Genomic DNA, 111,920 nt, shown 5'->3' with positions numbered 1-111,920 from the left:
CGAATACGCGACTTGATACGCATCTTCCGGGAACATCCCCAGATCAATCGCCGTATCGCGTGGCATGTACCGCAGCTCGTGATAGGTGCGGTTGAATTCGGCCCGTTTCGCGGCCGCGTTTTTCAGTCGGTTAATAATATCATTCATGTGACATTCCTTTCATCAAAACCGGATGTTCTGATAGCGCCAACATGATATCGAAACCCTTAACAAACAACGTTCAAAAACGAAAAGCAGCTCTGCAATTGCTGCATAGCAGCATATGCCTCAGAGGGGCCAGATCAGCGGGATGATCATCGAGACAATGAGCGCCATGCTGAGGTTCAGTGGCACGCCGATGCGCATGAAATCGGTGAAGCGGTATCCCCCCGGTCCGTAGACCAGCGTGTTGGTCTGATAGCCGATGGGCGTGGCAAAGGCGCAGGAGGCCGCGATCATGACAGCAACGACCAGGGGGCGCGGATCGAGGCCAAGGGCCGTGCCCAAACCAATGGCCAGCGGGGTCATGATGACGGCGACGGCGTTGTTGGACACGATCTCGGTCAGGGTCGAGGTCATGGCGAATACCACCAGAACCACCACCGTCGGCGGCATCGCCATCAGCGTCGGCGAGACGGCATCGACAATCAGCGCAATTGCCCCGGAATGCTGCAGCGCCGCACCGACGGAGAGCATGGCAAAGATTAACGCAAGCAAGCGCCCGTCGATGAAGGAAAACGCCTCATCCGCGTCAATGCAGCCGGTGACCAGCACCAGCGCCACAGCGATGATCGCCAAAAGCAGAATAGGCGCCACATTGAGGGCGGCGAGGATGACAATGCCTGCCAGAGCGGCAATGGCGATGGGCGCGTGGCTGCGCCGGAACGCGCGGGCGGAAGGTTGCGACACGTCCACCATGTCCATATCCGCCGCAAGGCGCTGAATGTCCTCCGGCGCGCCTTCCAGCAGCAGGGTGTCCCCGATCTTGACCACCAGATCGTCCAGCTGCCGTCCGATGTTCTGGTTACGCCGATGCACGGCCAGCGGATAGACACCGTAGCGACGGCGCAGGCGCATGCTGCCAAGAGAGCGCCCGACCATCCGGCACCCCGGCGTGATCAGGACTTCAACCGTCGTGGTCTCGACTGCGGACACCTGATCCACCCGTTTCAGTTCTTTGTTGGCCTGTAGGCTCAGCAGTTCCGTCATCTGGGTGCGCAAGACCACGCGATCCCCCAGCTGCAACGTCACGCCCTGCATGTTACGCCGGAGCGAAGCATCGCCGCGGATCACATCGACAAGCCGCACGCCTTCGCGTTTGAAGAGTTGCACGCTGAGCACCTCACGCCCGATCAGGTTGCTTTCGGGCGGGATCACGGCCTCGGTGAAGAACTTCATCTTGGAACGGTCCGAGAGCATATTCGCCATGCTGTCGCGGTCGGGCAGAAGGTGTTTTGCAAAGATCGACAAGTAGATTAGCCCCCAGACGCAGACCACGAGACCGATGGGCAGAATTTCGAAAATCGTGAAGGGATCGAGCCCCTGCGTGCGGGCAACCCCATCGACCAGCAGGTTGGTCGAGGTCCCGATCAGCGTGAGCGAACCGCCCATGATCGCCGCATAGCTGAGCGGGATCAGGTAACGCGACGCCTTGGCTCCCAGCGTCTGGCTCAGCTGCACCATCACCGGGATCATGACCACGACAACGGGCGTGTTGTTCATGATGGCCGAGGCCCCCATGACCGACAGGATCACCCCCGCCACCGCCGCCCTTGGGTGGGTCTTGGCATAGCGTTCTGCCTGCTGGGTCAGCACCTCCAACGCCCCGGTGCGTACCAGAGCGCCCATCACGATGAACATCGCGGCAATGGTCCAGGGCGCGGGGTTGCTGAGCACGGCCAGCGCGTTCTCATAAGGCAGGACACCCAGCAGCAGCATCAGTGCCGCACCGGTGATGGCAACCACTTCGGTCGGGAAGGTCTCGCGCACAAAGAGCGCGAACATCACCGCAACCACCGCGAGGGTCAGCACGGCACTCACGGTAGATGACAATTCAACAAATGGGATCAAGGGGATGCGACCTGTGTCGTTGTTCAACCTGCGGTAAGGTACGCCGATTGCTCACGCAGGAGCAAGCGCCGCTTTAGGGCGCGGCTGCACCAGATACATGCCTGCAAACATAAGCAGCAGTGCCGCCCAGATACCGGTCGAATAGGCCTCGCCCAGCAGCAGTTTGGCCCAGAGGACGCCAAAGCCTGTGACCAGATAGCTGACCTGCACAGCAAAAACGGAGCCCGCACGCCCAACCATCCAGACATAACCGGCATAGACGACCACATGAATGATGGAGCCGAGGATCAGCGCCTGCCCTTCGCGGGTCTGGGCGGCGTCAATCGGGATCCACTGGCCGGAGAACACTGTCACGGGCAGCATGATAACCGCCCCCATCAGGGACGCCCCGTAGAGCACCTGGAACGGATCCATGCCCGCAGTCCCGAATTTCGCGACCAGATTGCCCTCAAGCCCGTAGCAAATACCGCTGATCAACCCGACGCCGACCCAGAAAACCGCAAGATTGAGCGCGGACGCCCCCGGCACCGCGATCAGCAGCACACCGCAGAGGCCCAGCGACAGCCCCAGAAAGCGCCGCCATGAAAACCGGTCCAGCCCCATCAGCAGCGCAATGGGAAAGGCCCACATGGGCACCATCGACAGCAGAATCGACAAGATGCCCGAAGGCAGATGCACCGCGGCCTGATAGGCGGTGGAATTGGGGATCATCGTGCCGATGGCCGCCACCATCAGGCAAATGGCGATCTGACGCCGTCCGCGCGGCAGCCGGGTGCCGCGTATCGCGCAGATGGCGGCCATCAGGACTGCCCCGATAAGGAGCTGCCAGAAAATCAGGCCAAAGTGCTGGTACCCGGTGGAGACCGCGATCTTTGTCAGGGGCTGTGTCATGCCCCAGCCGGCTCCCAAAAGGATGAGCACGCCGGTCAACAGCACCACGTCGGAGCGCACAGGCACGGTCACGGGGCGCCCGGCTCAAGCAGGCCGCCATCGCGGATCGCGGCGATGCGGGTGGCCTTGCCCGTGCGGTCGTCGGTTTCAACATAGACACCGGAGAGGGTCGCCTCCCCGTTCGCGGGGGAAAAGCGGTCGCGCGGCATGCCGGTGATGAAACGGCGCAGCGGTTCGGCCTTGTCCATGCCGATGACGGAATTATAGTCGCCGCACATGCCCGCATCGGTCAGATATCCGGTGCCGCCGGGTAGAATCATCGCATCCGCCGTGGGCACATGGGTATGGGTGCCGACAACAAGGCTCGCCCGACCATCGGCGAAATGCCCCATCGCCATCTTTTCCGACGTCGCCTCGCAATGCACATCCACGATCACGGCGGCGGCCTGCCCGCCAAGCGGATGCATCTTGAGCACCGGCTCCAGCGCCGAGAACGGGTCATCAAAGGGCCGTTTCATGAACACTTGCCCCAGCACCTGCGTCACCAGCACCTTACGCCCGTTTTTCGAGGTAAAGAGCCGCGCGCCCTTGCCCGGTGCGGTTTTGGAGAAGTTCAACGGGCGGATGACCCGTGGTTCCTGCTCGATGAACTGCAGCATATCGCGCTGATCAAAAGCGTGATCGCCCAGCGTGATGCAATCGGCCCCGGCCTCCAGCAGCGTCTTGGCATGCGCGCCCGACAGACCCACGCCCGAGGTCGCGTTTTCGCCATTCACCACCACGAAATCCAGCTTCCACGCCGTCCGCAACCGCGCAAGGTTTTCCGTGATCGCGCGCCGTCCGGCCCGCCCCATTACATCGCCAAGGAACATCAGTTTCATGTCTGATGGGTAGGGCTCCGGCACCGGCAGGGCAAGGGGCAGGCGCTATAATAATGCGGCATAGCGTCATGGCGGAAAACCGATTTCGCGTTAAGTTGGGATATGTAGATACTGGAGGGCGAAACGATGTCATGGACCGAAATCAGCAAACGGGGTGGGCTGGCCGTCATCACCGGCGGCGCCAGCGGCGTCGGATTGGCGGCAGCAGAGCTATTGGCGGGGCGGGGGTTTCACCTCTTGCTGGCCGACCAGAATGCGGAGGCTCTTGAAACGGCGGCAACAGACCTGCGCGCCTCGGGGGCGCGGGTTGAGACACGGGTTGTGGATGTCTCCGATGCGCATGCCGTAAACGCGCTGGCCGATCAGGCCTTTGCCATGGGCCGGGTTGCGGTTGTCATGAACAATGCGGGCATTGGTCTCGGCTCCTCCTGTTGGGACGATCCCGAGGCGTGGCGCAAGACCTTCGATGTCAACTTCTTCGGCATCGTCAATGGCGTTCAGGCCTTCGTGCCCCGGCTGATCGACGCGGGCGAGCCTGCGGCGATCATCAACACCGGCTCCAAGCAGGGCATCACCACCCCGCCCGGAAACCCGGCCTACAACGCCTCCAAGGCGGCGGTGAAGGTCCTGACTGAACAGCTGGCACACGAACTGCGTCAGGCAGGCGCCCCCATCGATGTCCACCTCTTCGTGCCGGGGTTCACCTACACGGGCATGATCGCGGCCATCATGCCGGAAAAACCGGAGGGCGCCTGGACCAGCGCGCAATGTGTGGAATACCTCTTTGACCGCGTCGGACGCGGGGATTTCTACGTGCTCTGCCCCGACAATATGGTGGATGAGACGGTGGATGCGCGCCGCGTGCTCTGGGCGGCAGGCGATATCGCGGAAAACCGCCCGGCCCTGTCCCGGTGGCATCCGGACTGGGCCGAGGCATTTACCGCCTTCGAAAAAGGATGACGACTGGAGGCATGCAAGGTCTGCCGGGAGGTGCGGTTCAGGAACCAATGACCCACCGAAACCACTCCGGGCGGCGCCTCTCTAGCGTCATGTGATGGAGCCCCACTAAAATTCACATTAGGATTGCAATAGTTATTGCTTTACGATAATTTTTAAGCGTAGTATTTTATGTGGAGTATGCACCCATGTCCGACCCCCTCGACAGGCAATCGAAAATCGCGGCAACCGCCCGCGCTGGCGTGTGGTTCAGCACACTCGCCCTGGGTCTCGCGATCGTTGTCGCGGTCTACTTTGTCTTTCTATCCATCAGCGATCCGCAGCTTTTGGGACAGAAATTGGCGCAAGAACTCAACCTCGACATCAGCACCCTGCAGCTGACCACGGCCAGTGCGCTGCTGGCCTCGCTGATCTGGCTGATAACCGACTTCATGGCGGTTGCGATGATGCTGCTCATCCGGCAGCTTTTTGCAGGTATCCGCGAAGGATCGGGCATCTTCACCCAAAGGACCGCCATCCGGCTCCGGCGGGTCGGCTGGGTGCTGGTTCTGATCGTCCCTGTCAGCATGATCGTCGACGGGATCGCGCGCGCAATCCTGCGGTATTGGGCCGATCCCACCCGTCTCACCTTCGGCATCGGCTTTGAGGACGGCGACATCTATGCCATCATCCTGGGCCTGATGCTGGTGGCACTGGGTCACATCATGGTGGACGCCGCCCATATGGCAGAGGAAAACAAGGCCTTTGTCTGAGATGGAACAGGATATCGGCAAGCGGATCGTCGTGACGCTGGACGTGATGCTGGCCCGGCGCAAGATGCGCTCCAAGGAGCTGGCGGAACGGGTGGGCATCACCGAACAGAACATCTCGCTGCTGAAATCCGGCAAGGTCAAGGGCGTGCGCTTCGACACGCTGGCGCGGATTTGCGAGGCCCTGTCCTGCGAACCGGGTGACATCCTGACCTACGAAGTGGCAGAGGACTAGCGCAGGTCGATCATCTCGGTCTCTGTCACGATGAAATCAAGCTTCTGGTCAGTCGGCTCCAACGGCAACTGTGCGGCCTCCTGTGCGGCATAGGCAAAGCCGATGGCCAGGGTCCCGCGGCGCGCTCGCAGCTGTTCCAGCGTGCGGTCGTAGAACCCCCCGCCATAGCCCAGCCGCCCGCCCTGCCCGTCAAAAGCCACCAGCGGCACGATCAGGATTTCCGGCTCGAAATAGTCGGGGTCTTCGGGGATCAGCGCGCCAAAGGCCCCTTCGACCAGCGGCATGTCCGGCTCCCACCGGGCGAACTTCAGCGGTTGCCCCGCCCCGATGATGACCGGGATGCCGACCGGGCCATGGGCGGCTGCCTCTGACATGGCCGGACGCGGGTCGATCTCCGTCCGGATGGGCATGTAGCCGGACAGAGGCACCCCCCGGTAGCCTGCCAAAAAGCCCGACAACACCCCCGCCGCCGTGCCCGGGTCGTCTGCATGCGCCGCCTTGCGCCGGGCAAACCCCTCCCGCCGCGCCTGTGCCTTCGCCTCCGCCAGATCGTTCACAAAAGCACCAGTGCCGCGAGACCGAGAAAGGCAAAGAACCCAACCACATCCGTGACCGTGGTCACAAAGGCGCCGGAGGCCAGCGCCGGATCGACGCCCACACGCTCCAAGACGACCGGAATCACCGTTCCAGCCAGCCCCGCAACCACCAGATTGATGACCATTGCCACCGCAATCACATAGCCAAGCGCGGGAGAGCCGAACCAGATGACCCCCACCACGCCCATCACCACGGCAAAGATCAGCCCGTTGATCAGCCCCACCAGCACCTCGCGCCGGATCACGCGCCAGACGTTGGCGCCCGTCAGGTCCTTGGTGGCAATCGCACGCACCGCAACCGTCAGCGACTGGGTTCCCGCATTGCCGCCCATGGAGGCCACGATGGGCATCAGCACGGCCAGCGCCACGATCTGCGCAATCGCCATCTCGAACTGCGCGATCACCAGGCTTGCGGCAATCGCCGTCACCAGGTTCACCGCGAGCCAGGGCAGACGCTGTTTGGTTGTGTCAATCACCCGGTCGGACAGCGACCCCTCGCCCACACCGGCCAACCGCAGGATATCCTCTTCGTGTTCTTCGTCGAGGACGGCCATGGCGTCATCAATGGTGATCACCCCGATCAACCGGTCCTCTTCATCCACAACGGGCGCGGAAATCAGGTGGTACTGGTTAAAGGCATAGGCCACCTCGCCCTCGTCCTGCAGCGCCGGAATGACCTGAAAGGTCTCTTCCTTGATGTCCATCAGCCGGGTTTCACGCTTGGATCGCATCACCTTGCCCAGCGTGACGTTCCCGATCGGATGCAGCCGAGGGTCGACCAGCACGATGTGATAGAACTGCGCGGGCAGCTCATCCTCGGGCGTGGTGCGCAGGTAGTCGATGGCCTCACCCACCGTCCAATGCTCAGGTGCCATGACCACTTCGCGCTGCATCAGACGGCCCGCGGAGTACTCCGGATAGCCCAGCGCCTGCTGAACGGCCGCCCGGTCCACATCTTCGAGCGCCTCGAGAATGGCTTCCTGCTGATGATCCTCAAGATCTTCGACCAGATCGACAACGTCATCGCTGTCCATGTCGCGCACGGCCTGCGTCAGGACCTGGGGTGTCAGGACCGAGATGACCTCTTCCCGGATCGACTCATCGAGTTCCGACAGGATTTCACCGTCAAACTCGCGCCCGTAAAGCCGCACCAGCCGGGAGCGGTCAAAGGCGTTGATCTGCTCCAGAAGGTCAGCGATATCCGCCGGGTGCAGCGGCTCCATCAGCTCGGTCAGCTTGGCTGAATCTTCAATATCCACCGCGTAGAGGATCGCAGCAATCGCCTTGGGACCAAGGAGATAGGCGTCGTCCTCGCCTTCCGGCTCCAGCTCTGCGGTCTGATCTGACATGCGCGCATCCCCCTGCTTTGGATCGGACCATAAGCGGCGACCCCGTTGGACACAATGCCGGCACGCTTGCCCGTTGTCGCCACCGCGCGAAGCGCCTAGAGAAGACGCATGAACACGCAAAAGCTCCTCCTTGGCCAGACGTTCGAAACCTCCGGCAATCCGATGACCGGCCCGTGGCAGGACGCGGTGCGGATCAACAGCGCCGGTGCCGTTTTGATCGAAAATGGCCAGATCGTCCGGGTCGCGGATCGGGACACGCTGCGCCGCGACGTCCCGCAGGCAGAAGTGCATGACTACGGCCAGCATCTCATCTGTCCCGGTTTTGTGGATGCCCATGTGCACTATCCGCAGACTGCGATCATCGCGAGCTGGGGCAAGCAGCTGATCGACTGGCTGAACACCTATACTTTCCCAGAAGAGATGCGCCTGCAGGATCCGGCCTACGCCCGCCAAATCGCGGCCCGCTATCTGGACCTTGCGCTGGATCATGGCACGACGACCATGTGTTCCTACGCCACCATCCATCCCGGCAGCGTGGACGCGTTCTTCGAAGCGGCGGCCACGCGCGGCATGCGCACCGTCGCGGGCAAAACCTGCATGGACCGCAACGCGCCGGAAGGCCTGCGCGACACGGCGCAAGCCGCCTATGACGACAGTAAAGCGCTGCTCGCCCGCTGGCACGGCAAGGGCCGCGCGCAATACGCGATCACCCCGCGCTTCTCGCCGACCTCAAAGCCAGAACAGCTAAGCGCCCTGGGCGCCCTCTGGGCGGAGCATCCGGACTGCCTGATGCAGACGCATCTGAGTGAACAACCCGCAGAAATCGACTGGGTGCGGCAGCTCTTTCCGGACGCCCGAGACTATCTGGATACCTATGAGGCGCATGGACTGATCGGCGCGCGTGCCGTTTATGGTCACGCCATCCACCTGCAGCCCCGCGAAATTGACCGCATCGCCGAAACGGGGGCCGCACTGGTGCATTGCCCCACGTCGAACAGTTTCATCGGGTCGGGCCTGATGGATGTTGCCGGGCTCGCGACCCGTCGCATTCCGCTCGGGCTTGCCACGGATACCGGCGGTGGGTCGTCCTTCTCCATGCTGCGCACAATGGCTGCCGCCTATGAGATCGCGCAGTTGCGGGGCACAGCGCTGCATCCGGCGCAGCTGATGTGGCTGGCCACCGCCGGCTCCGCACGCAGCCTGCATTTGCACACAAAAATCGGGACGCTCGCAGCAGGGTACGAAGCGGATCTGACCATCCTTGACCTCGCCTCGACGCCCGCCATTGCGCAGCGCTCGGCAGAGGCCAACACAGTCTGGGAAACCCTCTTCCCCACGCTCATGATGGGGGACGACCGCGCCATCGCCGATGTCTGGATCGCCGGAAAACGCCGGGCGGCTTCTTCTGGCTGAAAACATCCCCCCCGGAGGGCCCGGCTGCGCCACGTCCAACCGGTGTCAGCACCCAGGTGCCGCCAGCACCATGACCCAGATGCGCCCCGGTGCTTCGACAAGGGCAAATTCCTGTGCCTGACGGGAGAGCATGTTGCGGCGGTGCCCCTGCGACCCGGCCCAGGCTTGCATGACAATCGCCAGCGACGGCTGCCCCTTGGCAATATTCTCTGCCACAAAACACCATCCGTATCCCTCCCGCGACACCCGTTCGCCCACGTCTGAGCCATCACTGCCCTGATGATCGAAAAACCCCCGCGTCGCCATATCCTGCGCATGCGCTTCCGCTGCACTCTGCAACGTCATGGAATAGGCCAAGGGCGCGCGCCCGTTTTCCGCGCGATAGGTATTCAGCGCATCGGAGGCCGCTGGATCGGAGGCCGCAGCGGTGGTCAGCCCGCACCACATAAGGACGCTTAAAAAATGTCTCAAACCGCTTCTCCCAGGGCGCGCGCCATCCGGTTTTGACGCGCAATCAGCGTCGCCATGTCCAGCGTGACAATCTGCCCGTCCCGCACAATCTGGCGGCCTTCCACGATCAGATCCCGCACTGTTGTTGGCCCCGCCAGCAGCAAGGCCACAGGGTCCCAGCTGCCAGCAGCCTCGATCCCGGATATGTCCCAGATCGCAATATCCGCCCGGCATCCAACCGCGATCCGCCCGCATTCAGGGCGTCCGAGCACGTCCGCGCCCCCGCGCGTCGCAATCTCCAGCGCCGCCCTTGCGCTCATCGCGTCCGCCCCTTGCGCAACCCGCTGCAGCAGCATGGCCTGTCGCGCTTCCGCCACCAAATTGCCTGCGTCATTGCTTGCCGATCCGTCCACACCAAGCCCGACAGGCACACCCGCCGCACGCATATCGACAACCGGTGCAATGCCACTGCCCAAACGGCAATTGGAACAGGGGCAATGGGCAACGCCGGTGCCAGTTTTGGCAAAAAGTTCAATTTCAGCTGCATCAAGCTTCACACAATGCGCGTGCCAGACATCCGGGCCGACCCACCCCAGGTCTTCGGCGTATTGTCCCGGGCGACAGTCGAAAGTTTCGAGGGAATAGGCGATGTCCTCCTCATTTTCAGCCAGATGCGTGTGCATCATCACGCCCTTGTCTCGCGCCAGCAGGGCGGTATCGCGCATCAGATCCCGGCTGACAGAAAACGGGGAACAGGGCGCCACCCCGACCCGGCACATCGACCCCGGTGCTGCATCATGGAAGGCATCAATCACCCGGATGCAGTCTTCCAGAATATCGGCTTCCTGCTCCACGAGGTCATCCGGCGGCAACCCGCCCTGCGACCGGCCAATGCTCATTGCGCCGCGCGTGGGTTGGAAGCGGACGCCGACCTCAGCCGCTGCATGGATCGTATCCTCCAACCGAACACCGTTTGGATAGAGGTAGAGGTGATCACTGCTCAGCGTGCAGCCCGACAGAGCCAATTCAGCCAGCCCGACCTGCGCAGACGTAAACATTTGATCGGGCGTGAACCGCGACCAGATCGGATAGAGTGTTTGCAGCCAGCCAAAGAGTAGCGCATCCTGTGCGGCAGGCACCGCGCGGGTCAGGGATTGATAAAGATGGTGGTGCGTATTCACCAGCCCCGGCGTTACAACACATCCGCTGGCGTCGATCACCGGCGCATCGCTTTGCAGATTGTGTCCGACGGCATGGATGACACCCGCCTCGATCAGAATATCTGCGTCGCGCAGTTCGCGACGGGTGTCGTCCATCGTCAAAAGATGGTCAGCACCGCGTAGCAAAAGACGGCTCACGCAATGCTCGCTTGCAGAAGCGCCAACGCCTGTTCGTGGATGTCCACATTGGCGGCGGCCAACGCCCGCCCGCCTTCATGGGCCGGTCCACCCTCCCAATTGGTGACGACGCCACCAGCCGCTTCGATCACCGCAATCGGCGCCTGGATGTCATAAGCCTGCAATCCGGCCTCTATGACGAGATCGACCTGACCGGCGGCCAGCAAAGCATAGGCATAGCAATCCATCCCATAACGCGTCAGCTTGGCCCTTTCCGCCACGGCGCGAAAGGCGGCAGCTTCCTGTGGCGTGCCGACTTCGGGGAATGTGGTGAACACAATTGCGTCGCGCAACGCCTTGGTCGAGCGTGTCTTCAACACGGACGTGCCGGATGGTCCCGTCAGTTCGGCTTTTGCGGTGCTGCCGATGAACCGCTCTGCAATATAGGGCTGATCAATCAGGCCGTAAAACGGGCCCTGCGCATCCGAGACGGCGATTAAAACGCCCCAGGTCGGGGTGCCGCTGACAAATCCGCGGGTGCCGTCGATCGGGTCCAGCACCCAAGTGCGCCCGCTTATCCCGCCGGAATGGCCGTATTCTTCGCCCAGAATGGCATCAGCCGGGCAGTCTTTTTGGAGAATAGCGCGCATGGCACGTTCCGCTGCGCGATCTGCTTCGGTGACCGGGTCAAATCCGTCGGCCAGTTTGTTCTCGGAGTTTAATCCCGACTGCCGGAAGTACGGCAGGATGGCAGCGCGTGCCGCATCCGCCATGCGCTGCGCAATTGCGTCTATGTTTTCGAGTTCAACGGTATCAGGTGATAGGGTCATGCCCGACTGGTGCCAGTCCAAGCGGATCGGCGCAAGCCTTGCGCATGGAAATCATGCGCGACGACCTGCGCCGCAGTCTCGCAAACGTCCCAGAATTATCAGGCGACGTCGCTCAGAACGCGTGCCAGCTCAAACAGGCGGCGGCGTTGGTTCTCAGGGATCGCATAGTAGGATCGCACAAGATCCATCGCTTCCTTATCGCCCATCATATCCGCCGGAATCGTATCGTGCTCTGTCGTGTTTTCGGCGTCTGATTTCAAACCCTCGAAGAAGAAGGCCACGTCCACCTCCAATGCATCCGCGATATCCCAAAGCCGCGACGCACTGACGCGATTGGCGCCTGTTTCGTATTTCTGGATTTGCTGGAATTTTATTCCGACACATTCCGCGAGTTTCTGCTGCGTCATTCCAACGAGCCAGCGCCGCTGGCGAATACGTTTTCCGACATGAACATCTACGACATGTACCATTTGCTTATCCTTTGCATTTACCTTGTTAAAAGGTGGTCTTTCGACCGGATTGCTCCTTGGCACAACCTAGCCGCGATCACCACAAAACCGATATGTTGGCGAACAATAGTGAAATTCACTCTTCGATCAATAATAATCGCTTCCCAATAAAGTGAGCAGACCGTTAGTCAAATCAATCATAAGGCGTCTTTTGCTTCCAAATCAGGGGTTTTTGTCTCAAATCCCGCCAATTCTCTTTTCGTTTAAAATTTTTTATATTTGGTCAAATTTATCTGGATAAATACACTTATAGGTTGATTTTCGACCTGTTTGCGTTAACTTTTTCGCCGCAGACTAGAATTGTTTACTCCTTTCGTAGGTCATCGCATAGCAAAAGAAAACGATCGGCGAAAATCACCCATTCCATCCAGGATTGGCGGAAAATCGCCAAACCAAGCAAAAAATCTGCATTTTTTGGAACCCTTCGTCCCATTAAATCCAGCCGAATCTGATTTCAAAATCCTCAGGTTTGCAACGCAATATCATGCGATTTTCAAACGCACATTATCCGAACCTGAGAACGCCCGGCGCAGGAGATCCGCCAGTGTGTCATGCACAACGCTCTTTTTGGTCTGCGCCCCGTATAGGTTGATCAACTGATGCGGCAGTTCTGGCAACGCCCCCCCGTGATCTATGCGCTCCAGATGCGGCGGCTCTGTGCCTTCGATCATCGTGTGCACGGCCAGATCGGCGCTGACGGTGGCCTCGATGGTGCGATCACTGTCGGTCTCCACGATCACCTCCCATTCAATGCCTGCCGTATCCAACGCCTCAACAACACGGGGCCGAAACGTGCAGCGCCTGCCAAAAGCCAAGTTCAGCGGCTGGCACCGCCATGCAGCGCCCCCCGGCGCCCCAATCCAGAGTAAGGGCTTCCGGCAGAGGGTTGTACCGCCGGGTTCGAGTGTATTCTCCGTCGTCAGGATCAGATCGCATTCGCCCCGACCAAACTGGTCCTTCAGGGCGCGCGTGTAAGATGAGACCAACTGCACCTTGACCCGCGGGAATGCGGCGTGGAAACGTTTCAGGACCTGTGGGATTGCCGGGTAGACAATATCATGCGGCACACCAAGGGTTATTTCCCCTTCATAGGCCTGATCAGTCAAACGCCCGATCACCTCGTCGTTCAATGCAACCATACGACGGGCATAGACCAGGAGCTGCTCACCCGAAGCGGTCAAGGCAATGGTTCGGCCGGAACGGTCAAGCAGTTCCACGTCCAATAGTTCCTCTAGACGTTTTAGCTGCATGGACACTGCGGATTGGGTCAGATGCAGAAATCCGGCGGCGCGGGTAACACCACCCGCATCTGCAACCGCCACAAAAGACCGCAACGTCGTGATGTCGAGATTCCTCATATCACCATCCTTGATTAAACGCGTCACAAACATTCGTTTTCAATATGAACGATCCTCCGCCATATATCAAGCAATCGGATGAAATACCTTAAACACATCACAAGAGGAACTGACCGATGGCTTTGATTGATCATTTTTCTGCCCGCACCGAAACCGCTCGCGGCGAGCACCGCTTTGGTCTCGCAACCTATCTGGCAGTGTGGCGATCACGCCGTGCACTGGCCAAGCTCGATGCGCGCGCGCTCGATGACATTGGTATTGACAGTGAAGCAGCACAACGTGAGGCGCGGCGCCACCTCTGGGACGTTCCCAGTACATGGATAAACCGCTGAAACCGCGCACTTTGGTCCCTTGGTTGGTGCGATGTTAACACTTTGTTATCCAAATCACGCCAAACCGGCACATTCCCGACCGAAAAACCTTGAAATGCACCGGTCTGAGCACGATATTCGTGCCAGAGCGCGCAGAAGGTCTGACGCGCATTGAGTTTCAAGTGGAGGTCTTAATGGCTGACGTGAATACAATCCGGTCAACGGCCGGATCCCGCGCCGCCCAGATTGATGAGGGGCTGCGCGCCCATATGAACAAAGTCTACGGCACGATGTCCGTAGGTATGTTGATCACATTCGCAGTGGCTTGGGCCGTTGGCACAGCACCCGGTCTGCTGTCTGTCTTCCGTGATCCGATCACGCTGCAGCCCAATATCTTGGGCTGGATCATCATGTTCGCACCGCTGGGCATGGTCTTTGCCTTTGGTGCAGCCATCAATCGCCTGTCTGCGGCAGGGGCTCAGCTCTTTTTCTACGCCTTTGCAGCGGTCATGGGGCTGTCGATCTCGTGGATTTTCGTGGCCTTCACCGGCTTCTCAATCGCGCAGATCTTCCTGATCACCTCGATCGCTTTCGCCGGTCTGTCGCTTTGGGGCTACACCACCAAGAAAGACATCTCCGGTTGGGGCAGCTTCCTGATCATGGGTGTGATCGGTCTCGTCGTGGCATCCATCGTGAACCTTTTCCTTGGCAGCCCTGCCATCATGTTTGCGATTTCTGCCATCGGTGTTCTGATCTTCGCGGGTCTCACAGCCTATGACACGCAAAACATCAAGAACACCTATCTGGCCCATGCCCATCACGGCGACCAGGAATGGTTGCAGAAATCCGGGATCATGGGCGCATTGAGCCTGTATCTGAACTTCATCAACATGTTCATGATGCTGCTGTCGCTCTTCGGCAATCGCGAATAGGCGACGCCTCATGAGATGATCGGGCCGATCCCCACGGGATCGGCCTTTTTTTCTGCGGGTCAGACTGCTCCATTAGACACGTGGCAGCCATCAATCGCACTCGGGGGGCAACGCATGGCAATCATCAGAAACGGACAGGCGAAACGGAAGGAAGGCGCAGCCGATGACCCTCTGGGTCAATACGCAGCAGACCTTCTGAGCGATAGCGGCGGCCTGACGCAATTCGGTGCTTTCATCGAAGAGTTGATGCCCGGCGCTGCGTCGTCCTACGACCATTGGCACGCTGCTGAGGATGAGATGGTCTATATTCTCGAAGGCAAGGTCACCCTTCGCGAAGACGGCGTTGAACACATTCTGCACCCGGGCGATACTGCCTGCTGGAAGGCCGGTACTCCTTTAGCGCATTGCCTGATCAATACCTCTCAGAAGCCTGTTCGGTATCTTGTGATCGGCACCCGCCTGACCCGCGATACCGTGACCTATCCGGAGCTCGACCGGATCATGCATTACGACCACGAAACAGAGACTAGACATTACACAACACTGGACGGCACCCCGGCAGAGGAGCCGTTCTGAAAAGGCTTGTGCCATAAAAAAACCGCGCTCGTTTCCGGCGCGGCTTTCTGCAGATATATCTCAGGCGATCTTACTTGATCTTGCCTTCCTTGTACTCAACGTGCTTACGCGCAACCGGGTCATACTTCCGCACAACCATTTTTTCGGTCATGGTGCGGGCGTTTTTCTTGGTGACGTAGAAATGGCCTGTTCCCGCCGAGGAGTTCAGACGAATCTTGATCGTGGTTGGCTTGGCCATGGTTCTTCTCCTGCTGCAGCGCTCCTCCGGTGAGGGACTGCGTGAATCCTGAAACCCGGCTTTTAACCGGATGGGTGCCCGAGTCAACCGCAAAAGGCAGGTATTCCGACCAAGCCCTCTGCTGTTATTCAAAAGGCCAGCGCAGGAGCATGCGCTGGCCTTAAGACGTCGATCTTCCCTCGAATTACGAGGTAATATCGTAGGCGCGTTCGCCGTGGGCGGAGAGATCAAGACCGTTGGTTTCATCCTCGTCGCTGACCCGCAGTGGCATGATCGCACGCGCCACCAGAATGATCAGAACTGTGGTGACCAGTGTCCAGGCGCCCACAACCGCCAGCCCGCCCAGTTGCGCGACCCAGGAGGCGTGACCGAAACCCGCCAGCATGAGGATGCCGAACATGCCGCCCACACCGTGCACGGCGAAGACATCGAGCGTGTCGTCGATCTTGAGGATGTTCTTCACGACCCGGCAAAGCTCCTGACACATGACGCCTGCAACGGCCCCGATGAACAGCGCTTCAACCGGACCGACGGAACCGGAGGCGGGTGTGATGGAGGCGAGGCCCGCAATGGTGCCCGTGACCATGCCCACAAGAGAGGCTTTGCCATAGCGGAATTTCTCCCACGCGGCCCATGTCAGCGATGCGGTTGCCGCGGAAATATGCGTGACAGTCAGCGCCATGGCGGCGCCACCGTCTGCGGCCAGTTGCGACCCACCGTTGAAGCCGAACCAGCCGACCCAGAGCATCGCGGCCCCGATCATCACCATGCCCGGATTGTGCGGCGGCTGGTGTTTCCCCTTGCGCGGCCCCAGCATCGCCGCCAGCACAAGCGCCGCGATCCCGGCGGTCTGGTGCACCACGATGCCACCGGCGAAATCATTCACGCCGTCGGAGAAGAGCGACCATTCCGCCCCGGCCAGCAATCCGCCGCCCCAGATCCAATGGGCCACGGGCGCATAGCAGATCAGCATCCACAGACTGGAGAAGAGCAGCACAAATCCATACCCGATGCGCTCGACATAGGCGCCGACGATCAGCGCCGGTGTGATGATCGCAAAAGTCATCTGGAAGGCAAAGAACAGCACTTCGGGGATGGTGCCGGAGAGACTGTCGGCATCGACCCCGTTCAGGAAGGCCTTGCCCAGACCGCCCCAATAGGCATTGCCGTCGCCAAAGGCGATGGAATATCCGGCAGCCAGCCAGAGAATGCTCATCAGGCAGGCAATCGAAAAGCACTGCATGAAAACGCTGAGCACATTGCGCGCGCGCACAAGCCCGCCGTAAAAAAGCGCTAGACCTGGCAGTGTCATAAAGAGCACCAGTGCCGTGGCCACGATGATCCAGGCGGTATCCGCTCCGTTCATGTCTTTGATCCTTCCCCATATTCAAGTGCGCAACGGGGTGGTGCAAAGACCTGCTGAAATAAACAGCAAAGGGGTGATATGCCGCTCAATAAGGGGGCATTTTACGAAGTGATGTAAATTTAGGCATCATGAGGCGCGATGTGACCTAAAATTAAGCGAAATGCGATTGCACCTGCTGTGCCTTACAACTCGACGCGCACCTCATGCATCCAGAGCTTCGCTGGCCGCGACAGCATGAAAACCACCACATCCGCGAGGTCATCCGGTTCGGTGAAAATGTGGTTCGGCACCTCTTCGCCCGCCTTTGCGAACATGCCGGTGTTGGTGCCCGACTGGTAGAGCCCGGCGATGCGCACGCCGCTTTCCTGCTCATCTTCTTTCAAAACATCGGTGAAGCCGCGCATGCCGTATTTCGTCGCCGTATAGACCGATTGCCCCGCCTGCGCCACGACGCCGGATTTGGAGATGACGTTGACCACGGCTGCCTCAGATCGCGCGCGCAGCGTGGGCAGCAGCGCGCGGGTCAACTGAATGGTGCCCGTCAGATTGGTCTGGATCGTGGCCTCGATCATCCCGTCGTCAATACTGTCCAGCGGGCCCGTCTTGTGCCAGATACCTGCGTTGTTGATCAGGATGTCGGGCGCGCCCTGCCCGTCCAGAATGGCCTGAACTGTGGTCGCAATCGCCGCCGGGTCCTGCATGTCGCAAGAGTAGCTCTGCGCCTCTGGTGCACCTGCCGCGCGCGCATCCGCCTCGGCGCTGGCCAGTCGGTCCGCGTTGCGCCCCAGGATGGCCAGACGGCAGCCCGCCGCTGCAAGCTTCAGGCAAATGTGTCGGCCGATGCCGTCGCTGCCGCCCGTGACGACCACCAGTTTGTTGTCCAGTTGCATGATCTCTGTCCCTCGAATGTCTATGCGCGGAAGGCCTGTAAGCCGGATTCTGTTCCCCGAATCGCTCCGGTTCGATGACCATTCCTCTTGCCCGCCGGTTGCCCGGCAGGCTCTAGCTGCCAACCCGGATCTGCTGGGGCAAAAGCGGCCCTGTCTTGCGACACGCGATCCCTATTTGGCATTGCTCCCGGTGGGGCTTGCCATGCCGCCGCTGTTGCCAGCGGCGCGGTGGGCTCTTACCCCACCGTTTCACCCTTGCCCGCGGGCGGTTTCGGTTGCCCGACCTCTCCGTTGGCGGTTTCATTTCTGTGGCGCTTTCCGTCAGGTTGCCCTGCCCGGGCGTTACCCGGCACCGTTACTTTTTGGAGTCCGGACTTTCCTCGACACCGGTTGCCCGACGTCGCGGCCATCCGGCCTTCCGCGCCGGGTGGTGATGCGCGCAAATACGGGCGGCGTCAATATTACATCCACGTCCGGACGCCTCCGGCGGGCATATTTTGAGAACAATGAAACCGGGGATCACCGTGAGAGGGCTTTGGGACCCAGAGGCGCGAAGTCTTGAGCACTGAGAGGACCGGTGGCCCCGGGCCGGAAGCGCAGCCGGACGGCGGCGAGAAGGGTTTCATCGTCGACGTCAGCTGTGAAGCCTGCCTGGCGGGCAAGGGTTCGGAAATCCGAAGTTGTTGGGTTTTTAATCCCGTAGTCGCCTCCGGCATGAGCGGCCAGTCCTTTCCATGCCAGCCGCGCCCAGTCGAACCTTGGGCCGGGGTCGATCTTGCGCACGGGCGCCATGTCGGAGTGGCCGATGACGTTTTCCGGTGTGATCTGCCAGCGGTCGAGGATGGCGCGCAGCAGCGTTTCAAGCGCCGCCATCTGAGGTTCGGGGAACGGGTGATCCCCACCGTTGTCGAGCTCGATGCCGATGGAGCGGGAGTTGATATCTGTCTGACCGCGCCACTCCCCCACGCCGGCGTGCCAGGCGCGATGTTCTTCATCGATCAGTTGGATCACAGCCCCCATGCGGCAAATCAGATAGTGGGCGGAGACCTCTGCTGCCGGATCACAGAGGCGATCTATGGCTGCCTGTGCAGTGTGCATTGCCGTGTAGTGTAGCACCACAAGGGTCGGGGTCAGCCCATCCTTGCGCGGTCCAAAGTTCGGGGATGGATGCCACTGCACCCTGTCTCAGCCTTCGGATGCCTTGCGGAAGGGGGCGGGATCCCAGGTGCAGGCATAGCCGTCGCCATCCGGGTCAAGGCCCTTGCGATCCCGTGTCGGGCCGCCGCGCGCCAGAAAGTCGATCTGTGCCAGATCGGGAGAGGCATAGGCCGCGCAGTTGCGGGCCGCGCGGGATCCTCCACCGAACCCTGCGCGGGCATAGACGCTTTGCCCTTTGGGATGGCTGGTGGAGAGAGCAAAGGCCACGATGTTCGGTTGCTCATCACCGGGGCGTGTGGGCAGGGCTTCGGGCTGCACCACCTCATATTGCGCGCGGTTGTTGGCGATCCGTTCGGCGTCGCTTTCGATGGTCTGACGCTCGGCCACCGCATCGAAGTCGTTCTCGTTTGAGATGCCGGGGTTGTCGAGTGTAGCGGGCGCGGGATTGGACGGGCTGGCCTGCACAGGGGCGACACCGGAGTTCAATTGCGCGCTGTCCGGGGCACCGGGTCGGGTTTCGGCCAGAATACGCGTGGTCTCTGCCGCGGTTGCTTCTGCAGAGCCGGGCGTTGGGGGCACAACCGTGTCCGGCAGGCGGGTCTGACCGCCCGAAAGCGCCGCATCACGCTGCTGTTGTGCCTCGAAGGAATTGTCGAACCCGACCCCCTGCCCGCTGTCGGGCACCTGGGGCGCACAGGCGGAGACCGCCGCCAGAGCGATTGCTGCGAAAAAGACACGTGGTGCCATGGAATGTCTGCCTGTTGTTATTGGTTGGCGCGAGATTACCACCATTTCGCAGGCTTGGCCACAAAGCCAGCGGCCTGCTCAAGAACATGTGCGGTGCACAGCAGATCGGCCTCGGCCCAGGGCTGACCAATCAGTTGAAGCCCCAAAGGCAGGCCCTGTTTATCGAGCCCGGCGGGCACGGCGATACCGGGAAGACCGGCGAGGTTCACCGTGACGGTAAAGACATCGTTGAGGTACATGGCGACCGGGTCCGCATCCGTCATCTCACCCAGTCCAAAGGCGGCGGAGGGTGTGGCCGGTGTCAGGATCGCATCGATGCCCTGAGCAAAGACATCTTCGAAGTCCTTCTTGATCAGCGTGCGGACGCGGCGGGCACGGTTGTAATAGGCATCATAAAACCCGGCAGAGAGCACATAGGTGCCGATCATAACGCGGCGTTTAACCTCATCGCCGAAGCCCTCGGCGCGGGTTTTCTCGTACATCTCGGTGATGCCGTCGCCCTGGTCCAGTCGGGCGCGGTGGCCGTAGCGCACGCCGTCGTAGCGGGCGAGGTTTGAGGAGGCCTCCGCCGGGGCGATCACATAGTAGGCGGGCAGCGCGTATTTGGTGTGCGGCAGGGAAATGTCGACGATCTCGGCGCCTGCGTCCTTCATCATTGCGATGCCGTCAGACCAGAGCGTTTCGATTTCCTCCGGCATGCCATCCATGCGGTATTCCTTGGGGATCCCGATTTTCTTGCCCCGGATGTCGCCGCTTAGGGCTGCCTCGAAATTGGGTACAGGCAAGTCGGCCGAGGTGCTGTCCTTGGGGTCATGGCCGCACATGGCTTCGAGCATGATCGCGGCGTCGCGTACGGATTTGGTCATCGGCCCGGCCTGATCGAGGCTCGACGCGAAGGCCACGATGCCCCAGCGCGAACACCGCCCATAGGTGGGCTTGATGCCGACGGTGCCGGTGAAGGCAGCGGGCTGGCGGATGGAGCCGCCGGTGTCGGTGCCGGTGGCCGCAAGGCAGAGGTCAGCCGCAACCGCCGAGGCGGAGCCGCCGGAGGAGCCGCCGGGCGTCAGCTGCGCGTCATCATTGCCACGCCGCCAAGGGTTCACGGCATTGCCATAGGTGGAGGTTTCGTTGGACGAGCCCATGGCGAATTCGTCCATGTTGAGCTTGCCCAGCATGACGGCGCCTGCGTCTGCAAGGTTCTGGCTGACGGTGGATTCGTACTCCGGCAGGAAGCCTTCGAGGATGCGTGAACCTGCCTGGCTCGGCACACCCTTGGTGCAGAAGAGGTCCTTGATGCCGATGGGCAGGCCGCACATGTCGGGCGCGTCACCTTTGACGATCCGGGCATCGGCAGCAGCGGCACGTTCCAGCGCCAATTCCGGCGTGTGATGCACGAAGGCATTGAGCGCACCGGCGCCCTCAATGGCGCTGAGGCAGGCTTCGGTCAGCTCTTTGGACGTTGTCTCGCCCGCGCGCAGGGCATCGCGGGCGGCACTCAGCGATAATTCGTTCAGCTTGCTCATCACTCAACCACCTTCGGCACGGCAAAAAACCCCTCGCGGGCATCGGGCGCGTTGGAGAGGACCTTGTCCTGCTGATCGCCATCAGTGACCACATCTACGCGGCGCTTGAGCACCTGCGGGGTGACCGACGTCATCGGCTCCACACCCTCGATGTCCACCTCGTTCAACTGTTCGATAAACCCCAGAATGGTGTTGAATTCGCCGGCAAGCGCGGGCAGCGCCTCGGGCTCAACCTTGATCCGGGCCAGCTTGGCCACGCGGGCGGCGGTGGTCTCGTCAATGGACATTGCGTTTCCTCATCTGCTTGGCATCGGCGTTTAGCGGTCCGCGCGGGCCTTGCCAAGAGCGGCGCGCAGGTAAACCGCGATCATCCAGCCGAGCATCAGCCCATTGAGCAGATGCCACATGAAATGCGTGCCCAGGGGGAATTGCGGGCAGAGCGGTATATCGATGGTTCTGAAGGTCAGCGACAGGATCAGGATGCCTGCCCCAATAGCCATGCCCTGTGCCAGCTCCGGGGTCCGCGTGCGCAGCAGCACCGCATAGATCAGGATCAACAGGGCAACCGGCGCGTAGCCTGCTGACGCACCAAGCCCGGGCACCATCTGAAACAGCGGCACCGTCAGCGCCGCATATGGAAAAAAGAGCCCGGTCACCCCCAGCGCAGGCAATACGCCAAGGCGCCACCCCACGCGATTGATCGCGTAGATATAGATCAGAATGAAGGCTGCGATGGGCAAGACATCGGCCAGGGCCGCCCAGGTCTGCGCATGGGTGTGAAAGAGGTAACTGCCGACCCCGATGGCGAAAAGTGTGGCGCAGAGAAGCTGGGCCAGCCTGTCCCCCTGGCTGCGTCGCCACATGAAGATTGCCGCGAGGATGAAAGCGAGGTTGGTCACCGCGTTGATCGGTTCGGCCCAGTAGTCAGGCCCCATGCGCTCGCAGTAACTGTCGATGGTCCGGGTCCAATCCATTGGGGTCTTTCTGCATCAGTTGGCAGGTAAGGTGGCCTGAAAGCCCACCCTACCTGCGGGCGGTGAAGAAGGCGCGCAAATAGGCCTCTGATTCTGCGGCGGCGATACCGTCAAAGATTTCTGGCACGTGATGGCATTGCGGATGCGCAAAGACGCGGGCGCCCTGGGCGACGCCGCCGGATTTGGGATCGCTTGCGCCATAGTAGAGCCGCGCGATCCGGGCTGCCGCGATGGCAGCGGCACACATCGCACAGGGTTCCAGCGTGACGTAGAGGGCATGGTCGATCAGCCGTTCTGAACCGGCGGCGGCACAGGCCGCTCGGATGGCCAGTACTTCCGCATGGGCCGTCGGATCGTTCAACTCTCGTGTCCGGTTTCCCGCAGCTGCGACCACAGCGCCTGCGGGGTTGACCACCACCGCGCCCACGGGCACTTCGCCGCGCTTGGCGGCGGCGCGGGCCTCTGACAGCGCCGCCTGCATATGCGTGTTGAATTCCATGCCCCATGAGTGCCCGCAAAGCGCGCCCTTTCGCAAGCCCCGCAAAGAGGCTATGGCAGGCGCATGTCAAAGTCTGACCCTGAAAAACCGGCCGCCAAAACGCATAACGGCGAGCGCATCGCCAAAATCCTCAGCCGCGCCGGTGTTGCCAGCCGGCGCGAGGCGGAGCGCATGATTGAAGCGGGGCGGGTCAGCGTGAACGCGGCGCAGATCACGTCGCCCGCGCTGAACGTAACCGATGCGGATGAGATCACGGTAGATGGCAAGCCGTTGACGGCGCCGGAACCGCCCCGGCTCTGGCTCTTTCACAAACCGACCGGATTGGTCAGCACCGATCATGATGAGAAAGGCCGCGAGACGATCTATTCCGTCCTGCCCGAGGACATACCCCGGGTGATGAGCGTCGGGCGGCTTGACCTCAATTCCGAAGGGCTTTTGCTGCTGACCAATGATGGCGGCATCAAGCGCAGGCTGGAGCTGCCCTCGACCGGTTGGCTGCGGCGCTACCGGGTGCGCGTCAACGGGCGCCCCACGGATGCCGTGCTGGAGCCGCTGCGCAAGGGCGTGACGGTCGATGGCGAGGCCTTTCAGCCGATGACGGTCACGCTGGATCGGCAACAGGGGGCCAATGCCTGGCTGACCATTGGCCTGCGCGAGGGACGCAACCGCGAAATACGGCGGGCGCTGGCCGACGTGGGCCTGTCCGTGAACCGCCTGATCCGGGTCAGCTATGGCCCCTTCCAGCTTGGAGAGCTGAAACCCGGTACCGTCGAAGAAGTCAGACGCAAGATCCTGCGCGATCAACTGGGCCTCGATGCGGGCGATGATACCGGCACCGCCGCGAAAAAGCCGACCCATGCCACGCGCAGACGGACGGCCCGCCCGCCGCAATCGAAATCAAAGTCCGGCGTACATCGCCCGCAACGTCCCAAGCGCTAGACAGACGGCTGACGCTTTTGTGCAAAAATTCCCCTCGCAACGGCGTGTTTCTGTCATCAAATGTGTAAAAAGCCATGGCACTGCGGGACCGGGCGTGGTCAGAATGGCCGATAAGACGCCCGGGCATCGGTAAAACTGGTCAGCGGCAGCGCATGCGCCTATATTTGCGGTAACGTCGGTCTGGGGAGACACTATGACGCCGAGCACGTTTCAAAAATTCGCCTATGTGGCGCTGCTTGTCCTGATGACAGGCGTGGCGTCCGGCATTCTGGGCGGTCTTTGACGCATGGCGAAACGGTTCGGCGGAAAATACAGTCCCCACGGAAGCCCGGAAACCGCGAACCCGCCGGCGCGATCCGCCTATAGCGGTGCCAAGGTGGACCCGGTGGGTGCCCGTGCAAACCTGATGTTTCTACCTGCTGTCGTGCTGCTCTTCGTATCGCTGACCCAAGGGGCGCTGGGGCTGAGCCTCGGCCTCGCCGGTGCGGGCGTTCTGGCGCTTGGAGCGTGGATGCTACGCGGCGGGCTGGTGGCCGAAGCCGCATGGCGTGGCCGCAAGGTGGCGCGTCGCCCGGCTGTCCCCCGCAAGATCCTGGCCGCCGCGCTTGCCGGGCTTGGCACGGCACTTGCCGCGCTGAGCCATGACGGCAACCTGATTGCCGCGGTCCTCTTTGGTGCAGCCGCTGGCGGCTTGCATCTGGCCGCTTTCGGCATTGATCCGCTGACCAGCAAAGGCATGGAAGGCATCGACACTTTCCAGCAAGACCGCGTGGCCCGCGTGGTCGATGAGGCCGAAGCCCATATGGCCGCGATGAACGACGCACTCAAACGCTCCGGCAACCTGCGTGTGATGACCCGGATGCAGCAGTTCCAGACCGTGGTGCGCGACCTTATCCGCACGGTTGAGGAGGACCCCCGTGATCTGACAGCGGCACGCAGGTACCTTGGCGTCTATCTCTTGGGTGCGCGCGATGCCTCGGTGAAATTTGCTGATATTTACGTCCGCTCACAGGACACGAAAGCCCGCGACGACTACCTTGCCCTGCTCGACGATCTTGAACGTAACTTCACCGACCGCACCGCCAAGATAATGCTGGATGATCACAGTGACCTCACGGTCGAAATTGAGGTCCTGCGGGACCGTTTGCAACGCGAAGGTGTGCGTCTGGACTGACGTCGCCCAAGGACAAAGGATTTAAACGAATGAGTGAGACAATACGCGAGAAAGCCGCCCAGGATCTCAAGATGGTCGAGGAAGTGACCGCCGTGGTGCTGCCTGAACCGGCGGATGCAGGTGCCATCGTGCCGCTGGCCGACGCGGATGCACCGGTGAGTGCGGAGATTTCCAAGCGGATGGCCGAGATCGACATGGAAGACACCAATTCCATTGTCGCCTTTGGCAGCCGTGCGCAGGTCGAACTGCAGGAAATCAGCCAGGCGATGCTGGGTGGGGTGCGCAACAAGGATGTGGGGCCTGCGGGTGACAGCCTGCGCAACATCGTGACCACCATTCGCGGCTTTTCCATTGACGAGCTCGACGTGCGGCGCAAGCGCAGCTGGTGGGAAAAGCTGATGGGCAAGGCCGCCCCCTTCGCGAAATTCACCGCGAAATTCGAAGAGGTGCAGGACCAGATCGATCGCATCACCGACGAGCTCTTGAAGCACGAACACACGCTGCTGAAAGACATCAAATCGCTCGACATGCTTTATGAAAAGACGCTGCAGTTCTATGATGAGCTGGCGCTTTACATCGCGGCGGGTGAGGAAAAGCTCAGCGAGCTGGACGAAAAGATCATCCCCGCCAAGGCCGCAGAAGTCGAAAAAGCCCCCGAAGACGATCAGGTCATGGTCGCGCAGGAACTGCGCGATTTGCGCGCGGCACGTGATGATCTGGAACGCCGGGTGCATGACCTGAAACTGACCCGTCAGGTGACCATGCAGTCCCTGCCCTCGATCCGGCTGGTACAGGAGAACGACAAATCGCTCGTCACCAAGATCAACTCGACGCTGGTCAACACAGTGCCGCTGTGGGAGACGCAGCTGGCGCAGGCGGTGACGATCCAGCGGTCTGCGGAGGCGGCACAGGCTGTGCGGCAGGCTAATGATCTGACCAACGAATTGCTGACCTCCAATGCCAAGAACCTGCGCGAGAGCAACAAGATCATCCGCGAAGAGATGGAGCGCGGCGTCTTTGACATCGAGGCCGTGAAACAGGCCAACGCGGATCTCATTGGCACCATCGAGGAATCGCTGCAGATCGCGGATGAGGGCAAGGCCCGCCGCGCGGCCGCCGAAACCGATCTGCAGGAGATGGAGGCGAAATTGCGCGACACGCTGGCAAGCGCCAAAGCTAAGGCCACCGGCCTTGGTGATACCGCCGCCACCTCCGTGCCGAACTGAGGCAGGGTGGCGCGGCGCCAGACCTTCCTGCGCTGGGGCGCGCTCGGCGTTGCGGGCGCGGCGTTGATCGCCTGTGACATCCCGCAACCCGTGGCGGCGGTGAAAACACCGCGCGCCCGGCCCAGCGTTCTGGCCGAAACCCAACTGCGCCCCACCTCGGAGGCCAGCGCGGCCCTGCGCAGCTATCTGGTTCAGGTGCAGGCGGCCCAACTCAACCAGGGGCTGCTACGCCAGGATGGTGGCGGACCCGACACGCCCTTCACCTCAGAAATGCTGGCGCGAAATTTTGAACGGGTCGTGTTTTTCAACGAATATGATCGCGCCTTGCAGGGACGCGGCGGCGAAAGCCCGCTGCGCCGCTGGGCCGGGCCGGTCAGAATTAGCACAATCTTCGGAAACAGCATTCCACCCTCGCAACGCAGCGCCGATGGTGCCGCTATTCGCAGCTATGCCCGTCGTCTGGGTCAGATCACCGGGCATCCGATCAACACGTTCGGCCCACCGAACTTCGTGGTGATCGTGGCCAGCGAAGATGACCGCAGCGACGCGCTGGATGCCGCTGCCGCCCGTGTGCCCGGCATCACGCCGGACAGCCTCAACGCCCTGCGCAGCCTGTCGCGCGACACCTATTGCGCGGTCGCAGCCTATGCGGCGGGCTCCGATGCAAACACCTACACGGCAGCGGTTGCCTTGATCCGCGCAGAAAATCCCAGCCTGCTGCGGCTCAGCTGCATTCACGAGGAACTCGCACAGGGCCTTGGCCTTGCCAATGACAGCCGCGATGCGCGCCCGTCGATTTTCAACGATGACGACGAGTTTGCCTTGCTGACCCGCCATGATGAGCTGCTGCTGAAAATGCTTTATGATCCGCGCCTCAAGGCCGGCATCTCAGCATCTGAGGCTGCGCCGATCACCCGCACCATTGCCCGCGAGTTGAAAAACGGGCCGATCTGAGACTACGACGTAAAGGACTGACCGATATGGGTATTTTTGACTTTCTTTCCGGTGAATTCATCGATGTCATCCATTGGACCGACAACACCCGCGACACGATGGTCTGGCGGTTCGAACGTGAGGGCCACGAGATCAAATACGGCGCGAAGCTGACGGTGCGCGAAGGTCAGGCGGCGGTTTTCGTGCACGAGGGCCAGCTGGCGGATGTCTTCACCCCCGGTCTCTACATGCTCGAGACGAACAACATGCCGATCATGACAACACTGCAGCACTGGGATCACGGCTTCAAAAGCCCGTTCAAATCCGAGATCTACTACGTCAACACCACGCGGTTCAACGATCTGAAATGGGGCACGAAAAACCCCATCATCTGCCGCGATCCGGAGTTCGGCCCCGTGCGCCTGCGCGCCTTTGGCACCTATTCGATCAAGGTAAGCGATCCGGCGAAATTCCTCGTCGAGATCGTCGGCACCGACGGCGAATTCACCATGGATGAGATCAGCTTCCAGATCCGCAATATCCTCGTGCAGGAATTCTCGCGCACAATCGCGCGGGCGGGCATCCCGGTCATGGATATGGCCGCCAACACGCGTGAACTGGGCCAGCTGGTGGGCAAGGAGATCGCTGCACAGCTTGCCGAATACGGGCTCGCGATGCCTGAGCTCTATATCGAAAACATCTCGCTACCCCCCGCCGTTGAGGAGGTGATGGACAAGCGCTCGTCGATGGGTGTGATCGGAAATCTCAACGAATACATGCAGTTCCAGGCTGCCGAAGCGCTGGGACGTGACGGTGCGGGTGCCGCGGCCATTCAGGCGGGTCTTGGCGCGGGCCTTGGCATGCAGATCGGCAACGCCGCCGCACAACAAGCAGGCCCCTGGGGTGCCCGCAGCGCTAGCCCCGCTGCCGTTCCTCCGCCGCCACCCCCGGTCGAGCATGTCTGGCATGTCGCCGAAAACGGCCAGACCAGGGGCCCCTATTCCAAGGCCGCCCTGGGCCGAATGGCCACCGACGGCGCGCTGACCCGCGAAAGCATGGTCTGGACGCCCGGACAAGATGGCTGGATGCGCGCCGAGGATGTGTCTGAGTTGGCGCAGCTCTTCACCGTGCTGCCGCCGCCACCCCCGCCCCCCGGGGCATAAGATGCGGCAGACGATTATCCCTGAAAGCCTGGCAGAGGTGGCCCGGGCAACCGGGTTTTCCCCGGCCATCCGTGCCGGTGACTTCTTATTCCTCACGGGTGCCACCGGTGCTGCTGCCGACGGCACCATGCCGCCGACCGCGCCGGAGCAGGCGCTGAATGCGCTCGGCAAAGTCCAGCTTGTGCTTGCCGAGGAAGGGGCAACAGAGGCCGATATCGTCGAGCTGACAAGCTATCACACCGACATCGACGCCGATTTTTCGGACATCCAGGGCGTTCTCGATGATTTCTTCACCGCGCCACTGCCCGCCTGGACCGCCGTTGAAATCGCCGGGCTGCGCAGACCCGGCGCCCGGGTGGAGTTTCGTGTCGTTGCCCATCACCCGAAACGCGGGGCGGGCTGAGATGCGCCGCCGCGCAACCATCTTGCTGCACTGGCTGGTGCTGACCCTGCTGATGCTGGTGCTCGCCTCCGGCCTGCAAAGCGTCGTACTCAACGCGGCCTTCGGGCTCGCGGGTCTTGCCATGGCGGCGCTGGCGGTTGCCTTCGGGCTGATGAACGGCCCCGGCCCCAAGCTCGACGGTGTTTTGCGCAGCGCCCACCCCTGGCTCAGCCGGGGGATGTACATATTGCTGGCATGGACGTCGTTCAGCGCCCTCCTGCTTGCGTTCGGCACTGTCCTTCCCGGCCCGGCCGCGCGCGATCTGATGGTAGCGCTTTTTGCCACCTCCGCGCTGCACGCGATTTTTCACCTCTGGCGCCACACCGCCCTCGGGGACGGCGTGCTGCGGCGGATGACGCCAAGATTCCTGCACGGCATGCTATGACCACACAAACCGAAGCGCCGCCGACAGAACATCATTTCCCCTGCGACAATTGCGGCGCTGATCTGCGGTTCGACCCCGGGGAACGGCAACTCGTCTGCGATCACTGCGGCAACCACCAATCTCTCGCGGGTGGCCCGTGGACCCGTCCCCAGATCCGGGAACTGGATTTCGAGGCGGCGCTGAACAAGACCCTGCCCGCGATGGAGATGGAGGAGACGCGCGTCTCCAAATGCCCGAACTGCGCGGCAGAGGTCGAATTCGACCCCGACATCCACGCCACTGAATGTCCCTTTTGCGCCACGCCCGTGGTCACCGACACCGGCAAGCACCGGCACATCAAACCACGGGGCGTCCTGCCCTTTGCACTGGATGAGGCAACGGCGCGCGTGGCAATGACCGATTGGCTCGGACGGCTATGGTTCGCGCCGAACGGGTTGCAGGACTACGCGCGGAAGGGCCGCCGGATGCAGGGGATCTACGTACCCTATTGGACCTTCGACGCGGATACCAAATCTGCCTATACCGGCGAACGCGGCACGGTCTATTATGAAACCCGAACCGTCATGCGCGACGGCAAGCGCACACGGGTGCAGGTGCCGAAAGTCCGCTGGCGCGGCGTGCGGGGCCGGGTTGCGCGGTTCTTCGACGATGTGCTTGTGCTAGCCTCGCACTCGCTCCCCAAACGCTTCACTGACGCGCTGGAGCCTTGGGATCTGGACGGGATGGAACCCTATGCGCCCGAGTATCTCGCCGGGTTTCGCGCCGAGGGCTACGCGGTGACGCTCAAGGAAGGGTTTGTCGAGGCACGCCAGAAGATGGATGCGATCATCGCCCGCGACATCCGGTTCGACATTGGCGGCGACCGGCAACGCATCCACAGCGTGGACACGCAGATGCAGGACATCACCTTCAAACACGTACTGCTGCCGGTCTGGCTGGCGGCCTACAAGTACCGGGGCGAGACGTATCGCTTCGTGGTCAACGGGCGTTCCGGCAAGGTGCAGGGAGAACGCCCTTGGTCCGCCGTCAAGATCGCTGTGGCGGTCATCCTGGGCCTCGTGGTTGCGGCAGGCGTCGGCTATCTGGCGGCGATGAACCAATGAGTGACATCGATGTTCTCACACGCCTGCTCGAGGCACGCTATTCCTGCCGCGCGTTCCGGCTCGATCCGGTGCCGCGTGCAGTGATCGAACGGATCGTGGGTGCCGCGCGCCACGTACCCTCGTGGTGCAATGCGCAACCCTGGCAGGTCACGGTGACCGCGCCTGAGGCCACCGACCGCTTTCGCACCGCACTGCAACAAGCCGCCGAACACGACAGCGCGGCACCCGATCTTGCATGGCCCGACGGCTATCCGGGCGTCTACGGTGACCGTCGGCGCAGCTGTGGCTGGCAGCTTTATGACGCGGTGGGCGTCGAGAAAGGCGACCGCGCCGCCTCCGCCGCGCAGATGATGCGCAACTTCGATCTCTTCGACGCGCCGCATGTGGCGCTGGTGTCCAGCCCACGTGCCTTGGGGGGCTATGGCGCGATGGACACTGGCGGTTTCGTCACAGCCTTCACGCTGGCCGCGCGGGCGCTCGGCGTGGACAGCATCGCACAGGCCGCGGTCGCTTCTTACCCGGATGTGGTGCGGGAGCAGTTTGACATCAGCGAGGATCGAATGATCCTCTGCGCGATTTCCTTTGGCTATGCCGATACGGATCATCCCGCCAACAGCTTCCGCACCACGCGTGCCGAGGTAGCGGACATCATGGCGTGGCGCACATGAGGGCGCTTGTCCAGCGGGTGCGAGACGCACAGGTCAAGGTGGAGAGTGCTGTGGTCGGACACACCGGACCTGGCCTGCTGATTCTTGTCTGTGCCATGCCGGGTGATGATGAAGAAATCGCCGCCGCCCTCGCCGCCAAGATATCGAAATTGCGGATTTTCAGAGACGAGGCGGGCAAGATGAACCTCAGCCTTACGCAGACCGGCGGCGGTGCGCTGGTTGTCAGCCAGTTCACCTTGGCGGCGGATACCTCGCGTGGCAACCGCCCCGGCTTTTCCGGCGCGGCCAAACCGGATGTCGCCGAGACGCTCTACCTGCATTTCGCTGACACATTGAAGGGGCTTGGCATTGCCACCGAAACCGGCCGTTTCGGGGCCGAGATGCAGGTGCAATTGACCAATGACGGCCCCGTGACCCTCTGGCTGGATACCGATACACCATGACTGACCTTCGAACGCTCTTTGATGCTGGGGTGGCTGCCGTGCACGGCGACACCTCCGTCACGGCCAGCCTTGCGGCAAAGCCTGTTGCGGCACCGGATCGGATCATCGCCGTGGGCAAGGCCGCGACCGCAATGGCCCGTGCCGCGCATGTGCTCTTTCCTGAAACACCCCTGTTGATCGTGACGAAATACCATCATGCAGACGGGGCCCCCGCGGCGGCGGAGGTTATCGAAGCGGCGCACCCCGTGCTCGATGAAAACAGCATCAGCGCAGGCGCGCGGGTCTTGGAGGCCGTGCAGAATATGGCTGCAGGCAGCCACCTTATGCTGCTGGTCTCAGGCGGGGCCTCGGCGCTGGCCGAAGCCCCGGCGGACGGGATGAGCCTCGATGACCTGAAAAACCGCGCGCAACAGATGCTGGCCTCAGGCGCGGATATCCACGCGATGAACGCGGCGCGGACAAAAGCCAGCCAGATCAAGGGTGGTAAACTGCTGGGCGCATTCCGCGGTACGCGGGTGACCACACTGGCGATTTCAGATGTGGAAGGTGACAGCCTGCAGGTGATCGGCTCCGGCATCGGCGCGGCCCCGGCCCAGCCTGCGTTCAGCTTCGATGCGCGCATCGTGGCGAGTAATGCCATCGCCCGCGCCGCTGTGCGCCAGACGGCCAGCGATGCGGGGCTGACCGTGGGGCACGATGAAGAAACGCTCTATGCAGACGTGAACGTGGTTGCGTCGCGGATTGCCGGCGCTCTGAAAGACGCGTCAGCGGGGGTGCATCTCTTTGGCGGCGAACCCACGGTCGTCCTGCCCCCCAACCCCGGTCAGGGCGGGCGCAACCAGGCGCTGGCCCTCCTGCTGGCGCGGGAAATTGTGGACGTCGAGGGCCTGCAGATCCTGGTGGCGGGCACGGATGGCACGGATGGGCCCACGGATGCGGCAGGGGCCATCATCGACGGGGCAACCTGGGATGCCTCCGGTCAGGAGGCCCTGGATCGCGCCGATGCAGGTGCATGGTTGCAAGCGCGCGGCGCCTTGCTGAAAACCGGGCCCACGGGCACCAATGTGATGGATCTGGTGATCGCTCGGAAATCATGAGCATCGCAGAAAAGGTGGCCTGAAAGCCCACCCTACCTGCCAATCCACGGGGTCCGGCAGATATCCGGGGTCGCTGCCGCTTGACAACTTTCGCCGTCAGGGCAACCGTCTGCGCATGACGCTAGACAACACGCTCCGCGATATCGAAGAACTGCCGGATTTCGGCCTCACCCTCAGCGATGGATGCCGCCTGTCTGCCCGGGTCTGGCGCCCGGTGGATGCAGGTGATGATCCGGTGCCGGTGATCCTGGAATACCTGCCCTATCGCAAGCGCGACGGCACCTGCGCCCGTGACGCGCTGACACACCCTTGGTTTGCCGCGCGCGGCTACGCCTGCGTGCGCGTCGACATGCGCGGCAATGGTGACAGCGAAGGTCTGATGGCGGATGAGTACACGCCGCAGGAGCTCGCCGATGCAGTGGAGGTGATTGGGATGCTGGCGACAGAGCCGTGGTGTTCCGGCGCCGTCGGCATGATGGGGATCAGCTGGGGCGGGTTCAACGGGTTGCAGGTGGCGGCCCTCGCAACGGAGCCGTTGAAGGCCGTCATCACGCTCTGCTCTACCGTCGACCGCTTTGCCGATGACATCCACTACAAGGGCGGCTGTCTGCTGAATGAGAACCTCGGGTGGGGGGCGACCATGTGGTCCTATTCCTCCCGCGCGCCTGACCCGGCCTTGCGGGAAAACTGGCGCGACCTCTGGCTGCAACGCCTTGAAAACGAGCCCTTCCTGCCCTCCGTCTGGTTGCGCCACCAGCGCCGGGATGCGTATTGGAAGCATGGTTCCGTGATCGAGGACTACAGTGCGATTAAGGCCAAGGTGCTGGCCATTGGCGGTTGGGGGGATGCGTATAAAAACGCCGTGCCGCAACTGGTGCAGGCGCTGCCGGGGGCCAAGGGGATCATTGGGCCTTGGGTACACAAATACCCGCATTTCGCTGTGCCGGAACCGCGCATCGGTTTTCTGCAGGAGGCGCTACGCTGGTGGGATCACTGGCTCAAGGGCATCGACACCGGCGTGCCCGATGATCCGGATTACCGCGCCTACCTGATGGATGCGGTCCCGCCCGCGCGCTGGTACACCGAGCGTTCCGGGCGCTGGGTGGCTGAAGCGGATGGCGCGATCAGCCATATCCCACACCGCACACTGTACCTGTCGAAACACGGGCTGTCGGACGGGCGCGGTCCGATTTCGGTGCCGGTGAACTCGCCACAGGACTGCGGGGCGGAGGCCGGAGAGTATTGCGCCATCTGGCTCGGCCCGGAGATGCCCGGCGATCAGCGCGGCGATGATGCGATGTCAGCCTGTTTCGACACGGCAGCCGCAGACCACGACACCGATATCTTTGGCGCGCCCAAGGTTCGGCTACAACTCTCCTCAGATCAGGCACAGGCGCAAATCGCGGTGCGCCTCTGCGACGTGCATCCCGATGGGTCCTCCACCCGCATCACCTACGGCGTGCTGAACCTCAGCCATCGCGAGGACGCCGAGGACCCGGTGCCGATGCCCATTGACGCGCCCGTGCCGATCGAACTCTGGCTCGACACCATCGCCTACCGACTGCCCAAAGGGCACCGTCTGCGCCTCGCGGTCTCCACCAGCTACTGGCCCCTGCTTTGGCCCGCACCGAAAGCCGCCACAGTCACCCTGCTGGGCGGCAGCCTGCACCTGCCCGTGCGCCGCACCGCACGCCAGGACGAGGTCAGCTTTCCGCCGCCCACCGCCGCGGACCCTTGGCAAACCGAGACCCTGCGCGATGCCAGTAACACCCGCACCCGCGAGGTTGATATGGCCAGCGGGGTTGTCACCCTGCGTATCGAAGACGATTTCGGCAAGATACGCGACAGCGACCACGACCTGATCAACGGCTCTGTCGCGCGCGAGGAATGGGCGATCCACCCGGATGATCCGCTCTCTGCAACCGGTGCGTGTCACTGGACCGATGAATTGGAGCGGGACGACATCCGCCTGCGCACCGAAACCCGCTGCCGGATGTGGGCGGATGCAACGCATTTCCACCTCACCGCGCGGCTGGAAGCCTATGAAAACGACGTCCTGATCTACGAACGCGACCATTCCGACAAAGTCGAGCGCGATCACCTGTGAATCTGGCGTTACAGAATGTGATCAAAAGACCTTGCGACAGGCCCCGAAATGCGCAAGCCTTACGCATCACCAGAACAAAGATGCGCTTCAGACGCACAATTCAACCGGGAGACCCACATGACCGATCAACTCAAACACCTCAGTGAAAAAGTGACCAAGGGCCTGATGACCCGCCGCGAATTCGTCGGCCGGGCGGCGGCCCTGGGCGTTACTGCCGCTGTGGCCAATTCGATGCTGGCAAGTGCGGCCAAAGCTGCAGGCCCTGTACGCGGCGGCACGCTCAAGCTCGGCGCGTCGGGCGGCGAAAGCACGAATACACAAGACCCCGCCCTCACCGCCTCCGAGGTACCGCTCTACAACCTGCGTCACTGGGGCGAGACGCTGGTCGACGTGGGCGCGGACGGCAATATCGAATACCGCATGGCCGAGAGCGTCGAGGGTTCCGCCGATGCCAAGCAATGGGTATTCAAAATCCGCAAGGGCGTGCCCTTCTCCAACGGCAAGGACATGACACCCGAAGACGTGCTGATGACCATGCAGCGCCACTCAAACGAGGACAGCCAGTCCGGCGCGCTCGGCATCATGCGCGGCATCGAGGACATGAAGGTCGATGGCGACAACTTCATCGTGAACCTCAGCACCGGCAACGCCGACCTGCCCTACCTTATGGCGGATTACCACCTGATGATCCAGCCCGGCGGCGGCATGGACGATCCCGGCGCAGGCATCGGCACCGGCCCTTACACCATCGAATTCGACGAGCCCGGCGTGCGCCACGGCTTCAAGCGTCGCGAGGATTACTGGGACGCCGAGAACCGCGGCTTTGCCGAATTCTCCGAACAGCTGGTGCTGAACGACGCCACGGCACGGACGGCGGCGCTGCAATCCGGCCAGGTGCATATGATCAACCGGGTCGATCCCAAGGTCGCGGGCCTGCTCGACCGTGCCCCCTCCCTCAGCGTGAAATCCACCGCCGGGCGTGGCCACTACGTCTTCATCATGCATGTGGACACGGCACCTTTTGATAACAATGAACTGCGCCTAGCGCTGAAATACGCGATCAACCGGCAGGAAATGGTGGACAAGATCCTGCGCGGCTATGGCTCTATCGGCAACGACTTCCCGATCAACGCAGGCTATCCGCTCTTTGACACCTCGATCGCGCAGCGCGCGCATGATCTGGCCAAGGCGGCAGAGCACTACAAGAAATCCGGCCACGACGGCTCTCCGATCATCCTGCGCACCGCCGATGGCGCCTTCCCCGGGGCAGTCGATGCCGCAGCGCTCTTCCAGCAATCCGCACAGGCCGCGGGCATTCCGCTGGAAATCAAGCGCGAGCCCAACGACGGCTACTGGTCCGAGGTCTGGAACGTGCAGCCCTTCTGCGCCTCCTACTGGGGCGGCCGCCCTGTGCAGGACCAGATGTATTCGACAGCCTACCTGTCGACCGCCGACTGGAACGACACCCGCTTCAAGGTGCCGGAATTCGACGAAATGCTGCTCGCGGCCCGCGCCGAGATCGACGAGGTCAAGCGCAAGGAGATCTACTCCAAGATGGCCGTCATGCTGCGCGACGAAGGCGGTCTGATCCTGCCGATGTTCAACGATTTCGTGGGCGCAATCGCGGCCAATGTCGGCGGCTGGGTCGATGATCCCAACGGGCCCCTGATGAACAACAAGGCCCCGATCAAATGCTGGCTGACCGACGCGTAACGCGCGGGTCCGGCTGATGCACCCGATCCTGAAACTGGTTGCCCAACGCCTCGCGTTGGGCCTCCTCCTGCTCTTCGCCGCCTCGATCCTGATCTTCGTCGGCACCTCGATCCTGCCGGGCGACGTGGCGCAATCCATCCTCGGCCAGTCGGCCACGCCCGAAGCGCTTGCGAACCTGCGCGCGGAACTGGGCATGGATCAACCCGCCCTGACCCGCTATTTCAGCTGGCTGGGCGGCGTGCTGCAGGGCGATCTCGGCACCGCGCTGACCAATGGCCGCGACATCGCCGAAAGCCTTGGCAGCCGCCTTGGCAACACGCTCTTCCTCGCCTTCTGGGCCGCCGTGATCGCCGTGCCGCTGTCGATCTTCCTCGGGCTGCTCGCGGTGCGTTACAAGGACCGCTGGCCCGACAAGCTCATCTCCGGCGTGACCCTGACCACGATCTCCATCCCGGAATTCATGATCGGCTACGTGCTAATCTACTGGGTGTCGATCCAATGGGGCATGTTTTCCTCCGTTGCGATCATCAACGAGAGCATGAGTCTCGGGCAGAAGCTCAACGCCATCGCCATCCCCGTGATGGTGCTCACCCTCGTGGTGCTGGCCCACATGATGCGCATGACCCGCGCGGCGATCCTGAACGTGATGCAATCGGCCTATATCGAAACGGCCGAGCTCAAGGGCCTCGGCATGCTCAAGATCATCCGCAAACACGCGTTCCCAAACGCCATCGCGCCCATCGTGAATGTGGTGATGCTGAACCTCGCCTATCTGGTGGTCGGCGTGGTGGTGGTCGAAGTGGTCTTTGCCTATCCCGGCATGGGGCAATACCTCGTGGATCACGTGAGCAAACGCGACGTGCCCGTGGTGCAGGCCTGCGGGCTGATCTTCGCCGCCGTCTACATCGGGCTGAACCTCGTGGCCGATATCGTGTCGATCCTCGCCAACCCGAGACTGAGGCACCCAAAATGAGGGGGCAGCGCCGAAGAAGCCCCACACGCATGTCTTGGGGACCGGTGGCTGCGCTTTGCACGCCTGCGGCACCCGTCAGCTCCTCTCCGTCTCCAGCACCAGACCGGGACGGCGGGCGGGGCGCCTTGCGCGCCCGCGCAACAGCGCCGTCCCGCCGCCACCCCCGAAAGTCCGCCGCATGAGAATACCTGTCTCCGCCCTCCTCGGCCTCTTCTTCACCGGTCTCTTCTTCGCCATGGCAATCCTTGCCCCGCTGATCGCCCCCTACGGTATGGCCGAAGTGGTCGGCGACGTCTGGGAACCGCCCTCGGATCAATTCCTGCTGGGCACGGACAACATCGGCCGCGATCTGCTCAGCCGCATGATCTACGGCGGCCAGACCACCATCTTCATCGCCACCGCCGCCACCGTGCTCAGCTTTGTCATCGGCTCGGTGCTGGGCTTCTTCGCCGCGGTCTCCGGCGGCTGGATCGACCAGAGCCTCAGCCGCTTCGTCGATCTGATCATGTCGATCCCAACGCTGATCTTCGCGCTTGTGGTGCTCTCGGTCATGCCCACCACCATCACCATCCTGATCGTGCTGATGGGGCTCCTGGACTCGACCCGCGTCTACCGCCTCGCCCGCGCGGTGGCCGTGGACATCACCGTCATGGACTACGTCGAGGCCGCCCGCCTCCGGGGCGAAAAGATCGGCTGGATCATCTTCCGCGAAACCCTGCCCAACGCGCTCTCGCCGCTGGTGGCCGAAATGGGCCTGCGCTTCATCTTCGCAGTGCTCTTCGTCTCCACGCTCTCTTTCCTGGGCCTCGGTGTGCAACCGCCGCAGGCCGACTGGGGCGGCATCGTGAAAGAGAACAAGGAAGGCATCAATTACGGCATCTCCGCCGCGCTCTACCCGGCCTATGCCATCGCGGTGCTCTGCATCTCGATCAACCTCGTGGCCGACTGGGTGCTCAACCGCACCACCTCCCTCAAGGGAGGCCGCGGATGAGCCCTCGCAGTACCCCCCTGCCGTCCTTTCATTGTTCGCCAAATATGCCGGGGGTGCGGGGGCAGCGCCCCCGCCCGGCAGCGGAGCATCCATGACAGATCCCCTCCTGAAAGTCCGCGGCCTCAAGATCGGCGCCACCATCTACCCGCCCGGCGAAAAGCCCCGCGACATCGAAATCGTGCATGGCGTCGACTTCGACCTCGCGCCCGGCAAGGTGCTCGGCCTCATCGGCGAATCCGGCGCGGGCAAATCCACCATTGGCCTCGCCTCCATGGCCTACGGGCGCGGCGGCGTCGAAATCACCGGCGGATCGGTCGAGGTCAACGGCCGCGACATCCTGCAATCCGGCCTGCGCGACGTGCGCCGCCTGCGCGGGGCCGAAGTCACCTACGTCAGCCAGTCCGCCGCGGCCTCTTTCAACCCGGCCAAGCAGATCATGGAGCAGGTCACCGAAGCCGCGATCTTCCAGAACAAGTTCTCCAGGAAAGACGCCGAAGCCCGCGCGGTCGAGCTCTTCGCCAAGCTCGGCCTGCCCGACCCCGACACCATCGGCAACCGCTACCCGCACCAGGTCTCCGGCGGCCAGCTGCAGCGCTGCATGACCGCGCTGGCGCTCTGCCCCGAGCCGGACCTCGTCGTCTTCGACGAACCCACAACCGCCCTCGACGTCACCACCCAGATCGACGTGCTCGCCGCGATCAAGGAGGCGATCCGAGACACCGGGGTCGCCGCCCTCTACATCACCCACGACCTCGCCGTCGTGGCCCAGGTCTCCGACCACATCATGGTGCTGCAACAGGGCGCCATGGTCGAATACGGCACCACCGACCAGATCATCAATGACCCGCAGGAAGACTACACCAAGGCGCTGGTCTCCGTGCGCTCAATCACCCACGAGGAAAAGAAGCCCACCGCCACACCGGTCCTCAAGGTCGAAAATATCACCGCGCGCTACAGCGGCACCAACTTCGACGTTCTGAAGAACATCAACGTCGAGCTGCACCCCGGCCAGACCCTCGCGGTGGTGGGCGAATCCGGCTCCGGCAAATCCACCCTCGCCCGCGTTATCACCGGGCTCCTGCCGCCAAGCCAAGGCACCATCACCTTCGATGGGCGTCCTCTCACACCCGACCTTGCCACCCGCCCTCTCGAAGACCTACGCGAGTTGCAGATGATCTACCAGATGGCCGACACCGCGATGAACCCGCGCCAGACCGTGGGCACCATCATCGGCCGCCCGCTAGAATTCTACTTCGGCCTAAGGGGTGCGGAGAAACAAAAACGTATCCAGGAGTTGCTGGACGAAATTGAACTGGGCGAGGGCTTTCAGGACCGCTACCCGGCCGAACTCTCCGGTGGCCAAAAACAGCGCGTCTGTATCGCCCGTGCACTCGCCGCCAAGCCCAAGATGATCATCTGTGACGAGGTCACTTCAGCGCTCGACCCGCTGGTGGCCGACGGCATCCTCAAGCTACTGCTTGAACTACAGAAAATCGAAGACGTGGCTTACCTCTTTATCACCCACGATCTCGCAACCGTACGCGCCATCGCCGATAGTATCGCGGTAATGTATCAGGGCTCTGTGGTGCGCTACGGGCCTAAATCGCAAGTGCTTAGCCCGCCTTTTGACGACTATACCGATCTCTTGCTGAGTTCCGTTCCGGAAATGAAATTGGGGTGGCTGGAAGACGTGCTTGCCCATCGCAAGATGGAGAGCGCAGGGAACTGATCCGGCTTCCGCACAAGCAAAAGCCCCCGACGTTCAGGCCGGGAGCCTTCGCATCGTTACCCACATTGTCAGGATTTGCGTCTGCGCAAGAGTCCAAACCCGACAACACCCAGTACTAGGAACGGCAGCGACGCAGGCAGCGGCACAACGGTTGGGACATCCGTTGCCTGTGCAGAGGTCACATTATCTATGCCGAAAACATCATTGTTGACCCCTTCGAAATCAACTCTGGTAAAGGGCGTATCTGAGATAACACCAAAGAAGTTCAAACTGCCTGCAGCCGTGATGTCCGGTGTGAAAGTCTCGCCGAGAATATCGATTTCCGTGCGCAGCTGCCCGTCGTTGAAGTTGAAAAAATCCGCACCAACAGCCAGAATAGGCGACGCAAACTCAATCGCCGCATCGAACACCGAGGAGGTGAAAATGTTCAGTGCCGTGGTGCCGTTTCCGTCAATCTCGGATTGCACGGGGGGCGCGTCGATAATGCTGTTACCAAAGGAGCCATCATCATCGGCAATGATGGTCAGCCCCCCTACGGTCGCTGACCCGCCCGCAAACGAGACGTCTTCGGTTATTGCATCAAATGTCTCCAGGGTCACTGGACCAGTCAGGGCCGCCTCAAAAAGAGCGCGATCCGTAAAGACATCAAAGGTAGCGGCGGAGGCGGAACCCGCGATCAGCGTCGCGGTCGCAAGAGAAAACGCAAATTTGGACATCGTGACTCCTGTTTCATAGTGACTTCAGGTGTCAGAATAGAGTGAAACGATCCGCTTGCCTGCAAAATTTCTACCATAGGGGGAATCCTGCCATAAATTGGCGCCCGTAGGAATCATCTCGCCGACCGCCGTTTTTTTTAAGCTGACACACTCAAGACGTCATGCGCCCATCTCCTGATTGTGTCGACTCAACCAGCCATCTCATGATGCCCGCGAAAGAGCGGCACAAGCTGGTCCTTTGACTGCATGCCCTGCACCGTGTGGCGCAGCCCGCCTTCGCCGTCAAAGAGCAGCAGGGTCACATTGCTAACCCTATGCCGAACGGCAAATGCCTGACCTTCCGGCGTATTGATATCGGCGATCAAGTAGACCAGATCACATTCACCAAACTCCTTCAGGGCCTTGCGTGTCTGCTTTTGGAGCGCTGTGCAGGTCGGACATTGCGGGTCGTGCACCTGGACGACGACTGGCTTGCCCTGCCCCAGACGGCCAAGATCATGTTCGGCAGCATAGACCCGGTATGATCCAATCCCGAAATAGCCACCCCCGGCGAGGATCACCGCGCCAATGCCACCATTGCGCAGCAGTTTCAGCATATCCCGGCGAGAAGGCTCCGCGATCGCCGTGGTGGCGGTTGTTCCGGCTTTTGATTTTCGCCTCTGTGGCTTGCGGGATTTGCTCACGTGTTGCTCCTTCCGGTTCCAATACGCAAAACCTAGAGGGTGCCCGGCAGCTCGTGCAAAAGCTTTCCCACAAATGGCTTTCACAATCCCGTGGGTTTAGTGTGGCCAATGCAGGAGACGCACAGTGTTGCCTGCGCACAAGATGTATTGAAATCGCTGCGGTGCGGCCTAAGCTAACCGCTGTTTCTACGTGGAATTTGCCGGAAAGCATCTGTCAAAGGGACGCGATATGATCGATGAAGCGACTTTAGCGGAAGAATTTGAGCGCGCCTGCAGATCTGCATGTGACGCCTTGGATGTCCCGGTTGCGGTCGCAGATCCGGACTTGGAAGACACCCCTCTGATCTATGTGAATCCAGCCTTTGAAAAGCTGACACTTTACAAGGCCGACGAGGTGATTGGCCGGAACTGCCGCTTCCTGCAAGGGGCAGAAACGGATCGCACTGTCACCGACGAGCTTGCACATACGTGCAAAACCCGGAGCGCGGACACATTCTGTCTCGTCAACTATCGCAAGGACGGAACGCCCTTCTTCAACCTGCTGGCCATTCAACCGATCCACATCAATCGCAGACGGACAATCCTCATGGGATGCCAATTCGCATTCACACCGATACAGACCGCCAAGACACTGGAGCGCACCAGCACCATGATTGACAAAGCACAGCGTCAATTGCGGCATGGCGCCCGAACAAGTGCGGGCTTGATCGACATTCATGACACATTCCGCCTTGATGCCGTTGCAATGCGGTTCGAGGCCGCATTCGTGCGGATGAACGATCAATTGCTCAAAAACGCCAATTCCAGGATGCTTGAAAAGATCTCGCTCGGCCGGTGACCAGCGATCTGGTCGCCGCGACATCATCTGGTGCATTGGCAGACGCTGAGGCGGCGATCATGTCCCGCGTTGTCGTGTCGCGTACGGAAGAGTTTTGCCTGAAATCGAGCGGCTGACACGCCGGGTGTGAATTTTTAATAGTAGGTCGCAATCTTCGTTGCAGACAGCTTTCGAGCAGTTACTGATAGTAGCTGCCGGAGCGGAGCGAACTATGGATAACAAACTACTTCTGATCATCATCGACGGCGTGCCCTGGCGCAATTGGCGTCGGCTGTTTGGCAATCTGGAGGGTTGGGTGGACAGTGGCGATGCCCGTGTGTGGAAAATCCGCTCGGTGCTGCCCTCAACCTCGGCCAGCTGCTATGCCTCGATCCACACCGGAGTGGCCCCTGCCGTGCATGGCTGCACCGGCAATGACAACGTCTTTCGCCTGGGCCAGCCAGATGTGTTTGGACAAATTCGCAAGGTCGGCGGCATCACCGGGGCCGTAGCGCATTCGTACTGGTCGGAATTCTTCAACCGTGCGCCCTTCGACCCGGTGCGGGACATCGAATATGATGAACCAGAGAGCGACACGATCAACCACGGGCGGTTTCACACCATGTCAGGCTACGGTCTGATCAACCAGATGACCCCGTCGGATGCTGACCTCTTCGCCACCTTGACCCGCCTGTGCGAGACCCGCCAGCTTAACTACGGCATGCTGCACAGCTGTACGCTCGACAGTATGGGGCACCGGTTCTTCCACGAGTGCCAGGAGATGGATCACGCCTGTTTCAAGCTGGACGAGATGCTGGCCCCCTACATCACCCGCTGGCGTCAGGCTGGATACGAGGTGATCGTGACCGCCGATCACGGGCAAGACGCGCGCGGCCATCACGGTGGTCGCGACCCCCTGCAACAGGAGGCGGCACTCTACTACTTTGGCGCGGCGGAAGGGCCAGACCCGGACGCCGAAATTGACCAGCTGCAACTCGCGCCTACGATCCTGACACGTCTCGGGGCACCAGTTGCCGATACCATGAAGGCACGCGCCTTCCTGCGCTGATTATTCCGCCGCCACAGCAGTGCTGGCCAAGACCCAAGGGCGTACAAAGGCACTAAGCGCGTGGGCGATGGCGTCTTCCCCTGCCCCGTTCGCGTCGATCTGTGCGACCAGCCCGCGCTTCTTGTCATCGACGACCGAGACAACGCGCGCGGTAACCCCGGCCTGTTCCAGCGCCTGATTGTAGATGCGGGTGATCGCCATCTTGCGCAGGTCGGGCTTGAAGATCTTGCCGACAGCCGTCTTGGGCAGCTCATCCATGATGGTCATATGCTTGGGCTGTGCCGCCCGTTCGTGCACATGCTCCTTGCAGAAGGCCAGCAGTTCCTCTTCGGTCACACTCACGCCGTCCACCAATTCGACAAAGGCGCAGGGCACCTCACCTGAATGCGCATCCGGCTGGCCGATGGCCCCGGCAAAGGCGACCGCCTCATGGTGCAGCAGGGCCTCTTCGATCTCCGCAGGGTCGATATTGTGACCGCCACGAATGATCAGGTCCTTGGCACGGCCCGTGATCCACAGATAGCCGTCGGGATCGACGCGGCCCAGATCACCGGTGCGCAGGTAGTCGCCATAGTAAAGCTCTTTGTTCTTCTCTTCCTCGGTGTAGGTATGGCCGACAAAAACACCGGGGTTGGACACACAGATTTCACCGATTTCATCCACATCCGCCTCGACCGGGCCGTCATTGGTGGTCTTGTAGATCTTCACTTTGCAATAGGGAAAGGGCACGCCAATGCTGCCCACCTTCTTTTCCCCGTCCACCGGGTTGCAGGAGACAAGGCAGGTCGCCTCGGTCAGCCCATAACCTTCGACCAGCGTCACGCCCGTCGCCTTTTCGAAGCGGCGGAACAGCTCTAACGGCAGCGGGGCGGAGCCGGAAAACGCCGTCTTCACCGTGCTGACATCGGCGTTGATCGGGCGTTGCATCTTGGCGGAAATCGCCGTGGGCACCGTGATGATGAAGGTGATTTTCCACCGCTCCACCAATTGCCAGAAATTATCCATCACACCTTCGCCGCGATAGCCCTGTGGCGTGGGAAAGATGACATGTGCGCCAGAGGTCACCGCCGCCATGAAGATCACATGGCAGGCAAAGACGTGAAACAGCGGCAGCGGACACATGATGTTGTCTTCTTCGCTGAAGAGCAGCTCCGTGCCAATCCAGCCGTTGTAGATCATCCCCGAATAACGGTGCTGCGCCACCTTGGGCATGCCCGTGGTGCCGCCAGTGTGGAAATAGCAGGCGACGCGGTCTTCATCGATATCCTCGAAGCTCAACGTCGTGGGTTGCTTGGCCACTTCCTCGCGGAAATTCAGGTATTTTGCGTGGTTCTGCACGCTGCGCTTGGGCCGAATGAGCGGTACGATCCAGGACTTCGGCGGCGTCAGGTAACGCAGCAGGTCAACTTCGAGTACGTTGGTCACATTGGGCGCAAGGGCGACGGCTTCGGCGGTCTTGTCGGCCACATCCGTCTTGGGGAACGGGCGCAGGGTGACCACGACCTTGGCATTGGTTTCGCGCAGGATGGAGCCGATCTGCTCGGCATCCAGCAGCGGGTTGATCGGGTTGACGATCCCGGCCACGGCCCCGCCCATGAGGGTCAGCACCGTTTCATTGGCGTTCGGCAGGACATAGGCGACGACATCCGTCTCCGTCACGCCCAGGGAGCGGAAGAGATTGGCCGTCTGGGTGACCTGATCCTTGAGCGCCGACCAGGTGATGGTTTCGGCCTTGTCCTTCGGGCCCGAAAAGATCTGGTAGCTCACCGCGTTGTGGTTTGGGAATTTCCCTGCCGTTTCACTCAGCAAACCATAGAGAGTATTCGGCAGCGGGCGGTCCGCCCACGGCATTGCAGCCTCGATGGCATCGCGATCTTCGATCCCGGCAAAAGTCATTCAGTTTCCTCCCAAAACGCCCATTTTCGAGCTTATTCTCAGTGGCAAGAAAGATGGAGCCAAATACCCGATTGTGCAAGCTTTCCCGGCACGCGCGCGCCTTTTGGAACGCTGCGTAAAAACATGTGACGTAAGGACAAGAAGAAACTGTAGCCGCAGCAGCTCTGCAATCACAGGTTATTCTGCAGCGATGCCATCTGTGAACTGCAACCGCGCCAACCGGGCATAAAGCCCGTCTTCGGCCACCAGCTTGTCGTGCGGGCCGCTGGCCACCACCCTGCCCTGATCCAGCACGACAATCCGGTCGGCCTTTTTGACCGTGGCCAGCCGGTGCGCAACGATCAGCGTCGTGCGTCCTTTGCTGAGCGTGTCGACGGCGGTCTGCACCGCGCGTTCGCTTTCCGCATCGAGCGCGCTGGTGGCTTCGTCCAGCAAGAGCACGGGCGCATCCCGCAGGATCGCCCGCGCGATGGCGATCCGTTGTTTCTGTCCGCCGGACAGCATGACGCCCCGCTCACCCAGATAGGCATCATATCCGTCAGGCAGTTTTTCGATGAACTCATGCGCGGCGGCGGCCTTGGCAGCCGCCTCGATCTCAGCATCCGACGCATCGGGGCGGCCAAATCGAATGTTGTCCCGGGCAGAAGCGGCAAAGATCACCGGGTCCTGTGGCACCAGCGCCACAACCTTGCGGAACACATCCCGCCGCAGGAGCGACAGGTCCACGCCATCGAGGGTAATGCGCCCTGAATCCGGGTCGTAGAACCGCAGGATCATCTGGATGATCGTGGTCTTGCCTGCACCCGACGGGCCGACAAAGGCCACGGTTTCCCCGGGTTCAATCTCAAGGATCACCTGCTCCAGCGCGTTGATCCCCGGTCGCGCCGGATAGGCGAAGGTCACATCCTCAAAAGCGATACGCCCGGTCACGGGCTCCGGCAAGCTGAGACCGGTGTCAGGGTCCTTGACCGTGTCTTCGGTTTGCAGCAGTTCCACCAGACGTTCCGTCGCCCCTGCAGCACGTTGCAATTCGCCCCAGATTTCTGACAGGGCCGCAACGCCACCGGCGACCATCACGGCGTAGATGACGAACTGCACCAAAGCGCCTTGGGTCATGTCGCCGGCGCGCACATCCCGCGCCCCGATCCAGAGCACGCCGACGATGCCAGCAAAGACCAGAAAAATAACGATCACCGTCATCAGCGCCCGTGTGGATATCCGGCGACGGGCCGCATCGTATGACAGCTCCGTGACGTCCGAAAACTGCGTGCGGCTGGCAGCTTCATGGGTGAAAGCCTGAACGGTCTGAACCGCGCTAAGGGTTTCGGAGGCATTGCCGGAGGAGGCTGCAATCCAGTCCTGATTTTCGCGGCTGAGCACCCGTAGCCTGCGGCCCAGCACGAGGATCGGCACGATGACCGCAGGCACGATCAACAGCACCAGTCCGGTGAGTTTCGCGGATGTCAGCAGCATTAGGGCAAGACCACCAACAAAGATCAGCAAATTGCGCAGGGCAATCGACACGGAGGACCCGATGACCGACAGGATCAGCGTGGTATCCGTCGTGATGCGGCTGAGCACTTCGCCGGTCATCACCTGTTCATAAAACGCCGGACTCATCGCGATGACGCGGTCAAAGACGGCCTTGCGTATGTCGGCCACCACGCGTTCACCCAGCCGGGTCACCAGCATATACCGAAGCCCGGTGCCAACGGCGAGCAGCGCCGCGATACCCAGGGCGGCAGCGAAGTATTGGTCAAGGATATAGGCGTTTTCCGTGTCGAAATTATCAACAACACGCCGAACCGCCAGAGGCAGGGTCAGCGAGATAACCGCGGTCATGACCAGGGCCGCGATTGCCGCAAACATCAGCCGCCGGTAGGGCCAGATGAAAGGCAATAAGGCTGCAAGCGCACCGATCTTTTTCGACTTTGCGCGTTCTTCTGTCTGCCCCGGCGCTGCGGGAGCCGGGGGCGTGCCACGGGCCATGTCGTATCCTTCGTCGTCTGCTCTCTGTCATGGCGACCTGCGCCGCAAGGGTCAAGAGATCGCGCCGTCTCAGGGCACGATAGGGCCAAAATGCCGCGTCCCAACGAAGGATTGTAAATGTTCATGGAGAAGATGGAGCGGGCGGCGGGAATCGAACCCGCGTCATTAGCTTGGAAGGCAGTGGCTTAAATTTCATTTATCCTATAACTATCAGTATTATACATGAGACAGATTTCCTTTTTTTTGCAGGCAATTTGTCAGGATAATCTTTCTGGAGCGGGCGGCGGGAATCGAACCCGCATCTCTTGCTTGGAAGGCAAGGGTCTTACCATTACACAACGCCCGCTCAACAAAATCAGGTACTATTTCATACCCATATGAGCGTCAAGTAGATCCAGCCAAATGGCATTGACGGCTGAAGCAAGTGGCAACGAATTCGTCCCAGACCTGCCGTTTATCCAATCAGGCACACGCTGCGGTGCGGCCATTCATTAGCAGTGGTTTAGCGCCGGATGAAACCTCTTCTTTGCTGCATTCAGGTTGAAGACAGAGATTCGAAACCAAGCGAGCACCGGCGCAACAAACATGGAGTTGGGACTCCACAGTAAGTTAGGCGACAATCTCGTGAGCCAATGCGTTTTTCCTGTAAATGCTTTTGGTAGGGGTTGCTTGTCCCGGTGACTAAGCAGGAATCGGTGCGCGATCCGCATCGATATAGGCGCTAGGTCTTAACCATGACTGCACATTTCGAGTTAGCGACGGATCCCCCAGCACGGACAAATCACCGGATTTTATCGCGTCCTTGTAGGTCCGGTCGCCCATCCAGACATCGTGCATGGTGCGGACCGAGCAATCAAAGAACACATTCACATCCTTGCCGGGATCTTTCAGACAGATTTGGGTCTTGTTGTTCTGGACCAGCAGCCACCAGTTTGGCTGCTCGGACAGGTCCGCAAAGCGAAATTTAATGACCGTTTCATCACCGATCAGCTTTTCGGGATCAATGCTGCGTTCCAGATAAAACATCAGAAACTCGACGTCGAAATCCTCATCCAGGATCGTGTGCCGAGCCCAAAGCAGGGACCATTTACCCAGGGAGATGATGATCGGCAGCAGCGCCTGGCAGGCTTCGGTCGGAAGGTATTCATAGCCGCGTTGGCCGGGAATCTGGCGACGCACAACCATCCCCTTGTCTTCGAGCGTCTTCAGACGGCCGGTCAGCAGCGCAGGAGAGATATCGCCAAGCCCGCGCTGCAACTCGGTGAACCGCCGACCGCCCATCAGAATCTCACGGATGATCAGAATGGTCCACTTCTCCCCCAGGATCTCAGTGGCTTTCGCGATCGGACAAAACTGGTTGTACTGCATCTTTCCAAACTCCCCGTGGCATTTTAGCAGGTCTGCTTCATTTTGTGTAGTTGGTTACTCTGCTTTCTGTAGTGCATCGCTACTGTCCGTGAAGTAGCTGCTTCGCCACCGCCTCCATAAAAGTCGCCCATCCGGTCTGGACATGCACCAGACCGCTTCTTTGCACTGACGCCCCTTTGGGCATGGAGACTTAAAATGAACATTCAAAACAGACAGGCCGCAGTCGCTGCACCGTCACCGCTTGTCGATTTCTGGAACGATGTACTGGCACCGAAATTCATGGCCTACCGCCACATACTGGTTGGCGGCCTGTCGAGGCATAGCTCTGAAATCATGCCCGCCCTCGATGTACGCCGCGGCGACCACGTGCTGGACGTCGGCTGCGGGTTCGGCGACACGGCGGTGGAGCTTGCGCTGCGGGTCGGCCCGGACGGTGACGTCCTCGGCGTGGATTGCTGCCGGGCCTTCATCGACTATGCGTATCAGATGGCGGGTCTGAGCGAGCTGCCACACTTGCGGTTCGCCTGTGACGATATCGAACGGAGCACCTTTGACAGCAGCTTCGACTTCGTGTTCGCCCGCTTTGGAACGATGTTTTTCGCCAATCCGGTGGCCGGTCTGCGCGCAATGCGCGCGGCGATGGTCCCAGACGGCCGGATGGCACATATCGTCTGGCGGCGACGGGCCGACAATCCCTGGCTGATCGCCGCACGGGACGTGGTTCAAACCATCCTGCCCAAGCCCGGCGAAGACGCCCTGACCTGCGGCCCCGGCCCGTTCTCTATGGCCGACGAGGCGACCACCCGTTCTCAGATGGAGGCCGCCGGTTTCACCGAGATCGCCTTCCAGCGCATCGATGCCAAAGTCATGGTCGGGCGCACGATTGAGGAGGCCGTCGCCTTCCAACTGGCGATTGGCCCGGCGGGCGAAACCTTCCGCGAAGCCGGACCGCTTGGCGAAGAGCGCCGCGCCGATGTCGAGGCCACCCTCGCCGAGATGTTCGAAACCGTCGAGACGAATGACCAGGGACTGTGGATGGACAGTTCCTCCTGGCTCATCACCGCGCGCAATCCTGCGGGCACCTGACCTCCATCCAAACGCAACCCCTGAAAGGAAAGACTATGAACACCGCAGAAACCACCGTCGACAACGGCGTGAACACCGAAGCCCTCTTGGGCGCGCGCGGCGCGTTCGCCGACATGCCCGAGGCGGCTTCCTTCACCTTCAGCAGCACCTGTGACTGGGTCAGCGGGACGCAAAGCAGCAGCGCGATCAACGGCTATTTCGGTCTCGGACAGGACCATGTCCGTAAGGAAACCTTCGTGATCACGTCCGATCACCCCGAGGTTTTCGCCGCCGCTGACACCGCCCCGACACCGCCGGAAATAGTGCTCTCAGCGCTCGGCAGTTGTCTGACCGGTGGCGTGGCCGCCGTCGCCCAGCATCGCGGCATTCAGCTACACAAGGTGCAGGCCATCATCGAAGGGGACATTGACGTGCGCGGCATCCTCGGGATGGACCCCGAGATTCGCAACGGCTTCAAGTCGGTCCGCGTCCGGTTCGAGATCGACGCCGATGCCTCGGCCGACGACATCCGTGCGCTGGTGGCCCAGTCGCAGAAACGCTCCGCCGTATTCGATCTTCTGACCAACCCTACCAACGTTCACGTGGACATCGCCTGAAGCGGCACCAAACAAGAAGGGCGCGTGTCGTGAAACAGATATCGACCATCATTATCGGTGCCGGGCAAGCCGGGCTCGCCATGAGCAAGTGCCTCACGGACCGTTCGGTCGCCCATGTGGTGATCGAACGGGGCCAGATCGCGAATTCCTGGAGCACCGAACGCTGGGATAGCCTGCGTTTGCTGACCCCGAACTGGCAAAGTCGTCTGCCGGGTTATTCCTATTCGGGCAATGATCCGGACGGTTTCATGAACATGGCCGAGATCACGGGGTATCTCCGCGCCTATGCGGCGCAAAGTGCGGCACCGGTCGAGGAAGGCGTGACCGTCACATCGGTCACTGTTCAGAGCTTCGGATACCGTGTTGAAACCACAAAGGGGGACTGGCTCTGTGACAATGTGGTTCTGGCGACCGGGGCCTGTGCGCAAGCCAATGTTCCTCCGTTGGCGGGCCAGCTGCCATCCGGAATAAGCAGTCTGACGCCGATGTCCTACAAGTCGTCGGCGCAGATCAATCCGGGCGGCGTCTTGGTCGTCGGCGCCTCGGCAAGCGGGACGCAGATCGCCTCGGAACTCATCACCGCAGGCCATGAGGTCACACTGGCCGTTGGCACACATATCCGCGTTCCACGGCTTTACCGAGGCCACGATATTCAATGGTGGATGGATCAGAGCGGCGTTCTGGATACACGGGCCGACCAGATGGATGACATTGATCGCGCGCGGCGCGTTCCCGCCCTTCAACTGGTCGGGGACCGGTCCATCGACGCCCTGGATCTCAACCACTTGCGTCGGCAAGGCGTTCAACTCGTCGGCCGTCTTGTTGGAATCCGAGACGGATACGCCCAGTTCTCGGGGTCCTTGGCCAATTACTGTGCGCTTTCGGATCAAAAGATGAACCGGTTGCTGGAAGGATTTGACCTTTGGGCAGAACGCCAGTCGCTGATCGGACTGGAGCCGCCTGAAAGGTTCGACCCGACGCATGTCGATCTTGACCCCGCTTTGCGGTTGCGCCTCCACGACAGCCACATCCGCACCGTGATCTGGGCCACCGGCTACCGTCCGGATTTCCGCTGGCTCCATCTTCCCGTATTTGACACGAAAGGGGCCCTCAGACACGCCTTTGGTGTCGTGGCGCCTGGCCTCTATGTCCTCGGACTGCCGTTCCAACAGCGCAGAAAATCCGGGTTAATCGACGGCGTCGGCGCGGATGCCGAAACCCTGTCAAACCACCTCATTCTAAACCGAGCCAATCGCGCCGCATAACAAGGAAATCGAAAATGACCATCGAAGTCACAGAACAGGTTCTGGCCCCAACTCGGACGGATCGGGATGCTCATATTCAGGAGAGCCAGGAAAAGGTCATTGAGCGCCTCTCGGCCGATCCTTCAAAAGCCGTAAAAACACTGGCGATGTCGGGATCCGTCGATGACGGGTTGGCCTGCAGGGTTACGCAAGGGCCGCACTCGGCTGTCATGGACATGGGGATCGCCATGGGCGGCGAGGCCCGCGGACCGTCGCCCGGGTTTTTCGGGCGCGCTGGCATTGTCGGTTGTGTCGCGATCGCAACGAAGATGACGGCGGCCCGCGAGGGGTTGGAATTCCGATCGGTTCACGTCGATCTGGAGATGGACAGTGACGATCTGGCAATCTTTGGGCTGGGTGGTAAGAAGGCCGCGCCCTTGCAGACCCGGATCACGATCCGGGTCGATACAGACGAGCCCGTAGATGCAGTTGCGAGCCTGATCGAGCGGGTCCTTGACGCAGATCCCTGGTTTCTGGCCCTGCGCGATCCGCAGGCTGTTTCGGTCAGATGGCAAAAGGTACAGCCGCGGTGAGCGTGAGAAACTAGATATGTCTGCCGAAGCAACAGAGCCGCCGATTGGTGAAGATGACACTACCGGGCAAACCCAGGCGTAAAACAGCACATCTGTCATTCGCTGCAGCATTGCAAAGTGAAAGGTATGAGCTCTCAGCCAACCTCGGAGCAAGCACGGCATCTCGCCGTTAGTCCGATCTCACTCCGGTGGCGGCCCACTGCTGCCATTGGCCAACTTTTCAAGATGCTGCGATCGCAGCCCGCATAGCCGCCATTCGCTGCACCTGCGCGATTTTAAACCTGTCTGAGGTCTCAAGAGCGGGACAAAGTGAGCTTCTGCTGCGCCTGCTCCAAGGTCTGCTAGTAGACGATCACGTCTTGGACTGGGCGACGAAGGGACATGGGCAGCGCCGGAGCACGACCGAAACGCACGACCAGATCGGGGCGGGCATTCGGCATTCCGAGCCAACGCGCGAACCTTGAACGAAGGGAGGGCACTTCAATCGGTTGATTGATATGTGCATTTCTGATTCCAAGTGCCGTGGCCTGAAGCGAGAAGCGTTCAAAGCTTCTTCCCACTCTGATCCAATGCAGTGGATCGGCTTGATCACCGATGAAAACAGCAACGCCAGCCGATGATCCGATATGATCTCTGTATTTGGCGTTCTCGGCGTCCTTTGTGAAAAACGCGTCGAAGAAACGACCGCCGATCCAATCCGGCATGACCGGGTTTCCGGAACAGGCACTGAATAGCCCGTCGGCGTAGTTAATGGCCTCGTTGGGGCTGAATCTCAGCCAATCGCGCAATTCCGCAACAAAGGCCGGATCATCCATCTGCGCACTGTTTCCCTCGACAACGAAGTCCGAGATTGTTTGAAGCTCTGCCGGCTCAGTGACAATCAATACCGACACCCCGTCTTGCTGCGCGGCTGTATTCAACAGGTCAATGTCGCTTGCGGAGATGGGTTGCCCGTCAAAGGCGGAGCGCGTCGATTGTCTGAAAGGTATTGCTTGGTAGAGTGTGTCACCGACAGGTGAGCCGTTGCCCAGCATGATGTCAATTCGAGCCTCGTGGCTACTCTGGATCGTCACGTCGGCAGGGCGACCATGCGCGCCTGCGGCGACGACAAGGTTTTCGGCGGCACATCCCAAGCTTACGTAGAGATGATGGTCATCGGGGTCGACCACCTCCGTTCGGCGCGACAAGTCCGGTAGGATCTCGACCCCTGCATCGGTAAGGCGGTATTTCCAAGGCTGCGTGTTGTGACCGTTCGCTGCAAGCGTCGACATCCTGACCAAATCTTGCAGTGTCGGATCACTGGTTAGTAGCTGCCGCTGACGCTCTGCCTCCTCATGGTATCCATCCAGGCGCGGCCAAAACCCATATCCAAGGATTCCAATTGCTGCAACGGAAAGACCCGATGCGATCAATGTTCGACGCGCAAGCATGGAACTCTATCCTCCTGTGGTAGTATCTATCTGAACTCCTATCATTTTGCTTGGTGACGGCGTTGACGCGTATCAATCGGGATAGTGGTATAAGAACATCGAATGGCTAGTTTTGGCGCTCTGCACCGGTTGGTTCAAAACGCAGCATCCGCCCAAAAGGGCTCTCTGCCGCCGTTGGAGCGGGTGCAGCATTTGATCAGCGGGACCTAAGGCTCCGGATGAGGACGGCCAAAAGGAGACATCCAGCCGCGATCATTTCGCCGCGGAGCGGTATGACTAAACTTCGGTTCAACGCAGTCGTAAGAAGGGGCGGACACCGATATGTATCGTTCCGCAACTACTTTATTTGATTCCCGATAGATTGCGACCGGAGCTTCAGTGAGAAATCATCCAAGGCCGTTTCGTCGGAAAGCTTTTTGACCCATTCGGGTGGTGCAGCGTCTTGCTTGGCTTTTTCGTGGCCCCGCCGCAGCACCCGCAGTTGGGTCCGTGACTGCTGCGCTTGGGACTATCGGCGGAGCGCTCATTGGTTTCATGCGCATGGCGCGCGGTGCTGGAGATGGCCGCAAGGCGCGGAACCGTCAGCAAGATACGTGGCGCCTTGGTGCCGCAGGCCGGGCAATCGCAGGGATCGGCAAACCGGCTCATCGGCATCATCTCTTCAAACACGCCGCAATCGGCACAATTGTATTCATAGACGGGCATTTCTGCTCCTCTTTCTTGGTGGCAGATGGATCAGGCGCCCGGCCCCACTCTTCCCCGATTGCCGCTTCGGCGCGAGAAACAGGGCCGGACTGAGGTAGTTCTACAAGTCCGGGGCCAAAGGTATGTCGAAAGAACCGTCGAGATAGGTACTTGGTCCGGTCGCATTGGGCATCATATCCCACTCAAAAATGTCATTGGGCAGCCAGAGCGTCGCACATGCATTTGGAATATCCACAACACCGGAGATGTGCCCTTGTACGGGTGCCGTTCCCAAAATCGCGTAAGCCTGTGCGCCCGAGTAGCCGAATTTCTTGAGATACTCGATCGCATTCAGGCAGGCCTGACGATAGGCCACGTGGACATCGAGGTAATGCTGCTCCCCGCTTTCATCGACCGAAATGCCTTCGAAAATGAGGTAGTCATCGTATTTGGGCGTAATTGGAGATGGCTTGAAGATGGGATTGCGGATCGCATATTTTGTCATCCCTTCCTTGATCAGCGTCACCTTAATGTGCAGCCAACCTGCCATCTCGATTGCGCCACAGAAGGTGATCTCCCCGTCGCCTTGGCTGAAATGCAGGTCGCCCATCGAGAGACCTCCGCCGTCAACATATACAGGGAAGTAACACACCGCACCGCGGCTCAGGTCTTTGATGTCGCAGTTACCGCCATGCTCGCGGGGAGGCACGGTGCGCGCTGCCTCAGCAGCAGCGGCGTCACGTTCTTCGCCCTTCATGGCGCCCATATGCGCGCTTTGCGTGTTGGGCAAGGCGGCCAGTGGTGGGACACGCTCCGGGTCGGTGTTCACCAACTTGGTCTCCCGCGTGTTCCACATATCGAGCATTTTGCGATCTGGCAGACATCCGATCAGCCCGGGATGAATAAGCCCCGCATATTTCACGCCGGGCACGTGGCGCGACTTGGTGAACATGCCGTCGATGTCCCAGATGGATTTCTGTGCCTCTGGGAAATGCTCGGTCAGGAAGCCGCCGCCATTTTTTTTGGAAAAGAAGCCGTTAAAGCCCCAAAGCATGTCTTCCTTGGCACCAATATCAAGGATTTCGACAACCATCAGGTCACCCGGCTCCGCACCTTTCACCCCGATTGGGCCCGACAGGTAGTGCACCTGCTCCAACTCCACATCGCGCACGTCAGACGCGTCATCATCGTTTTTGATCTGCCCGCCGGTCCAGTCATAGGTCTCGATCTTGAAATCGTCGCCGGGCTCGACCCAGACATTAATCGGGATGTCGGGGTGCCACCGGTTGTGGATGTTCTCGTTGGTGTGGGGACTCTCGGACAAGTCCACCGAGATCAATGTGTCAGCCATATCTGGCTCCTCCTTGAGTTGGTTATACGGATAGGAATTTTGTGACTTTGGCCTCGTCGACGCTGTCGCGCGGGCTGTCATGAACGAAGCGGCCGTTTTCGATCACCATGACCCGGTCCGCCACGTCCAGCGCGAAGCTAAGCACTTGCTCTGAGACAATGATGCTCAAACCCTTTTGGTCGCGGATTTTGCGCAAGGTGCGAGCCATTTCCCGAATGATCGACGGCTGAATGCCTTCTGTCGGCTCATCGAGCAAAAGAACCTTCGGGTTTGATGCCAGCGCGCGGGCGATGGCCAACTGTTGTTGTTGTCCACCTGACAGGTTGCCGCCGCGCCGGTTCTTCATTTCCAACAGCACAGGGAACAGCTCATAGATATCATCAGGCACGGTTTTCTGCCCGGTGACCGTCAGGCCGGTCTCGACATTCTCTTTCACCGTCATCGCCGAGAAAATCATCCGGCCCTGCGGCACATAGGCGATCCCGTTGGCGACACGTTGGTGGGATTTGAGACCCGTCAAAGCGGTATCACCGACCCGGACCTCTCCGCCACGCTCGGGCATGATGCCCATGAGCGTTTTCATCAGCGTTGTTTTTCCCATACCGTTGCGGCCCAATATGGCGACAATCTCGCCGGGCTTCACATCAAGATTGAGGCCATGAAGCACCTCGCTTTCGCCATAAGAGGCACGCAGGGATTGAACATTCAGCATAGCGGCTCTCCTTAGTGGCCCAGATAGACTTCGACGACTTTGGGATCGTTCTGCACCCGCTCCATTGAGCCTTCGCTGAGCGTTTTGCCTTGATGCAAAACAGTGACGCGGGTGGCGATATCGGCCACAAAGCCCATGTCATGTTCAATCACGATGACGGAGCGGTCCTGGATGATGCGGTTCAGAAGCTCCGCCGTTTTCTTGCGTTCGGCCACCGACATACCGGCGACCGGCTCGTCCAGCATCAACAATTCCGGGTCCTGGATCAGCAGCATCCCGATCTCCAACCATTGCTTTTGGCCATGGCTGAGGAAGGCGGCTTTCTCATCAAGCTGATCTTCAAGGAAGATCGTCTCTGCAATCTCGCGAATGCGGGTTTGCACAGGGTCGTCACGCCGGAACATCAGCGCACCAAAGACACTGTGGCCTTTGGGATAGCTCAGCTCCAGGTTTTCGGAGACGGTAAGGTCCTCATAGACGCTGGGGGTTTGGAACTTTCGCCCAACGCCCGCATGCACGATCTGGTCCTCGCGCATGGACAGAAGTTCTTTGTTTTTGAACTTCACGCTGCCGCCTGTGGCTTTGGTGCGTCCACAGATCAGGTCCAGCACCGTGGTTTTGCCTGCGCCATTGGGGCCAATGATGACATGGCAGGCGTTTTTCTCGACATAAAGGTTGAGCGAGTCGACCGCCTTGAATCCATCGAAGGAAACGGTGAGGTCCTCGACCTCAATTATCATTTGCTCGGACATAGGTTACTCCGCTGGTGCGCGTTCGGCGACGGGTTTTAGGGTGTCAGTCCCGGGGCGTTGGAACCGCTTCATCAGGCGCGGCTCGATCTTTTCGGACCACAGCCCGGCCAAGCCGTTCGGGAAGAACATCACCACCGCGATGAACAGCCCGCCCAGGCCAAGGAGCCAAAGCTCGGGGAAGGCCTCGGAGAACGAGGTTTTGGCCCAGTTGACCAGGAGCGCGCCGTAAACGGCGCCAAGGATCGACAAACGCCCCCCGACAGCGCAAAAGATCACCATCTCAATCGACGGAACGATCCCCACGAGCGTCGGCGACATGAAGCCCACCTGCAGCGTGAACATGGCCCCGCCAATCCCTGCAAAGGCGGCGCCGAGGCAGAAGATGAAGATCTTGAAATTGGCCACGTTATAGCCTGAGAAGCGTACGCGATCCTCCTGATCACGCATCGCAATCAGCAACCGCCCCAGCTTGGACTTACGTACATATTGCGCGATCAGCAGCACCGCGAAAAGTAGCACACCGTTGACGAAGTAAAGCGTTGTCTTGGCCTCATCGGTGCGAATGTCCCAGCCCAGCAAGGTCCGCAGGTCGGTGATCCCGTTCACGCCGCCTGTGTAGCCTTGCTGCCCAATGATCAGGATCGTCAGGATCGCGGCAAAGGCTTGCGTAATGATGGCGAAATAGACCCCGCCAACGCGGCGCGTGAACATTGCAAAGCCGATGATGAAGGCGAAGAGCACTGGCACTGCAACAACCGCCAAAAGTGCCAGCGGCAAGCTGTAGAAGGGTTGCCACCAAACCGGCAGCTCAGTCAGCTGGTTCCAATCCATGAAATCGGGGATACCCGGGGTGGACTGGATTGCGGTGTTTTCGGGCGTCGAGGCTTCGAGCTTGAGAAACATCGCCATGCAGTAGCCACCGAGCCCGAAAAAGACGCCTTGGCCGAGGCTCAGGATGCCCCCTGCGCCCCAACACAGCGCCAGCCCGACCGCTACGAAGGCGTAAGTGAGGTATTTGCCAAAGAGATTGAGACGGAAGCTATCGAGCATGGCCGGCAGCAGAAGGAAAATCACCGCAGCCAAGATCAGAAAGCCGATCAGCTCTTTACGGGACATGAAAGAAGAACGTGTCATCTGAGCCGGCCCCTTACTTACGCAGTTTCATGGCAAACAGGCCTTGCGGGCGGATCATCAGGATGCCGACTACGACGAGCAGCGTCAGAACCTTCGCCATCGAGCCGGACAGGAAGAACTCCATGATCGACTGCGCTTGAGAGATCGAGAAAGCCGAGGCAATCGTGCCCAGAAGCGAAGCGGCACCGCCGAAGACAACCACTAGGAATGTGTCGACGATATAGAGCTGCCCAGCCGTGGGCCCTGTGGAGCCAATCATCGTGAAGGCGGAGCCCGCGACGCCAGCGACGCCGCAACCGATGCCGAATGTCAGCCGGTCGGTCCATTCGGTGTTGATGCCCACCGCCCCGGCCATCACCCGGTTCTGGTTGATTGCACGCACCTGCTTGCCCCAGTTGGACCGGAACATCAGGTAGTAGATGCCCAGCGAGATACAAACTGCCAGCACCATCACGAAGATGCCGTTGATGGGGATTTCGACCAGGTCCGTAAGTGGCAGCGACCCCATCATCCAATCAGGGATGGAGACTCCCACCTCCCGCGCGCCAAAGACGCTGCGATAGACCTGCTGCAAAATCAGGCTAAGGCCCCAAGTCGCGAGAAGCGTATCAAGCGGGCGTTTGTAAAGATGCCGGATCATCGCCCATTCGACCAGCAGCCCAAGAGCACCTGAGACAATGAAGGCAAGAAACATCGCGATAAAGAAGTAAATGCTGAAAAGCGCCGGTACGTAGTCGGCAAAGAAATTCGACAGAAGATAGGTCACATATGCGCCGAGGATCATGAACTCCCCATGGGCCATGTTAATGACGCCCATCTGGCCAAAAATAATTGCCAGACCAAGCGCCATCAGCACGAAGACAGAGAAAAGGATCAGGCCAGCAAAGCCTTGCATTGCGAAGATCGCACCAAGCTCTGGCCAAGAATAATCGGCAAACATAACGGACAGCTCCTAAAGGGCAAAAGGTGATGGATGTGAGATAGGACGACCCGACTTGGCACCGGGTCGTCCATCAGCAGGGGCTTATTGGTAGCCTTCCGGGAACGGATCCGGCTCAACCAGCTCTGCGGTTTCGAACACAACCTCATATTGGCCATCCGCCTGCGCGCGTCCGACGCGGGTCTTCGACCACAGGTGGTGGTTTTCATGCACTTTCACATAGCCCTCAGGCGCAGTTGTCATCTCGATGCCAGGTGACGCCTCGCGCACCTTGTCCACGTCAAAGCTACCGGCTTTTTCAACAGCCGCTTTCCACAGCCATGGGCCAAGATATGCAGCTTGTGTCACATCGCCGATCACGATGTCATCGCCCCACATCTTCTTGAATTCTTCCACAAATTTAAGGTTGTTCTCATTCTCAAGCGACTGGAAGTACTTCATGCAGGCATATGCGCCTTCGATGTTCTCGCCGCCAATGCCGCGGATTTCGTCCTCGGTTACGGAAATAGTCAGAACGATGGGCTTCTCTGCTGCCGGATCAATCCCCGCTGCGATCAGCTGCTTGTAGAAGGCCACGTTCGAGCCGCCCACGACAATCGCGTAGATCACGTCAGGCTTGCGCAAACGGATCTTGTTGATGACGGAATTAAACTGCGTATGGCCGAGGGGGTAGTATTCCTCGCCCACGACCTTGCAGCCTTCCATGAAGTTTTCGATATGCTTGCGGGCGATCTTGTTGGAGGTGCGCGGCCAGATGTAGTCGGACCCCAGTAGATAAAAGCTCTTCGCGCCCTTGGTCTGGTTGACCCAGTCAAGGCCCGCGATGATCTGCTGTGTGGCCTCTTGGCCGGTGTAGATGACGTTGGGGCTCTCTTCGAGGCCTTCATAGAAGGTCGGGTAATACAGGAAGCCGTTATGCTGCTCGAAGACGGGAAGGACGGCCTTGCGGCTGGCGGAGGTCCAGCAGCCCATAACGGACGCGACCTTGTCGTTGACCAGCAATTTGCGGGCTTTCTCAGCGAATGTCGGCCAGTCAGATGCGCCATCTTCTTGAATATACTCAATCTTGCGGCCCAGGATGCCGCCTTGTGCGTTGATTTGGTCAATCGCGAGTTTCTCAGCCTGAACAGAACCCGTCTCTGAAATCGCCATCGTGCCCGTGACAGAGTGCAAAATACCGATGGTCACGGTGTCGTCGGTAACAGCCAGGCCCGTCGTGTTGATCTCAGCCGTTGGGAAATCAGCCGCTTTGAGGTTTTTGGGCAAGAACAAAGCCGCGCTGAGCGCTGTGCCCCCGGCTAGAACCTCACGCCGGCTTAACCCTGTGGATCTCTTCTTTGGTGTCTCGTCTGACATATCGCCTCCTTCGCAAAGCGCTTAAAGAATGGGCGATTCTGGCTCGCCCCCCACGAATGAGCATCCGGGCGATCATGGCGACGCTGTATACGTCAATTGACGTATATGCCTGCGCGTTTTGCGCAGTAGGGTTGTGGCCACGCTGAATGGGGGTATTTGGGGCGCAAGAACCGGCACGGTCCGAACTTGCGAAATGCGCTCGCGTATAAGGACACCACAATGGTTAGGGCGCTAGGGGCGACGCGCGAGAAGCGGACTTATAACCGCTGGGTCGCCAATGAAACGATGGAGGACTTCGCCCTGCGCTTCACCGCGCGGCGCGCGCGCCGTTGGGGCTATGGTCGGGTCGCAAACACCGCTATCGGGTCAATCTCTTTCCTGGCTCTCGAAGCCATCGGCGCAGCGATCACGCTGACCTATGGGTTCGATATCGCCATTGTTGCCATTATGGTTGTGGGCGCTTTGCTGTTTCTGACGGGCTTGCCCATCTCTTACTATGCCGCGCGCTACGGCCTCGATATCGACTTGATGACGCGCGGGGCGGGCTTTGGCTATATCGGCTCAACGCTGACCTCTCTGATCTACGCTTCTTTCACCTTCATATTCTTCGCACTGGAGGCAGCGATCCTAGCTTTGGCGCTGGAATTCACCCTCGGGGTGCCGCTTTTCTTTGGCTATGTGGCAAGCTCTCTGGTGGTGATCCCGCTTGTGATCAACGGGTTTTCAAAGATCTCGACCTTTCAAACCTGGACCCAGCCGCTTTGGGTCCTTCTGCATATTCTGCCTTTCGTTTTTCTGGCCTTCGCAGGTTATGATATCGACAATTGGACATCGTTTTCCGGGCCAGAGCAAGCCTCCGACGCATCTCGGCTTTTGATGTTTGGCGCGGCCTCGGGCGTGGTTTTCTCGCTCGTTGCGCAAATCGGGGAGCAGGTGGATTTCCTGCGGTTTCTGAAGGAACCCAAGACGACGTCAGAAAAACGCAAATGGTGGCTTGCCCTGCTTGCTGCGGGGCCCGGCTGGTCGATCCTGGGTGTGCTGAAGATGGTTGCGGGCTCCTACCTCGTCACGCTCGCCATTCGGGAGGGTGTGGCGAGTGAGGACGCCTCCGACCCGACCCGCATGTACCATGTGGCTTTTGATCAGCTGATCAATTCGCCCTACCTGGTTCTCGCGCTGACAGGTCTCTTCGTGATCCTGTCGCAGCTCAAGATTAACGTCACCAACGCCTATGCGGGATCAATCGCTTGGTCGAATTTCTTCTCGCGGCTGACCCACTCTCACCCGGGCCGTGTGGTCTGGCTGGTCTTCAACGTCTGCATCGCGTTAATGCTGATGGAGCTGGGCGTCTTCACCGGGTTAGAGCATGTGTTGGGCGTCTATTCCCATGTCGCCGTTGCTTGGATTGGCGCGCTGGTTTCCGATCTGGTTATCAACAAACCGCTAGGCCTTAGCCCTAAAGGTATCGAGTTCCGGCGCGCACATCTTTACGACATCAACCCAGTTGGCATTGGCTCTATGCTTGCTGCCTGCCTTTTGGCCTTCTTGTCCTACGGCGGTGTTTTTGGCCCGATGTTGCAGGCTTTTTCCTCTTTCGTGGCGCTTGGATCAGCATTTGTGCTTGCGCCAATTCTTGCGTGGGCCACGCGCGGCAAATACTACATCGCGCGGCCCAGCGAAGACCTGATCCCCGAATTGCACTCCTGCACCGTGTGCGAATTCCGGTTCGATGCTGAGGACATGGCAAATTGCCCGTTCCATGCGGGCCCGATTTGCTCGCTCTGCTGCACGTTGGAGACCGCATGCCATGATGTGTGCAAGCCGCATGCAAGGTTCGACTACGTCCTCAAGAACTGGTTATTTTCCTATCTTCCGACCCAAGTTGCGCGCGCGCTTATGACGCGACACGCGCATTTCGCAATTGCAACGATTGTGATCTCATTGACCTTCGGCGTTGTGCTCGGCCTCGTGCGCAACTCTGCAAATGCCCCCAATTTCGACGGTGTTCTGACAGTAATCTTTAGTACGGTCAGTATCGTCATAGGTATTTCTGTTTGGATGTACCTACTTAGCGGTGAAAGCCGCCGAAATGCGACGGCGGAAGCAGAGCGCCAGACTGAGCGCCTGCTAAAAGAAATCCGCGCCCATGAGCGCACCGACCGCGCTTTGCAACAAGCAAAGGACAAAGCTGAGGCGGCAAATCTAGCCAAGACGCGCTACATGTCAGGTCTCAGCCATGAACTGCGCACGCCTTTAAATGCGATCTACGGCTTCGCGCAGCTCCTCGAAAAAGACGCGGATCTGGAAAATTGGCGTCCCTCACTGACCAGCATCCGCCGCTCCAGTGAGCATCTTGCCGGGCTGATCGACGGTCTGCTTGATATCGCCCGGATCGAAGCCGGACGGCTGGAGATTATGCGTGACCAGATCAATCTGCGGGTCTTGCTGACACAGGTGGCCTCGATCTTCGAGGAGGAGGCGCACAAAAAGAGCATCAATTTCGAACTGCGCGCCGAAGGGCTTCTGCCAGCTTTCGTCCGCTCTGACGAAAAACGCCTGCGCCAGATCATCATCAACCTGCTTTCAAACGCGATCCGCTACACTGAGGAAGGCGCCGTGACATTCAAGCTGACCTATCGCAACGAGGTCGCGATCATCGAGGTCGCCGACAGCGGTATCGGCATCGCGCCTGAGCATATTGATCGCATCTGGCGCCCCTTTGAACGGGGGGAACGTCGTGACATCCAAGGCTCCGGACTTGGTCTGACAATCACCAAGCTGCTGGTTGAAATATTGGGGGGCGAAATCGAGGTTGAAAGCGCTGTCGGCGTCGGTAGCACCTTCCGTGTCCGCCTGATGCTGCCTTCCGTTACGCCAAGCGTATTCGACCCCGATACTATGGGCCCCGAAAGCAATGCCCTGCCTATTAACGGCTATGAGGGCCCGCGCAAAACCATTCTGGTGGTCGATGACGATTTCAACCACCTTGCGCTAGCTGAAAATTTTCTAACCAAATACGGCTTCGTCGTCCTCTGCGCTTCCTCTGTTGATATGGCGGAAACGATGTTGGGGGACGCGGTCCCAAACATCCTGCTGCTCGATATAGATATGCCAGGTCGCGATGGTTGGAGCTTCGCGCGCGACCTACGTGCGGGTCGCCACCAAAACACCCCAATCATCATGATCTCTGGCCACGCCAATGAGGAAGGTCTGCACCGCACCGAAATCGGTCTGCATGACGCGTTTTTCGCCAAACCCTACAATCTGGACGAACTTCTTTTGCAAATTGCCGAGCTGCTCAAAGTCAAGCTGATCATGGACAAAAACCAGGCGGCTCCCGTCCTCAGGAGCCTCACTGAAAACGAGCGCAAGACTCTGCTTGATGCCGCAGAGATCGGCCATGCGAGCGCGCTTCGTGCAACCCTTGATGATCTGCGAGTAGCAGGCGTCGGGCCGGCGTCGCTGATGCGCGCGCTCGATGCCTGTTTGGAACAATTCGACATGGAGGGCCTCGCCCGCTTGCTTGAGGATCACCATGAAGACGCTTGAAACAGGGGACAAAAGCATCGCGCTCGTCGTCGACGACAACCCGGATTCTCTGGGGATGGTCTCAAGCGCGCTAGAGGCGCAAGGCATGACCGTATTGGTTGCGCGCGACGGACATTCGGCCATCAAGCTAACCCACCGGGTGCACCCAGATGTCATCCTGATGGATGCGCTTATGCCCGATATCGACGGGTTCGAGACTTGCCGCAGGCTCAAATCCGGGCCCAACCCGACCCTGGCTCCGATCATATTCATGACTGGGCTTTGCGATCAGGAACATGTGGTCAAAGGCCTGCAAGCGGGCGGCGTGGATTACATCACCAAACCCGTGGTGATTGAGGAAATGATCGCGCGCCTCAGCACCCATGTCGTTAACTCCCGTATGCTTCAAAGCGCACGGGAGGCAATTGACGCCTTTGAACGACCGGTCCTCGCCTTCGACGAGGATGCAGAATTTGTCTGGGGCTCCAAGAGCGCAATGGAATTGTTGGAAAGCAGCGACTTCAACCCTAGTGCCCCAGGTTTTTTACTTTGGCTTCTCAACTGTGTCGCGCGGCCCGTGTCAGAGATCAGCCCGCATACAGGCGACGGTGTCGTCGCTCACTTCATGGGGCTTTCTGCCACGCGGGAGATATTGATCAAACTCGTTGTAGAAGATGGCCCCACCCGCGGTGATCTTTTGCAGAGCGCCTTCAACCTCACGGCGCGCGAGGCGGAGGTATTGTACTGGCTCACACTCGGCAAAACCAATCGCGACATCAGTGCCATCCTCGCGCTAAGCGCGCGGACGGTGAACAAACATCTTGAGCAGGTATTCCAGAAAATGGGCGTCGACAACCGCACATCCGCCGCAGTTCTTGCCGACCGCCTGCTCCACACGCGCGCGTCGCTTTAGAGCACGTCAAAACCAATTGTCGACCAACTTAAGCATCCGAACAGTCAATATATGAACCCAGTGTTGTTCGCCTAGGACGGGCCAAAAAGACTAGCCGTTTATGTGTTAGTTTAAATTGACGGCAGGTCGATCGAAAGGCTTTCTTTTCACAAAACAACACTGATTGTCTCAAGGCTCTTCGGGCGAGCACTTGCTTCTGGAGAGGAGCTTATAAGCCAAAAAGACCAACTCCAGCCCAGTCCGTCAACGCCCATGCGACCTTCCGACCGCGCGTCGACTCTTTCGCCAATGTCCGCATACGCAGGTGCTGTCCTTAAAATTCGCTAGCGCAGCGAAGGTCCGCTTTTCCGCCCTCTATGGAAAAACAACGTGTTGCGGGCGCAGCAAGAGGGGCACTGAACTGAGCGAGAACGCCTTTCCAATCAGGCTTTGCACGCTTGCTGCAGTGCAGGAAAGATCTTTGCCAGTTTGCGAAGGTTCTGGGCAGTGGCGGCGAGGAGGAATTCGTCGTTCGCGACGCATGGCCCGCGTAATCACAGCCGTCCCAGTCTGAGAATGCGCTTCAGGTGCGCGAAGAGAATCTCAACCTTCTTTCGGAGCTTCATCGAGATATCGTACTGGCAGGTCTTCCCCAGAATGAGATCGAGGCCTTGGGACAGTTAGAGCAAGCCAAGATCACAGTACATCTTACTCCAAGTGGACAGCCAAATCGCCTTCTTGACTTGAGATAGTCGTCAACCAAGGCGATGTTCTTTTAGGCGCACGCCAGACAAGCTGGGCAGATCTGCAGCAGAAAACAACAACAACCCGAAGTCCAAGCCCCGTGACAACAATGACCCTGCAGCGCAACGGGGTGCGAATAACCCGCGTGTCGGAATGGCGCTGGAAGGACCCAGACCGATTTTTGCGCCCGTGACCTGCGAGACAAACCGGAATGACTGCAGGAGCTGTGTTCCGATGCGGACAACCACCCCTCAACTGGCTTCTTTTCTACAATTTCGCGCGCGGATAAGAAGTGGTACAGCTACCCGTCTGATGGGTGCGCATGAACTATTGAGCGCCCTGATCCGAACATACGGAGCAACTATAGCTTTGCTTTATACCACCGGACCACCGCAACGCCTCGCCCCCAAAAAAAGATATTCGGAAACCTGCGCGCCAATTTGTGATTTGGCCCACCGGTTCCATGTCATCTGATCGTAGCGATTGAACTACCCCTCCCCGGATCTGGAGCGCTCCAGGTCCAAAAATAACTGATCCGCAATCACTCCAAGGGTCTCATTTGACGCCGATGCGAGTTTCACGGCCTCTTCGATGGTCGCCTCGTCCAACTGAATAACCTGAGCCCATCCTGCAGCTCCTCCACCCAACTTCTGAATAAGAATGCGCTCGAGTTTGCCTTTCTTGTTTGCCAAGCTCTCGCCTTCGGATTTGGCGGTCCCTCTTGCATTCTGAGCACGATTTTGGAGGCGCTGTTTTCTCTGCCGATACTTCTTTGGTTCATTCTCTGATTTACCGGAAGCTTCTTTCCGCCGCTGGAGACATTTTTTTTCCGCTAGTCGGTACTCGTCCGTCGAACCAGTGAATAGTGTGAGCACGTAGTAGTTGCGAGGTGGGCTTTCCGGGCCTTTTCTGGTCTTGACGAGACCGGCAAGCTCAAGGTCCCGAAGAGCGTTCCGAACGGTCCGCGTTGTGCAGTTCAGAGCCGCTGCGAGGAGCTCTTCACCAGGGTAGCACTGACCTGTCTGATTGTTATGGTGATATAGAAGGCGAAAGAATAGCAGATGCGCTCGGGACGGCAGGTCATGCCGAACAAGCGCCAACTGAGCCGCTCGCCACTTGTTCAGCAGAGATTCCTTTGGCGCCGTCATTGATCAGAGGTCTGCTGATCCAGCCAGACGAGAATGTCCGAGACCCGATATCGAACGAGACGTCCAATGCGGACGAGACGTGGGCCGTTCTGCCGCGCGACTGCGAGTTCCAAGAACCGCTTAGGGATGCCAAACCGCGCCTCCACCTCTTCTCGCGACAGCAGGCGATCCTCAGAACCCCTCGATGATGTATGCTGAATGCGACTTTCCATGTCAGGAAAGATCATCCAGCTTCATCGAGTTGAATAATCTGGAGGGTCTAGTTTCTCCCCTCCATTATTTTAAAGCTCTGATTTCATTTATAGAAACACGCCTATCAGCCGGAATCGCTCCCTTCTTCCCCTTCTTCGGAAAGTCGCATGTCACTCAGATTTCTTGAACAGCGTTGACCGAGAGATCAAATTTCTCCTGGGCGACCGCCTTGGGGTCGCCGCTTGCCGTTCTCTTGCCTTGAGCGGCAAAATAGGCCCCAGTCTCATTGATCCAAAGTTTGGCTGCCGCCCTCCTTTTTGGGAGGGTATCAAAATCGTCAAACCAGTTTCCGGGCAAATCCCGGGAAAAGAGGTAGGAGTATCCTCTCTCTTTCGAATAGGTACGCCGTAGATCAACGGTTGATGGAGGGATGTACCGCTCACCACCAAGCGTGGTTTGAGCACAGATAATCCGGCCTTCCGAGAACGCTTTTTCGATGGTTGCTGCCACTATGTCTTCTATCTCCTGCAAGGCCTCATAGAGCCTCCGCCATGGCGGTTGCACGCGAAGATATTCCCAGTCACCTCCCACGTACAGAATTCGTTCCGATGGGCGCGGAACCAGGTTTTCGCCCTTCAGTGTCGTATCGCTCCACTCGACGAATGAACGGACCAGCTGACCGTTGTGTTTCACATAGTGGCGAAAGACCAAATCAATCTGCTGAAACAAGTTGGCAAACCTTCCTCACACCCGCTCAAATATATCTCAGACTATCGTCTCAATTGTCTCTTGTCTTCGCACCAGCGGAGCGGATACCCGTCTGCGATATTCTGGCGGATGCCTGCGGAAAAGAGCCGCTCGTTGATCCTTTGCATGCGCTTAGGCACATCCGTCGGCGGTCCCAAAGATGCAAGGTCTGCTGCTCGATACTTGAGAAGATCAGCGAGTTCGGTTGGAGCAAACCTCTGCCCAGGAGCAAGTTGATCAGTGCCCTTTGTCAGCAGCCGCACTGCATTTTCGTGCTCGACATCTTGGGTCTCCGTGTCACCCGAAGCGGTATCGAGCACTAGCCTATACTCAGCCAATTGTTCGCCTCCCGAGTCTCGCCTTCAACTCCTGGCACACCGTCTCAATCGGCGGTCGCAACGCTTCCAGGCTGGGTTTCACGTACCTCTGACCGGTGATCGATAGCGGCGTATGGTTGAGCAGGCGTCCAACGACCTCTTCCAGCACACCCGCCTCCATTGCGACGGTCGCAAAGGTGCGACGGTGCGCATGTGGGCCCCATCGCATGCGCTGTGGTGCAGACAACCGCCCCTCAGGGTTCTTTGGAGATGGAAATACCCACGTCGAACTCAAACCCCGCATAGGTGCCAAGATCTCGTGGTGGACTTGCAGAATTGGCAGATCAAAGCTCCGACCGTTCTTGGTCATCGGCAAATGAATGCGATCCTCGTACACGTTCTTCCACTCCAGCGTCAGGGCTTCAGTTTTGCGCAGCCCGGTGAAGAGCGCCAGTTCATAGAACACTCTGTGAATAGGATTGTGCAGACCGTCCAGATCCTCTGACCATGCCCCGAAATCATCGATGGTGGTGCCCGCTGGTGTCTCTTCATACCATTCGATCGCCATGGTTGGGCATTCGGGCAGGTCGTGGATGCGCCGCGCATGGTTCCAGACTGTCCGGAAATACTTGAGTGTGTGGTTGGCCGCTGATGGCGTGGCAGACATGGCGCGATGGCGATCAACCACCATAGACTTTGAGATCTCATCAATCGGCAACCTCAGCCAGTCTTTGAGGTGCAATTCGAATTGTTGGCGCAAGGTGGTCTTATGTGCGTCAGACCGCAGTTTCGGCCGTGCGAGATAGCTCTCCATTGCGACTGTCAAAGTCGGGGCTCCCATCTGGATCCGCTTTCCGGCGCCCCTGCCCCACTCCAACGCAAAGCCAAGGGCTGTCTGCCGCGCTGCGTCAGCGGAGATGACGGGGTAGCGCCCAATCAACTGCCTCCGTGTTTGACCCCCGACGTCCTTCTGAAAATACCAGGTCTTGGATCGCTTCCCGACGAAGAGCACGAGACCCTTTATCTCGCTGTCCCAGTGCTTATCCGTACCTGTTTTAGTAGGTGGTAACTTGCGAGCGAAGGCCTCTGTAAGCTTTGGCATTTTGTCGGCTTTTTGTCGGAAACAGCATGAAAAGCGGCAATACAGCATGAAGCCGTATGTGGTATATTATCAAATAAAATGAAATAATTAGCAAGAGTATGATACTCAATGAAACTAATACTCTTTGCTTGGAAGGCTAAGGTCTTACCACTACACAACGCCCGCTCAACGAATTTAGATAGTATTTCATAGCTATGTGGGCGTCAAGTGGCACCACTGAAGGATTGTAATGGTAGACTTGTTGACCGTCACTTTCGGCCCAATAAGAGACATTCATCGCAGTCACTGGTGCCACACTGCAGCTTCACCAGACCGGCCATTCGCTGCGGGTGCAAAATCCTAGACTATTAGACTCACAGTCTGCGGAAATTGCTGCAGTTGAAATCTGCCACGTGAAGGATCCCTCTACGCGGTCACCTGTCACACCCATTGTGACGTCGCAACATCTCCGAGTCATGACCTTCGGGGATCTGTGCGCAGGGATCGTCGGTGTAGCCTCGCAGGTCGTTGTATCGTTCAACTTGCTGGGCGCTCAGAACTTCCAGCGTCTCAAGATGACGCGACAAATGTACAAATCGGAGATTGCTGCGCGCTTGACCGGCTGCACTAACCAAAGTCTCTAACTTGGCAGCATCGAGGCCTCCGTTTGAGAAGGCTATATCCAAAGCGCGTTCCGCAGCGATGAAAACAGTTCCTGCAGCGATGGCTTCGACCTGCATGGCCGTGAAAATTTCCTCCACGCGCGTGCGCTGCTCTGGTGATAAACCCAAGTCTTCTGCATGCTCCAAAACGTGCGCTGGCCCCGGATGCCCGTTCAATTCGGCGGCAAGCGCAAAACCCCAACCACGTCCCGCTTCGAGATCGGCAATATCGCTCTCTGACAGGGTTGCGATGTCCCGGGATTCCAGCCCCGCATAATGCGCATGGCTGTCATCGGCGAGAACGGGGGTGCTCAACACTGACGCCGCGAACCCAATAACAATGTGTCTTCTCATGATCCGATCCCGTTTTCAGAGGACTTCTCATGGCGCGCGCCGCTATCACATGATTATGATCATGTCATGGACGATTTTCTGACAGCGCTTTTTGACCATGGGGAACCAATGGAAATAGATGCCGGCGCTTATCTGTTTCATGCGGGTGACCCGGTGCGCTTTGTACATCTCGTTGAGACAGGGGGCATTCATCTGGAACGGACGCAGATCAGTGGCCAAGTCATGTGCTTTCAAAGAGCGCTTCCGGGTGACATCCTCGCGGAGGCGTCAATCTATGCCGCAGCCTATCACTGCGACGCCAAGGTTATCGAACCGGCGCGCCTGAGAAAGCTTCGCTTCGGGCGTTTGATGGAAATGCTGGAGGCTGATCCTGAGACATCAACGGCTTGGGCCGCACATTTGGCACGGACCGTGCAAACGACCCGCCTGCTTGCGGAAATCAGAGGGTTGAAGACGGTCGAACAGCGCCTTGATGCCTGGATTGATCACAATGGCGCACTGCCCGCGAAGGGTCATTGGCAAACCGTGGCGCAGGAATTGGCGGTCACGCCAGAGGCCCTTTACCGCGAAATCGCGCGCCGCCGCAGCGCGCGGTGATCCGAAAGCCGCACGACTTAGCGCTGCGCCTCATCCTGCGCCGTGACTTGTGCCTGGTGCGCACGTTCCCGCTCCGGCCACTGGGTTTTGATCCATTCGAGGACGTCGCGCAGTTCATCCTCGGAATAGGTGTCTCCGAAGCCCGGCATGTTGCTTTCATAGCCTCTGCCGACGACCGCGGCCGTGCCACGCATGGTGATGTCCAAAAGCACCCGGTCGGAGTGGTGCCACGTGTGACCGGTCGCATCATGCGGTGGTGCTGGCAGCCTGCCATCCGGTCCGGGGGATCGCCAGTTCGGCTCGCCTTGCAGATTTGCGCCATGGCAGGCGGCACAAGCCTCCGCATAGATCGCTTCTCCGCGGGCCAGGTTTGGTTGATCGCTCACAGCAAGCGGCACCGACCCGCCCGTCAGAAATATTCCGGAGAGTGCGGCCAGCAACAGCAAAGCGCCAGACAACATGATCCATTTCCTCATTCAGCGGATACCTCTCACTGTGTTTACGGTTTTGTACATCTGGGCTCGGCGGTCGCGGCGCACGCCCCCATGACGTTTTGAACTCTACTACCGCTCGTAATGCGGCCTCCGGTTACTGGAAGGTCAAGCGAGATTTTGCTATTGACCTTCCAGTAACGGGAGGCTGCACAAATACATCCGGCAGGCTCCCGGCCCATAGATCGCGGAGACGAGTCGCCTGCGAGCGATCTGCTCGCAAAGACGGCAACATTGTCGTGCGTAATCGAAGAAGGAAGTTTCAAAATGAAACGCGAACTCACGGCAATCGCCATCCTCCTATCTCTGAGCGGGGCCGCGGCTGCGCATTCCGAAAAGCAGGGCACAACGCCGGTGAACGGCGCACAACTGACCGAAACGCCGGAAATGATCCACATGGTGTTCGACGACCCGATGCGCATCACCCTGGTGCGATTGGTGGATGCCGAAGGCTCAGAGATGCCCATGGAGCGTGAGACCGGGTTGGAGCCAACACTTGAGTTCCACGCGGAGCCAGAACCACTGGCACCGGGAAATTATACCGTGGAGTGGCGCGGTCTGGCCTCGGACGGTCATGCAATGCAAGGCAGCTTCTCCTTCGAGTTGGCGAACTGACCCGCGATGATGGCAACCCTCGCCATTGCCGACAGCGTCACATGGCTGTCTATCATCGTGAAGGCGTTTGCCTATGCTGCGACGCTGGTTGCTGTCGGCAGTGTGTTGGTGGTCGTCTCCTTGCAATGCGTGAGTGAGAACGGACGCGCAGCGCTACGTCGAACTGCGGTTCTGTCAGCGCTCGCAGCAGCCGTCTTTACCGGGCTGCGGCTTCCTGTGCGGGCCAGCTTCCTCTTGGGCGGCAAATGGGACGGCGCGGTAGATCCCATGATCCTCGGAATGGTGGCGGAGAGCCCGCTTGGAACAAGTGCAGCTGTGCGCCTTGCGGGGCTTGCGCTCATTTTCTGTATCCTGTGGCGCGCGCGGGCTGGCCACATCCTCGCACTTGTGGGCGCATTTCTTGCGTCCGCCTCCTTTGCGCTCCGCGGTCACGCGCTCGGCGAGCCGCAGGTGATCCTTGGCGGGCTCATCACCTTGCACATACTGTGCCTCGCTTTCTGGGTCGGTGCCTTCGCGCCGCTCCTGCGTGCGACACGGCGCGACCCACCCGCAAGCGCGGGAGCCTTGGCACATGAGTTCGGTCGCCGGGCGCTTTGGGTTGTCGGCCTGCTCGTCGTTGCGGGTGGGCTGGTCCTTATGCTTCTGGGTGCTGTGACACCATCCGCTCTGTCCAGCCCCTATGGCCAGATGTTTGCGATCAAGCTCATTCTCTTTGCGGGTGTCCTGTCTCTGGCTGCGGTGAACAAACTGAAACTGACACCTGCGCTTCTGACATCGACGCCGGGCACGCGCAGGCGGCTCCGCCGATCAATTGGTTTTGAAGTGGCGCTTGTGGCCGGTATCCTGATCACGACCGCAGCGCTCACCACTGTCTCATCGCCACCCGGCGACGGAGAGAGCGAACAGGCATCATTGGATACGCGACCGGCTGCGTCGGCGCGTCACACGTTGGGAGACGCTTCATGACACGTCTTAACCGCAGGCAGTTCCATCAGTCACTCTTGGCGTCTGCAGCCGCTGCATCTTTGCCAACCTTTGCGAGTGCAGAAGCCACGCCAATCCTCAACGCGCGGGTGAGCAGCGCGCGGCTTGCACCAGCCAAGTATCCGGAGACGCGCATTTGGGGGTATGATGGCCTGACGCCCGGCCCGGTCCTGCGCGCGCGTCAGGGGGAGCGGATGACACTGCTATTCCGGAATGACCTTCCGCAGGCATCATCAGTCCACTGGCACGGCATCCGCATCGAAAACGCCATGGACGGTGTGGCTGGCATGACGCAGTCTGCTGTCGAGCCGGGTGCAGACTTCCTCTACGACTTCGCGCTGCCCGACGCTGGCACCTACTGGTATCACCCACACAACCGCACGTATGAGCAGATGGCGCGAGGACTTTATGGTGCCTTGATTGTCGATGAGGCCACAGGCGCGCCGGAGGTCGATCTTGACGAGGTGCTATTACTCGACGACTGGCGCCTGACGGATGAGGCCCAGATCGCCGAGGGTTTCGGGAACATGCGCGATTGGTCCCATGGCGGACGGATCGGCAACTGGATCACAGTGAATGGCGATGGGGCCTGGGCGCGAGACGTGCCCCGGCATTCACGGATGCGTCTTCGTCTGATCAACACAGCAAATGCGCGGATTTTCTCGCTCGATACGAAGGGCTTGGAAGGCTGGGTCCTGGCACTTGATGGCATGCCGCTGGAGGCACCGCAGCCATTGGGAGACCTCGTTCTTGCGCCAGCGCAGCGGGCGGACCTGATTGTCGATGTGATTGCGGATGAGGGAGAGGAAGCCTTCCTTGTGAGCGTTGAGTCCGACGGCGGCTACGCCATCGCGGCTTTCCCGGTCGGCGGCGCTGTCCGACAGGAGCGCTTGGCCGAACCGACCGCCCTCCCGCCAAATCCCGTTCCCGCTCTCGGAGATCTAGGAACCGCCCGACACGCTGAATTGCGAATGGAAGGCGGCGCAATGGGTGGCATGCGCGGCGCGATGATGGGCGGTCAGATGACGGACATGCGGGACATGGCCGCCCAGGGCAAAGTCTGGGCCTTCAACGGCATGGCGGATATGGGCGACACCCCTTTGATCGACGCCAGTCGTGGTGAAACCGTGCGGATTACCATGACCAACGACACCGCCTGGCCGCACGGGATGCATTTGCACGGGCATCACTTCCGACAGATCGCTGCGGACGGTACCCTTGGCCCAATGCGTGACACGGTTTTGATGACCCGCGGCGAAACGGTCGAGATCGCCTTCGTTGCAGACAACCCAGGCGACTGGCTCTTGCATTGCCATATGCTGGAGCATTCCGCCGGAGGCATGATGACTTGGCTGCGTGTCTCGTAGCGCAAGGCTCAGTGATAACTCAAAGGAGATACATCTCATGGACCGCAGAGACTTTATCCTCATCAGCCTTGCCTCTGGCTTGAGCGCCGCGTCTATCGCTCGACCCGCGCTTGCAACTTCAGGCGAACTGGAGGTCTTCAAGACACCGACATGCGGCTGTTGCTCGGCCTGGGTCGATCACATGGTCCGCGCGGGGTTCAATGTCACCGCCAGTGACGTCGATCAGGAAACGCTTTGGGCTATGAAGGATCGCGCAGGCGTTACACCCGCGCTGAGTTCATGCCATACCGCCTTCATCGACGGTTACTTCGTGGAAGGCCATGTGCCTGCCGGAGACGTCCAGCGGTTGCTTATGGAGCGCCCGGATGCGCTCGGCCTGACGGTGCCCGGCATGCCGATTGGTTCACCGGGCATGGAAATGAGCGACCTACGCGATGCCTACGACACTTTGCTGGTTTTGCGCGATGGCTCAATCGAAGTATTTGAGAGCCATGCCTAAATTGGTGCGATATGGGACGGAGGAGACTGAATTCTATGGTTTCCGCTCTTCTAGTCGAGTTGCCCCGTTCTGAGGCGACCTGGGTAGTCCAATACCTGCATTCGTCGCATTACTGCGGTTTCTGCGAAGTGCAGCAATTTGGCGATTGGGCGCTCAATTGACCTCGGAGGCAGCGCAGCCTCCTGTGTTATGATGTCCGCGTCAACGTCGGGTTGTCGTTTTGGGAGGGCATGGCGGATCGGAGGATCAGTCATGGAAACACCAAACCTACCAGCTATTCGCGCACTACGTCCAGCTTGGAACCAGGGGCGCATCGTCGGTCAGAAGCGACCATTGAAACCAAAGCATGTCTGGGCCATCCGGGTGCGACTTGAACTGGCAGAAAACCATCGCGACCTCGCGCTTTTCAACATGGCGATCGACAGCAAGCTGCGCGGTTGTGACCTGGTGAAGATGAAGGTCGTCGACGTCATGGCGTCTGGTCAGATCAAAGAACGCGCTTCAGTATTGCAAAGCAAAACTCAGAAACCTGTACGATTTGAAATATCCGAAGGCACACGCGCCTTGGTCGAAAAGTGGATGGAAGATGAGCTCACGGTCGGCTCGGAGTACCTTTGGCCAGGTCGGTTCCATGAGCGCCTGCACATCTCGACACGCCAATATGCGCGGATCGTCCGCGATTGGGTCACGTCGATCGGTCTAGAAGCGAGCGCATATGGCACGCATTCGATGAGGCGAACAAAGGTAACCCAGATCTACAAGAAGACGGGAAACTTGCGGGCGGTTCAGCTTTTGCTTGGACACACCAAGATGGACAGTACCGTGCAGTACCTTGGCGTCGAACTCGAGGATGCGCTAGCAATCGCTGAGGCCATTGAAATCTAACAACTTTAGGGTCGTCTTCGCGGGCGGCCCTTAGCGGACTCTCAGCCTAGTGACACAATGCTGCATTCGCATTCCGCATTGCGGACATCCACGATTGAAAAAATCTGTCGCTAGTCCTTCATACTGTCGCAGTCTACTTGGCTCCTAGACCTCCAAAGCTTCACGTATGGCGCGCGATTGACGACACTCGGCCAGACCAGGCCGGGTTACGAAATACAGAGCGGCCGTGGAGCCACTGAGGCAAACGGCGCGCTCTGCAAGGGCGCCATGTCGTGTTCTAGCGGCAAGGAGCAGTGCATCCAGTTCGTTGGACCAGATCAGTTCGACGTCATCCGTTGTCACCGTCTCCCGAACATATGGATCGAGCTCCTTTGAATGACGGGGCCATCCTTTTGGCAGACGGTCAGCGACGAGGGGATCAACGCCCAAGCTCAACTTCCGTCCGTTGAGCGCAGGGGCGATCGCCTCGGTCGCGTCTGTCAGAACGTCGAAAGCCCGCGAAACATCGGGAAGGTAAGCCGCGCCCTCTCGCGTCAACAGCAATCCTTGTGGCAGCCGCCGGAAGAGCGAGATGCCAAGAGACATCTCCAACCGCTTGACCTGCTGGCTGACAGCACCGGCCGTCACCCCAAGCTCGGCTGCTGCGGCTTTGAAACTCAGATGTCGTGCGGCCGCTTCAAACGCTTTGAGGCCGTTCAGGGACGGAAATCGATAGGTCATGGCGTCTCCTAGCACGCACACCCGGCGCAGTAGACCGAGATTTTCTAAGCCTCGCGCTCAGTTTCTATCGTTTGAACAAAACAGGCGCATCCATGCAAATCCTCTCAACAAACAGAAAGAGGAACTCATGACGATCAGATACAATCCACCGACCGGATGGCCTCAACTTGGACGCCCCTTCCATCATGGCGTGGTCGAGCCAGAGGGCCGCGTCCTCCATATGACGGGGCAAGTCGCCTGGGACCACGATGGGAATGTCATCGGAAAAGGCGACTGCGAAACGCAGGCGCGGCAATGCTTCGACAATGTCGAAAACATCCTCAAGGCCGTGGGCGGGCGCTTGGACGACATCGTGTCGTTGACCGTCTTCTACCTCGATCCGGCAGATATGCTTGCCATCCAGAAAGTCCGGGCCGAACGCATTCAACTGGCGCACGGCCCCATCAGTATTCTTATTCAGGCCGCCGGGCTGATCGCACCAGACCTTTTGGTGGAAGTCGCCCCCATTGCCGTGATCCCCGAGGATCGCTTTCACGAGCCAAAATATTAAGGGTATAAAGCCGTGAACAAACATGAAGGTTTCAAAGCCATTCGCAGCTTGGACTACGTAATCCTTCTTTGCGATGACCTCGCGAAGATGAAAGCGTTCTACGAGCGGCTGTTTCAATTCGAAGTCGAAGAGGATTTTCCGGACCGGATGGCTTTCTTTCGGGTCGGCACCCTGTTTCTCGGCCTAAGGAAACGCGGCCGCCCTTACGACGGGCCAAGCCTGCCGGCGCCATCCGCATCCATTCAGATCAGCTTTCGCGTACCGCCAGCCGACGTTGATCATGCGTATGATAGGCTGGTCGAAGACAGGATCGAGGTGATCGAGCCTCCGACAAATCAGGACTGGCCCCACAGGACGCTGTTTTTCCGCGACCCGGAGCACAACGTCATCGAAGTCTTCGCCGACATTCACCCGCGTGAGACATTGGCTGAACCTTCTGGCGTTCATCAGGTTGTCGACTGATTGCGGTTGCCGAGAATTGTATCTCATCCATGGGCGATCCCCTCTTCACCACGGTTAAAGGATTCGATCAACATCAGCGTCCGCAAACCCGAATGCTTTCATCAATTTTCGATGCTCAGTACCGCCGATGAAGGTATTCAGAACCTGATCAACACGGTTTCGAAGTTCATTGGCGGTGAGCGCGAACGCAAAACAACCATACGCCGGAGCCCTTTCCAGAAGCGGGACGTCCACGACGGCAAGACCATCGGCAGAGCTTGTTTGAAGGAAGCCTTGATGTGCCCGAGCGACACTGGCAAATGCACTGACTGTTCCATCCTCCACCGCCCGCACCGCATCAGCATAGGTTTCGAATACGCAGAACTGGCCGGGCGTCACGCCGAGTTCAAGGGCGGTCACATGCTGTACCTGATCCCGTATTACAGCTAGTTTCAAATCACCCGAAACGGCAAGACTTCGATACCCAGCCAAGCACTGTGCATCCTCTTTCCGGACAAGCAATCCATCCGGCAAGGCCCAGATCGATCTGCTGAACAAAGCGACGCGCTGCCGTTCAGGGGACGCAAAAAGGCCTGTGGTCATCTGCCAGTCATCTCGGGCGAGCCCGGGCAGAAGCTGGGCGAACTCGGTTTCGACAAACTCAACTTCGCCAATGTCGAGTTGATCGAGGACGTACCGCGCCAGTTCGACATCGCATCCGGTCACGGCTCCTGCATCGTCCACATAGTTGAACGGCGGCTCGATAGGATAAGCGACCCTCACGCTACAATCACCACTTGACCGTTGATCGCCCCCTCGACGCATTTGGCGAACGCCCGTCCAACCCGCTGCGACGGCACCCGCTTGTGACCGGGAAACAAAGCGCCATAGCGGCGCTCGGACACATCAAGCAACCCAGGACTCACCACGTTGATCCGCACCCCGGGAGGCATCTCAATCGCCGCCCCTTTCACGAGACCCGCAAGCGCGCCGTTTGCCAGTGCTGCCCCTGTACCTGCAACAACCGGGTCGCGGTCCAGCACACCGCTGGTCAAGGTGAAGGAGCCTGTGCCCGCGAGCCGCTTCATCCCCTCCAGAACAAGGTTGATTTGCCCCATCACCTTGTTCTCAAGCCCCATCTTCAGTGACGCGTCTGTCTGTTCCGCCAGCGGGGCGAAGTGAACCTGGCCCGCGGCTGAAACGAGAGCATCAAACGCTCCAACCTCTTCATACATGGCTTCGATTGAGCTGCGGTCGGAGATATCGGCGCGCACCTCCCCAGTCTTTCGACCGACGCGAACAACGTCATGGCGCTGCGACAGCTCGGCAAAGGCGGCCCCCCCTACATCGCCCGAGGCACCAACAAGAATGATTTTCACCGCAGATACTCCTCATAGATTTCAAGCTTTCTGGCGAGAATCTCGTCACACCGATCAAGATCGTCGCGGCGTTTGGCCAAAAGCCGGGAGTGATCGAGCAGGATGCTCTTGCGATCCGGAATGGTCGCATCCCCTTGCGCATAGAGCGCCGCAAACCGCTGCATCACCTTCATCGGCATGCCGGTTTCGCGAAGCCAGTACAGCAGTGTCAGCCAGTCAACATTGTCCGGCGAAAACCTCCGCTGGCCGTCAGTACCGCGCACGACATTCGGCACGAGCCCTTCTGCTTCGTAGTATCGGATCGTATCAACGTTGAGCCCCGACCGGGCCGCAGCCTCAGAAATGCGCATGACGAAAGACCTCCAGTGCCACTTCTGATACCGGCCTTGAGTAACTCCAGGTCAAGAACAAATCTGACAAAAGGCGACCCATTGCTGCTGCTCCCTGGTTAAGCTGATGCTGCGGTGCGGCCCGTCAAACCTGCCGTTAGGCGACCAGTATCCGCGACGTGCGCGAGCGGCAGCGCAGCAGGTTCATTCCCGGCAGCTTTCACGCCCCGCGCGGGATGATAGAATTCTGGGTGGACCCTGACAGCCCTTACTACAAAGACATCTTTGGCCAACAGGATAAGAAGTATGTCTTTCACTGCGCCTCTGGCTGGCGTTCTGCCATCACCACCGCGACTCTGCAGGACATGGGGTTTGATGCCGCACACCTGAAAGAGGGATTCTCCACTTGGGAGAAACAGGGCGGTCCTGTGGAATTCCCAGAAAAGAAAACCTGATCCAGCGCGAGGAGTCTACGCGATCAAGTGTGGCCCAGCTTTGCAGAGACGCTGCGGGCCGCATGCGATACCAGCGCGCCAAATTGATCAATCCCGTTCTCCGGCAGGTTGATGTCGGGCAATGATATCCCAAGCGCCCCAACCGGTTCGCCCCCCGGCAGCGTGATGGCAGCGCCAAAACTCAGGATACGATCACGAAACTCTCCCGTGTCAAAGGCAAAGCCCCGCATTCGCGTCGCAGCTACATCGGCTTCCAATGCCTCGATGCTGGTAAGGGTCTTTGCCGTGTGATGCGTGAGCGCGCCGCTGACCTGATCGCGCAGCTTGGCAAAGTCCGCAGCCAGTATCGCCTTGCCCGTCCCCACGCAATGCAGCGGCGCTGTGCCCCCCACGGCATTCCAGGAGCGGATCGGTTTTTGGCTGTCGACCTTGTCGATATAGATCACCGACAGGTTTTCGCGCACTGCCAGGTAAACCGCCTCCCCACTCTCATTCGACAGAAACGTCAGCTCTGGCGCCGCAAGTTCGCGCAAATTCAGATTCTCGACGGAGGCCCGCCCAACGCGCCAGGTCTTGAGCGTTGCGGCATAGGTCTTGTCTGGCTTGTGCTGTACATAGCCAAGCGTCGTCAGCGTCTGCAACAATCTGAATGTATTCGACTTTGTCAGGCCAAGCTCCTTGGACAACTCCGTGACGCCCTTTCCCTTCTGGGAAGCCGCAAGGTTTTCCAGAAGGGAAAGCCCCTTGGACAACGTGGAATCAACCTTGGGCTCTTTTGGGGGCTCTGCTGTCATCTCATCCGGATCCTGTTTTGCCTTTGCTATCAGCTATGGTTCCGGTTCGAAAGGCGGCGGTTCATGGGCCTGAACCGCGGGGGGCGTGCCCTCAAATCGCTGCACTTCCACCATCGCGGAATGAGCCGCCGGGCTTTGCGTCAGGGATGAAGTGCGCAGATCGTGGGTAAGCACATTCGGGTTGCCGTGACGGTCCCGCGCTTGCGGTGCGTCGAAATCGGGATCATACCACGCACCGGTCCAGAGAAAGACACAGCCTTTTTGAACCTCGTCCGTCACGCGCGCGCCCGCCAGGCAGCGGCCCCGCGTGTTGAACAGCTCCACAACATCGCCGTCGTGCACACCCCGCGCCTTGGCATCGTCGGGATGAATCAACACGGGCTCTCTGTCTGCAATCTTGTGGCGCAGGCTGTAGGCGCCATTGTCCAATTGGCTGTGCAAGCGCGTTTTGGGCTGCCCGGACAAAAGCGCCAGAGGGTATGCCCCTTGCCCATCCACATTGCGATCACGTGGCGGAAACCATGCGGCGTGTCCCAGGCAATCAGGCAGCCCAAATCCGGCGATGGTTTCGGAATAAAGTTCAATTCGACCACTTGGTGTGGGCAGGGCATGCGCCTTGGGGTCTGCGCGGTATTCGTCCAGAAAGACCTGATCCGGGCTGGGATCGGCAAGAGAGATCAAATCTCCCTGAAGGAAGGTCTCCCAATCCGGCAAGTCGTATCCCGCATCCTGAGCCCGACTGCGGGTCACCTCCCAGATGTCGCGCAGCCAGTCATCGCTGTTTTTCCCTTCGGTAAACGCGTACGCAATGCCCAAACGGGCAGCGAGCGCTGAATAGATGTCATATTCCTCTCGTGCCTCGGCGCAGGGCGGCACCAGTTTGGGCATCGGGATCAACGCATTGTCGGACTTGCCGCCGCAAAAGTCGGTTCTTTCCTGCGGTCCCGCAATGGGCAGCACAATATCAGCATGTCGCGCTGTGGCCGTCCAGTTCAACTCATTCACGATAATCGTGTCCGGGGTTTGAAACGCTTTGTGCAGACGGTTCAGGTCCTGGTGGTGATGGAAAGGATTGCCCCCGGCCCACCAGATCAGGCGCGCGTCAGGGAAAGTGCGGTTGTGGCCCTGATAGCTGTAGGTCCCGCCGGGATTGAGCAACATCTCACTGATCATCGCAACTGGAATGAACTCCGTCACCGGGTTCACGCCCTGTGGCATCGCCCCCCAGCGAAACGGACGTTCGATGTTGCCGATATTGGCGTTCACACCATAGCCCACCGTGAAACCGCCACCGGGCAAGCCGATCTGCCCCAGCATTGCCGCCAGCGTCACTGCCATCCACATCGGCTGTTCGCCAAAATCGGTCCGCTGAACACCCGCCGCAACGTTGATCATCGTGCGGCCAGCAGCCATCCGCCGCGCCAGAGCGCGAATGTCTGGTGCGGCCACTCCGGTCAGCGCCGCGGCCCAGTCAGCGTCTTTGGGGTGCCCATCGTCCTCTCCAGTCAAATAGCGGCATACCTGATCAAAGCCGACCGCATATCTGTCCAGAAACGCCGTATCGTGCAGACCTTCCTCCAGCAGTGTATGAGCCAAACCGATCATCAGGGCGGTGTCAGTACCCGGTGTCACCGGCAGCCAGTCCGCTTCAACCTCTGTGGCGACATCGCTGCGCAAGGGGCTGATATTGACAAATTTCACTCCGGCATCCGCGCATGCCCGCAGGTTGTCCGGCATCCGGTGCTTCGACACACCACCATCACTCACTTGCGTGTTGCGCAGCGCCATACCACCGAACATCACGACAAGATCAGCGTGTTTGGCAATGACGGGCCAACGAGTGGCCTGCGCCACCTGTAACCGAAAGGGCCCCACGATATGCGGCATGAGACCCATTGCTGCATTGTAGCTGTAGTTCCCTTCGGAGCGCAGAAACCCACCGAAACTGTTCAGAAATCGTTTGAGTTGGGTTTGCGCATGGTGGAATCGGCCAGCACTGGACCAACCATAAGATCCGGCAAAGATACCCTGATTGCCATGCGTCTCTCGCACCCGTGACAGCTCCTTTGCCACCAGGTCCAGCGCCCGGTCCCAACTGACCTCGACAAAGACATCTCGACCGCGTGGCACGGCATTGGGCGTTCCCGTCAACCAGCTTTTGCGCACGGCGGGACGACGCACGCGGGCCCGACCGTGCAGGCTTCCCGGGATGTTATCATTGATCTCGGACGCATGAGGATCGCTTGGGTGGCCTTTAACGGCAAGAACGCGATCACCCTGAACCGTGGCAACACCGATACCCCAGTGGCTGGCCGTCAGCTTTTCTTCACGCTTGTTCATTGATCCTACTATTATGCTGATATATAAAACATATTTGCCGAATATTGATACAGATAACTGTGATTGTCATCCTCCGAAAAGACAATAGAGGCGATACCAAAATGCCAGAACCTCGCAGATGATCTTGTTCACGCAGGCCGACCGACACGAGTCGAAGGTCGCCATGTGAATATGCCGATTGAGCTGGGCTCAACAATGGTTTTTGACACCCTGGCGGCATTCGAGGCTGCCCGCGACGCCCGCTATGACAGCGGCACGATGTACTATGGCCGCTACGGCAACGCCGCGACCTTCCAGCTCGAACAGATGTTGGCAAAGCTGGAACAGGCGGATGGCGTGACGCTTACCTCATCCGGGGTCGCGGCAATCACCCTGACACTGATGAGCTTTGCGCGTCCCGGCAGCCATCTGCTGGTGGCGGATCATGTCTATGGCAACACGCGGGCTTTCTGCGATGGCCTGCTGACACGCATGGGCGTTGAGATCGAGTATTTCGATCCGATGGCCGGTGCGGATGTCGTAGCATTGATCCGCGAGACCACCTGCGCCGTGATGTTCGAGGCGCCCGGGTCCGGCACCTTCGAGATGCCCGATATCCCGACCATCGCTCAGGCGGCGCAGGCTGCGGGGGTTCCCTCGGTTCTCGACAGCACATGGGCCACACCGATTTTCTGCCAGCCGTTAACGCTTGGTGCCGATGTCGTCGTAGCTTCCATGTCCAAATACCTCAGCGGGCATTCTGATGGCATGATGGGCATGATCGCAAGCACAGCAGAACATGCCCAAACCATTCGCAAGACGGTCATGGGTGTTGGCGACAAGACCGGTGGGCAGGAAGTGTTCCTGGCGCTACGCGGGTTACGCACGTTGAAGATGCGGATGGAGCATTTTTGACACTGCCGGGCGTGAGATGGCCAGTTGCCTAGCCCTGCAACCGCAAGTCAAACGCGTGTTGCACCCCGCCTTTGACACCTGCCCCGGCCACGCCTTCTAGGCGCGTGATTTTAGCGGCGCGGCGGGTCTGTTCGGCGTTGTGTTTCACCCCTGTTCGGACACCCAAATCCGCGATTTCGTGGATGCGCTGCATCACTTTGGCATCGGGGTCAGTTGGGGCGGATATGAAAGCCTCGTGCTTCCTGTCAAACCGCTACGCGGCGCGGGCACCTGGGCTGAGCAAGGGCAATTGGTGCGTTTCAACATCGGGCTGAAGGACACGGAAAGCCTCAAGGCCGATCTGGCCGCCGCCCTGCCTTTTCTTAACACCGCAGCGGAGTAACCCCATACACAATAAGATCGATCACTTTGCCATTGGTGCAGACACCCTTGAACAGGGCGTTGCCGACATGGAAACCAAGCTGGGCGTTACCGTGCCGCGCGGTGGCAAGCACGACGCGATGAGCACCCACAACTGCGTGATGCAGGCGGGCAACGAGAGCTTCTTTGAACTCATCGCCATTGACCCCAATGCGCCTGCCGATCCGGGGCGCGTACGATGGTTCACGCTGGATGATCCCGCGACACAGACGCGGCTCAAGGTCCGCCCCCGCGCGCCCTTTGCTGGGTTGTGGGCACCGACGATCTGGATAGCATTATTGCCAACAGCCCTGTCGATCTTGGAGAGGTCGTACTGTTCACCCGTGGCGAGCGGTCATGGCGTCTGACCGTGCCCAAGGACGGCAGCCTGCCGATGGAGGGCCTGCTGCCCGCATTCATTGAATGGTCCCCCGGACCCCATGCCAGCACCGGCCAGCAGGACCTGGATGTGCGGCTGAACAAAGTGCAGCTGACGCACCCCGAGCCAGATAGGCTGCGGGACATTCTGAAAACCCTGAAGGTGGATCATCTGGCACATGTGACAGCGGGGCAGACCGCTCTGTCATTCGCCGTTGAAACGCCCAAGGGACCTGTCATCCTCAATTGATCGAAGGAGAATACCGATGACCGAACAGCCCGCGCTTCAGATGAGAAAACACCCTGACGTCAAAGCGTTCTTTGACGATCAGTCAAACACCATCAGCTACGTGGTCAAGGATCCCGACAGCCATGCATGCGCGGTGATCGATGCGGTGATGGAATTCGATCCCGCCGCAGGTCGTCTGAGCTACGACAGCGCGGATGCGATGATCACTGATATCAAGGCGCGGGGTCTGAGCTTAGAGTGGATCATTGAAAGCCATGTGCACGCCGATCATCTGTCCGGCGCGCCCTATATCCAGCAGGAGCTGGGCGGTAAAATCGGGATCGGTGAGCACATTCTGACCGTGCAGGAAACCTTCGGAAAGATCTTCAACGAAGGCACCGAGTTTGCGCGCGACGGGTCTCAATTCGACCGGCTCTTTACTGATTGCGATACCTATGAGGTGGGCACGATGACCTGCACGGCGCTGCACACACCTGGCCATACCCCGGCCTGTATGGTGCATATCATGGGCGATGCGGCTTTTGCAGGCGACACCCTCTTTATGCCCGATGGCGGCTCGGCGCGCGCGGATTTCCCGGGCGGGGATGCGGGGCAGCTTTATGACAGCATCACCCGCCTTCTGGCCCTGCCGGACGATATGCGGCTCTTTGTGTGCCACGACTATGGCCCCGGCGGACGTGCAATTGCATGGGAGACAACCATCGGCGAACAGCGGGCCGCCAATATTCACGTCGGCGACGGGGCCACGCGGGAAGATTTCGTCAGGATGCGCGAAACCCGCGATGCGCAACTGTCCATGCCCAAGCTCATCATCCCCTCCCTTCAGGTCAATATCCGCGCCGGGGAAGTTCCAAAAGACGAGGCCGGAGATATGACACTGAAAATCCCGGTCAACAAACTCTGATTGAAGACCCGGAAGCGGGTGCTGCGTCCGGGATAGTCGCTTGATGGCGCTTAGTGCGCCGCCAGAGCCATGCGTCCCTTCAGGTGTTCGCCATACTGACCCAGTAAGAAGATAAAGACCCAATAAATCGCGGCCACAAACAGGTAGACCTCGATGTAATAGGGCGCCCAGTCCGCAGTCCCGAATGCCGTCTTGCCGGATGCGAGGATATCAAAGAAGCCGATGATGGTCACAATCGCGGTTTCCTTGAAGGTGGCGGCCGAGATCGGCTCTCTGGACAGTTGATCGCTCAGGATCACATGGTCAGCCGGGTTGTCGATGTCAGTCGCCCGAAGCACGGCCAGATTTGGCCCCCACCCCGCAAAGGCATCACAGCGATTTGCAAGATATGCGGACCGAAGCTCGGCTACGCTTTCATAGGAAACCATCTGGTGATCGACATTCACGGTCTGAAGATAGTTCGCCGCAAGCCGTTCGATGGTCATGCCCGCTTCCACACAAATGACACCGCCTGCAAGACCTGTTGCATCGGTAACGCCCAGATCGCCATGTGCCATGAATTGCGTGCAGCCAAAGAAATACGGCAGGCTGAACTGAAGGCCCAGTTCGGTGTCGCGGCCCATCGTCCAGCCGGTTGCTTTGATGATGACATCGACATCACCAGATTGCAGCGCGGGAAAGCGCTGTGCCCAGCTCAGAGGGACAATCTTGCTTTTGTCGGGGTCGCCTAAAATAGCGGCGGTCAACGCCCGGCACAGGTCAATGTCCAGACCCTTCCATTCGTTCTTGTTGTTCACTTCGACAAATCCGAAGTAGCTGCCGTTATGACCAGAACACAGCATCGTGCCGCGTTCCTGAATCTGTTGAACCGTTGCGCTTTGCGCTGCTGCCATCTGCGGCGCCATGAAACCCGTCGCCATTAAAGCGGTTGCCGCAAGAAGCGTTTTCATTTGCTGTCTCCCTATTGTTCTGTATATCGGCATATTTGTACTGATATTTAGAATTTTGCTGATCTTGTGTTGAGGCAACAAGTTTCAATTTGGGCGTCAGAATTTAGGATATCTGAAGACGCAGACCGGTTGGCTGGAGCCAACGGTTTGCATCAGTTTTTCACGCGCCACCGAAAACAATGGAGGCATGAAAAAAACCGGACCGTCGAGCGTGTCTGCAGGTACAGATCAGTCAGAAAATTACTGAAAATGAATACTTTGACGGGAGATCACCAGATTGGAAGACTTCAACAGCTAAGTTGATGGAGGAGCCGCAATCCGGCGAAGATCACAGCGTCACTGTTTCTCGCGAAGTCCTTCACAGACATGTTCGAAATCGATCGTAGCGGAGCGCAGCATCAGTGCGTCCTTGTTGCAACGTCGGGTGACCGCAAGACAAGCAATCCCACAATTCCCGGTCAGGTCACAACGGTCTGCCGTTCGATTCTGACCCAGCAGTCGCCAGCTTCGCCACTTCGCGAAGCGCGTAGGTCCATGTCGACAGATCAGGTGCCGAATAGGCTATCCGGACGCCTGTTGGAGCGACGCTCTTTCCGACTGCAAATGCGCTTCCAGGTGCAACAGCTATCCCAAGATCTGCGCAGGCAGACACGAAACTGTCCGCCCGCCACTGGCTTGGCAGCATCAGCCAACCATGAAGCGCTTCGGGTGAGCTTTGATAGTCCAAACCTTCAAAAGCACTCCTTGCGATGTCAAACATGGCCTTTGCATCCTGCCTTTTCGATGCCTCTACAAAGTCAACGACACCGTCTTCGATCCAATGTTGCGCAAGGCCAACGGATAGGGAGGGAGCCATCCATCCACCTGACCTCAAAGAGCGCGCTACCGCTTCATCAAATCGTCTTGGGCATGCGATGATACCGAGCGAAAGGCCCGGCATAAGGCGCTTTGAAAGGCTGTCGATCTGGATCACATGATCAGGGGCAAACGCCGCCAGTGGACGGGTCGGTTTGAGAAAGCCGTAAACGCGATCTTCAATCGCTGCGAGATTGTGCTTTCTCAGTACTGCCGCGATTTGTTCCCTTCGACTTTCGCTCATCGTCACAACAAGAGGGCTTTGCAAAGTCGTCTGAAGATAGGCACCGTTCAGACCAGCATCTGCCGCCCTGTCGAGCGCATGCGGTATGATCCCCTCGCCGTCCAAGGGCAGCGGTACCAGCTCGACCCCCAGCATTCGCGCCGTCGCGATTGCGAAGGGATAGGTCAAAGCCTCAACTGCGATCCGTCCCCCGCGTGGGGCAAGAGCAGAAAATGTGGCTGCAATGGCCTGTTTACCGTTTCCGGCCAGCAGAACATTGCTCGGGTCTACTTTGAATCCGCCTTCGCTCGTCAGACGCGCAAAAGTAGATAGCGCAGGCCGGCTTGCGCGGACCGACGGCGGTGTCACTGCAGTGACTGCCACGCCAGCCTTGAAAAACAGGTTTGTCGATGCGGCGATCCGGTTCCGCGCATCAGTCGAAAGCCGGAACATGATTTCAAGATCAATTCCGGTACCGGATGGCTCCTGCAGGGACGGATCAAGCGGCGCGAAGCGATTGGACACGAAGGTCCCTCGGCCGATCTCTCCTTTGACTAATCCGCGCCGCGTCAACTCTTCATAGACACGGCTCGCCGTTGAAACCGCGATCTGCTCATCAAAGGCAAAGATGCGTTGCGGTGGCAGCCGCGCGCCAAGCGGCAGCTCGCCGGTCGCAATACTCCGGGCGATGCGATCCGCAATTTGCACGTAAGGTTTCATAGCTATATTGCTCCGAGATCAATGTATCTCTTGATCAGAGCATTATGGCCATGTCAGACAACGGCGATCAAGGAGTTTTTCTATGCCAAATCTATCCCTGACTCACCGGATGACCACCTACATGGCTTGGGCCGATGACGTGATGCTGAAGAACGCGGAGCAACTGGCCGAGAGCGATCTGTCGGCCCCAAGAGACACATTGTTCAAGTCAATCACTGGAACTTTCGATCATACCTTGGTCGTGGCGGAGATGTTCCAAGCGCACCTCGAAGGCCGCACCCACCCGCATATCGCGCGGCACCGCAGTGAGGCTCTGGCATTTCCAGAAGTCGCCCGCCGTCTGAGAGAAATGAACGAATACTACGTTTCGCTTGCCCAGACCTGGACGGAGAAAGAACTGGCGGAAACCATCAAGTTCGAATTTGTCGGCGGTGGCCAAGGCGCAAAGACCCGCGAGGACATTCTGCTGCATCTCGTCAACCACGCCACCTATCACCGCGGGTTTGTCAGCACCTTGCTTTTCCCGTTCAGAGTTAAATTCGCAGCCAACGATCTCACAGTCTTTCTAAGGGATGTATGGCCCAAAATGGCCGCCAGGCTGAAGGAGGAAGCAGTATGACCAAAGTTGCATGGATTGGTCTTGGGGTCATGGGCTACCCAATGGCCGGACATCTCGCCAAAGCCGGACATGATGTCACCGTTTTCAACAGGTCGTCAGGCAAGGCGAAGGCTTGGACTGAGGCGTTTGGAGGAACATCCGCCGACACGCCGGCCGCCGCTGCCGAGGGTGCTGAGATCGTCTTCAGCTGCGTGGGGGCCGATGATGACCTGCGTTCCGTAACGAAAGCTCAGGAAGGCGCGTTTCATGCGATGGCTCCCGGATCGTATTACGTCGATTGCACAACGACATCTGCCGATGTCGCCAAGGAATTAGCCGAGGTCCTATCGCAAAAGAGCTGCCATTTCCTGGACGCGCCGGTGTCCGGTGGCCAGGCAGGAGCCGAAAACGGGCAGCTCACCGTCATGGTGGGCGGTGACCCGGCTGCATTCGATCATGTTTCCCCTGTAATCGATGCCTTCGCCCGCAAGGTGACGCGGATCGGCACTGTTAGTGCCGGTCAGACAGCCAAGATGGTCAACCAGCTTTGCATCGCAGGTGTGGTGCAAGGATTGGCGGAAGGCATGGCGCTCGCCAAGAACGCAAATCTCGACATTCAAGCCGTTATGGAGACCATTGCGGAGGGCGCAGCCGGGTCGTGGCAGATGTCAAACCGCTGGAAAACGATGGATGCGGGCAAGTACGATTTCGGCTTCGCCGTTGACTGGATGCGAAAAGATCTGGGGATCGCGCTTAAGGAGGTTGCGAGACTGGGCGGGACAGCACCTGTCGGCGCTTTGGTCGATCAATTCTACGGCGACGTTCAGCGAACGGAAGGTGGTAAATGGGATACCTCAAGCCTTCTGACCCGGCTCCGGTAACTACTGCGTTCAGTCGTTACTGGCGTTTTGGCAAGCTTTCAACCTTGGTCTGGCGCTTCAGCGACCGCGTGCCTTTGGAGATAGGTCGTCAATCCAGCTTTGGTTGATTTTCCGCCGTCCAAGAGTTGCGCGGTCCAAGCGCGAACCTCGAAAGCAACAATGTTCATTTCCCAGACACAGCCGACTACTTCCTTAACGCCATCCCCGAACTTCTCCGGCGCATCCCAACTTGCCCGCATCTGGTCGAGATGCGCCAAAACACTACCCCATTGCCAATAAAAGGTCGGGGAGACCACCGCCACTTCGGCAAAATGGACGATCTGGAACGCAACGCCTTGATTTCCGGTTTCATCGTGCAAAGCCCCAGCTTTAGGTAGCCGAATTAACGCCTCTTCGGCGGCCGCAGACGCGACTGTTTCGTCGAACTGCCTTCCAGTCGCGACTATTGCATATCTCTTGAGATACCACCCTCGTTTCTCAACGCAAGGAAGAGGCAAAACCGGCCTCGGGCGGTATGGCTGCACGTTTTTCAACTCTGCTTCAACCTAAGGACCAACGGACAGTGGTCCGATACTTCGGGATCGTAGACCACATCGAATGCGTGCACTTCCGCCTCACGGTTCACCAACATGTAATCGGCAAACCGGCCTTGCTTTTTGTAAAGAGAGGTGCGGGTACCTTCGAAACCGCGGCGCGTCACCAACTCCGTCAGACCCGCATCGGCCAGTATCGAGAGCGTTTCGCTGCCCGGTTCGACATTGAAATCTCCGCAGACGACCACGAAATCGCCCTCCTCGGCAATCCAATCTGACAAGGCCAGCAGTCGCCTCGCCTGCGCGGCACGCGCCGGTGTGTCCATCTTGCCGTTCAGGTCACGAAGCCCGTGCATATGCGTAATGCTGACCACCCGATCACACTTGTGGTCATACACGCGAACGCCGTGGGCACTGCGTGAGCGGGGATGATCCCCATAGCCGTTGGGGGAATACTCCTTGTGCACGAAACTTTGTATCTGACCAACGATAGGGAGCGACCGGTGCACAAACGTAGCCAGACCCCATTGTGACGGAACGGTCTGATCACCATCCCACAAAACCCCCTGCGCTGCGGGACAGAATACCCCGATATGGTTCGGTAAAACACGCAAGACATCTCGAAAGAAGTTGGCGCGCTGGTTCAGAACGTGCTCGCCGTCACGGTATGTCAGCCAGTCTTTGTCACTTGCAGGGCTGTGAACGACCTCTTGCAGACACAGGACATCAGGTGCCGTTTCGGCAAGATACGGCAGTATCTTTTCGTGAATTTTACCGCCCCATCCATTGAGGCACATGATTTGCATCGGCCCGGCACCATATCCTAAAATGGGACATTCGCCGTGATCACGAGAAAACGCAAGATAGTGCCTTTCCAAGTCTCGGGCGTGGTGTGCCGCTTCGTTATACTTTTGAATGTCAACGCAGTTTCCCACACCTAGACATGGCGCCAGCGGGGCACTGTGGTTGAGGACGGTCTCACGCCCTCTGGAAAAGGTTTTTCATACCGAAATCAACGCCGCTGGTGGGAACATGGCCCTTGCTAAGGAAGTAGATACCCGCGAATCAGTGACGCACTGAAGTCCTGATATCAACCTCCGACAGCATCCGGTTCTGCGGGATACGCGCGCCCCGTTGTGTCGACACCAAAGCGGCAGGTTCTGGATGACGGCGTCAGTCGTTGTCAGAAACGCCGGCACCCGCCCCAAGGCGGCGGGATTCCGGTGTATCAGGGGCATAGGTCCGGTGGGCAAATGTGCCCAAGATGTCCCAGCCGGTCGGGCATACCCGTCCACGCAGTTCTGGTAAGGAAGCGTTTTGGTTCATCTCTGAAACACGAGAGCAGGTCAGCGCGACCTTCGACGCCAGACCAACCTGCGCCTTTGGATCATTCACCCAAATCCTGTACCCGTCGGTCTCGATACGGATGTCTGGCCATTGCACCCTAACGGGTGAGCAGATGTGCAGCGCCGCCCAGGCGGCAAACGGCACGACGAGTAGCGGGCTGGTGACATCCTCCATTTCAATGTGATGACCGGTTGCAAGCCGATCAGCGCAGTCATTCAGAGCGGCCCCACTGGCCAGGGGACACAGCACTCCGGACCGGGCCGTCCAAGGAGCGTCCAGTGTCTGCGGCGCGATATCAGCATGTGCCACGCCGTCATTCCGGGTCAGAACCTCCGCCAGAAGGCGAACCCCGGGCAACTGATGCGACTCCAGCCACCGCGTGGCCTTCGCAGCCTCCTCAGCCATTCCCCAAGACAGGCCTGTCCCGCGCGCCGCTTTCCTGGATTGCGCTTCTATCTCGTTGAGGGAATGGGTCACTGGAGCGTCTCTCCCAAAACGGGATAGGGCCAGTCATCGCAATTGCTTTCTTGCAGGTTTTCCGGGTAAGGCGCGTTACCAAAAAGGCAAATGCGCACCCACCGATCCGACCTTGGGTCGAACTGCGTCGCACCAAAAAACGCCAGTTTGCAACGCAGCATGTCAATGGGCAGCAGATCCGCACTGATCGTGTTATCACGGATTTCCGCATATGGTGCGCGATCCACGATCTGAGCCCGGCGCACACTGTGGCGGTGTTCGGGGTGCGCCAGCAGGAACGCCGCGATCGGTGCATCAACATGCCAGGATTTCAGCGCGTCGTTGAGCGCTGCTGCATCGCGACCCGGTGCAAGCGGCTGTTCGTAATCCGCGATGGGCTCGTCGAACCGCTCACCCAGGCGCGGTTCAAGCTTTTCCTCCGAGACATACCAGGCACGGGCGCAGTTTTCCCGCTCTGCCCAGTTGATGTCCATCGCCCAACCGTAGTTCCGGTGCAGTATCTCTCTTAGTTGCGCCACGGACATCGTCCCATCAATCCGAAAAGCTGCGGGATTCAAATCCGACATCTCATCCGCCAGGGAGTCCACGAGATCGCCGTAGGGTTCCAACATCAGTGAGGCGAGACATTCCTGAGCTTCCAGGCACAACTCTGTCTCCGCCCACATGAACAGCCGGTTCCAAGGCGCTTCGGTGTTCAAGTCTGCTGCCTCGACGTGGTGTGACAGTCTTTGCAAATCCACACGCAAATCGGTCAGTTTTTCGATCTGGATCGGATGGTCGGATCGCCAGAGGTCGACCGACAGGATGGTGCGCGCCAGAAGGTCGCGGAAGGTTTCAACCTCATCCGCAGAGGCCAGCGGGACACTACGGACGCGGGCAATTGCGGTTTCACGCGCCGCGATCCAGTTGTTGATCAGTGTTGGATGATTCAACAAAAACGGTGCCATGCCCAGGCCAGTGGAATTTCCGATCCCCATGCGACGGGCGATCTCGGGGGCAAGAGGCACCGCTCTCTCTCCGCCACGTGTTTTGGCCATATGCTGTACCAGATCACGCACGTAAGCGCGGGTCAGGAATACGGACAGCATTTCGATCTGGAACGGTGCGGAACACTCAGGTCTGGCCGCGATTGCCTCACGGTCGGCGGCCCCCAGTTTCCCCGAGCCGTACACCGCCGTGGTGCGCATCAGGTAGCCAACCTTGAGAATTTCATGCAGATCAGGCTGCCGTCCATCCGCGAGCCGGGCGATGACATGCTCCCACAGGCGAACGGACCGATTGGCACGGGACACGGAAAGCTCCGTTTCCGTCACCCGGCCCGCTTCCTGCAATGGAACGTTCGTGCGCAGACGCGCGATATCTTCCTTGGTGGGAACACCGTCGAACAAGGCGAATGTGCTGTCCCAGGCTTGGGCGATCACACGGTCAGAACGGCTCTCGGCAGGCAAGTCATGGGCAAATGCAACCAGTGAATAGGTACGATCCGGCGTGTGTGCGCAATAGACCGCGTGGCCGACGCCCTTGGCATCAATGTCGAAGATGGGGCGTGTAAAACTCCACGCCTCGCGCGCCATCCGCCGGGTCAGAATACGCATGAAGGACAGGCGGCATTGATGGAAGGAGCCCAGCCGAGCAAGGCGCATCACCTGCGAAGGTGCCCGCAAGGAAGATGTGAAAGATGGTTCGGGCCTGGGTTTCATGTGTCACCTCACGTCATCGGAACAAAGTTCTGGGCGTAGAAACGATGCCAGTTGCCACCCATAATGCCTGCCACTTCCTCGCGGTTCAATCCAACCGCCGTCAGTCCGTTTTCAATGTTGTCAAAGTCGCGATTGTCGTTGAACCAGCCGGGCATGTCCGGGAACCCAGGCGCAGCGGCGGAGCCTTCGCCATAGTCGATCTCTTTACTCCAGCGTCCCACGCGCATCCATTCAACAACACTGTCCGGCTGATCCTGACACAGGTCAGTGCCGATCCCGAGGTGTTCCGCGCCAAAGGTCTCTGCAGTACGCGCGATCATCTCGCAAAAACTGTCCAACGTGCAATCGGATTTGCCCTTCAAATGGTGCGGATAGACGGAAAACCCAAGCATCCCGCCATTCTCGGTCACGGCGCGGATCACGTCGTCTTTCTTGTTCCGTAGGGCCGGGCACCATTCGTAGGGGTTGGCATGGGTAATTGCGATGGGTCGCTCCGACAAATCCGCAGCCTCGATTGTAGATCGATCCGCCGAGTGGCTCATGTCCACAACCAATCCGACGCGGTTCATTTCCTTGATGACCTGGCGGCCCATGCGGGTGATGCCCGTGTCTTCGGCCTCATAACACCCGGTCGCCAGCAGCGATTGATTGTTATAGGTCAACTGCATGAACCGGGCGCCTAGGGTATGCACGATTTCGACCAGGCCGATATCGTCTTCGATCGGACTGGGGTTCTGGAAGCCAAAGAAAATCGCCGTCCGCCCGGTCTCCCGCGCGCGCTCTACATCGCTCGCCCATTGGCCCTTCATGATTAGATCAGGGTATTGTTCGAACCAGCGATTCCACTTTTCGAAGTTGAGAACCGTTTCGCGGAAGTTCTCGTGATAGGCGATGGTCACATGGACGGCGTCCACGCCGCCTTCCCGCATCTGCCGAAAGATCTTCTCCGACCAATTCGCATATTGAAGGTTATCGATCCGCATTATGCTGGCACCCCGGATGAGATATAGGCCGTCTTCACAATTGTGTAGAATTCCGCAGCCGCCCTGCCCTGTTCACGTGGTCCGTAAGAGCTGTCTCCGCGTCCGCCAAAGGGTACGTGATAGTCCGTGCCCGCAGTTGGCAGGTTGACCATGACACACCCTGATTGCGCATTGCGGCGGAAATGCGTGGCGCGCGCGAGGTTCGTCGTCACGATGCCAGCGGTCAGACCGAAACGGGTGTCATTCACAATATGCAGCGCCTCGTCATATCCCTCGACCGGAATGACGCAGGCCAGCGGTGCAAACATCTCTTCGCGGTTGATCCTCATGTCATTGCGCGTGCCGACAAACACGCCAGGGGACATGTAGTAACCGTCGGTCGGCATCTCCAGACGCTGGCCGCCGCACACCAGTTCTGCGCCCTCGGACGCCGCGAGATCGACATAGGCGAGGTTGTCGTTCAACTGCTGTTCGGAGACAACCGGCCCCATCTGGGTTCCCTCTTCCAAGGCGTGCCCCACCTTCATGGCCTTTGCGGCCGCCGCCAGCTTGTCGACAAACTGGTCATGCACGGACCGATGGACCACCAGCCGCGAGGACGCGGTGCATTTCTGGCCGGACCCACCAAAGGCCCCCCCCAGCGCCAGAGACACGGCCAGGTCAAGGTCTGCATCATCCATAACGGCCAGCGCGTTTTTCGATCCCATTTCCATCTGAACGCGCGTCAGGTTCTGGATGGCAGCCGCCGCAATCCCTTTGCCCACCGGAACGGATCCGGTGAAGCTGATGGCGTTGACCATTGGACTTTCTACCAGACGTTGGCCGATCGCTCCCCCTGCCCCCATCACCAAAGAGACCAGACCTTTGGGGATGTCCTGACGTGCGATGATCTCAACCAAGGCGACTGCAGAGGCCGGCGTCAGGTTGGCCGGCTTCCAAACAACGGCGTTACCATAGCATAGCGCAGGTGCAATTTTCCAAGACGCGGTGGCAGTCGGGAAATTCCACGGAGAGATGATCCCCGCGACGCCCAACGGCTCGCGACGCACATCAATCTCGATACCATCGCGGACTGAATCCGCAGCTTCGCCCATTTGCCGCAGTGTTTCGGCGGCGTAGTAGGTGAAAAACTGGCCGGCGCGGTAGACCTCGCCTTTGCCTTCTGCCAGTGGCTTGCCTTCTTCGCGCGACAGCAATCTCCCCAGTTCTTCGGCACGCTGCATCATCTCCGTGCCGATTGCCATCAACACATTGTACTTGCGCTCGATGCCATAAGCCGCCCATTCCGCCTGCGCCCGTCGCGCCTGCTCCAATGTCGCCTCCAGCTGATCCGTGGTGGCCTGCGCGAACACGCCGATCACATCGCTCACATCCGACGGGTTGCGGTTTTCGATCCCGGTACCGCCCGCGACCCACTCCCCTGCGATGTAATTCAGTTTCAAATCGTTCATGGTGTGTCCCTTGGCATCAGCAACGCAAAACCGCGCATGATCCCAGATTAATACGCCCCCTTACTTCAGGCACTCGGAATAAACTGTATTTTTCTTCAGGATTTCTGAAATTCCAGGCCTGGCAACAACCTACCGTCACGCTTCATCTTGGTGACCAGTTTCAGGAATTCTCGCGCCGCAGGCATAAGTGCGTTCTTGGGTTGAGACACCATATGAACACTCCGGCGCGCCGTGGCATCCACAAGTGGCAGAAATACCATGTCTTCCTGCACCCCGCTCACCGCCAATCGCGGCAAAACAGTAATGCCAACGCCCTCCCGCACCAGACCAAGAAGAGATGCAGAGCTGGGCACCATGAGCCGGGATTTGGCGAGTAGCGGCGCAAAATCGGGATCTGTGATCAGCTTACAGAGACCATTTGCGATCAGAATATGATCCCCCATATCGGCCCAGGTCAGTTGATCCCAATTCTCAGCAAGAGGATGATCCTTGCGACACACAACGCCAAACGCGTCGTTGAAGAGTTCGATGCGCGGCAGGCCGTCAATCTCAGAGAGTGTGCCAATCCCGATATCTGCCCGTTCGCGGGCCAGTTCCCGGGCGACGGCCGCGGAATCCATATCCCGGATATCAATGTGGACTTTGGGAAACTTCCGCAGAAATTCAAAAACCACGGAGGGCAGAATGACACTGGCCACCGAAGGCGTCACTGCCAGCCTCAGATACCCCAGTTCGGATCGGGAAATGCCCTCTATCACCGATACCGTATTCTCGAAATGGCTCACCTCGCGGCGGGCCTCCGCGAAAATCAACTCACCGACAGGGGTGAGGCGCGACTTGCGCGCGGTTTCGAACAGCGCAACGCCCACATGGTCTTCGAATTGCTTGAGCATCATCGACACCGCTGACGGGGTCCGTCCAAGCGCGTCGGCAGCCTCGGACAGGCTCCCCCGCTGTGCAACGGCGGTGAAGCATCTGAGCATTTCGATCTTGATTGCCATGTTAAGCATACCTGAAATAGATTTAACAAAATCACGATTGCCTTAATTGTGTGCTCATGTCCATAAATGGCCCAGGCCTGGCGGGTCCTTTGAACTCAAACGCAAGGAAATGGGATGATTGAACGCATCGAAACCGGTGAACGCTCTTCCAAGATCGTGAAACACAATGGCGTGGCTTACCTGACCGGACAGGTTGCCGAGGGTGACACGATCCAAGAACAGGTGCGCAGCTGCCTTGAAAAAATTGATGACCTTCTGCTCAAGGCCGGATCGTCCCGAGAAAACATGCTCCGAGTGACCATCTGGCTGGCAGATATGCAGGACTTCGCGGGTCTGAACGAAGTCTGGAACGCGTGGGTGCCGACGGGCCACGCGCCTGCCCGAGCTTGTGGTGAAGCGAAACTCGCGCGTCCCGAACTGAAAGTCGAGTTCATTGTGGATGCGGCATACATGTAAAAGGCAGCCGGATGAGCGAACAGGAGGCACCCGATGAATTGGGTACCTCCTGTTCTTTGCCTACGGGTTTTGCATTCCGGACGGTCAGGCACATCTCGCATTGGCCTCACAGTTTACTTTTATTTTGTAGTGCCCTCTTACGTCTGCGCGTAGTCCTCTACCAAGCCTGACCTGGGATTTGTTCGGTCATAAGCTTTTCCAAAGCACTCCGGGTGGCATCTGGTTTGCAGTCCCGGAGTGCGCTCGTCGCGACCACTCAGGCGACGGCAGGCTCCTCGTCAGGTTTGTGTAATCCGACCACCGCCAGAACTGTAAGACCGAGGACCATGTAGTACCAGAATTCGATGCCTGCGAAGCCCAAGAGCAACGGTGCGGCGACGAAGGCCACGCCGACCAGCCCGTCAACCGCCAGGTGAAGACTGTATGGCAAAACCCGGAAAACGCCGAGATGATGATCGGTCAGAACGGTCAGCGCAAAGGCTGCGACACCGGTTACGACCGACAGCCAGAATGCCAGCATATTGCCGGCCCCCAGACCAAACAGAAAGGGCATGGCCATCAGGCCGAGCGCGACGGGATAGTCGAGATAAGCGTGGATAGATTTTGTGATGAAACGTGGAAGCATGTTGAACTCTTCTCCTCATTTGCAGGCCGCCAAGCGGCGTTGATGAGAAAGACATAAGGTGAGCTATTTGATCAAACTATGCCCATTCGTCCCCATTTTCTTGCAGATCGTTCAATACACAGAATGATTGGTGCGATTAAGCTGTCTAAAGCGCGCGGGTGTCATACCCGTTTCTTTTTTGAATACGCGCGCAAAGGCGGAATCCGAGGCGTAACCTGCACTCTCCGCTGCATCTGAGAGAGACGTATCAGGGCGCTGCAGTGTCTTCTTTGCCATCTCCATACGCCAGCCTGTGACATACTCCATCGGCGTCATCGACATCTTTTTCTGAAACGATACGGCAAAACTTGTCCGTGACATACCGGCAGCAGTGGCGAGCGCTTCCACCGTCCAAGTCTTGCTGGGGGCCTTGTGGAAAGCTTCCAGAGCCCGATGCAGATTCTTGTCCGAAAACGCGCCGAGCCCCCATCTGATCGTGTCGCCGGTCTCGATGAAACTGCGCACCGCTTGCGCTAGAATGGCCTCTGACATTTTCAGCGCGATCAAGTCACCACCCATCTTTTTCCGTCCCGCCTCGTCGCCGATCACCCGCAGGGTGGCCTCCATCCATTTGCCCGCTACCTCGCCGTAATTTTCAAGATGGATCAGGGGCGGTAGCCGATCCATCAGTATGTGCTTGGCATTGGGCTCGAACGCAAAATGACCACAGATCAACTGCGTCTCGCTCAGCGGCTCGTCACCACCGTAGACAAGCACCCCGGAGCCATCGAAACCCGATGCCTGCAGCACGGTATCGAGCGGCATGATCGTACGTTCCGGATCATGTCCGCAATAGAGATCATGAGCCGTGCCGTGGGGTATGATGATCAGATCACCCTGGGCAACGTTGACGGGCTCCTCAACACCCTTCACCCGCACCAGGCAACTGCCCCGATGCGCGAAGTGGAAGCGCGCGACATTCTCGTAACTCGGAACGGCCACGCCCCAGGGTTTTGTGAATGACGTGCGGAAATAGAGCGTGCCCCGCATCGACAGGTTGGTCAGGATATCGCTGAGCAGATCGAGCATTGGATCAGTCTATTCAGACCTCCGACAATGTACAGCCTCCCGAACGATCTGAGTCAAAATAAGGACGGTTGAGCACATACTGATACCAAGTGGGCGAAAATTCTGAGGCGGCTCAGAAGGTAACCCATGGAGATCGATCCGGAGATCCGTCTATTCATAAAGCAGAACTGGCGACGAGGATCGATCCTATGCAAACAGTCGGCCAAGTCCGGGCCGGGCTCCCTCTACCCCCGCGAGGGTCAGCATATGCCAGGCAAGGGCCTGATTGCTCGTGATAACGGGCACGCCAGTCTTCCTCTCCGCTTCGGCAATGATCCCGAGGCAGCGCAGATTGGTGCAGGACACGACAATGGCATCACATGGCGCCTTTGCGGAGACGGCTTCAACCGCAGCAACAATCGATGCTGGCGTGATCCGCGCGACCACCCGGTCGTTGCCTTCTTCGAAAGAGCCAAAACTTGCAATCTCGAACCCGGCAAGTTCGAGATTGTGCCGCATTCGCGCGGACACGTCGGCGACATAGGGTGTCACGAAACCAAGACGCTGCGCGTCGAGTGCGCGACCTGCGGCAATGATTGCAGCCAGAGGGTCCGTCACTTGCGCGCCCGAACACGTCGCAGCGACAATATCTGCCACCCGATCTGATCCGATCACACTCGATGCAGAGGTGCAGCCGAACCCAATGGCATCGAAGTCCAGCGCTGTTGGCAGAAGGCCCGCCGCCGTCGGTAGCGCCGTCTCCATCTGTGCCAGAGTATCAGGCCGGACTTCCGGCACCATCGGAATCCGGCTGACGTAAAGCGCGATGCCATCGCCCTTCACCAACTGCCGGAACTCATGCTCCAGCGTCTCGTCGGTTTCCAGAACGATCACACCCAAATTGGCGCGCGTGCCGATTCCATCATCCGTCTGGTACGCGAGTTTCATGCCACCACTCCTAAATCACCGGCAAGTCTGGTGCGGCGCGGTCGGTCAAAAGCTCGGCCCCGCCCGCGCGCACGACGATGTTTTCCTCATGCACCATGATGCGACCGTCACCGTAGGATAGGGATGGTTCAATGGTCAGCACCATGTTTTCTTCGATCACCGTGTTGTCCCAGGCGGCATGCGACGGCCATTCGGTCAACTGCATGCCCAAACCGTGACCAAGGCGCCCCACGTCTCCGCCTGCGGCATCAAGCTCGGAGATGACAGTTTGCATCCCGTGGAAAAGGTCGCGGCATGTGGCCCCCGGGCGCGCGGCGGCGATGCCCGCTTCGGTCGCGCGCCAGAGAACGTCATAAGCGCGCTGCGATGCATCATCCGCCGTGCCAATGGCCCAATTCCGGTCGAAATCACAGAAATAGCCGTCCCAGGTGGCACCGGTGTCCAACATCAGGACATCCCCTTTTGCCAGAGGACGGCGCGACGGCGGCGAGATCACATCGTAATATCCACCCCGGTACGCACCGCCGACAAGATAGGGTACGTCGTCGGCTCCAAGCGCCAGAGCTGCCCGACGAAACGCCCGAAACACCTCTGCCAGAGGCATGCCCTCCCGGGCAACCTCCGGCACCTCGGCAAAACTGCGAGAGCCGATGGCGCAAATATGTCGGATTTTCGCAATCTCCGCGTCGGATTTCACCATCCTGAGACCGCGCACCAGATCGGTGGCATCGACCAGTCGAAGCCCCGGCAGCGCCGCCGAGAGCCGTTCGAAGTCAGCTAAGGGCATCCTCAAATGGGTCTCATGCCCCTTCATGAGGCCAATGGCCGCGCCTGAGCGTGCGAAAGGCGCAAGTAGATCGGTCAGCAGCCCGATCCCATCGTCTCGCGGTGCAGGGGCGCTCCAGGTGCGGATGTCATCCACCCACGTCCGGCGCATGAGGTCCGCACCAATCTCGGGAATGATCGCAACAGGCTTGCCCGAGGCCGGTACAAACAGGAACCAGGGCCGGGTCGGGCTTTGCCAGAAAAGCGTGTGGAACCCGCTGAAATAGCGCACCTCTGCTTCGGTCGTCAGCAACAGACCGGCCAGACCCGCCCCTGCCATGGCGGTCTGAGCCTTGGCCGTGCGATCTGCAAATTCGCTTTCGGGAAACCCGCGATCTGGCGTTTCGGTCACGGCTGATCCTTTCGCAAAGGTAGTCGATCCTGAACCAGCTGCATCCAGAAGGTAGCCCCGATCGCCAAGAGGTCATCGTTGAAGTCATAGTCCGAAGCGTGCAGCGGGCGGCCATGACGTCCCGTTTCTCCATTGCCGAGCAAGAGGAAACATCCCGGCACTGCGACCGCGAAATGGGCAAAATCCTCGGAAAAACTCATCGCAGGCCGATCCCGCACAAGCGTGCAGCCCGCCATCTCTGCAGCCCGGTAGACGGCCTCGGTCGGGCCGCCTGCGTTGATCGTCTCAACGAATTGCGTGTCAAAGGCAACCGAAATACCGACATTATGCGCGACCCCGATGCCGTCGGATATTTGCCGAACGAAATGCGCGATGCGCGCACGGTCGTCAGCCGAGCGCGCTCGGAAATCTCCCTTCAGGACCGCCTTGCCCGGCAAGACATTCCTTTGCCCGTCGGTCAGAAACTCCGTCACCGACACCACCGCACCGGCGGCGGGCGCCAGTTTGCGGGCGACCACGGTCTGCAAAGCCAATACGATCTCGGCGCCGACCGTGATTGCGTCGACGCCGGTCTGGGGCATTGATGCATGACCACCTTGCCCCTCTATCTCGATCTCGAACAGCGTCTCGCTGTTGCAAATGATGCCGACGCGGGTCGAAACCTCGCCCAAAGGCGCGCCGGGCAGATTGTGGATGGCATAGATTTCATCCACAGGAAATCGGTCCAAAAGGCCCTCGTCAATCATCGCCCGGGCACCAAGACCGTGTTCTTCATTCGGCTGAAATACAAAGACCACGGTGCCGTCAAAAGAGGGGTTCATAGCCAAGCGCTCCGCCGCGCCAAGCAGCATGGTCGTGTGCCCATCATGACCGCAGGCGTGCATGACACCGGGGCTGCCCGAGACGTAATCATGGGTCGATGTTTCCGTGATCGGCAACGCATCCATATCCGCGCGCAGCGCAATCGCCCCATGCCCTTCCCCCGAACGGAGAATACCAACAACACCCGCGCCTTCATGCACCTCCAGTCCCAATTCCCGCAAGCGCGTGGCAATGACGCCCTTGGTACGCGTCTCCTTGAAGCCGAGTTCCGGATGGCGATGTAAATCGCGCCGGAGCTGTGTCATCCGCGTCTCAAAATCAGTCATGTCCGCGCCTTTCGCCACCATGCGTCCAGCTTAGCGCAATGCGATGCGCGGTTGGCATCGTCTGAGTGCGCAACCTGCAGAAATATTTTCATGGATCCAGCCGCAGATGCGCGTTTCTATCGGCGGCCCAACCATCAGATCGGGATGCTCAGGCTGACCTTGGTGCGGTCCATCGCCACTGAGGTCCGAAACCGCCGCACATTCGAGTTCTCAAAGAACAGCCTGTGCGTCAGCGTCTCGAAATCCTGCATGTCCTTTGCTGAACAGATCAGGATGAAATCCGCGTCACCAGTGACATAGTAGCATTGCTGAACCTGCGGTTCTGCCGTCGCGCGTTTGCGAAATAGCTCGAGTTGCTGCAGCGATTCCCGTTCCAGCTCGACCATGACGATGAAGGTCATCTTGTAGTCGAATTTCGCCGGGTTGAGGACGGCAATCTCCTTTTCGATGAGCTTTGCCTGCCGCAACCGTTTCAGGCGACGCTGCACCGAAGGCACCGACAAGGCGCATTCATGGGCAAGTTGTTCCAGACCGATGCGGCAGTCGGTCTGGAGGGTGCGCAGGATCGTTAGGTCTGTTTTATCGAGATCTGTTGTCATGTTGTGTTTCGACGCTCCCCTGCTTAAATCACGCAAAATATTATCGCTGACTTTACAAAGAACGCAAAATACATCGCATGAAAAGCCCGTAACGTGCTGAACTATGACACATACAGATTCTCTGGACTTCTCGCCAAATGTCGCCACTGCCCACGCGTTTTTCCGGGCGCAAGACAAGTACAAGCCCACGCCACTCGTTGAAATTGCCGGTCCACACGGTGGCACTGTTCTGACCAAAGATGAGACGAACCGCATGGGGTTGGGCGCGTTCAAGGCGCTCGGGGCACCCTATGCCGTTGCCCGGATCCTGCAACAGCAATGGCACGCAAAAACGGGTGAGGTTCCCACACAGGATCGCATGGGTGATGCTGATCTGCGTGCCTTTGCAGCCACACAGACCTTCGTCTGCGCCAGTGCGGGCAATCACGGCATGGGTGTCGCGGCTGGGGCGCGGGACGCCGGGGCTGCGGCCCGCATCCACCTCGCCAACACCGTGCCGGAAAGTTTCGCGCAAAGGCTGCGGACGCTGGGGGCATCGGTTGTCCGTTCCGGCGCGGTGTATGAGGAAAGCGTCGCCGCCGCGATCAAGGACGCAGAGGCCACCGGCGCCGTTTTGCTCGCCGATGGGACCTGGCCGGGCTACACGGAGGTCCCGAAATGGGTGATGGAAGGGTATTGCGTCATCGCCGAAGAGCTTCGGGAGAGCTTTGAGACATCGGGGCAGTGGCCCACTCATGTCTATCTGCAGGCAGGTGTCGGCGGGCTGGCTGCTGCGATGGCGCATATGATCCGGTTGAACTGGGCGGAGCAGCCGGAGCTGGTGGTGGTGGAACCTGCCGCTGCGGCCTGCCTTCAGGCCAGCCACAAGGCGGGGCAACCAACCCGTGGGAACGGGCCGGAATCTGCAATGGGCCGGCTGGATTGCAAGGACCCGTCCATTGTGGCCTGGGCTGCGCTCGAACGCTGTGATGTGCGCTACGCAACACTTTCGGAAGAAGAAGGTGAGGCCGCCGCTGCACGCGTCACTGACCTGGGGCTTCCTACATCGCCGTCGGGGGCCGCTGGCTACGCTGCACTCTGCCAGGAGGCCGCGCAACACGCGCAAAACAAGGCGTTCCGACCGCTTGTCATCGTTTCGGAAGGCCCGGCTTAGCCGCACGTCTGCGCAGATCGGAAAGCCACCCTTTGTCTTCCGAAAGCGATCTCCGCCCTCATTCCGATCTTTTGCGCGCCGCTGCAAGGGCCTCGCGCAGCACATCGACATCCCCGACGTGATTGGCCAGCACGAGGATCAATCTTGCGTTCAACGCGTCGCTCTCATCCTTGCTCAACCCCTGATGCGCCGCCAGCAACAGGTCGTAGAACCCATCCGGGTCGGGGATATTCGGCTCAAGGTTCAGGGTCATCCCGCGTCCTTTCCCAATGCGGTTTGCATCGCTGCTCTCACCTCATCAGCGGAAACCGCAGGCCACCGCGCCACCACGTGCTGGTCCGGGCGGAGCAGATATACGGCACCCGCCGCATCCCCGAGATAGCGGTCCGCCAGAAGCGGATTGCCCTCTGCGCTCAAGCTCAGATGGGTCAACGGCACCCCATCTACCGCCCCAAGATCCGGCGCGGGTGCATCAATGCACAAGAGCGTAAACCCTTCCGGCAGATGATCCAGAAGATGACTTTCACCCAGTGGTGCATCCACCGCAGGTGCCCCCACCCGCGTCCGTTTTGGCCACTCCAACAGGTCCGGGCCGTTCAGGGACAATCCGTCATACACACACGGCACCGACAACCGTCCCGAATTGACCAGCGGTCGCGCAAAAGCGTGCTCCCGCGCAAGCGCCAGCACGGCATTCCGGAAAATTTGGCTGATCTCACTTTTCGGCGTCAGGAAATCGGTGGCGCGGGTGGAATTGAGGATGTTTTCATCCGCCCCATGCACACGCTCGTCGGAATAACTGTCCAGTAGCCGTTCCGGCGCAAGTCCCCGGATCACCAGATCAAGCTTCCAGGCCAGATTATCCGCGTCCTGTATGCCGGAATTTGCCCCGCGCGCGCCAAAGGGTGAGACCTGGTGCGCAGCGTCCCCGGCAAAGAACACGCGGTCATGGCGGAACGCCTGCATCCGGCGGCACTGGAACGTGTAAATCGATGTCCATTCCAGCGTGTATGCGACCCCCTCGCCCAGCATCGCATCAACCCGCGCACGGACATTTTCCTCTTTCAGCTCCTCGGCGCGATCGATGTCCCAGCCCAGTTGGAAATCAATCCGCCAGATGTCGTCCGGCTGCTTGTGCAGCAACGCCGACTGACCGCTGTCCTTGAAGGGCGGCTCGAACCAGAACCAGCGTTCGGTCGGGAAGTCTGCCGTCATCTTAACATCGGCAATCAGGAAGTTGTCCTCGAAGACGCGCCCCTCAAAACTCAACCCCATCATATCGCGCAGCGGAGAGCGCGCGCCGTCGCAGGCCACGAGCCAGTCGGCTTCGACCCGGTAGGGGCCGTCCGGTGTCTCGACGGTCAGAACGACATGATCTGCGGCTGGCGTAAGCCCCGTCACCGCATTGCAGCCCCGAATTTCGATGGGTGCGCCGTCGTCCTGCGCCCTGCGGATCTCATCGACGATGAATTTCTCAAAATAGGGCTGTTGCAGGTTGATGAAGGCGGGGTTCTTATGTCCGCCTTCCGGCTGCAGGTTGAATTCGAAAACCTGATCATCCCCATGAAAGACCTTGCCGACATTCCAGACGACACCCTTGTCCACCATCGCCTGCCCGGCGCCGAGGCGGTCCGCAATCTCAAGCGTACGCTTGGCGAAACAGATCGCGCGGCTGCCGTGCCCAACCCCTTCGTGATCGTCCAGCACCAGCACCGGTGTGCCCTTGCGCCCCAGATCAAGCGCCAGCGCCATGCCGATGGGTCCGCCGCCGACGATGACTACCGGGTGTCGCTTGGGCGGCAGGTCCTGATCCGGGACTTTCTCGTAGGGGTAAAGCCGGAAAGCGATGTCATATCTGACGTCCACCATATCGCGCCCTCCCCGCCGTCAGCCCTGCAGCTGCTCCCACATCTCCAGATCGCGTTTGTCGGTCCAGATCCGCGGTGTGTCGATGCCGCGCGCTTCGTCATAGGCACGGGACACGTTGAAGGGCAGGCAGTGTTCGTAGATCGCGTAGTCCTTGAACTTGGGGTCACAGGCCGCGCGCACGGCATCCCACGCCTCTTTCAGCGATCCGCCCCGCGCAGCGACCCGGGCCGCCGGTGCATAGGTGCTGTCGATGAAATCGCGGGTCGAGGCAATCGCGCGCTCGACCGCCTCCTTACCGATCAGCGCCCCGCCGCGCCCCGGCGCAATCGCGTCAACATCATAGGCGGCAATCGCATCCAGCGTACCGCCCCAATCGCCGAAATGCCCGTCACCGCAATAGCAAGCGGAACGATCTTCCACGATATCGCCGGTGAACATCACGTTCTGATCCGGCACGTGGATCACCGCATCCCCAGCCGTATGAGCACGACCCAGGTGTTTGATATCGACCCGGCGCCGCCCCAGATAGACGGTCATGGCATCGTTGAAGGTCGTGGTGGGCCAGGTCAGACCGGGGATGCTTTCATACCCTTCAAACAGGCGCGGGAACCGCTGGAATTCGCTGTCCCAGTCTTCCTGCCCCCGTTCGGCGACCATGGCGCGGGCGGTCTCCGACATGATGATCTGATCGGCCCCATAGGCCGACGCCCCAAGAACCCGCACCGCGTGGTAATGCGTCAGGACAAGGTGGCTGATCGGCTTATCAGTGACTTCGCGCACCTTTTCGATCACCTTGCCCGCCAGCCGCGGCGTGGCCTGCGCTTCGACAATCATCACGCTGTCATCGCCGATGATCACGCCGGAGTTCGGATCCCCCTCTGCGGTGAAGGCCCAGAGCCCTTCGCCGATTTCATCGAAGGTGATTGTTTTTTCCGACATATCCCCTTGGGATGCGAATGCCTTGGCCACCTGCTGTTTCCTCCCTACGGCGCATTTCCACCTCCCGCAGCTACCAGTTGCTTTTGTAACTAACAACGGGTTTGAAGGGGCAGTTCAGCGCATGACGAAAGGATTGGCCATCGGGTCCTCGGACGTATCGATCCAGGTGGTTTTTGTGCGGGTATAGTCGAGGATCGCCTCCTGTCCCGCTTCGCGACCGTAACCGGATTGATTGAATCCCCCGAAGGGCGCCATGGGGGAAATCGCGCGGTAGGTGTTCACCCAGGTAATCCCTGACCTGATGCGCCGCGACACACGGTGGGCCCGCGCCACGTTCTGGGTGAAAACACCCGATCCGAGGCCGAAGTCACTGTCATTCGCCAATTGGATCGCCTCTTCCTCGGTGTCGAAGGGGATCAGCGTCATCACTGGGCCGAACATCTCAACCGCTAGTGTCTCCACACCCGGCCCGTCCGCCAGTACCAGTGTCGGTTGGAAATAATGCGCACTGTCGCCACCCGCGCGACTGCCGCCAAAGGCAGTGCGCGCGCCCTGCGATTTGGCCTTGGCCAGCGTCGTTTCGATCTTTTCCACCTGTGCCATGGTGCAGAGCGGTCCAAGATGCGTGGCCGGATCATGCGGATCCCCCACCACCAAATCGCGACATTTCGCCGTGATCGCCGCGACCAGCGCGTCGTAGACGGGACGCTGCACCAGACCGCGCGTGCCCGCCACACAGGACTGTCCGGAGGCGCCGAAATTGCCCGCGATCAATCCGTTGGCGGCGGCATCCAGGTCCGCATCCTCAAACACCAGAATGGGTGATTTCCCCCCCAACTCCAATGTGGTGACGGCGAAATTTTCCGCAGAGTTGCGCACAACATGGCGCGCGGCGTCCGGCCCGCCGGTAAAGGCAATCCGGTCCACGCCGGGATGACGGGTCAGCGGAATGGCGCAATTCTCTGCATCCCCGGTCAGGACGGAAACGACGCCGGGCGGAAATCCGGCTTGCTCGATCAGCCTGGCAAACTCCAACATTGGAGCGGGCGCGATTTCAGAAGCTTTCAGAACCACAGCGCATCCTGCCGCAAGGGCGGGCGCTAGCTTGGTTGCCGCCAGAAACATCTGCGCATTCCAGGGCACGATGGCGGCCACCACGCCGATGGGCAGGCGCTGCGTAAAGACATGCATGTCGGGTTTGTCGATGGGCAGCACCGCGCCCTCTATCTTGTCGGCCAGCCCGGCATAATATCGATAGTAGTCTGCCACATAGCCGGTCTGTGCCCTTGTCTCCGCAGCGAGCTTGCCGCTGTCTGTGGTCTCGATCCGGCCCAGATGCTCGGCCTTCTCTGCCACCAGATCGGCCAGGCGATAGAGCAGTTTGCCCCGCGCGGTCTGGCTGATGTCCCGCCAGGCAGGCGCATCGAGTGCTGCCTGTGCCGCCGATACCGCGTCCGACACGTCCTCGGGACTCGCGCAATCGAAACGGGCCCAGGCCTCCCCCGTTGCCGGATTTACGCTCTGTAACGTCTGACCTTGCGATCCGGCACGCCACTGGCCCGCGATGAAAAGAGAGTAGTGAGGCAGATCGGGCATGGTCCCTCCGAAGGTTTAGCAGAAAGCTGGCATGACCTGATCGATGAAGCGCGCAAGCGAGGCGCGCTTGCGCTCGAAACTCATCCCGCTGTCGATCCAGAAGGAAAACTCATCATAGCCAAGGTCTTCGAAACGTTTGAGCCGGTCGATCACCTCCTGCACCGTGCCCACGGTCAGATCGCGCCGCATGTTCTCCGGGCACATCATCGCGTTTTGCGCCATGTCATCCACGCTGATCTTCTCCATCAACCCTTGAGACACCGGCCGCTTGTTCTGAAACCAGGCACCGAAGTAATTGTAGAACCGGCTGAGTTCCTGCGCTGCCAGATCGACATCCTCTGCGTCCGACCCGACATAGGTGTGGTGCAGCAGCATGATCTTGGGCTTTGGACCGGCGTGGGTCGCACAAGCGGTCTTGAAAGTCGCCATCAGTTTTTCGATCTCCGCGTCGCCCTGCCAAAGCGGGGTGACCTGCACATTGAACCCGTTCTGGACGGCGAATTCGTGGCTGTTGGGATCGCGCGCGGCGACCCAGATCGGCGGGCCATCCTGCTGCAGCGGCTTCGGCGCAGAGGTGGTGGGCGGAAAACTGTGGTAGGTGCCGTCATGGGCACAATCCCCCGCCCACAAGGGCCGCAGCAGCGGCAGGGTTTCCCGCATCCGCTGCCCCGCATCCCAGGCGTCGAGCCCCGGCATCATCCGCTCGTACTCGTAAGAGTAAGCGCCCCGCGCCGCACCGATTTCCAACCGCCCGCCGGTGATCACATCGGTCATCGCCGCCTCGCCCGCCAGCTTGATGGGGTGCCAGAAGGGGACGATCACCGTCCCGGTGCCAAGCCGCACGTTCTGCGTATGGTGGCTCAGATCCACCAGCGTGGTGAAAGGGTTGGGTGCAATCGTGAACTCCATGCCATGATGTTCGCCCGTCCAGATCGCCCGCATCCCACCCTGATCGGCCATCTTGCACAGCGCCACGAACTCCCCGTAAAGCGCCTCGTGCGGCTGATCGGCTCTCAGCCGTTCCATATGCGCAAAGAGTGAGAATTCCATCTCAATCCCTCCCTTGGGCGGGCAGCACGTCACCCGCCTCTGCGTCGCCGACGTAGAGCCCGAAGCTCTGCGTACGGTGTTCCTGTTGAAACCGCTCCAGCAGGGCGCGCACGGCGGTGTTTTTCACACTTGCGGCATCCAGCGTCGCGATCTCATGGGCCTGCAGCCCCGGTTGCGTGCCCTTGGTCCTGCCGCGAAAGACGATGTGCCTGCGACTGTCCGCTTCGTCGTAGATGGCGTAGACGACGCTCAGATCCGCCCGGATGTGCCGCGCGACAAGCCCGGCCTCCAAAGCGCTCAGCGGGCTCTCGCCCTTTTCAACCGGCACCATCGGCAACTGCCCCTGATCCGTCAGGTAAATCCTTGCCCCATCCTCCAACAACACGCTGGCACGCGTTGCGGCCGCATCCGCCGCTTCGGCCTTACGCTCCTTGGCCTGCGAGAAATAGCCATCGGGCCCGTAGCCAAGGCCGGGCCGCGCGGCATCATCGAAGTGAGAGACCTGGCCGATCAGCACGATGTGATCGCCCGCCGCGACCACGGAAGATGTCGTGCAGACAAATCCCGCGGCGCGTCCTGCAATGAGGGGCATGCCGTCCGCTTCTTCCCAGTCGCACTCTGCAAACCTGTCAGCGGCGCGGGATGCAAAGAGGTTGGCGACGGCCTCCTGTCCCTCCGCCAAGATGCTGACCCCGAACTGCGTGGCGTCGCGAAAGGCGTGAAAACTGCTCAGGTGGTTGCCGGGGCAAACCAGCAGCATCGGCGGATTGAGCGACACGGAGGAAAAGGAATTGGCGGTGAAGCCCACCGGCTCCCCGGTTGCAGTCCGCGTGGTGACCACCGTGACCCCGGTCAGGAACCGGCTGAGGGCCGCGCGCAGGGTTGTCCGATCAATCCGCATCAGCTTGGATCCTGCGGGTGAAACAGCTGTGCAGAGCCTCCGCCACCGCCTCGGGATGGGTCATCGGCATCATATGCGCGGCGCCTGCGACGATCACTCCCTGACCAAACGGCGCCTTCGCCGCCATGGTCTGTGACATCCCAGGCGTCGAGTTCGGATCATCCGCCCCGGTCTGGAACAGGGTCGGCATTTGCAGACGCTGCAGCTTGTCTTCAGATGGCCCGTCGTGCCACGCAAAAATCCCGTAGGCGGTTGCGTAGCCATCGGGATCGACCTGCGTCAACCAACTCCGGCACGCCGCAGCGGCCTCCGCCGTTGCTCCGGAGGGCGCCACCCCAAACCAGCGCGCGAGGGTCGGCGCAGGATCAGGCGCGGTTAAGTGCGTCAAAGCCGCCGCCCTGCTCTGGACAGCGGCAGCGGCTTCGGCAGACCGGCGGTAGATTGCATTCAGACCTGCAACCGCCTCCACCCTTTCGGGCGCTTGCGCTGCCACTTCCACAGCAACCATCGCACCCATGGAATGACCGGCCAAATAAATGGGTGCATCCAAGGTATGGATGAAGGTCAATACCCGCGCCACGTAGTCATTCAGCTGTGCTGCACCGGCCAGCGGTGATGCGCCGTGCCCCGGCATGTCCAGCGTGTAGACCGTAAAGTCGGGCGCAAGGGCCTGAGAAACCGCGTTCCACGCTTCCGCGCGCAGCCCGACACCGTGGATCAGAACCACTGCTGGACCGCGCCCTTCGACGCAATAGGCCAGCGCACCGGCGCCTTCAGACCGCTGCCGGGTTGTCCACGTCATGGCCCATTTCCTTCAGATCCTGATATCTGTCCCCGATCCGGTGGTGCGGACGTCCGCTTGTTGCGGCCCCCAGCGCGATGACCAGTTCGTCGGCGCGCGGCGCATCCGAAATGGCGAAATGGACTGTCAGGTAATGTGACCGACGCCCGGCATCATTCTTGTCCATCAGAGGGATCTGGATGGGCGCATTCGCCCCGCCGCGAATATTGGTGAAGGCGAGGTAGGATTTCGCCCCGACCGCCTGCCGGAAGTGATTGCCGAACCGCAACGTGTGGATCAGGCCCGAGGCATGCTCAATCTCTCCGTCCAGCCCGACCACGGCGGCCTTGCCGAAGGCTTCGATCTTCTCGCCGCCCCCGGTCATTGCCGTTACCCGTTCGGTCAGCAAGGCGCCCAGCGGCGGGCCGAAGGCCTGGATCACCGGGCTGAGATCCTCGACAAAGCGCCCGGCCCAGGGGTTTTTGACTACGGCTGCCGCGGCGCACATCACCCACGGCTCGGCTGCAGGCTTGAAGCCCTCCACCAGAACATCTTCCTGATATGTAACGATTTTCCGGATATCCGGCTGCATGACCACACCTCTCCCTGTTGTCGGGAAACCCTATCCACGGGAAAAGCGTGTGACAAACGATAGA

Annotated in this window: 115 protein-coding genes, 1 tRNA gene, 1 other RNA gene and 2 pseudogenes (1 of these 119 running past the window's edge); 49 read left to right on the top strand and 70 right to left on the bottom strand. The window is 59.7% G+C overall.

The window, feature by feature from the left end; all coding sequences use genetic code 11:
* The 4 genes from Q1A52_RS12555 to Q1A52_RS12540 form a co-directional block, all read right to left on the bottom strand.
* Positions 1 to 147, bottom strand: partial view of a hypothetical protein gene (locus tag Q1A52_RS12555; protein WP_299782152.1) — the 5' portion only. Its footprint begins 18 nt before the window's first position; the window shows 147 of its 165 coding nt (coding positions 1–147); it begins with the start codon at positions 145 to 147; its stop codon lies beyond the left edge, outside the window.
* Between the two features lie 120 nt (positions 148 to 267).
* Positions 268 to 1,983, bottom strand: coding sequence for an SLC13 family permease (locus tag Q1A52_RS12550; protein WP_367278052.1), 1,716 nt, complete (start codon positions 1,981 to 1,983; stop codon positions 268 to 270).
* A gap of 117 nt (positions 1,984 to 2,100) precedes the next feature.
* Positions 2,101 to 3,012, bottom strand: a complete 912-nt coding sequence (locus Q1A52_RS12545) for a DMT family transporter (protein WP_300015741.1) — start codon at positions 3,010 to 3,012, stop codon at positions 2,101 to 2,103.
* Positions 3,009 to 3,821, bottom strand: a complete 813-nt coding sequence (locus tag Q1A52_RS12540) for a TIGR00282 family metallophosphoesterase (protein ID WP_299862122.1) — start codon at positions 3,819 to 3,821, stop codon at positions 3,009 to 3,011. The genes Q1A52_RS12545 and Q1A52_RS12540 overlap by 4 nt, the downstream gene beginning before the upstream one ends.
* A 126-nt stretch (positions 3,822 to 3,947) precedes the next feature.
* Between Q1A52_RS12540 and Q1A52_RS12535 the strand changes: the two genes are divergently transcribed.
* The 3 genes from Q1A52_RS12535 to Q1A52_RS12525 all read left to right on the top strand — a co-directional run bounded on the left by Q1A52_RS12535 (position 3,948) and on the right by Q1A52_RS12525 (position 5,762).
* Complete coding sequence (locus Q1A52_RS12535) at positions 3,948 to 4,781, top strand: SDR family oxidoreductase (RefSeq protein ID WP_300015738.1); 834 nt, start codon at positions 3,948 to 3,950, stop codon at positions 4,779 to 4,781.
* 185 nt (positions 4,782 to 4,966) lie between these two features.
* Positions 4,967 to 5,530: a DUF2975 domain-containing protein gene (locus Q1A52_RS12530; protein WP_300015734.1), complete on the top strand. Its 564-nt coding sequence runs from the start codon at positions 4,967 to 4,969 to the stop codon at positions 5,528 to 5,530.
* A gap of 1 nt (position 5,531) precedes the next feature.
* Complete coding sequence (locus Q1A52_RS12525) at positions 5,532 to 5,762, top strand: helix-turn-helix transcriptional regulator (protein WP_300015732.1); 231 nt, start codon at positions 5,532 to 5,534, stop codon at positions 5,760 to 5,762.
* On the opposite strand, the gene Q1A52_RS12520 is transcribed toward Q1A52_RS12525, so the two are convergent.
* The gene (locus tag Q1A52_RS12520; protein WP_300015729.1) at positions 5,759 to 6,319 is read right to left on the bottom strand and encodes a 5-formyltetrahydrofolate cyclo-ligase; all 561 of its coding nucleotides are present in this window, start codon (positions 6,317 to 6,319) and stop codon (positions 5,759 to 5,761) included. The two genes, Q1A52_RS12525 and Q1A52_RS12520, sit on opposite strands and share 4 nt — an antisense overlap.
* Positions 6,316 to 7,707, bottom strand: a complete 1,392-nt coding sequence (gene mgtE / locus Q1A52_RS12515) for a magnesium transporter (RefSeq protein ID WP_299862110.1) — start codon at positions 7,705 to 7,707, stop codon at positions 6,316 to 6,318. Before mgtE ends, Q1A52_RS12520 begins: the two co-directional genes overlap by 4 nt.
* A 108-nt stretch (positions 7,708 to 7,815) precedes the next feature.
* Between mgtE and guaD the strand changes: the two genes are divergently transcribed.
* Positions 7,816 to 9,120, top strand: coding sequence for a guanine deaminase (gene guaD, locus Q1A52_RS12510; RefSeq protein WP_300015726.1), 1,305 nt, complete (start codon positions 7,816 to 7,818; stop codon positions 9,118 to 9,120).
* A 45-nt stretch (positions 9,121 to 9,165) separates the two neighbouring features.
* Here guaD and Q1A52_RS12505 read toward each other — a convergent pair whose 3' ends face one another.
* From Q1A52_RS12505 to Q1A52_RS12485, 5 genes are all read right to left on the bottom strand, one after another.
* A complete protein-coding gene (locus Q1A52_RS12505; RefSeq protein ID WP_300015723.1) occupies positions 9,166 to 9,591 on the bottom strand; it encodes a CAP domain-containing protein in 426 nt (141 codons plus the stop codon).
* Positions 9,588 to 10,928 (bottom strand): 8-oxoguanine deaminase, encoded by a 1,341-nt coding sequence (locus Q1A52_RS12500; protein WP_300015720.1) that lies wholly within the window; start codon positions 10,926 to 10,928, stop codon positions 9,588 to 9,590. The genes Q1A52_RS12505 and Q1A52_RS12500 overlap by 4 nt, the downstream gene beginning before the upstream one ends.
* Positions 10,925 to 11,737, bottom strand: a complete 813-nt coding sequence (hisN, locus tag Q1A52_RS12495) for a histidinol-phosphatase (RefSeq protein ID WP_300015717.1) — start codon at positions 11,735 to 11,737, stop codon at positions 10,925 to 10,927. The genes Q1A52_RS12500 and hisN overlap by 4 nt, the downstream gene beginning before the upstream one ends.
* A 98-nt stretch (positions 11,738 to 11,835) precedes the next feature.
* Complete coding sequence (locus tag Q1A52_RS12490; protein WP_299782130.1) at positions 11,836 to 12,207, bottom strand: helix-turn-helix transcriptional regulator; 372 nt, start codon at positions 12,205 to 12,207, stop codon at positions 11,836 to 11,838.
* A gap of 521 nt (positions 12,208 to 12,728) precedes the next feature.
* Positions 12,729 to 13,604 (bottom strand): LysR family transcriptional regulator, encoded by an 876-nt coding sequence (locus Q1A52_RS12485; protein WP_300015714.1) that lies wholly within the window; start codon positions 13,602 to 13,604, stop codon positions 12,729 to 12,731.
* A 116-nt stretch (positions 13,605 to 13,720) separates the two neighbouring features.
* Here Q1A52_RS12485 and Q1A52_RS12480 point away from each other — a divergent pair, with 116 nt between their 5' ends.
* The 3 genes from Q1A52_RS12480 to Q1A52_RS12470 all read left to right on the top strand — a co-directional run bounded on the left by Q1A52_RS12480 (position 13,721) and on the right by Q1A52_RS12470 (position 15,423).
* The gene (locus Q1A52_RS12480; protein WP_300015711.1) at positions 13,721 to 13,936 is read left to right on the top strand and encodes a DUF1127 domain-containing protein; all 216 of its coding nucleotides are present in this window, start codon (positions 13,721 to 13,723) and stop codon (positions 13,934 to 13,936) included.
* Between the two features lie 173 nt (positions 13,937 to 14,109).
* A complete protein-coding gene (locus tag Q1A52_RS12475) occupies positions 14,110 to 14,847 on the top strand; it encodes a Bax inhibitor-1/YccA family protein (protein WP_299782123.1) in 738 nt (245 codons plus the stop codon).
* 114 nt (positions 14,848 to 14,961) lie between these two features.
* Complete coding sequence (locus tag Q1A52_RS12470; protein ID WP_299782121.1) at positions 14,962 to 15,423, top strand: cupin domain-containing protein; 462 nt, start codon at positions 14,962 to 14,964, stop codon at positions 15,421 to 15,423.
* Positions 15,424 to 15,493: 70 nt separating this feature from the next.
* On the opposite strand, the gene rpmG is transcribed toward Q1A52_RS12470, so the two are convergent.
* The 10 genes from rpmG to Q1A52_RS12420 all read right to left on the bottom strand — a co-directional run bounded on the left by rpmG (position 15,494) and on the right by Q1A52_RS12420 (position 22,818).
* The gene (gene rpmG, locus Q1A52_RS12465; RefSeq protein WP_011454349.1) at positions 15,494 to 15,661 is read right to left on the bottom strand and encodes a 50S ribosomal protein L33; all 168 of its coding nucleotides are present in this window, start codon (positions 15,659 to 15,661) and stop codon (positions 15,494 to 15,496) included.
* A gap of 184 nt (positions 15,662 to 15,845) precedes the next feature.
* Positions 15,846 to 17,027 (bottom strand): ammonium transporter, encoded by a 1,182-nt coding sequence (locus Q1A52_RS12460; RefSeq protein WP_300015708.1) that lies wholly within the window; start codon positions 17,025 to 17,027, stop codon positions 15,846 to 15,848.
* 182 nt (positions 17,028 to 17,209) lie between these two features.
* A complete protein-coding gene (locus Q1A52_RS12455) occupies positions 17,210 to 17,917 on the bottom strand; it encodes an SDR family oxidoreductase (protein ID WP_300015705.1) in 708 nt (235 codons plus the stop codon).
* A gap of 22 nt (positions 17,918 to 17,939) precedes the next feature.
* An RNA gene (rnpB, locus tag Q1A52_RS12450) (RNase P RNA component class A) lies at positions 17,940 to 18,339 on the bottom strand.
* A 97-nt stretch (positions 18,340 to 18,436) separates the two neighbouring features.
* Positions 18,437 to 19,096, bottom strand: a complete 660-nt coding sequence (locus Q1A52_RS12445) for an N-acetylmuramoyl-L-alanine amidase (protein ID WP_300015702.1) — start codon at positions 19,094 to 19,096, stop codon at positions 18,437 to 18,439.
* 6 nt (positions 19,097 to 19,102) lie between these two features.
* Positions 19,103 to 19,822, bottom strand: coding sequence for a hypothetical protein (locus Q1A52_RS12440; RefSeq protein WP_300015699.1), 720 nt, complete (start codon positions 19,820 to 19,822; stop codon positions 19,103 to 19,105).
* 35 nt (positions 19,823 to 19,857) lie between these two features.
* On the bottom strand, positions 19,858 to 21,345 hold the full coding sequence (gene gatA, locus Q1A52_RS12435) for an Asp-tRNA(Asn)/Glu-tRNA(Gln) amidotransferase subunit GatA (RefSeq protein ID WP_300015696.1): 1,488 nt from the start codon (positions 21,343 to 21,345) through the stop codon (positions 19,858 to 19,860).
* Positions 21,345 to 21,632 (bottom strand): Asp-tRNA(Asn)/Glu-tRNA(Gln) amidotransferase subunit GatC, encoded by a 288-nt coding sequence (gatC, locus tag Q1A52_RS12430; protein WP_300015693.1) that lies wholly within the window; start codon positions 21,630 to 21,632, stop codon positions 21,345 to 21,347. Before gatC ends, gatA begins: the two co-directional genes overlap by 1 nt.
* 30 nt (positions 21,633 to 21,662) lie before the next feature.
* Positions 21,663 to 22,319, bottom strand: coding sequence for a ceramidase domain-containing protein (locus tag Q1A52_RS12425; protein ID WP_300015690.1), 657 nt, complete (start codon positions 22,317 to 22,319; stop codon positions 21,663 to 21,665).
* Between the two features lie 49 nt (positions 22,320 to 22,368).
* Positions 22,369 to 22,818: a nucleoside deaminase gene (locus Q1A52_RS12420; protein WP_300015688.1), complete on the bottom strand. Its 450-nt coding sequence runs from the start codon at positions 22,816 to 22,818 to the stop codon at positions 22,369 to 22,371.
* Positions 22,819 to 22,881: 63 nt separating this feature from the next.
* Here Q1A52_RS12420 and Q1A52_RS12415 point away from each other — a divergent pair, with 63 nt between their 5' ends.
* The 16 genes from Q1A52_RS12415 to Q1A52_RS12340 all read left to right on the top strand — a co-directional run bounded on the left by Q1A52_RS12415 (position 22,882) and on the right by Q1A52_RS12340 (position 39,904).
* Positions 22,882 to 23,757 carry a pseudouridine synthase gene (locus tag Q1A52_RS12415; protein WP_300015685.1) on the top strand — a complete coding sequence of 292 codons (876 nt, stop codon included), beginning with the start codon at positions 22,882 to 22,884 and terminating at the stop codon, positions 23,755 to 23,757.
* Positions 23,758 to 24,043: 286 nt separating this feature from the next.
* Complete coding sequence (locus Q1A52_RS12410) at positions 24,044 to 24,931, top strand: 5-bromo-4-chloroindolyl phosphate hydrolysis family protein (protein ID WP_300015682.1); 888 nt, start codon at positions 24,044 to 24,046, stop codon at positions 24,929 to 24,931.
* A gap of 29 nt (positions 24,932 to 24,960) precedes the next feature.
* On the top strand, positions 24,961 to 26,157 hold the full coding sequence (locus Q1A52_RS12405) for a toxic anion resistance protein (RefSeq protein ID WP_300015679.1): 1,197 nt from the start codon (positions 24,961 to 24,963) through the stop codon (positions 26,155 to 26,157).
* A gap of 6 nt (positions 26,158 to 26,163) precedes the next feature.
* Positions 26,164 to 27,111 (top strand): DUF2927 domain-containing protein, encoded by a 948-nt coding sequence (locus Q1A52_RS12400; RefSeq protein WP_300015676.1) that lies wholly within the window; start codon positions 26,164 to 26,166, stop codon positions 27,109 to 27,111.
* A 26-nt stretch (positions 27,112 to 27,137) separates the two neighbouring features.
* Complete coding sequence (locus Q1A52_RS12395) at positions 27,138 to 28,253, top strand: SPFH domain-containing protein (RefSeq protein WP_300015673.1); 1,116 nt, start codon at positions 27,138 to 27,140, stop codon at positions 28,251 to 28,253.
* A gap of 1 nt (position 28,254) precedes the next feature.
* Positions 28,255 to 28,656 carry a Rid family hydrolase gene (locus tag Q1A52_RS12390; protein WP_300015670.1) on the top strand — a complete coding sequence of 134 codons (402 nt, stop codon included), beginning with the start codon at positions 28,255 to 28,257 and terminating at the stop codon, positions 28,654 to 28,656.
* Positions 28,619 to 29,080 (top strand): hypothetical protein, encoded by a 462-nt coding sequence (locus tag Q1A52_RS12385; RefSeq protein ID WP_300015667.1) that lies wholly within the window; start codon positions 28,619 to 28,621, stop codon positions 29,078 to 29,080. Before Q1A52_RS12390 ends, Q1A52_RS12385 begins: the two co-directional genes overlap by 38 nt.
* Positions 29,077 to 30,183: a TFIIB-type zinc finger domain-containing protein gene (locus Q1A52_RS12380; protein ID WP_300015664.1), complete on the top strand. Its 1,107-nt coding sequence runs from the start codon at positions 29,077 to 29,079 to the stop codon at positions 30,181 to 30,183. The genes Q1A52_RS12385 and Q1A52_RS12380 overlap by 4 nt, the downstream gene beginning before the upstream one ends.
* Positions 30,180 to 30,851, top strand: a complete 672-nt coding sequence (locus Q1A52_RS12375) for a nitroreductase (RefSeq protein ID WP_300015661.1) — start codon at positions 30,180 to 30,182, stop codon at positions 30,849 to 30,851. Before Q1A52_RS12380 ends, Q1A52_RS12375 begins: the two co-directional genes overlap by 4 nt.
* Entirely contained in the window at positions 30,848 to 31,294 is a 447-nt protein-coding gene (gene dtd, locus Q1A52_RS12370; protein WP_300015658.1) for a D-aminoacyl-tRNA deacylase, read from the top strand. The genes Q1A52_RS12375 and dtd overlap by 4 nt, the downstream gene beginning before the upstream one ends.
* A complete protein-coding gene (locus tag Q1A52_RS12365) occupies positions 31,291 to 32,391 on the top strand; it encodes a DUF4147 domain-containing protein (protein WP_300015655.1) in 1,101 nt (366 codons plus the stop codon). Before dtd ends, Q1A52_RS12365 begins: the two co-directional genes overlap by 4 nt.
* Before the next feature lie 115 nt (positions 32,392 to 32,506).
* The gene (locus Q1A52_RS12360) at positions 32,507 to 34,498 is read left to right on the top strand and encodes a CocE/NonD family hydrolase (RefSeq protein ID WP_300015652.1); all 1,992 of its coding nucleotides are present in this window, start codon (positions 32,507 to 32,509) and stop codon (positions 34,496 to 34,498) included.
* Positions 34,499 to 34,615: 117 nt separating this feature from the next.
* The gene (locus Q1A52_RS12355) at positions 34,616 to 36,211 is read left to right on the top strand and encodes an ABC transporter substrate-binding protein (protein WP_300015649.1); all 1,596 of its coding nucleotides are present in this window, start codon (positions 34,616 to 34,618) and stop codon (positions 36,209 to 36,211) included.
* Positions 36,212 to 36,227: 16 nt separating this feature from the next.
* Positions 36,228 to 37,184 (top strand): ABC transporter permease, encoded by a 957-nt coding sequence (locus Q1A52_RS12350; protein ID WP_300015646.1) that lies wholly within the window; start codon positions 36,228 to 36,230, stop codon positions 37,182 to 37,184.
* A gap of 178 nt (positions 37,185 to 37,362) precedes the next feature.
* Positions 37,363 to 38,175 carry an ABC transporter permease gene (locus Q1A52_RS12345; RefSeq protein WP_300015643.1) on the top strand — a complete coding sequence of 271 codons (813 nt, stop codon included), beginning with the start codon at positions 37,363 to 37,365 and terminating at the stop codon, positions 38,173 to 38,175.
* A 91-nt stretch (positions 38,176 to 38,266) separates the two neighbouring features.
* Complete coding sequence (locus Q1A52_RS12340; protein ID WP_300015640.1) at positions 38,267 to 39,904, top strand: ABC transporter ATP-binding protein; 1,638 nt, start codon at positions 38,267 to 38,269, stop codon at positions 39,902 to 39,904.
* Between the two features lie 68 nt (positions 39,905 to 39,972).
* Here the strand turns inward: Q1A52_RS12340 and Q1A52_RS12335 are convergent, their stop codons facing one another.
* Positions 39,973 to 40,620, bottom strand: a complete 648-nt coding sequence (locus Q1A52_RS12335) for a VPLPA-CTERM sorting domain-containing protein (protein ID WP_299826620.1) — start codon at positions 40,618 to 40,620, stop codon at positions 39,973 to 39,975.
* Between the two features lie 188 nt (positions 40,621 to 40,808).
* A complete protein-coding gene (locus Q1A52_RS12330; protein ID WP_300015637.1) occupies positions 40,809 to 41,303 on the bottom strand; it encodes a thioredoxin family protein in 495 nt (164 codons plus the stop codon).
* Positions 41,304 to 41,532: 229 nt separating this feature from the next.
* Between Q1A52_RS12330 and Q1A52_RS12325 the strand changes: the two genes are divergently transcribed.
* Both Q1A52_RS12325 and Q1A52_RS12320 read left to right on the top strand, forming a co-directional pair.
* Positions 41,533 to 42,141 carry a PAS domain-containing protein gene (locus Q1A52_RS12325; protein WP_300015634.1) on the top strand — a complete coding sequence of 203 codons (609 nt, stop codon included), beginning with the start codon at positions 41,533 to 41,535 and terminating at the stop codon, positions 42,139 to 42,141.
* A 211-nt stretch (positions 42,142 to 42,352) separates the two neighbouring features.
* Positions 42,353 to 43,189 carry an alkaline phosphatase family protein gene (locus Q1A52_RS12320; protein WP_300015631.1) on the top strand — a complete coding sequence of 279 codons (837 nt, stop codon included), beginning with the start codon at positions 42,353 to 42,355 and terminating at the stop codon, positions 43,187 to 43,189.
* On the opposite strand, the gene Q1A52_RS12315 is transcribed toward Q1A52_RS12320, so the two are convergent.
* The 4 genes from Q1A52_RS12315 to Q1A52_RS12300 all read right to left on the bottom strand — a co-directional run bounded on the left by Q1A52_RS12315 (position 43,190) and on the right by Q1A52_RS12300 (position 48,442).
* Positions 43,190 to 45,085 (bottom strand): acyl-CoA synthetase, encoded by a 1,896-nt coding sequence (locus Q1A52_RS12315; protein ID WP_300015628.1) that lies wholly within the window; start codon positions 45,083 to 45,085, stop codon positions 43,190 to 43,192.
* A gap of 177 nt (positions 45,086 to 45,262) precedes the next feature.
* Positions 45,263 to 47,074, bottom strand: a complete 1,812-nt coding sequence (locus Q1A52_RS12310; protein WP_300015625.1) for an ABC transporter transmembrane domain-containing protein — start codon at positions 47,072 to 47,074, stop codon at positions 45,263 to 45,265.
* A gap of 272 nt (positions 47,075 to 47,346) precedes the next feature.
* Positions 47,347 to 47,420: transfer RNA gene (locus Q1A52_RS12305), tRNA-Gly, on the bottom strand.
* Positions 47,421 to 47,755: 335 nt separating this feature from the next.
* Positions 47,756 to 48,442 (bottom strand): winged helix-turn-helix transcriptional regulator, encoded by a 687-nt coding sequence (locus Q1A52_RS12300; RefSeq protein ID WP_300015622.1) that lies wholly within the window; start codon positions 48,440 to 48,442, stop codon positions 47,756 to 47,758.
* Positions 48,443 to 48,637: 195 nt separating this feature from the next.
* Between Q1A52_RS12300 and Q1A52_RS12295 the strand changes: the two genes are divergently transcribed.
* From Q1A52_RS12295 to Q1A52_RS12280, 4 genes are read left to right on the top strand one after another with little or no spacing between them, the layout of a single operon-like run.
* Positions 48,638 to 49,528 (top strand): class I SAM-dependent methyltransferase, encoded by an 891-nt coding sequence (locus Q1A52_RS12295; RefSeq protein WP_300015619.1) that lies wholly within the window; start codon positions 48,638 to 48,640, stop codon positions 49,526 to 49,528.
* Positions 49,529 to 49,563: 35 nt separating this feature from the next.
* Positions 49,564 to 50,124: an OsmC family protein gene (locus Q1A52_RS12290; protein ID WP_300015616.1), complete on the top strand. Its 561-nt coding sequence runs from the start codon at positions 49,564 to 49,566 to the stop codon at positions 50,122 to 50,124.
* A gap of 29 nt (positions 50,125 to 50,153) precedes the next feature.
* Positions 50,154 to 51,389: an NAD(P)-binding domain-containing protein gene (locus Q1A52_RS12285; RefSeq protein WP_300015613.1), complete on the top strand. Its 1,236-nt coding sequence runs from the start codon at positions 50,154 to 50,156 to the stop codon at positions 51,387 to 51,389.
* A 14-nt stretch (positions 51,390 to 51,403) separates the two neighbouring features.
* Positions 51,404 to 51,961, top strand: a complete 558-nt coding sequence (locus tag Q1A52_RS12280) for an OsmC family protein (RefSeq protein ID WP_300015610.1) — start codon at positions 51,404 to 51,406, stop codon at positions 51,959 to 51,961.
* A 341-nt stretch (positions 51,962 to 52,302) separates the two neighbouring features.
* Here the strand turns inward: Q1A52_RS12280 and Q1A52_RS12275 are convergent, their stop codons facing one another.
* The 8 genes from Q1A52_RS12275 to urtA form a co-directional block, all read right to left on the bottom strand.
* Complete coding sequence (locus Q1A52_RS12275; protein WP_300015607.1) at positions 52,303 to 53,391, bottom strand: Tat pathway signal protein; 1,089 nt, start codon at positions 53,389 to 53,391, stop codon at positions 52,303 to 52,305.
* A 375-nt stretch (positions 53,392 to 53,766) separates the two neighbouring features.
* Entirely contained in the window at positions 53,767 to 54,096 is a 330-nt protein-coding gene (locus Q1A52_RS12270; protein WP_299605251.1) for a zinc ribbon domain-containing protein, read from the bottom strand.
* A gap of 100 nt (positions 54,097 to 54,196) precedes the next feature.
* A complete protein-coding gene (gene fmdA / locus Q1A52_RS12265; RefSeq protein ID WP_300015604.1) occupies positions 54,197 to 55,426 on the bottom strand; it encodes a formamidase in 1,230 nt (409 codons plus the stop codon).
* Between the two features lie 22 nt (positions 55,427 to 55,448).
* Positions 55,449 to 56,138, bottom strand: a complete 690-nt coding sequence (urtE, locus tag Q1A52_RS12260; RefSeq protein ID WP_300015602.1) for an urea ABC transporter ATP-binding subunit UrtE — start codon at positions 56,136 to 56,138, stop codon at positions 55,449 to 55,451.
* 11 nt (positions 56,139 to 56,149) lie between these two features.
* On the bottom strand, positions 56,150 to 56,890 hold the full coding sequence (urtD, locus tag Q1A52_RS12255) for an urea ABC transporter ATP-binding protein UrtD (RefSeq protein WP_299605259.1): 741 nt from the start codon (positions 56,888 to 56,890) through the stop codon (positions 56,150 to 56,152).
* Positions 56,891 to 56,893: 3 nt separating this feature from the next.
* Positions 56,894 to 58,024: an urea ABC transporter permease subunit UrtC gene (urtC, locus tag Q1A52_RS12250; RefSeq protein WP_299605261.1), complete on the bottom strand. Its 1,131-nt coding sequence runs from the start codon at positions 58,022 to 58,024 to the stop codon at positions 56,894 to 56,896.
* Between the two features lie 13 nt (positions 58,025 to 58,037).
* Positions 58,038 to 58,964: an urea ABC transporter permease subunit UrtB gene (urtB, locus tag Q1A52_RS12245; RefSeq protein WP_299605264.1), complete on the bottom strand. Its 927-nt coding sequence runs from the start codon at positions 58,962 to 58,964 to the stop codon at positions 58,038 to 58,040.
* An 84-nt stretch (positions 58,965 to 59,048) separates the two neighbouring features.
* Positions 59,049 to 60,320, bottom strand: coding sequence for an urea ABC transporter substrate-binding protein (gene urtA / locus Q1A52_RS12240; RefSeq protein ID WP_299605266.1), 1,272 nt, complete (start codon positions 60,318 to 60,320; stop codon positions 59,049 to 59,051).
* Between the two features lie 219 nt (positions 60,321 to 60,539).
* On the opposite strand from urtA, the gene Q1A52_RS12235 reads away from it, so the two are divergent.
* Positions 60,540 to 63,869 (top strand): ATP-binding protein, encoded by a 3,330-nt coding sequence (locus tag Q1A52_RS12235; RefSeq protein WP_300015599.1) that lies wholly within the window; start codon positions 60,540 to 60,542, stop codon positions 63,867 to 63,869.
* Entirely contained in the window at positions 63,856 to 64,761 is a 906-nt protein-coding gene (locus tag Q1A52_RS12230; protein ID WP_300015596.1) for a DNA-binding response regulator, read from the top strand. Before Q1A52_RS12235 ends, Q1A52_RS12230 begins: the two co-directional genes overlap by 14 nt.
* 422 nt (positions 64,762 to 65,183) lie before the next feature.
* Here Q1A52_RS12230 and Q1A52_RS12225 read toward each other — a convergent pair.
* The 5 genes and pseudogenes from Q1A52_RS12225 to Q1A52_RS12205 form a co-directional block, all read right to left on the bottom strand.
* Positions 65,184 to 65,381, bottom strand: a pseudogene (locus Q1A52_RS12225) (IS5/IS1182 family transposase); the annotation flags it as partial.
* Between the two features lie 591 nt (positions 65,382 to 65,972).
* Positions 65,973 to 66,632, bottom strand: coding sequence for a helix-turn-helix domain-containing protein (locus Q1A52_RS12220; RefSeq protein WP_300015593.1), 660 nt, complete (start codon positions 66,630 to 66,632; stop codon positions 65,973 to 65,975).
* A 366-nt stretch (positions 66,633 to 66,998) separates the two neighbouring features.
* Complete coding sequence (locus Q1A52_RS12215; protein ID WP_300015590.1) at positions 66,999 to 67,553, bottom strand: hypothetical protein; 555 nt, start codon at positions 67,551 to 67,553, stop codon at positions 66,999 to 67,001.
* Between the two features lie 348 nt (positions 67,554 to 67,901).
* Positions 67,902 to 68,990: an integrase family protein gene (locus Q1A52_RS12210; protein WP_300017289.1), complete on the bottom strand. Its 1,089-nt coding sequence runs from the start codon at positions 68,988 to 68,990 to the stop codon at positions 67,902 to 67,904.
* A gap of 413 nt (positions 68,991 to 69,403) precedes the next feature.
* Positions 69,404 to 69,946, bottom strand: a complete 543-nt coding sequence (locus tag Q1A52_RS12205) for a periplasmic heavy metal sensor (protein ID WP_300015587.1) — start codon at positions 69,944 to 69,946, stop codon at positions 69,404 to 69,406.
* A 105-nt stretch (positions 69,947 to 70,051) separates the two neighbouring features.
* On the opposite strand from Q1A52_RS12205, the gene Q1A52_RS12200 reads away from it, so the two are divergent.
* The gene (locus Q1A52_RS12200; protein ID WP_300015584.1) at positions 70,052 to 70,582 is read left to right on the top strand and encodes a Crp/Fnr family transcriptional regulator; all 531 of its coding nucleotides are present in this window, start codon (positions 70,052 to 70,054) and stop codon (positions 70,580 to 70,582) included.
* A gap of 17 nt (positions 70,583 to 70,599) precedes the next feature.
* On the opposite strand, the gene Q1A52_RS12195 is transcribed toward Q1A52_RS12200, so the two are convergent.
* Positions 70,600 to 71,043 (bottom strand): cytochrome c, encoded by a 444-nt coding sequence (locus tag Q1A52_RS12195; RefSeq protein WP_300015581.1) that lies wholly within the window; start codon positions 71,041 to 71,043, stop codon positions 70,600 to 70,602.
* Positions 71,044 to 71,340: 297 nt separating this feature from the next.
* Here Q1A52_RS12195 and Q1A52_RS12190 point away from each other — a divergent pair, with 297 nt between their 5' ends.
* The 5 genes from Q1A52_RS12190 to Q1A52_RS12170 all read left to right on the top strand — a co-directional run bounded on the left by Q1A52_RS12190 (position 71,341) and on the right by Q1A52_RS12170 (position 75,423).
* Positions 71,341 to 71,688 (top strand): copper resistance CopC family protein, encoded by a 348-nt coding sequence (locus Q1A52_RS12190; RefSeq protein ID WP_300015578.1) that lies wholly within the window; start codon positions 71,341 to 71,343, stop codon positions 71,686 to 71,688.
* 9 nt (positions 71,689 to 71,697) lie between these two features.
* Positions 71,698 to 72,654, top strand: a complete 957-nt coding sequence (locus Q1A52_RS12185) for a CopD family protein (protein WP_300015575.1) — start codon at positions 71,698 to 71,700, stop codon at positions 72,652 to 72,654.
* Positions 72,651 to 74,039, top strand: a complete 1,389-nt coding sequence (locus Q1A52_RS12180) for a multicopper oxidase family protein (RefSeq protein ID WP_300015572.1) — start codon at positions 72,651 to 72,653, stop codon at positions 74,037 to 74,039. Before Q1A52_RS12185 ends, Q1A52_RS12180 begins: the two co-directional genes overlap by 4 nt.
* Positions 74,040 to 74,076: 37 nt before the next feature.
* Positions 74,077 to 74,538: a DUF411 domain-containing protein gene (locus Q1A52_RS12175; RefSeq protein ID WP_300015569.1), complete on the top strand. Its 462-nt coding sequence runs from the start codon at positions 74,077 to 74,079 to the stop codon at positions 74,536 to 74,538.
* A gap of 252 nt (positions 74,539 to 74,790) precedes the next feature.
* Positions 74,791 to 75,423, top strand: coding sequence for a tyrosine-type recombinase/integrase (locus Q1A52_RS12170; RefSeq protein WP_300015566.1), 633 nt, complete (start codon positions 74,791 to 74,793; stop codon positions 75,421 to 75,423).
* Positions 75,424 to 75,567: 144 nt separating this feature from the next.
* Here Q1A52_RS12170 and Q1A52_RS12165 read toward each other — a convergent pair whose 3' ends face one another.
* Positions 75,568 to 76,143 carry a LysR family transcriptional regulator gene (locus Q1A52_RS12165; protein ID WP_300015562.1) on the bottom strand — a complete coding sequence of 192 codons (576 nt, stop codon included), beginning with the start codon at positions 76,141 to 76,143 and terminating at the stop codon, positions 75,568 to 75,570.
* Positions 76,144 to 76,270: 127 nt separating this feature from the next.
* Between Q1A52_RS12165 and Q1A52_RS12160 the strand changes: the two genes are divergently transcribed.
* Positions 76,271 to 76,693 (top strand): RidA family protein, encoded by a 423-nt coding sequence (locus Q1A52_RS12160; RefSeq protein ID WP_300015559.1) that lies wholly within the window; start codon positions 76,271 to 76,273, stop codon positions 76,691 to 76,693.
* 12 nt (positions 76,694 to 76,705) lie between these two features.
* Positions 76,706 to 77,155: a VOC family protein gene (locus tag Q1A52_RS12155; protein WP_300015556.1), complete on the top strand. Its 450-nt coding sequence runs from the start codon at positions 76,706 to 76,708 to the stop codon at positions 77,153 to 77,155.
* Positions 77,156 to 77,209: 54 nt separating this feature from the next.
* On the opposite strand, the gene Q1A52_RS12150 is transcribed toward Q1A52_RS12155, so the two are convergent.
* Genes Q1A52_RS12150 through Q1A52_RS12140 form a run of 3 tightly spaced genes read right to left on the bottom strand, consistent with a single transcriptional unit; the run spans position 77,210 to position 78,863 of the window.
* The gene (locus Q1A52_RS12150) at positions 77,210 to 77,917 is read right to left on the bottom strand and encodes a transporter substrate-binding domain-containing protein (protein WP_300015553.1); all 708 of its coding nucleotides are present in this window, start codon (positions 77,915 to 77,917) and stop codon (positions 77,210 to 77,212) included.
* Positions 77,914 to 78,513: a short chain dehydrogenase gene (locus Q1A52_RS12145; RefSeq protein WP_300015550.1), complete on the bottom strand. Its 600-nt coding sequence runs from the start codon at positions 78,511 to 78,513 to the stop codon at positions 77,914 to 77,916. The genes Q1A52_RS12150 and Q1A52_RS12145 overlap by 4 nt, the downstream gene beginning before the upstream one ends.
* Positions 78,510 to 78,863, bottom strand: a complete 354-nt coding sequence (locus Q1A52_RS12140) for a MerR family transcriptional regulator (RefSeq protein ID WP_300015547.1) — start codon at positions 78,861 to 78,863, stop codon at positions 78,510 to 78,512. The genes Q1A52_RS12145 and Q1A52_RS12140 overlap by 4 nt, the downstream gene beginning before the upstream one ends.
* A 149-nt stretch (positions 78,864 to 79,012) precedes the next feature.
* Here Q1A52_RS12140 and Q1A52_RS12135 point away from each other — a divergent pair.
* Positions 79,013 to 79,297, top strand: a pseudogene (locus Q1A52_RS12135) (rhodanese-like domain-containing protein); the annotation flags it as partial.
* Between the two features lie 23 nt (positions 79,298 to 79,320).
* On the opposite strand, the gene Q1A52_RS12130 reads toward Q1A52_RS12135, so the two are convergent.
* On the bottom strand, positions 79,321 to 80,091 hold the full coding sequence (locus Q1A52_RS12130) for an IclR family transcriptional regulator (protein WP_300015544.1): 771 nt from the start codon (positions 80,089 to 80,091) through the stop codon (positions 79,321 to 79,323).
* A 33-nt stretch (positions 80,092 to 80,124) separates the two neighbouring features.
* A complete protein-coding gene (locus tag Q1A52_RS12125; protein ID WP_300015541.1) occupies positions 80,125 to 82,431 on the bottom strand; it encodes a molybdopterin-dependent oxidoreductase in 2,307 nt (768 codons plus the stop codon).
* 63 nt (positions 82,432 to 82,494) lie between these two features.
* Here Q1A52_RS12125 and Q1A52_RS12120 point away from each other — a divergent pair, with 63 nt between their 5' ends.
* From Q1A52_RS12120 to Q1A52_RS12100, 5 genes are all read left to right on the top strand, one after another.
* Positions 82,495 to 83,325 (top strand): PLP-dependent aspartate aminotransferase family protein, encoded by an 831-nt coding sequence (locus tag Q1A52_RS12120; RefSeq protein WP_300015538.1) that lies wholly within the window; start codon positions 82,495 to 82,497, stop codon positions 83,323 to 83,325.
* Between the two features lie 139 nt (positions 83,326 to 83,464).
* Positions 83,465 to 83,707 carry a PLP-dependent transferase gene (locus tag Q1A52_RS12115; RefSeq protein WP_300015535.1) on the top strand — a complete coding sequence of 81 codons (243 nt, stop codon included), beginning with the start codon at positions 83,465 to 83,467 and terminating at the stop codon, positions 83,705 to 83,707.
* A complete protein-coding gene (locus tag Q1A52_RS12110) occupies positions 83,664 to 84,092 on the top strand; it encodes a VOC family protein (RefSeq protein WP_367278051.1) in 429 nt (142 codons plus the stop codon). Before Q1A52_RS12115 ends, Q1A52_RS12110 begins: the two co-directional genes overlap by 44 nt.
* Positions 83,996 to 84,352 (top strand): VOC family protein, encoded by a 357-nt coding sequence (locus tag Q1A52_RS12105; RefSeq protein ID WP_300015532.1) that lies wholly within the window; start codon positions 83,996 to 83,998, stop codon positions 84,350 to 84,352. Before Q1A52_RS12110 ends, Q1A52_RS12105 begins: the two co-directional genes overlap by 97 nt.
* Positions 84,353 to 84,368: 16 nt before the next feature.
* The gene (locus tag Q1A52_RS12100) at positions 84,369 to 85,256 is read left to right on the top strand and encodes an MBL fold metallo-hydrolase (RefSeq protein ID WP_300015529.1); all 888 of its coding nucleotides are present in this window, start codon (positions 84,369 to 84,371) and stop codon (positions 85,254 to 85,256) included.
* A gap of 50 nt (positions 85,257 to 85,306) precedes the next feature.
* Here Q1A52_RS12100 and Q1A52_RS12095 read toward each other — a convergent pair whose 3' ends face one another.
* On the bottom strand, positions 85,307 to 86,206 hold the full coding sequence (locus Q1A52_RS12095) for a transporter substrate-binding domain-containing protein (RefSeq protein ID WP_300015526.1): 900 nt from the start codon (positions 86,204 to 86,206) through the stop codon (positions 85,307 to 85,309).
* Between the two features lie 463 nt (positions 86,207 to 86,669).
* Positions 86,670 to 88,004 carry a PLP-dependent aminotransferase family protein gene (locus tag Q1A52_RS12090; protein ID WP_300015523.1) on the bottom strand — a complete coding sequence of 445 codons (1,335 nt, stop codon included), beginning with the start codon at positions 88,002 to 88,004 and terminating at the stop codon, positions 86,670 to 86,672.
* A gap of 82 nt (positions 88,005 to 88,086) precedes the next feature.
* Here Q1A52_RS12090 and Q1A52_RS12085 point away from each other — a divergent pair, with 82 nt between their 5' ends.
* Both Q1A52_RS12085 and Q1A52_RS12080 read left to right on the top strand, forming a co-directional pair.
* On the top strand, positions 88,087 to 88,623 hold the full coding sequence (locus Q1A52_RS12085; protein ID WP_300015520.1) for a DinB family protein: 537 nt from the start codon (positions 88,087 to 88,089) through the stop codon (positions 88,621 to 88,623).
* Complete coding sequence (locus Q1A52_RS12080) at positions 88,620 to 89,483, top strand: NAD(P)-dependent oxidoreductase (protein WP_300015517.1); 864 nt, start codon at positions 88,620 to 88,622, stop codon at positions 89,481 to 89,483. The genes Q1A52_RS12085 and Q1A52_RS12080 overlap by 4 nt, the downstream gene beginning before the upstream one ends.
* Positions 89,484 to 89,521: 38 nt before the next feature.
* On the opposite strand, the gene Q1A52_RS12075 is transcribed toward Q1A52_RS12080, so the two are convergent.
* From Q1A52_RS12075 to Q1A52_RS12045, 7 genes are all read right to left on the bottom strand, one after another.
* Entirely contained in the window at positions 89,522 to 89,842 is a 321-nt protein-coding gene (locus Q1A52_RS12075) for a hypothetical protein (protein ID WP_300015514.1), read from the bottom strand.
* A gap of 170 nt (positions 89,843 to 90,012) precedes the next feature.
* Positions 90,013 to 90,822: an endonuclease/exonuclease/phosphatase family protein gene (locus tag Q1A52_RS12070; protein WP_300015511.1), complete on the bottom strand. Its 810-nt coding sequence runs from the start codon at positions 90,820 to 90,822 to the stop codon at positions 90,013 to 90,015.
* 367 nt (positions 90,823 to 91,189) lie between these two features.
* Positions 91,190 to 91,840: a DUF3726 domain-containing protein gene (locus tag Q1A52_RS12065; protein ID WP_300015508.1), complete on the bottom strand. Its 651-nt coding sequence runs from the start codon at positions 91,838 to 91,840 to the stop codon at positions 91,190 to 91,192.
* Entirely contained in the window at positions 91,837 to 93,483 is a 1,647-nt protein-coding gene (locus Q1A52_RS12060; protein ID WP_300015505.1) for a hypothetical protein, read from the bottom strand. The genes Q1A52_RS12065 and Q1A52_RS12060 overlap by 4 nt, the downstream gene beginning before the upstream one ends.
* 65 nt (positions 93,484 to 93,548) lie before the next feature.
* Positions 93,549 to 94,523 carry a membrane dipeptidase gene (locus Q1A52_RS12055; protein ID WP_300015502.1) on the bottom strand — a complete coding sequence of 325 codons (975 nt, stop codon included), beginning with the start codon at positions 94,521 to 94,523 and terminating at the stop codon, positions 93,549 to 93,551.
* A complete protein-coding gene (locus Q1A52_RS12050; RefSeq protein WP_300015499.1) occupies positions 94,523 to 95,974 on the bottom strand; it encodes an aldehyde dehydrogenase family protein in 1,452 nt (483 codons plus the stop codon). The genes Q1A52_RS12055 and Q1A52_RS12050 overlap by 1 nt, the downstream gene beginning before the upstream one ends.
* A 95-nt stretch (positions 95,975 to 96,069) precedes the next feature.
* Positions 96,070 to 96,975, bottom strand: coding sequence for a LysR family transcriptional regulator (locus tag Q1A52_RS12045; protein WP_300015442.1), 906 nt, complete (start codon positions 96,973 to 96,975; stop codon positions 96,070 to 96,072).
* Positions 96,976 to 97,089: 114 nt separating this feature from the next.
* Here Q1A52_RS12045 and Q1A52_RS12040 point away from each other — a divergent pair, with 114 nt between their 5' ends.
* Positions 97,090 to 97,431, top strand: a complete 342-nt coding sequence (locus tag Q1A52_RS12040; RefSeq protein WP_299783760.1) for a RidA family protein — start codon at positions 97,090 to 97,092, stop codon at positions 97,429 to 97,431.
* 256 nt (positions 97,432 to 97,687) lie between these two features.
* Here Q1A52_RS12040 and Q1A52_RS12035 read toward each other — a convergent pair whose 3' ends face one another.
* The 6 genes from Q1A52_RS12035 to Q1A52_RS12010 form a co-directional block, all read right to left on the bottom strand.
* Entirely contained in the window at positions 97,688 to 98,056 is a 369-nt protein-coding gene (locus Q1A52_RS12035; protein ID WP_300015439.1) for a hypothetical protein, read from the bottom strand.
* A 111-nt stretch (positions 98,057 to 98,167) separates the two neighbouring features.
* Positions 98,168 to 99,124, bottom strand: coding sequence for an AraC family transcriptional regulator (locus Q1A52_RS12030; protein WP_300015436.1), 957 nt, complete (start codon positions 99,122 to 99,124; stop codon positions 98,168 to 98,170).
* Between the two features lie 186 nt (positions 99,125 to 99,310).
* Entirely contained in the window at positions 99,311 to 100,051 is a 741-nt protein-coding gene (locus tag Q1A52_RS12025; RefSeq protein ID WP_300015433.1) for an aspartate/glutamate racemase family protein, read from the bottom strand.
* A gap of 10 nt (positions 100,052 to 100,061) precedes the next feature.
* Complete coding sequence (locus Q1A52_RS12020) at positions 100,062 to 101,228, bottom strand: Xaa-Pro peptidase family protein (protein ID WP_300015430.1); 1,167 nt, start codon at positions 101,226 to 101,228, stop codon at positions 100,062 to 100,064.
* Positions 101,225 to 102,376 carry an amidohydrolase gene (locus Q1A52_RS12015; protein WP_300015427.1) on the bottom strand — a complete coding sequence of 384 codons (1,152 nt, stop codon included), beginning with the start codon at positions 102,374 to 102,376 and terminating at the stop codon, positions 101,225 to 101,227. Before Q1A52_RS12015 ends, Q1A52_RS12020 begins: the two co-directional genes overlap by 4 nt.
* Positions 102,377 to 102,510: 134 nt before the next feature.
* Positions 102,511 to 102,975, bottom strand: coding sequence for an Lrp/AsnC family transcriptional regulator (locus Q1A52_RS12010; protein WP_300015424.1), 465 nt, complete (start codon positions 102,973 to 102,975; stop codon positions 102,511 to 102,513).
* Positions 102,976 to 103,078: 103 nt separating this feature from the next.
* Between Q1A52_RS12010 and Q1A52_RS12005 the strand changes: the two genes are divergently transcribed.
* Entirely contained in the window at positions 103,079 to 104,128 is a 1,050-nt protein-coding gene (locus tag Q1A52_RS12005) for a pyridoxal-phosphate dependent enzyme (RefSeq protein ID WP_300015421.1), read from the top strand.
* A 58-nt stretch (positions 104,129 to 104,186) separates the two neighbouring features.
* Here the strand turns inward: Q1A52_RS12005 and Q1A52_RS12000 are convergent, their stop codons facing one another.
* From Q1A52_RS12000 to Q1A52_RS11965, 8 genes are all read right to left on the bottom strand, one after another.
* Positions 104,187 to 104,381 (bottom strand): DUF2783 domain-containing protein, encoded by a 195-nt coding sequence (locus Q1A52_RS12000; RefSeq protein ID WP_300015418.1) that lies wholly within the window; start codon positions 104,379 to 104,381, stop codon positions 104,187 to 104,189.
* Positions 104,378 to 105,997, bottom strand: coding sequence for an FAD-dependent oxidoreductase (locus Q1A52_RS11995; protein WP_300015415.1), 1,620 nt, complete (start codon positions 105,995 to 105,997; stop codon positions 104,378 to 104,380). The genes Q1A52_RS12000 and Q1A52_RS11995 overlap by 4 nt, the downstream gene beginning before the upstream one ends.
* An 18-nt stretch (positions 105,998 to 106,015) precedes the next feature.
* Positions 106,016 to 106,966, bottom strand: coding sequence for an MBL fold metallo-hydrolase (locus tag Q1A52_RS11990; RefSeq protein WP_300015412.1), 951 nt, complete (start codon positions 106,964 to 106,966; stop codon positions 106,016 to 106,018).
* Between the two features lie 84 nt (positions 106,967 to 107,050).
* Positions 107,051 to 108,532 carry an aldehyde dehydrogenase gene (locus Q1A52_RS11985; RefSeq protein WP_300015409.1) on the bottom strand — a complete coding sequence of 494 codons (1,482 nt, stop codon included), beginning with the start codon at positions 108,530 to 108,532 and terminating at the stop codon, positions 107,051 to 107,053.
* A gap of 15 nt (positions 108,533 to 108,547) precedes the next feature.
* Positions 108,548 to 109,582, bottom strand: a complete 1,035-nt coding sequence (locus tag Q1A52_RS11980; RefSeq protein ID WP_300015406.1) for an LLM class flavin-dependent oxidoreductase — start codon at positions 109,580 to 109,582, stop codon at positions 108,548 to 108,550.
* Position 109,583: 1 nt separating this feature from the next.
* Complete coding sequence (locus Q1A52_RS11975) at positions 109,584 to 110,483, bottom strand: flavin reductase family protein (protein ID WP_300015404.1); 900 nt, start codon at positions 110,481 to 110,483, stop codon at positions 109,584 to 109,586.
* On the bottom strand, positions 110,473 to 111,285 hold the full coding sequence (locus Q1A52_RS11970; RefSeq protein ID WP_300015401.1) for an alpha/beta hydrolase: 813 nt from the start codon (positions 111,283 to 111,285) through the stop codon (positions 110,473 to 110,475). Before Q1A52_RS11970 ends, Q1A52_RS11975 begins: the two co-directional genes overlap by 11 nt.
* Positions 111,257 to 111,856 carry an amino acid synthesis family protein gene (locus tag Q1A52_RS11965; protein WP_300015398.1) on the bottom strand — a complete coding sequence of 200 codons (600 nt, stop codon included), beginning with the start codon at positions 111,854 to 111,856 and terminating at the stop codon, positions 111,257 to 111,259. The genes Q1A52_RS11970 and Q1A52_RS11965 overlap by 29 nt, the downstream gene beginning before the upstream one ends.
* Positions 111,857 to 111,920 lie beyond the last annotated feature (64 nt).

It is taken from the genome of uncultured Roseobacter sp., from assembly GCF_947488185.1.
Lineage (GTDB): Bacteria > Pseudomonadota > Alphaproteobacteria > Rhodobacterales > Rhodobacteraceae > Roseobacter.
Note: the sequence above shows the minus strand (reverse complement) of the source record. Positions and strands in the feature narration are given on the sequence as shown.

Excerpts from the sequence above, each read along its gene's own strand:
- Q1A52_RS12485 (WP_300015714.1), bottom strand. The coding sequence starts at position 13,604 with ATGAGGAATCTCGACATCACGACGTTGCGGTCTTTTGTGGCGGTTGCA.
- gatA (WP_300015696.1), bottom strand. The coding sequence starts at position 21,345 with ATGAGCAAGCTGAACGAATTATCGCTGAGTGCCGCCCGCGATGCCCTG.
- Q1A52_RS12340 (WP_300015640.1), top strand. The coding sequence starts at position 38,267 with ATGACAGATCCCCTCCTGAAAGTCCGCGGCCTCAAGATCGGCGCCACC.
- Q1A52_RS12050 (WP_300015499.1), bottom strand. The coding sequence starts at position 95,974 with ATGAACGATTTGAAACTGAATTACATCGCAGGGGAGTGGGTCGCGGGC.
- Q1A52_RS12200 (WP_300015584.1), top strand. The coding sequence starts at position 70,052 with ATGGACGATTTTCTGACAGCGCTTTTTGACCATGGGGAACCAATGGAA.
- Q1A52_RS12140 (WP_300015547.1), bottom strand. The coding sequence starts at position 78,863 with ATGCGCATTTCTGAGGCTGCGGCCCGGTCGGGGCTCAACGTTGATACG.
- Q1A52_RS12415 (WP_300015685.1), top strand. The coding sequence starts at position 22,882 with ATGTCAAAGTCTGACCCTGAAAAACCGGCCGCCAAAACGCATAACGGC.
- Q1A52_RS12320 (WP_300015631.1), top strand. The coding sequence starts at position 42,353 with ATGGATAACAAACTACTTCTGATCATCATCGACGGCGTGCCCTGGCGC.
- urtC (WP_299605261.1), bottom strand. The coding sequence starts at position 58,024 with ATGACACGTTCTTCTTTCATGTCCCGTAAAGAGCTGATCGGCTTTCTG.
- Q1A52_RS12175 (WP_300015569.1), top strand. The coding sequence starts at position 74,077 with ATGGACCGCAGAGACTTTATCCTCATCAGCCTTGCCTCTGGCTTGAGC.
- Q1A52_RS12355 (WP_300015649.1), top strand. The coding sequence starts at position 34,616 with ATGACCGATCAACTCAAACACCTCAGTGAAAAAGTGACCAAGGGCCTG.
- Q1A52_RS11980 (WP_300015406.1), bottom strand. The coding sequence starts at position 109,582 with ATGGAATTCTCACTCTTTGCGCATATGGAACGGCTGAGAGCCGATCAG.
- Q1A52_RS12185 (WP_300015575.1), top strand. The coding sequence starts at position 71,698 with ATGGCAACCCTCGCCATTGCCGACAGCGTCACATGGCTGTCTATCATC.
- Q1A52_RS12420 (WP_300015688.1), bottom strand. The coding sequence starts at position 22,818 with ATGGAATTCAACACGCATATGCAGGCGGCGCTGTCAGAGGCCCGCGCC.
- Q1A52_RS11970 (WP_300015401.1), bottom strand. The coding sequence starts at position 111,285 with ATGACGTGGACAACCCGGCAGCGGTCTGAAGGCGCCGGTGCGCTGGCC.
- Q1A52_RS12375 (WP_300015661.1), top strand. The coding sequence starts at position 30,180 with ATGAGTGACATCGATGTTCTCACACGCCTGCTCGAGGCACGCTATTCC.
- Q1A52_RS12055 (WP_300015502.1), bottom strand. The coding sequence starts at position 94,523 with ATGCGGATCGATAACCTTCAATATGCGAATTGGTCGGAGAAGATCTTT.
- Q1A52_RS12210 (WP_300017289.1), bottom strand. The coding sequence starts at position 68,990 with ATGCCAAAGCTTACAGAGGCCTTCGCTCGCAAGTTACCACCTACTAAA.
- Q1A52_RS12090 (WP_300015523.1), bottom strand. The coding sequence starts at position 88,004 with ATGAAACCTTACGTGCAAATTGCGGATCGCATCGCCCGGAGTATTGCG.
- Q1A52_RS12290 (WP_300015616.1), top strand. The coding sequence starts at position 49,564 with ATGAACACCGCAGAAACCACCGTCGACAACGGCGTGAACACCGAAGCC.
- Q1A52_RS12540 (WP_299862122.1), bottom strand. The coding sequence starts at position 3,821 with ATGAAACTGATGTTCCTTGGCGATGTAATGGGGCGGGCCGGACGGCGC.
- Q1A52_RS12300 (WP_300015622.1), bottom strand. The coding sequence starts at position 48,442 with ATGCAGTACAACCAGTTTTGTCCGATCGCGAAAGCCACTGAGATCCTG.
- Q1A52_RS12470 (WP_299782121.1), top strand. The coding sequence starts at position 14,962 with ATGGCAATCATCAGAAACGGACAGGCGAAACGGAAGGAAGGCGCAGCC.
- Q1A52_RS12015 (WP_300015427.1), bottom strand. The coding sequence starts at position 102,376 with ATGACTGATTTTGAGACGCGGATGACACAGCTCCGGCGCGATTTACAT.
- Q1A52_RS12380 (WP_300015664.1), top strand. The coding sequence starts at position 29,077 with ATGACCACACAAACCGAAGCGCCGCCGACAGAACATCATTTCCCCTGC.
- Q1A52_RS12525 (WP_300015732.1), top strand. The coding sequence starts at position 5,532 with ATGGAACAGGATATCGGCAAGCGGATCGTCGTGACGCTGGACGTGATG.
- Q1A52_RS12395 (WP_300015673.1), top strand. The coding sequence starts at position 27,138 with ATGGGTATTTTTGACTTTCTTTCCGGTGAATTCATCGATGTCATCCAT.
- Q1A52_RS11995 (WP_300015415.1), bottom strand. The coding sequence starts at position 105,997 with ATGGTGGACGTCAGATATGACATCGCTTTCCGGCTTTACCCCTACGAG.
- Q1A52_RS12085 (WP_300015520.1), top strand. The coding sequence starts at position 88,087 with ATGCCAAATCTATCCCTGACTCACCGGATGACCACCTACATGGCTTGG.
- Q1A52_RS12045 (WP_300015442.1), bottom strand. The coding sequence starts at position 96,975 with ATGGCAATCAAGATCGAAATGCTCAGATGCTTCACCGCCGTTGCACAG.
- Q1A52_RS12125 (WP_300015541.1), bottom strand. The coding sequence starts at position 82,431 with ATGAACAAGCGTGAAGAAAAGCTGACGGCCAGCCACTGGGGTATCGGT.
- Q1A52_RS12235 (WP_300015599.1), top strand. The coding sequence starts at position 60,540 with ATGGTTAGGGCGCTAGGGGCGACGCGCGAGAAGCGGACTTATAACCGC.
- Q1A52_RS12030 (WP_300015436.1), bottom strand. The coding sequence starts at position 99,124 with ATGCTCGATCTGCTCAGCGATATCCTGACCAACCTGTCGATGCGGGGC.
- Q1A52_RS12460 (WP_300015708.1), bottom strand. The coding sequence starts at position 17,027 with ATGAACGGAGCGGATACCGCCTGGATCATCGTGGCCACGGCACTGGTG.
- Q1A52_RS11965 (WP_300015398.1), bottom strand. The coding sequence starts at position 111,856 with ATGCAGCCGGATATCCGGAAAATCGTTACATATCAGGAAGATGTTCTG.
- Q1A52_RS12475 (WP_299782123.1), top strand. The coding sequence starts at position 14,110 with ATGGCTGACGTGAATACAATCCGGTCAACGGCCGGATCCCGCGCCGCC.
- Q1A52_RS12025 (WP_300015433.1), bottom strand. The coding sequence starts at position 100,051 with ATGAAACTCGCGTACCAGACGGATGATGGAATCGGCACGCGCGCCAAT.
- Q1A52_RS12390 (WP_300015670.1), top strand. The coding sequence starts at position 28,255 with ATGCGGCAGACGATTATCCCTGAAAGCCTGGCAGAGGTGGCCCGGGCA.
- guaD (WP_300015726.1), top strand. The coding sequence starts at position 7,816 with ATGAACACGCAAAAGCTCCTCCTTGGCCAGACGTTCGAAACCTCCGGC.
- dtd (WP_300015658.1), top strand. The coding sequence starts at position 30,848 with ATGAGGGCGCTTGTCCAGCGGGTGCGAGACGCACAGGTCAAGGTGGAG.
- gatC (WP_300015693.1), bottom strand. The coding sequence starts at position 21,632 with ATGTCCATTGACGAGACCACCGCCGCCCGCGTGGCCAAGCTGGCCCGG.
- Q1A52_RS12490 (WP_299782130.1), bottom strand. The coding sequence starts at position 12,207 with ATGGTACATGTCGTAGATGTTCATGTCGGAAAACGTATTCGCCAGCGG.
- Q1A52_RS12230 (WP_300015596.1), top strand. The coding sequence starts at position 63,856 with ATGAAGACGCTTGAAACAGGGGACAAAAGCATCGCGCTCGTCGTCGAC.
- Q1A52_RS12070 (WP_300015511.1), bottom strand. The coding sequence starts at position 90,822 with ATGCAAATCATGTGCCTCAATGGATGGGGCGGTAAAATTCACGAAAAG.
- Q1A52_RS12310 (WP_300015625.1), bottom strand. The coding sequence starts at position 47,074 with ATGGCCCGTGGCACGCCCCCGGCTCCCGCAGCGCCGGGGCAGACAGAA.
- Q1A52_RS12190 (WP_300015578.1), top strand. The coding sequence starts at position 71,341 with ATGAAACGCGAACTCACGGCAATCGCCATCCTCCTATCTCTGAGCGGG.
- Q1A52_RS12325 (WP_300015634.1), top strand. The coding sequence starts at position 41,533 with ATGATCGATGAAGCGACTTTAGCGGAAGAATTTGAGCGCGCCTGCAGA.
- Q1A52_RS12000 (WP_300015418.1), bottom strand. The coding sequence starts at position 104,381 with ATGACCCTGAACCTTGAGCCGAATATCCCCGACCCGGATGGGTTCTAC.
- Q1A52_RS12480 (WP_300015711.1), top strand. The coding sequence starts at position 13,721 with ATGGCTTTGATTGATCATTTTTCTGCCCGCACCGAAACCGCTCGCGGC.
- urtE (WP_300015602.1), bottom strand. The coding sequence starts at position 56,138 with ATGCTGAATGTTCAATCCCTGCGTGCCTCTTATGGCGAAAGCGAGGTG.
- Q1A52_RS12160 (WP_300015559.1), top strand. The coding sequence starts at position 76,271 with ATGACGATCAGATACAATCCACCGACCGGATGGCCTCAACTTGGACGC.
- Q1A52_RS12005 (WP_300015421.1), top strand. The coding sequence starts at position 103,079 with ATGACACATACAGATTCTCTGGACTTCTCGCCAAATGTCGCCACTGCC.
- Q1A52_RS11985 (WP_300015409.1), bottom strand. The coding sequence starts at position 108,532 with ATGCCCGATCTGCCTCACTACTCTCTTTTCATCGCGGGCCAGTGGCGT.
- Q1A52_RS12365 (WP_300015655.1), top strand. The coding sequence starts at position 31,291 with ATGACTGACCTTCGAACGCTCTTTGATGCTGGGGTGGCTGCCGTGCAC.
- Q1A52_RS12425 (WP_300015690.1), bottom strand. The coding sequence starts at position 22,319 with ATGGATTGGACCCGGACCATCGACAGTTACTGCGAGCGCATGGGGCCT.
- urtB (WP_299605264.1), bottom strand. The coding sequence starts at position 58,964 with ATGTTTGCCGATTATTCTTGGCCAGAGCTTGGTGCGATCTTCGCAATG.
- Q1A52_RS12405 (WP_300015679.1), top strand. The coding sequence starts at position 24,961 with ATGAGTGAGACAATACGCGAGAAAGCCGCCCAGGATCTCAAGATGGTC.
- Q1A52_RS12315 (WP_300015628.1), bottom strand. The coding sequence starts at position 45,085 with ATGACTTTTGCCGGGATCGAAGATCGCGATGCCATCGAGGCTGCAATG.
- Q1A52_RS12280 (WP_300015610.1), top strand. The coding sequence starts at position 51,404 with ATGACCATCGAAGTCACAGAACAGGTTCTGGCCCCAACTCGGACGGAT.
- Q1A52_RS12080 (WP_300015517.1), top strand. The coding sequence starts at position 88,620 with ATGACCAAAGTTGCATGGATTGGTCTTGGGGTCATGGGCTACCCAATG.
- Q1A52_RS12165 (WP_300015562.1), bottom strand. The coding sequence starts at position 76,143 with ATGACCTATCGATTTCCGTCCCTGAACGGCCTCAAAGCGTTTGAAGCG.
- Q1A52_RS12360 (WP_300015652.1), top strand. The coding sequence starts at position 32,507 with ATGACGCTAGACAACACGCTCCGCGATATCGAAGAACTGCCGGATTTC.
- Q1A52_RS12095 (WP_300015526.1), bottom strand. The coding sequence starts at position 86,206 with ATGAAAACGCTTCTTGCGGCAACCGCTTTAATGGCGACGGGTTTCATG.
- rpmG (WP_011454349.1), bottom strand. The coding sequence starts at position 15,661 with ATGGCCAAGCCAACCACGATCAAGATTCGTCTGAACTCCTCGGCGGGA.
- Q1A52_RS12550 (WP_367278052.1), bottom strand. The coding sequence starts at position 1,983 with ATGTTCGCGCTCTTTGTGCGCGAGACCTTCCCGACCGAAGTGGTTGCC.
- Q1A52_RS12100 (WP_300015529.1), top strand. The coding sequence starts at position 84,369 with ATGACCGAACAGCCCGCGCTTCAGATGAGAAAACACCCTGACGTCAAA.
- Q1A52_RS11975 (WP_300015404.1), bottom strand. The coding sequence starts at position 110,483 with ATGCGGATTGATCGGACAACCCTGCGCGCGGCCCTCAGCCGGTTCCTG.
- Q1A52_RS12060 (WP_300015505.1), bottom strand. The coding sequence starts at position 93,483 with ATGCGCCTTGCTCGGCTGGGCTCCTTCCATCAATGCCGCCTGTCCTTC.
- Q1A52_RS12535 (WP_300015738.1), top strand. The coding sequence starts at position 3,948 with ATGTCATGGACCGAAATCAGCAAACGGGGTGGGCTGGCCGTCATCACC.
- Q1A52_RS12035 (WP_300015439.1), bottom strand. The coding sequence starts at position 98,056 with ATGCTTCCACGTTTCATCACAAAATCTATCCACGCTTATCTCGACTAT.
- Q1A52_RS12010 (WP_300015424.1), bottom strand. The coding sequence starts at position 102,975 with ATGACAACAGATCTCGATAAAACAGACCTAACGATCCTGCGCACCCTC.
- Q1A52_RS12220 (WP_300015593.1), bottom strand. The coding sequence starts at position 66,632 with ATGACGGCGCCAAAGGAATCTCTGCTGAACAAGTGGCGAGCGGCTCAG.
- Q1A52_RS12130 (WP_300015544.1), bottom strand. The coding sequence starts at position 80,091 with ATGACAGCAGAGCCCCCAAAAGAGCCCAAGGTTGATTCCACGTTGTCC.
- Q1A52_RS12455 (WP_300015705.1), bottom strand. The coding sequence starts at position 17,917 with ATGCAACTGGACAACAAACTGGTGGTCGTCACGGGCGGCAGCGACGGC.
- Q1A52_RS12275 (WP_300015607.1), bottom strand. The coding sequence starts at position 53,391 with ATGCTTGCGCGTCGAACATTGATCGCATCGGGTCTTTCCGTTGCAGCA.
- Q1A52_RS12410 (WP_300015682.1), top strand. The coding sequence starts at position 24,044 with ATGGCGAAACGGTTCGGCGGAAAATACAGTCCCCACGGAAGCCCGGAA.
- Q1A52_RS12270 (WP_299605251.1), bottom strand. The coding sequence starts at position 54,096 with ATGCCCGTCTATGAATACAATTGTGCCGATTGCGGCGTGTTTGAAGAG.
- Q1A52_RS12180 (WP_300015572.1), top strand. The coding sequence starts at position 72,651 with ATGACACGTCTTAACCGCAGGCAGTTCCATCAGTCACTCTTGGCGTCT.
- Q1A52_RS12335 (WP_299826620.1), bottom strand. The coding sequence starts at position 40,620 with ATGTCCAAATTTGCGTTTTCTCTTGCGACCGCGACGCTGATCGCGGGT.
- Q1A52_RS12345 (WP_300015643.1), top strand. The coding sequence starts at position 37,363 with ATGAGAATACCTGTCTCCGCCCTCCTCGGCCTCTTCTTCACCGGTCTC.
- urtD (WP_299605259.1), bottom strand. The coding sequence starts at position 56,890 with ATGTCCGAGCAAATGATAATTGAGGTCGAGGACCTCACCGTTTCCTTC.
- fmdA (WP_300015604.1), bottom strand. The coding sequence starts at position 55,426 with ATGGCTGACACATTGATCTCGGTGGACTTGTCCGAGAGTCCCCACACC.
- hisN (WP_300015717.1), bottom strand. The coding sequence starts at position 11,737 with ATGACCCTATCACCTGATACCGTTGAACTCGAAAACATAGACGCAATT.
- Q1A52_RS12170 (WP_300015566.1), top strand. The coding sequence starts at position 74,791 with ATGGAAACACCAAACCTACCAGCTATTCGCGCACTACGTCCAGCTTGG.
- Q1A52_RS12295 (WP_300015619.1), top strand. The coding sequence starts at position 48,638 with ATGAACATTCAAAACAGACAGGCCGCAGTCGCTGCACCGTCACCGCTT.
- mgtE (WP_299862110.1), bottom strand. The coding sequence starts at position 7,707 with ATGTCAGATCAGACCGCAGAGCTGGAGCCGGAAGGCGAGGACGACGCC.
- Q1A52_RS12350 (WP_300015646.1), top strand. The coding sequence starts at position 36,228 with ATGCACCCGATCCTGAAACTGGTTGCCCAACGCCTCGCGTTGGGCCTC.
- Q1A52_RS12530 (WP_300015734.1), top strand. The coding sequence starts at position 4,967 with ATGTCCGACCCCCTCGACAGGCAATCGAAAATCGCGGCAACCGCCCGC.
- Q1A52_RS12040 (WP_299783760.1), top strand. The coding sequence starts at position 97,090 with ATGATTGAACGCATCGAAACCGGTGAACGCTCTTCCAAGATCGTGAAA.
- Q1A52_RS12195 (WP_300015581.1), bottom strand. The coding sequence starts at position 71,043 with ATGTTGTCTGGCGCTTTGCTGTTGCTGGCCGCACTCTCCGGAATATTT.
- urtA (WP_299605266.1), bottom strand. The coding sequence starts at position 60,320 with ATGTCAGACGAGACACCAAAGAAGAGATCCACAGGGTTAAGCCGGCGT.
- Q1A52_RS12440 (WP_300015699.1), bottom strand. The coding sequence starts at position 19,822 with ATGGCACCACGTGTCTTTTTCGCAGCAATCGCTCTGGCGGCGGTCTCC.